This is a genomic window from Sphaerisporangium sp. B11E5, from assembly GCF_039871875.1.
Lineage (GTDB): Bacteria > Actinomycetota > Actinomycetes > Streptosporangiales > Streptosporangiaceae > Sphaerisporangium.
On the sequence record NZ_JBDPMD010000005.1, the window covers coordinates 1 to 115,343 of the forward strand.

96 protein-coding genes are annotated in these 115,343 nt (G+C 72.5%); 31 read left to right on the plus strand and 65 right to left on the minus strand.

Going from position 1 to position 115,343, the window contains the following annotated elements:
- Positions 1 to 769: 769 nt before the first annotated feature.
- The 4 genes from ABGB17_RS06665 to mtrA all read right to left on the minus strand — a co-directional run bounded on the left by ABGB17_RS06665 (position 770) and on the right by mtrA (position 6,127).
- Positions 770 to 1,369 carry a ComF family protein gene (locus ABGB17_RS06665; RefSeq protein ID WP_347626911.1) on the minus strand — a complete coding sequence of 200 codons (600 nt, stop codon included), beginning with the start codon at positions 1,367 to 1,369 and terminating at the stop codon, positions 770 to 772.
- Between the two features lie 514 nt (positions 1,370 to 1,883).
- Complete coding sequence (locus ABGB17_RS06670; RefSeq protein WP_347626912.1) at positions 1,884 to 3,680, minus strand: LpqB family beta-propeller domain-containing protein; 1,797 nt, start codon at positions 3,678 to 3,680, stop codon at positions 1,884 to 1,886.
- Complete coding sequence (gene mtrB, locus ABGB17_RS06675; RefSeq protein ID WP_347626913.1) at positions 3,670 to 5,418, minus strand: MtrAB system histidine kinase MtrB; 1,749 nt, start codon at positions 5,416 to 5,418, stop codon at positions 3,670 to 3,672. The genes ABGB17_RS06670 and mtrB overlap by 11 nt, the downstream gene beginning before the upstream one ends.
- A 31-nt stretch (positions 5,419 to 5,449) precedes the next feature.
- Positions 5,450 to 6,127, minus strand: coding sequence for an MtrAB system response regulator MtrA (gene mtrA / locus ABGB17_RS06680; protein ID WP_347626914.1), 678 nt, complete (start codon positions 6,125 to 6,127; stop codon positions 5,450 to 5,452).
- A gap of 307 nt (positions 6,128 to 6,434) precedes the next feature.
- Here mtrA and ABGB17_RS06685 point away from each other — a divergent pair, with 307 nt between their 5' ends.
- The 6 genes from ABGB17_RS06685 (at position 6,435) to ABGB17_RS06710 (ending at position 14,996) form a co-directional block, all read left to right on the plus strand.
- Positions 6,435 to 7,841 (plus strand): glycerophosphoryl diester phosphodiesterase membrane domain-containing protein, encoded by a 1,407-nt coding sequence (locus tag ABGB17_RS06685; RefSeq protein ID WP_347626915.1) that lies wholly within the window; start codon positions 6,435 to 6,437, stop codon positions 7,839 to 7,841.
- The gene (locus tag ABGB17_RS06690) at positions 7,838 to 8,491 is read left to right on the plus strand and encodes a DUF4129 domain-containing protein (RefSeq protein ID WP_347626916.1); all 654 of its coding nucleotides are present in this window, start codon (positions 7,838 to 7,840) and stop codon (positions 8,489 to 8,491) included. The genes ABGB17_RS06685 and ABGB17_RS06690 overlap by 4 nt, the downstream gene beginning before the upstream one ends.
- Positions 8,492 to 8,581: 90 nt before the next feature.
- Complete coding sequence (locus ABGB17_RS06695) at positions 8,582 to 9,754, plus strand: DUF4350 domain-containing protein (RefSeq protein ID WP_347626917.1); 1,173 nt, start codon at positions 8,582 to 8,584, stop codon at positions 9,752 to 9,754.
- Positions 9,755 to 10,131: 377 nt separating this feature from the next.
- Positions 10,132 to 11,124: a MoxR family ATPase gene (locus ABGB17_RS06700; RefSeq protein ID WP_347627157.1), complete on the plus strand. Its 993-nt coding sequence runs from the start codon at positions 10,132 to 10,134 to the stop codon at positions 11,122 to 11,124.
- On the plus strand, positions 11,124 to 12,530 hold the full coding sequence (locus ABGB17_RS06705) for a DUF58 domain-containing protein (RefSeq protein WP_347626918.1): 1,407 nt from the start codon (positions 11,124 to 11,126) through the stop codon (positions 12,528 to 12,530). The genes ABGB17_RS06700 and ABGB17_RS06705 overlap by 1 nt, the downstream gene beginning before the upstream one ends.
- Before the next feature lie 804 nt (positions 12,531 to 13,334).
- Positions 13,335 to 14,996: a penicillin-binding transpeptidase domain-containing protein gene (locus ABGB17_RS06710; RefSeq protein ID WP_347626919.1), complete on the plus strand. Its 1,662-nt coding sequence runs from the start codon at positions 13,335 to 13,337 to the stop codon at positions 14,994 to 14,996.
- 11 nt (positions 14,997 to 15,007) lie between these two features.
- Here the strand turns inward: ABGB17_RS06710 and ABGB17_RS06715 are convergent, their stop codons facing one another.
- From ABGB17_RS06715 to ahcY, 5 genes are all read right to left on the minus strand, one after another.
- Positions 15,008 to 15,997, minus strand: coding sequence for a stage II sporulation protein M (locus ABGB17_RS06715; RefSeq protein WP_347626920.1), 990 nt, complete (start codon positions 15,995 to 15,997; stop codon positions 15,008 to 15,010).
- Between the two features lie 202 nt (positions 15,998 to 16,199).
- Complete coding sequence (locus ABGB17_RS06720; protein WP_347626921.1) at positions 16,200 to 17,294, minus strand: RDD family protein; 1,095 nt, start codon at positions 17,292 to 17,294, stop codon at positions 16,200 to 16,202.
- A 163-nt stretch (positions 17,295 to 17,457) separates the two neighbouring features.
- Positions 17,458 to 18,516 carry an oligopeptide/dipeptide ABC transporter ATP-binding protein gene (locus ABGB17_RS06725; RefSeq protein ID WP_347626922.1) on the minus strand — a complete coding sequence of 353 codons (1,059 nt, stop codon included), beginning with the start codon at positions 18,514 to 18,516 and terminating at the stop codon, positions 17,458 to 17,460.
- Between the two features lie 169 nt (positions 18,517 to 18,685).
- Positions 18,686 to 19,939, minus strand: coding sequence for an adenosylhomocysteinase (locus ABGB17_RS06730; RefSeq protein WP_347627158.1), 1,254 nt, complete (start codon positions 19,937 to 19,939; stop codon positions 18,686 to 18,688).
- An 86-nt stretch (positions 19,940 to 20,025) separates the two neighbouring features.
- A complete protein-coding gene (ahcY, locus tag ABGB17_RS06735) occupies positions 20,026 to 21,453 on the minus strand; it encodes an adenosylhomocysteinase (protein WP_347626923.1) in 1,428 nt (475 codons plus the stop codon).
- Between the two features lie 112 nt (positions 21,454 to 21,565).
- Here ahcY and ABGB17_RS06740 point away from each other — a divergent pair, with 112 nt between their 5' ends.
- Complete coding sequence (locus ABGB17_RS06740; protein WP_347626924.1) at positions 21,566 to 21,898, plus strand: MerR family DNA-binding transcriptional regulator; 333 nt, start codon at positions 21,566 to 21,568, stop codon at positions 21,896 to 21,898.
- A 49-nt stretch (positions 21,899 to 21,947) separates the two neighbouring features.
- On the opposite strand, the gene ABGB17_RS06745 is transcribed toward ABGB17_RS06740, so the two are convergent.
- From ABGB17_RS06745 to ABGB17_RS06765, 5 genes are all read right to left on the minus strand, one after another.
- The gene (locus ABGB17_RS06745) at positions 21,948 to 22,898 is read right to left on the minus strand and encodes a cation diffusion facilitator family transporter (protein ID WP_347626925.1); all 951 of its coding nucleotides are present in this window, start codon (positions 22,896 to 22,898) and stop codon (positions 21,948 to 21,950) included.
- Positions 22,899 to 23,007: 109 nt separating this feature from the next.
- On the minus strand, positions 23,008 to 24,132 hold the full coding sequence (locus ABGB17_RS06750) for an SIS domain-containing protein (RefSeq protein WP_347626926.1): 1,125 nt from the start codon (positions 24,130 to 24,132) through the stop codon (positions 23,008 to 23,010).
- Positions 24,129 to 24,302 (minus strand): Trm112 family protein, encoded by a 174-nt coding sequence (locus ABGB17_RS06755; RefSeq protein WP_347626927.1) that lies wholly within the window; start codon positions 24,300 to 24,302, stop codon positions 24,129 to 24,131. The genes ABGB17_RS06750 and ABGB17_RS06755 overlap by 4 nt, the downstream gene beginning before the upstream one ends.
- 2 nt (positions 24,303 to 24,304) lie before the next feature.
- On the minus strand, positions 24,305 to 25,762 hold the full coding sequence (locus tag ABGB17_RS06760; protein WP_347626928.1) for a phosphomannomutase/phosphoglucomutase: 1,458 nt from the start codon (positions 25,760 to 25,762) through the stop codon (positions 24,305 to 24,307).
- Between the two features lie 142 nt (positions 25,763 to 25,904).
- Positions 25,905 to 26,279: a DUF3499 domain-containing protein gene (locus ABGB17_RS06765; protein WP_347626929.1), complete on the minus strand. Its 375-nt coding sequence runs from the start codon at positions 26,277 to 26,279 to the stop codon at positions 25,905 to 25,907.
- A 264-nt stretch (positions 26,280 to 26,543) separates the two neighbouring features.
- Here ABGB17_RS06765 and ABGB17_RS06770 point away from each other — a divergent pair, with 264 nt between their 5' ends.
- Positions 26,544 to 27,008 carry a metallopeptidase family protein gene (locus ABGB17_RS06770; protein ID WP_347626930.1) on the plus strand — a complete coding sequence of 155 codons (465 nt, stop codon included), beginning with the start codon at positions 26,544 to 26,546 and terminating at the stop codon, positions 27,006 to 27,008.
- A 27-nt stretch (positions 27,009 to 27,035) separates the two neighbouring features.
- Here ABGB17_RS06770 and ABGB17_RS06775 read toward each other — a convergent pair whose 3' ends face one another.
- The 4 genes from ABGB17_RS06775 to ABGB17_RS06790 all read right to left on the minus strand — a co-directional run bounded on the left by ABGB17_RS06775 (position 27,036) and on the right by ABGB17_RS06790 (position 34,919).
- Positions 27,036 to 29,015, minus strand: a complete 1,980-nt coding sequence (locus ABGB17_RS06775; protein WP_347626931.1) for a DUF5719 family protein — start codon at positions 29,013 to 29,015, stop codon at positions 27,036 to 27,038.
- Positions 29,015 to 32,068 carry a glycosyltransferase family 2 protein gene (locus ABGB17_RS06780; RefSeq protein WP_347626932.1) on the minus strand — a complete coding sequence of 1,018 codons (3,054 nt, stop codon included), beginning with the start codon at positions 32,066 to 32,068 and terminating at the stop codon, positions 29,015 to 29,017. Before ABGB17_RS06780 ends, ABGB17_RS06775 begins: the two co-directional genes overlap by 1 nt.
- A 174-nt stretch (positions 32,069 to 32,242) precedes the next feature.
- Complete coding sequence (locus tag ABGB17_RS06785; protein ID WP_184889896.1) at positions 32,243 to 32,485, minus strand: WhiB family transcriptional regulator; 243 nt, start codon at positions 32,483 to 32,485, stop codon at positions 32,243 to 32,245.
- Positions 32,486 to 32,762: 277 nt separating this feature from the next.
- Positions 32,763 to 34,919: a hypothetical protein gene (locus ABGB17_RS06790; protein ID WP_347626933.1), complete on the minus strand. Its 2,157-nt coding sequence runs from the start codon at positions 34,917 to 34,919 to the stop codon at positions 32,763 to 32,765.
- 241 nt (positions 34,920 to 35,160) lie between these two features.
- On the opposite strand from ABGB17_RS06790, the gene cofD reads away from it, so the two are divergent.
- Positions 35,161 to 36,087 carry a 2-phospho-L-lactate transferase gene (gene cofD / locus ABGB17_RS06795; RefSeq protein WP_347626934.1) on the plus strand — a complete coding sequence of 309 codons (927 nt, stop codon included), beginning with the start codon at positions 35,161 to 35,163 and terminating at the stop codon, positions 36,085 to 36,087.
- The gene (locus tag ABGB17_RS06800) at positions 36,084 to 37,349 is read left to right on the plus strand and encodes a coenzyme F420-0:L-glutamate ligase (protein ID WP_347626935.1); all 1,266 of its coding nucleotides are present in this window, start codon (positions 36,084 to 36,086) and stop codon (positions 37,347 to 37,349) included. The genes cofD and ABGB17_RS06800 overlap by 4 nt, the downstream gene beginning before the upstream one ends.
- Before the next feature lie 21 nt (positions 37,350 to 37,370).
- On the opposite strand, the gene ABGB17_RS06805 is transcribed toward ABGB17_RS06800, so the two are convergent.
- Entirely contained in the window at positions 37,371 to 39,134 is a 1,764-nt protein-coding gene (locus tag ABGB17_RS06805) for a substrate-binding domain-containing protein (RefSeq protein WP_347626936.1), read from the minus strand.
- Positions 39,135 to 39,257: 123 nt separating this feature from the next.
- Positions 39,258 to 41,819, minus strand: coding sequence for a bifunctional FO biosynthesis protein CofGH (locus tag ABGB17_RS06810; protein WP_347626937.1), 2,562 nt, complete (start codon positions 41,817 to 41,819; stop codon positions 39,258 to 39,260).
- A gap of 209 nt (positions 41,820 to 42,028) precedes the next feature.
- On the opposite strand from ABGB17_RS06810, the gene ABGB17_RS06815 reads away from it, so the two are divergent.
- Positions 42,029 to 42,238: a hypothetical protein gene (locus ABGB17_RS06815; RefSeq protein ID WP_347626938.1), complete on the plus strand. Its 210-nt coding sequence runs from the start codon at positions 42,029 to 42,031 to the stop codon at positions 42,236 to 42,238.
- A gap of 32 nt (positions 42,239 to 42,270) precedes the next feature.
- Positions 42,271 to 43,194, plus strand: a complete 924-nt coding sequence (locus ABGB17_RS06820; RefSeq protein WP_347626939.1) for a DNA-3-methyladenine glycosylase 2 family protein — start codon at positions 42,271 to 42,273, stop codon at positions 43,192 to 43,194.
- A gap of 27 nt (positions 43,195 to 43,221) precedes the next feature.
- On the opposite strand, the gene ABGB17_RS06825 is transcribed toward ABGB17_RS06820, so the two are convergent.
- The 4 genes from ABGB17_RS06825 to ABGB17_RS06840 form a co-directional block, all read right to left on the minus strand.
- Positions 43,222 to 44,325: an NDP-sugar synthase gene (locus ABGB17_RS06825; RefSeq protein ID WP_347626940.1), complete on the minus strand. Its 1,104-nt coding sequence runs from the start codon at positions 44,323 to 44,325 to the stop codon at positions 43,222 to 43,224.
- Positions 44,326 to 44,472: 147 nt separating this feature from the next.
- Entirely contained in the window at positions 44,473 to 45,597 is a 1,125-nt protein-coding gene (locus ABGB17_RS06830) for a glycosyltransferase family 1 protein (RefSeq protein WP_347626941.1), read from the minus strand.
- A gap of 226 nt (positions 45,598 to 45,823) precedes the next feature.
- The gene (locus ABGB17_RS06835) at positions 45,824 to 46,780 is read right to left on the minus strand and encodes a lysylphosphatidylglycerol synthase domain-containing protein (RefSeq protein ID WP_347626942.1); all 957 of its coding nucleotides are present in this window, start codon (positions 46,778 to 46,780) and stop codon (positions 45,824 to 45,826) included.
- Entirely contained in the window at positions 46,777 to 47,619 is an 843-nt protein-coding gene (locus ABGB17_RS06840) for a class I SAM-dependent methyltransferase (RefSeq protein WP_347626943.1), read from the minus strand. The genes ABGB17_RS06835 and ABGB17_RS06840 overlap by 4 nt, the downstream gene beginning before the upstream one ends.
- Positions 47,620 to 47,701: 82 nt before the next feature.
- Between ABGB17_RS06840 and ABGB17_RS06845 the strand changes: the two genes are divergently transcribed.
- Complete coding sequence (locus tag ABGB17_RS06845) at positions 47,702 to 48,646, plus strand: lysylphosphatidylglycerol synthase domain-containing protein (protein ID WP_347626944.1); 945 nt, start codon at positions 47,702 to 47,704, stop codon at positions 48,644 to 48,646.
- Here ABGB17_RS06845 and ABGB17_RS06850 read toward each other — a convergent pair.
- From ABGB17_RS06850 to ABGB17_RS06860, 3 genes are all read right to left on the minus strand, one after another.
- Positions 48,601 to 49,680, minus strand: a complete 1,080-nt coding sequence (locus tag ABGB17_RS06850) for a glycosyltransferase family 4 protein (protein WP_347626945.1) — start codon at positions 49,678 to 49,680, stop codon at positions 48,601 to 48,603. The two genes, ABGB17_RS06845 and ABGB17_RS06850, sit on opposite strands and share 46 nt — an antisense overlap.
- Before the next feature lies 1 nt (position 49,681).
- A complete protein-coding gene (locus ABGB17_RS06855) occupies positions 49,682 to 50,611 on the minus strand; it encodes a glycosyltransferase family 2 protein (RefSeq protein ID WP_347626946.1) in 930 nt (309 codons plus the stop codon).
- A gap of 146 nt (positions 50,612 to 50,757) precedes the next feature.
- A complete protein-coding gene (locus ABGB17_RS06860) occupies positions 50,758 to 52,851 on the minus strand; it encodes a hypothetical protein (protein WP_347626947.1) in 2,094 nt (697 codons plus the stop codon).
- A 147-nt stretch (positions 52,852 to 52,998) separates the two neighbouring features.
- On the opposite strand from ABGB17_RS06860, the gene ABGB17_RS06865 reads away from it, so the two are divergent.
- From ABGB17_RS06865 to ABGB17_RS06880, 4 genes are all read left to right on the plus strand, one after another.
- Positions 52,999 to 54,531: a hypothetical protein gene (locus ABGB17_RS06865; RefSeq protein WP_347626948.1), complete on the plus strand. Its 1,533-nt coding sequence runs from the start codon at positions 52,999 to 53,001 to the stop codon at positions 54,529 to 54,531.
- Between the two features lie 236 nt (positions 54,532 to 54,767).
- Positions 54,768 to 56,441, plus strand: coding sequence for an LCP family protein (locus ABGB17_RS06870; RefSeq protein WP_347626949.1), 1,674 nt, complete (start codon positions 54,768 to 54,770; stop codon positions 56,439 to 56,441).
- 712 nt (positions 56,442 to 57,153) lie between these two features.
- Positions 57,154 to 58,584, plus strand: a complete 1,431-nt coding sequence (locus tag ABGB17_RS06875) for an acyltransferase family protein (RefSeq protein ID WP_347626950.1) — start codon at positions 57,154 to 57,156, stop codon at positions 58,582 to 58,584.
- Between the two features lie 80 nt (positions 58,585 to 58,664).
- The gene (locus ABGB17_RS06880; RefSeq protein WP_347626951.1) at positions 58,665 to 59,780 is read left to right on the plus strand and encodes a glycosyltransferase; all 1,116 of its coding nucleotides are present in this window, start codon (positions 58,665 to 58,667) and stop codon (positions 59,778 to 59,780) included.
- A gap of 3 nt (positions 59,781 to 59,783) precedes the next feature.
- Here ABGB17_RS06880 and ABGB17_RS06885 read toward each other — a convergent pair whose 3' ends face one another.
- From ABGB17_RS06885 to ABGB17_RS06895, 3 genes are read right to left on the minus strand one after another with little or no spacing between them, the layout of a single operon-like run.
- Positions 59,784 to 60,095: a Rieske (2Fe-2S) protein gene (locus ABGB17_RS06885; protein WP_347626952.1), complete on the minus strand. Its 312-nt coding sequence runs from the start codon at positions 60,093 to 60,095 to the stop codon at positions 59,784 to 59,786.
- Complete coding sequence (gene nirB / locus ABGB17_RS06890) at positions 60,092 to 62,533, minus strand: nitrite reductase large subunit NirB (RefSeq protein WP_347626953.1); 2,442 nt, start codon at positions 62,531 to 62,533, stop codon at positions 60,092 to 60,094. The genes ABGB17_RS06885 and nirB overlap by 4 nt, the downstream gene beginning before the upstream one ends.
- Before the next feature lie 12 nt (positions 62,534 to 62,545).
- Positions 62,546 to 62,839 carry a hypothetical protein gene (locus ABGB17_RS06895; RefSeq protein WP_347626954.1) on the minus strand — a complete coding sequence of 98 codons (294 nt, stop codon included), beginning with the start codon at positions 62,837 to 62,839 and terminating at the stop codon, positions 62,546 to 62,548.
- Positions 62,840 to 63,047: 208 nt separating this feature from the next.
- Between ABGB17_RS06895 and ABGB17_RS06900 the strand changes: the two genes are divergently transcribed.
- Positions 63,048 to 63,785 (plus strand): hypothetical protein, encoded by a 738-nt coding sequence (locus ABGB17_RS06900; protein WP_347626955.1) that lies wholly within the window; start codon positions 63,048 to 63,050, stop codon positions 63,783 to 63,785.
- 67 nt (positions 63,786 to 63,852) lie between these two features.
- Complete coding sequence (locus tag ABGB17_RS06905) at positions 63,853 to 64,644, plus strand: acetoacetate decarboxylase family protein (RefSeq protein ID WP_347626956.1); 792 nt, start codon at positions 63,853 to 63,855, stop codon at positions 64,642 to 64,644.
- A 24-nt stretch (positions 64,645 to 64,668) separates the two neighbouring features.
- On the opposite strand, the gene map is transcribed toward ABGB17_RS06905, so the two are convergent.
- Positions 64,669 to 65,436, minus strand: a complete 768-nt coding sequence (gene map / locus ABGB17_RS06910) for a type I methionyl aminopeptidase (protein WP_347626957.1) — start codon at positions 65,434 to 65,436, stop codon at positions 64,669 to 64,671.
- Positions 65,437 to 65,493: 57 nt separating this feature from the next.
- On the opposite strand from map, the gene ABGB17_RS06915 reads away from it, so the two are divergent.
- Complete coding sequence (locus ABGB17_RS06915) at positions 65,494 to 65,760, plus strand: helix-turn-helix transcriptional regulator (RefSeq protein ID WP_347626958.1); 267 nt, start codon at positions 65,494 to 65,496, stop codon at positions 65,758 to 65,760.
- 29 nt (positions 65,761 to 65,789) lie between these two features.
- On the plus strand, positions 65,790 to 66,263 hold the full coding sequence (locus tag ABGB17_RS06920) for a GNAT family N-acetyltransferase (RefSeq protein WP_347626959.1): 474 nt from the start codon (positions 65,790 to 65,792) through the stop codon (positions 66,261 to 66,263).
- Between the two features lie 40 nt (positions 66,264 to 66,303).
- On the opposite strand, the gene ABGB17_RS06925 is transcribed toward ABGB17_RS06920, so the two are convergent.
- The 6 genes from ABGB17_RS06925 to ABGB17_RS06950 all read right to left on the minus strand — a co-directional run bounded on the left by ABGB17_RS06925 (position 66,304) and on the right by ABGB17_RS06950 (position 72,298).
- Positions 66,304 to 67,170: a glycosyltransferase gene (locus ABGB17_RS06925; RefSeq protein ID WP_347626960.1), complete on the minus strand. Its 867-nt coding sequence runs from the start codon at positions 67,168 to 67,170 to the stop codon at positions 66,304 to 66,306.
- A 202-nt stretch (positions 67,171 to 67,372) separates the two neighbouring features.
- Positions 67,373 to 68,140: a CDP-alcohol phosphatidyltransferase family protein gene (locus ABGB17_RS06930; RefSeq protein ID WP_347626961.1), complete on the minus strand. Its 768-nt coding sequence runs from the start codon at positions 68,138 to 68,140 to the stop codon at positions 67,373 to 67,375.
- Positions 68,118 to 69,158, minus strand: coding sequence for an iron-containing alcohol dehydrogenase family protein (locus tag ABGB17_RS06935; RefSeq protein ID WP_347627159.1), 1,041 nt, complete (start codon positions 69,156 to 69,158; stop codon positions 68,118 to 68,120). Before ABGB17_RS06935 ends, ABGB17_RS06930 begins: the two co-directional genes overlap by 23 nt.
- A gap of 94 nt (positions 69,159 to 69,252) precedes the next feature.
- Complete coding sequence (locus ABGB17_RS06940; RefSeq protein WP_347626962.1) at positions 69,253 to 69,987, minus strand: phosphocholine cytidylyltransferase family protein; 735 nt, start codon at positions 69,985 to 69,987, stop codon at positions 69,253 to 69,255.
- 127 nt (positions 69,988 to 70,114) lie between these two features.
- A complete protein-coding gene (locus tag ABGB17_RS06945; RefSeq protein WP_347626963.1) occupies positions 70,115 to 70,723 on the minus strand; it encodes a DUF5941 domain-containing protein in 609 nt (202 codons plus the stop codon).
- An 18-nt stretch (positions 70,724 to 70,741) separates the two neighbouring features.
- On the minus strand, positions 70,742 to 72,298 hold the full coding sequence (locus ABGB17_RS06950) for a CDP-alcohol phosphatidyltransferase family protein (RefSeq protein ID WP_347626964.1): 1,557 nt from the start codon (positions 72,296 to 72,298) through the stop codon (positions 70,742 to 70,744).
- A gap of 130 nt (positions 72,299 to 72,428) precedes the next feature.
- On the opposite strand from ABGB17_RS06950, the gene ABGB17_RS06955 reads away from it, so the two are divergent.
- On the plus strand, positions 72,429 to 73,664 hold the full coding sequence (locus ABGB17_RS06955) for an IspD/TarI family cytidylyltransferase (protein WP_347626965.1): 1,236 nt from the start codon (positions 72,429 to 72,431) through the stop codon (positions 73,662 to 73,664).
- Here ABGB17_RS06955 and ABGB17_RS06960 read toward each other — a convergent pair.
- Positions 73,656 to 74,672 carry a glycosyltransferase family 2 protein gene (locus tag ABGB17_RS06960; RefSeq protein WP_347627160.1) on the minus strand — a complete coding sequence of 339 codons (1,017 nt, stop codon included), beginning with the start codon at positions 74,670 to 74,672 and terminating at the stop codon, positions 73,656 to 73,658. The two genes, ABGB17_RS06955 and ABGB17_RS06960, sit on opposite strands and share 9 nt — an antisense overlap.
- A 98-nt stretch (positions 74,673 to 74,770) precedes the next feature.
- On the opposite strand from ABGB17_RS06960, the gene ABGB17_RS06965 reads away from it, so the two are divergent.
- Positions 74,771 to 76,231 (plus strand): LCP family protein, encoded by a 1,461-nt coding sequence (locus tag ABGB17_RS06965; protein ID WP_347626966.1) that lies wholly within the window; start codon positions 74,771 to 74,773, stop codon positions 76,229 to 76,231.
- A 43-nt stretch (positions 76,232 to 76,274) separates the two neighbouring features.
- On the opposite strand, the gene ABGB17_RS06970 is transcribed toward ABGB17_RS06965, so the two are convergent.
- Positions 76,275 to 77,105, minus strand: a complete 831-nt coding sequence (locus ABGB17_RS06970; protein WP_347626967.1) for a phosphoribosylaminoimidazolesuccinocarboxamide synthase — start codon at positions 77,103 to 77,105, stop codon at positions 76,275 to 76,277.
- 225 nt (positions 77,106 to 77,330) lie between these two features.
- Between ABGB17_RS06970 and ABGB17_RS06975 the strand changes: the two genes are divergently transcribed.
- Positions 77,331 to 78,197, plus strand: a complete 867-nt coding sequence (locus ABGB17_RS06975) for an SAM-dependent methyltransferase (RefSeq protein ID WP_347626968.1) — start codon at positions 77,331 to 77,333, stop codon at positions 78,195 to 78,197.
- 16 nt (positions 78,198 to 78,213) lie between these two features.
- On the opposite strand, the gene ABGB17_RS06980 is transcribed toward ABGB17_RS06975, so the two are convergent.
- Entirely contained in the window at positions 78,214 to 81,021 is a 2,808-nt protein-coding gene (locus ABGB17_RS06980; protein WP_347626969.1) for a BTAD domain-containing putative transcriptional regulator, read from the minus strand.
- A gap of 138 nt (positions 81,022 to 81,159) precedes the next feature.
- Here ABGB17_RS06980 and ABGB17_RS06985 point away from each other — a divergent pair, with 138 nt between their 5' ends.
- Positions 81,160 to 82,377 carry a hypothetical protein gene (locus tag ABGB17_RS06985; protein ID WP_347626970.1) on the plus strand — a complete coding sequence of 406 codons (1,218 nt, stop codon included), beginning with the start codon at positions 81,160 to 81,162 and terminating at the stop codon, positions 82,375 to 82,377.
- Between the two features lie 18 nt (positions 82,378 to 82,395).
- Here the strand turns inward: ABGB17_RS06985 and ABGB17_RS06990 are convergent, their stop codons facing one another.
- Positions 82,396 to 83,220 (minus strand): MBL fold metallo-hydrolase, encoded by an 825-nt coding sequence (locus ABGB17_RS06990; RefSeq protein ID WP_347626971.1) that lies wholly within the window; start codon positions 83,218 to 83,220, stop codon positions 82,396 to 82,398.
- Between the two features lie 190 nt (positions 83,221 to 83,410).
- Between ABGB17_RS06990 and ABGB17_RS06995 the strand changes: the two genes are divergently transcribed.
- Positions 83,411 to 84,502: a hypothetical protein gene (locus tag ABGB17_RS06995; protein ID WP_347626972.1), complete on the plus strand. Its 1,092-nt coding sequence runs from the start codon at positions 83,411 to 83,413 to the stop codon at positions 84,500 to 84,502.
- A gap of 87 nt (positions 84,503 to 84,589) precedes the next feature.
- On the opposite strand, the gene ABGB17_RS07000 is transcribed toward ABGB17_RS06995, so the two are convergent.
- Both ABGB17_RS07000 and ABGB17_RS07005 read right to left on the minus strand, forming a co-directional pair.
- Entirely contained in the window at positions 84,590 to 85,354 is a 765-nt protein-coding gene (locus tag ABGB17_RS07000; protein ID WP_347626973.1) for an SDR family NAD(P)-dependent oxidoreductase, read from the minus strand.
- Positions 85,355 to 85,439: 85 nt separating this feature from the next.
- Positions 85,440 to 86,321, minus strand: coding sequence for a hypothetical protein (locus ABGB17_RS07005; protein ID WP_347626974.1), 882 nt, complete (start codon positions 86,319 to 86,321; stop codon positions 85,440 to 85,442).
- Between the two features lie 265 nt (positions 86,322 to 86,586).
- On the opposite strand from ABGB17_RS07005, the gene ABGB17_RS07010 reads away from it, so the two are divergent.
- Positions 86,587 to 86,787 carry a hypothetical protein gene (locus ABGB17_RS07010; RefSeq protein ID WP_347626975.1) on the plus strand — a complete coding sequence of 67 codons (201 nt, stop codon included), beginning with the start codon at positions 86,587 to 86,589 and terminating at the stop codon, positions 86,785 to 86,787.
- Positions 86,788 to 86,908: 121 nt separating this feature from the next.
- Here ABGB17_RS07010 and ABGB17_RS07015 read toward each other — a convergent pair whose 3' ends face one another.
- The 6 genes from ABGB17_RS07015 to ABGB17_RS07040 form a co-directional block, all read right to left on the minus strand.
- Positions 86,909 to 88,681 carry a copper resistance protein CopC gene (locus tag ABGB17_RS07015; RefSeq protein WP_347626976.1) on the minus strand — a complete coding sequence of 591 codons (1,773 nt, stop codon included), beginning with the start codon at positions 88,679 to 88,681 and terminating at the stop codon, positions 86,909 to 86,911.
- The gene (locus tag ABGB17_RS07020; RefSeq protein ID WP_347626977.1) at positions 88,678 to 89,418 is read right to left on the minus strand and encodes a YcnI family protein; all 741 of its coding nucleotides are present in this window, start codon (positions 89,416 to 89,418) and stop codon (positions 88,678 to 88,680) included. Before ABGB17_RS07020 ends, ABGB17_RS07015 begins: the two co-directional genes overlap by 4 nt.
- 97 nt (positions 89,419 to 89,515) lie before the next feature.
- Positions 89,516 to 90,883 (minus strand): multicopper oxidase domain-containing protein, encoded by a 1,368-nt coding sequence (locus ABGB17_RS07025; protein WP_347626978.1) that lies wholly within the window; start codon positions 90,881 to 90,883, stop codon positions 89,516 to 89,518.
- Positions 90,884 to 91,030: 147 nt separating this feature from the next.
- Positions 91,031 to 93,190 (minus strand): hypothetical protein, encoded by a 2,160-nt coding sequence (locus ABGB17_RS07030; protein WP_347626979.1) that lies wholly within the window; start codon positions 93,188 to 93,190, stop codon positions 91,031 to 91,033.
- A gap of 665 nt (positions 93,191 to 93,855) precedes the next feature.
- The gene (locus ABGB17_RS07035) at positions 93,856 to 94,143 is read right to left on the minus strand and encodes a hypothetical protein (RefSeq protein WP_347626980.1); all 288 of its coding nucleotides are present in this window, start codon (positions 94,141 to 94,143) and stop codon (positions 93,856 to 93,858) included.
- A gap of 351 nt (positions 94,144 to 94,494) precedes the next feature.
- Positions 94,495 to 95,658: an acyl-CoA dehydrogenase family protein gene (locus tag ABGB17_RS07040; RefSeq protein WP_347626981.1), complete on the minus strand. Its 1,164-nt coding sequence runs from the start codon at positions 95,656 to 95,658 to the stop codon at positions 94,495 to 94,497.
- A gap of 172 nt (positions 95,659 to 95,830) precedes the next feature.
- Here ABGB17_RS07040 and ABGB17_RS07045 point away from each other — a divergent pair, with 172 nt between their 5' ends.
- Positions 95,831 to 97,150 (plus strand): UDP-glucose/GDP-mannose dehydrogenase family protein, encoded by a 1,320-nt coding sequence (locus ABGB17_RS07045; RefSeq protein WP_347626982.1) that lies wholly within the window; start codon positions 95,831 to 95,833, stop codon positions 97,148 to 97,150.
- A gap of 2 nt (positions 97,151 to 97,152) precedes the next feature.
- On the opposite strand, the gene purE is transcribed toward ABGB17_RS07045, so the two are convergent.
- The 5 genes from purE to ABGB17_RS07070 all read right to left on the minus strand — a co-directional run bounded on the left by purE (position 97,153) and on the right by ABGB17_RS07070 (position 100,532).
- The gene (gene purE, locus ABGB17_RS07050) at positions 97,153 to 97,674 is read right to left on the minus strand and encodes a 5-(carboxyamino)imidazole ribonucleotide mutase (RefSeq protein WP_347626983.1); all 522 of its coding nucleotides are present in this window, start codon (positions 97,672 to 97,674) and stop codon (positions 97,153 to 97,155) included.
- Positions 97,674 to 98,822 (minus strand): 5-(carboxyamino)imidazole ribonucleotide synthase, encoded by a 1,149-nt coding sequence (locus ABGB17_RS07055; RefSeq protein ID WP_347626984.1) that lies wholly within the window; start codon positions 98,820 to 98,822, stop codon positions 97,674 to 97,676. Before ABGB17_RS07055 ends, purE begins: the two co-directional genes overlap by 1 nt.
- 35 nt (positions 98,823 to 98,857) lie before the next feature.
- Positions 98,858 to 99,157: a helix-turn-helix transcriptional regulator gene (locus ABGB17_RS07060; RefSeq protein ID WP_347626985.1), complete on the minus strand. Its 300-nt coding sequence runs from the start codon at positions 99,155 to 99,157 to the stop codon at positions 98,858 to 98,860.
- A complete protein-coding gene (locus ABGB17_RS07065) occupies positions 99,154 to 99,510 on the minus strand; it encodes a type II toxin-antitoxin system RelE/ParE family toxin (protein WP_347626986.1) in 357 nt (118 codons plus the stop codon). The genes ABGB17_RS07060 and ABGB17_RS07065 overlap by 4 nt, the downstream gene beginning before the upstream one ends.
- A 74-nt stretch (positions 99,511 to 99,584) precedes the next feature.
- A complete protein-coding gene (locus tag ABGB17_RS07070) occupies positions 99,585 to 100,532 on the minus strand; it encodes a hypothetical protein (protein ID WP_347626987.1) in 948 nt (315 codons plus the stop codon).
- 416 nt (positions 100,533 to 100,948) lie between these two features.
- Here ABGB17_RS07070 and ABGB17_RS07075 point away from each other — a divergent pair, with 416 nt between their 5' ends.
- Positions 100,949 to 101,551, plus strand: a complete 603-nt coding sequence (locus ABGB17_RS07075) for a GtrA family protein (protein ID WP_347626988.1) — start codon at positions 100,949 to 100,951, stop codon at positions 101,549 to 101,551.
- Here ABGB17_RS07075 and ABGB17_RS07080 read toward each other — a convergent pair.
- From ABGB17_RS07080 to ABGB17_RS07115, 8 genes are all read right to left on the minus strand, one after another.
- Positions 101,535 to 102,806, minus strand: coding sequence for an ATP-binding protein (locus ABGB17_RS07080; RefSeq protein ID WP_347626989.1), 1,272 nt, complete (start codon positions 102,804 to 102,806; stop codon positions 101,535 to 101,537). The two genes, ABGB17_RS07075 and ABGB17_RS07080, sit on opposite strands and share 17 nt — an antisense overlap.
- Positions 102,807 to 102,817: 11 nt before the next feature.
- Positions 102,818 to 103,486 carry a response regulator transcription factor gene (locus tag ABGB17_RS07085; RefSeq protein WP_030451323.1) on the minus strand — a complete coding sequence of 223 codons (669 nt, stop codon included), beginning with the start codon at positions 103,484 to 103,486 and terminating at the stop codon, positions 102,818 to 102,820.
- Positions 103,487 to 103,703: 217 nt separating this feature from the next.
- On the minus strand, positions 103,704 to 104,192 hold the full coding sequence (bfr, locus tag ABGB17_RS07090) for a bacterioferritin (RefSeq protein WP_347626990.1): 489 nt from the start codon (positions 104,190 to 104,192) through the stop codon (positions 103,704 to 103,706).
- Positions 104,193 to 104,207: 15 nt separating this feature from the next.
- Positions 104,208 to 104,387: a (2Fe-2S)-binding protein gene (locus tag ABGB17_RS07095; protein ID WP_184979124.1), complete on the minus strand. Its 180-nt coding sequence runs from the start codon at positions 104,385 to 104,387 to the stop codon at positions 104,208 to 104,210.
- Positions 104,388 to 104,573: 186 nt separating this feature from the next.
- Positions 104,574 to 105,203, minus strand: a complete 630-nt coding sequence (locus ABGB17_RS07100) for an MBL fold metallo-hydrolase (protein ID WP_347626991.1) — start codon at positions 105,201 to 105,203, stop codon at positions 104,574 to 104,576.
- On the minus strand, positions 105,200 to 106,285 hold the full coding sequence (locus tag ABGB17_RS07105; RefSeq protein WP_347626992.1) for an S-(hydroxymethyl)mycothiol dehydrogenase: 1,086 nt from the start codon (positions 106,283 to 106,285) through the stop codon (positions 105,200 to 105,202). Before ABGB17_RS07105 ends, ABGB17_RS07100 begins: the two co-directional genes overlap by 4 nt.
- 108 nt (positions 106,286 to 106,393) lie before the next feature.
- On the minus strand, positions 106,394 to 106,906 hold the full coding sequence (locus ABGB17_RS07110; RefSeq protein WP_347626993.1) for a PH domain-containing protein: 513 nt from the start codon (positions 106,904 to 106,906) through the stop codon (positions 106,394 to 106,396).
- A gap of 19 nt (positions 106,907 to 106,925) precedes the next feature.
- Positions 106,926 to 107,756: a biotin--[acetyl-CoA-carboxylase] ligase gene (locus ABGB17_RS07115; protein ID WP_347626994.1), complete on the minus strand. Its 831-nt coding sequence runs from the start codon at positions 107,754 to 107,756 to the stop codon at positions 106,926 to 106,928.
- 199 nt (positions 107,757 to 107,955) lie between these two features.
- On the opposite strand from ABGB17_RS07115, the gene ABGB17_RS07120 reads away from it, so the two are divergent.
- Together ABGB17_RS07120 and fdhD are read left to right on the plus strand one after the other, a co-directional pair.
- Positions 107,956 to 110,169: an FdhF/YdeP family oxidoreductase gene (locus ABGB17_RS07120; RefSeq protein ID WP_347626995.1), complete on the plus strand. Its 2,214-nt coding sequence runs from the start codon at positions 107,956 to 107,958 to the stop codon at positions 110,167 to 110,169.
- Positions 110,170 to 110,357: 188 nt separating this feature from the next.
- Positions 110,358 to 111,170 (plus strand): formate dehydrogenase accessory sulfurtransferase FdhD, encoded by an 813-nt coding sequence (gene fdhD, locus ABGB17_RS07125; protein ID WP_347626996.1) that lies wholly within the window; start codon positions 110,358 to 110,360, stop codon positions 111,168 to 111,170.
- Positions 111,171 to 111,176: 6 nt separating this feature from the next.
- Here the strand turns inward: fdhD and ABGB17_RS07130 are convergent, their stop codons facing one another.
- The 3 genes from ABGB17_RS07130 to ABGB17_RS07140 form a co-directional block, all read right to left on the minus strand.
- Positions 111,177 to 111,698: a hypothetical protein gene (locus ABGB17_RS07130; protein WP_347626997.1), complete on the minus strand. Its 522-nt coding sequence runs from the start codon at positions 111,696 to 111,698 to the stop codon at positions 111,177 to 111,179.
- 331 nt (positions 111,699 to 112,029) lie between these two features.
- Positions 112,030 to 112,551 carry a sigma-70 family RNA polymerase sigma factor gene (locus tag ABGB17_RS07135; protein ID WP_347626998.1) on the minus strand — a complete coding sequence of 174 codons (522 nt, stop codon included), beginning with the start codon at positions 112,549 to 112,551 and terminating at the stop codon, positions 112,030 to 112,032.
- A gap of 64 nt (positions 112,552 to 112,615) precedes the next feature.
- A complete protein-coding gene (locus tag ABGB17_RS07140) occupies positions 112,616 to 115,303 on the minus strand; it encodes a phosphoenolpyruvate carboxylase (protein WP_347626999.1) in 2,688 nt (895 codons plus the stop codon).
- Between the last annotated feature and the right edge of the window lie 40 nt (positions 115,304 to 115,343).

The following is a 115,343-nucleotide window of genomic DNA, read 5'->3' on the forward strand; positions in this document are numbered from 1 at the left end:
CCCACTCCCCCTTACGACCAGGGAGATCTGACACCCCCGCCACGAACCCCTACCCCCACCGCCACCCCCCCGATTTCACCAAACCATTACTTTTCGTAACCCCTATGATTTCGATCTCCCTCAACCTCCCGGGCGTGTCGCCAACCCGTGACCTCCCCGTCTCCCAACCTCCACCTGATCACTCCCACCCTTCGCCTCTAGCGCCACCGCCCCCACCCATACGAGTCCCCATGACCACCGTGGGACCCCCATCCCACTGCACCCCACCCACCCCGCCCCACCCGGGTGTACGGGTTGTCCCACCCGGATGTGCGGTTCATCTCGACCTCGTATGTGAAGGCCGTCTCGCCCTGGTGTACGGATCCGCCCCGCCCTCGTGTACGGCTGCGTCCCACCCGGACGTACGGGTTCATCCCGACCTCATAAGGGAAGGCCGTCTCGCCCTGGCGTACCGATTCGCGCCGCCCTCACGTACGGCTGCGTCCCACCCAGATGTACGGGTTCATCCCGACCTCATAAGGGAGGGCCATCTCGCCCCGGTGTACGGATCCGCGCCCCCCTCGTGTACGGGGTGCGTCCCGCCCTCATGCAGAGGCCCCTTCTTCCCCTGCACGGGCTCGTCCCGCCCTCATGCAGGGGCTCGTCCCCGCCCGCGTGCATGGACCCGTCCCCCGTCCTCGTGCACGGGCCCGTATTCGGCGCCGCGTCGGCGGGAGGTGGTACGGCGAATCCGGCGCCTCTTACGGCGCCAGGCCGGACAGCTCTCACCTCATGTGCGGGATCGGCGTGGAGTGGCGGCCAGCGTGACCGCGAGGGGGACGGGGATGCCGGTGCGTCGGAGGGCGGTGGCGGCCTCGGTCAAGGTGGTGCCGGTGGTCACGATGTCGTCGATGAGGACGGCGACCAGGTCACCGGAGGCCCAGGAGGCCGGGGACCGTCGTCGTACGACCAGGGCGCCTGACAGGTTGGCGGCACGCTGAGCGGCGCTGAGGCCGGCCTGGTCGTGGACCTTCCGGTGGTGTTTGAGTGCGGGGACGAAGACGGCGGGACATCCGAGACCGCGGAGACGGTGCGCCACGGACGCGGCCAAGCGCCCTATGGGGTCGTGGCCGCGCCGGCGTACGGCCGGACCTGTGCTGGGGACTGGAACCATCGCCAGCGGGCCGGCAGGCAGGGTCGGCACCGAGAGCAGCACCGAGACGAGAACGTCGGCGAGCGGGCGAACCAGGGCCGTACGGCCCCGCTCCTTGTAGGCGAGGACGAGCTTGCGGACGGCTCCCCGATAGGGGCCCGCGGACCAGCACTCCGGCATCCCCCGCGGCGCGGGGACGGGCGGGCGCGGCGCGGGATCACCGCAAAGCTCCTCCACGCAGGCACGACACACCATCGCACCCGGCAGGCCACATCCGGCACAGGTCTGCGGCAGAACCAGATCGAGAAACGCAGAGAACACCCCCTCACCATGCCGCCCCCCACCGACGAACTCTCCGCCCTCAGCACCCCACTGTCCACAACCGGTCACCCACCGCAAGACGGCGCCGGCTTCGCCGCATCCCCCACCGTCGTGGCGCCGAACACAGCCCGCACAGCAGGACGCCACAACGGCGTGTGGCTGGAGTGGGTCCACCCCACTCACCCGCGTACGGTGCGCCTCAAGGGCAGCATGCGAGGCGGAGGCCGTCCGGCTGAGCACCGTACGAGGCGCCGGATTCGCCGTACCACCTCCCGCCGTCGCGGCGCCGGATACGTGGCCGTACACGAGGACGCGAACAACGGCGAGGGGGTGGGGGTCCGGCCCCATCCATGCACGTCAACCGCGTACGGGTGCGGCCCAGGTGTGATCGATTTGCGGTGGGGGCGGGAAGAGAACGGGGGGGTGGGGGTTAGCCGAGGGGGTAGACGGGAGGGCTGGCGCCGGATTTGACCAGGGTGGTCCATTGTTTCTTTTGGGGGTCCCAGGCGACTATGCCGCCGTCGGCGGTGCCTGCCAGGACGGGGAGGGGGTCGGGGGCGGCGGTGATGGACTCTATGCGGCTGGCGGCTTTGGCGGTGTCGGCGCGGATGCCTTGGGTCACGGACCAGGGGGTCAGTTCGCGTTCGGACTTCTTCTTGGTGAGGACCAGGAGGGTGCTGGCGTCGCGCCAGGCTATGTCGCTGATTTCCTGCGCGTCTTCGGCGGGGACCAGGACGCGGAGGTTCTGGACCTGGAGCTTGGCGCGGTCGATGGTGCCGACGAGGACGCGTTGGCCGTGGCCGTCGTCGGAGATGACCGCGACTCTGGCGCCGTCGCGGGCCACCCGGAAGGCCGACACGTCGGTGGGGGTCAACTGGGGGGCGGCGACCAGGGTGGGAGGGCCTGAGGGGCCGCCGGAGCGGTAGACCTTGGAGGTGCCGTCGTCCCTGACCACGGACCAGACGAAGCCGTAGCGGTCCCAGGAGGGGGCGGTGGGTTTGGCGCCGGGGATCCAGCGTTGCCATTGGCTGCCGGGGGCCATGCCGCTGACCCAGACGCCGCCGTCCTGAGCCAGGGCGGCGATCTTCGCGGAGCGTTCGTAGGAGACCGCCAGGTCGGTGAAGCGCCGGCCTTGGGCGTCGCCGGGACCGGGGAGGACGGGGTTCTCGCGTTCCTTGTCGATCACGTGGAGCTTGCCCTGTTGCAGGAAGTAGGCCTGGGCCTCGCCGGACAGGACGTCGGGGTTGAAACGGTCGTAGTCACGTGGGTCGATGATGAACGCGCCGCCGGGGAACGTCTCGCCGTTGACGCGTACCTCGATGCGGCGGGACTCGGTCATCGGCTTGAGCGTCCAGGCGAGTTGCGCCGACAGGGCCTCGCGGTCGGCGGAGTCGCGCACCGCCTCGACGATGCCGTAGGTGAAGTCGATCACCACCAGGTCGCCGTCCGCCACCACGCTGTTGACGTTCACCTCGGTGCCGAGCGCCGGCCGGACGGCCCCCTGCAGCGGCCGGGTGGGGCCGTCGATGAGCCGGTCCACCAGCGACTTGGCGAGGCTCTCCCTCGGGTTGATCGGCACCCGTACCTGGTCCACGACCAGGCCCTCGGCGCCGTCGGCCGCGAAGGTCAGGTCGAAGGGGCGGTACGCGCGCTTGAAGTCGTCGTTGGACAGCAGCAGCCCGGCGGGCGCCGACGAGATGCGCCACTGGCCGGCCACCTTGATCAGGGTGAAGCCCATGGTCAGTTCGGACCCGGTCTCCGTTTCGCTCGGCACGTAGTGGCTGTCGCCGTCCACGGTGCCGAGCAGCGTGGTGCGCAGCGTGACCCGCGCCTCCTGGACGCCGTCCCGCAGGGGGTCGCTGGTCAGGGACCGCTGGTCGTAGATGGAGATCCCGTCGTAGGGGCTCCAGCTCCGCTGCGCCTCCCCGGTGAGGTACTTGCGTGCGACCGTGCGCGTGAGGTCGTCGAAACTGGCCGCGGCGGCGAGGAAGCCGCTGACGATCTCGTTCGGCGACCCGTTCGGCTTGGGGTCGGCGGCCAGGATGCGCACGAACGGCCGGCTGAGCGGGTCGCCTTCGCTGGCCCCCCGAGCGGGGAAGACGTTCCCCACGGGCGGCACCGTGGAGCAGGACGCGCAGGCCAGCACCACGAGCAGCACGGCGGCCAGGCCCCCGAGCAGGCGCCGGGAGCGGAGCGGGGACGACGGGAGCGGCCGGTCAGTCGCCATCGAAGTGCCTCTCGATCGCCGGGGCCAGCACCGGCGTGGCGGCACCGCGCCAGTGGCGGCGCATCTCGATCTCGGGGGGCACCAGCGGCAACGGCGAACCGCGCAGCTCGGTGCCCGCCTGGCGGGGCAGGGACAGGCGGAACTGCGACCCCTCGCCCTGCACGCCCCACGCCTGGAGCCACCCGCCGTGCAGCAGGGCGTCCTCACGGGAGATCGCCAGGCCGAGCCCGGTGCCGCCGATGGTGCGGGCCCGGGACGGGTCGGCGCGCCAGAAGCGGTCGAACACCATGTTCTCCTCGCCGGGCTTCAGCCCGACCCCGTGGTCGCGCACCGCCACGGCCACCGCGTCGCGGTCGGCGCCCAGGGTGACGACGATGTCGCGCCCCTCGCCGTGCTCGATGGCGTTGAACAGCAGGTTGCGCAGGATGCGCTCCACCCGCCGGCTGTCCACCTCGGCCATGCATGGTTCGTTGGGCAGCCGCAGGTCCAGCCGGGTCGCCTTGCGCTCGGCGAGCGGCTGGGAGTCGCCGACGGCCCGCAGCACGACGTCGCGCATGTCCACCGAGTCGATGTCGAGCGTGGCGGCGCCCGCGTCGTACCGGCTGATCTCCAGCAGGTCGGCGAGCATGGACTCGAAACGCTCGAGCTGCGCCTGCATCAGCTCGGCCGACCGCGCGGCGGCGGGCTCGAAGTCCTCGCGCGCCTCGTACAGCAGGTCGGCGGCCATGCGCACGGTGGTCAGCGGGGTGCGCAGCTCGTGGGAGACGTCGGAGACGAACTGCCGCTGGACGTGCGACAGCTCCTCAAGCTGGTGGATCTTGAGCGCCAGGTTGGAGGCCATCTCGTTGAACGACACCGCGAGCCGCGCCAGGTCGTCCTCACCGCGGATGCGCAGCCGTTCCTCCAGCCGGCCCGCGGCGAGGCGTTCGGCGGCCTGGCGGGTGAGCCGCACCGGCGTGACGACCTGCCGGGTGACCAGGAACGCGACGGCGGCGAGCAGCAGCACCAGGGCCACGCCGACCACGACGAGCCACTGCTGGACCAGCGACAGCGTGTGCACGTCGTCGTCGAGCGGGAAGAAGTGGTAGACCTCGTAGTCGCCGTACACCGTGGGCACCAGCGCGCCGATGGCGAGCGCCGGCACCGGTTTGGACGTGCCGACGTAGTACAGCGAGGTGTAGATGGCCTGCGGGGTGTCCTTGACCTGCCGCACCTTGTCGCGCAGCTTCGGCGTCACGCTGCGCGGGTCGACGTTGCCGGTGCCGCGGTCGTCCCCCACGCGGTCGGCGTTGAGGATCACCACGCTGTACCGCGACTCGGCCCGCCGGGCGAGGGCGTCCGCGGCCTGGTCGACCGGGCTGTCCATCTGGACGTCGTCGCCGTCCGGCGCCGAGGCGGACTGCCGGTTCGGGGTCACGACGGGCGGGGTGAGGTAGCTCGCGACGGTCGTCACGTTGGCCTGGGCCTCGGACGTGGCGGAGTTGATGCGCCCGCGCAGCACCGCCGTGTCGATCATCTGCATGAGGAAGAACCCCAGCACCGCCACCACGGTCATCGAAATGACCAGGGTGCTGGTGACCACCCGGAGCTGGAGGGAGCGCCGCCACACGCGGCGCGCCTTCCCGGCCGTGCGGCGGGCGCGCCTGCGCACCCCGCGCACGATCTGGCGCGGCGTGCGCCGCGCCTTCTTCTTCGGCTTCGGCCGCGAAGGTCCGCGGGCGGGGGTCGGGGAGGACATGGGGACGTCCGGGAGGTAGCCGGCGCGCGGCTTACGCCGGACCAGCCTTGTAGCCCACGCCGCGGACGGTCACCACGATCTCCGGGTGCTCGGGGTCCTTCTCGATCTTGGCGCGCAGCCGCTGGACGTGGACGTTCACCAGGCGCGTGTCGGCGGCGTGGCGGTAGCCCCACACCTGCTCCAGCAGCACCTCGCGGGTGAACACCTGACGCGGCTTGCGGGCCAGCGCCACCAGCAGGTCGAACTCCAGCGGGGTGAGGTTCACCGTGTCCTCGCCGCGCTTCACCGAGTGGCCGGCGACGTCGATGGTGATGTCGCCGATCTGCAGCACCTCGGGGGTCGGCTCGTCGGTGCGGCGCAGCCGGGCGCGCACCCGGGCGACGAGCTCCTTCGGCTTGAACGGCTTGACGATGTAGTCGTCGGCGCCGGACTCCAGGCCGAGCACCACGTCGATGGTGTCGCTCTTGGCGGTGAGCATCACGATCGGCACGCCGGACTCGGCCCGGATGCGGCGGCACACGTCGATGCCGTCCGCGCCGGGCAGCATCAGGTCGAGCAGCACCAGATCAGGACGGGTGTCACGGAACGCGTCCAGCGCCTTGTCCCCATCGGATACGAACGACGGCTCGAAGCCCTCGCCCCGAAGGACAATGCCGAGCATCTCAGCGAGAGCGGCGTCGTCGTCGACGACCAGCACGCGTCCTTTCATAGCCCCTCATTCGTTATGCACATCTGTGTGGGAGTTCGAGGCGAATGCCGCACGACCGACCGAAGGCTACCCGCCGCACCTCTCCGGGTGATAAACGACCGAACATTAGCTTCACCGAAAGCCGAATTTTAGGCGCAGCTTACGGAACAAGCCAATGATCTGGCCTGATGGACCCGCCGCGTGGCGTGGCGCGGCCACGAACCGTACCTTCCCAAGTCTGCGTCATGAGATGCGGGTCCGGTCAACCGGTGGCTCCATCCGGCGCCCGACCGCCCCGGGCAGGGGCGCGACATGCCAGGATTGGGATATGTCAGACGGTCACGGCTCCCCGTCCAGCACTCCCCCGGGCTGGGCGCAGAACCAGCCTCCGCCCTACGCCGCGCCGGGGCAGCAGCCGTGGACCGCTCCCGGCGATCCGCAGGACGCCGGATCAGGGGCCGTTCCCCCAGGTCAGGGGCAGGGACCGCCGCAGGGCGGATATCCGCCGCCCCAAGGGGGCTTCCCGCCGCCGGGCGGGCCCGGGCAGCCGGGGTACGGACCGCCCCCCGGGTACGGGCCACCGCCGGGCCAGGGGCCCGGGTACGGGGCACCCGGCCAGGGGCCTGGACACGCGCCGCCGCCCGGATACGGGCAGCCGCAGGGCGGGTACGGGCCCGGGTACGGCTACCGGCCGCCGCCGCCCGCGTTGCGGCCGGGCATCATCCCGCTGCGCCCCCTCGGCCTCGGGGACATCCTGGACGGCACCATCAAGCTGATCCGGTCCAACCCCAAGGCCACCCTGGGCCTGTCCGCCATCGCCGCGGCGATCGGCACGCTGCCGGTGGCCGTCGGCCAGGCGATCTACTACCGGTCGGTCGGCGACCTGTTCACCGGCACCTCCGTGCGGTCCGACGCCGATGTGTCCATGGGCGGGCTCGCCTCCCAGCTCGGCGGCTCGCTGTTGTCGCTGGTCGTGCAGTTCTTCCTGGTGACGATCCTCACCGGCATGCTCACCCGGGTGCTCGGCCGGGCCGTGTTCGGCGGCCGGATCACCGTGGGGGAGGCCTGGCGGCTCACCCGGTCGCGCATCGGCCCGCTGATCGGGCTCGCCCTGCTCACCGCGCTCATCGTGGCCGCGCCGCTGCTCCTCATCGCCGCGCTGGTCGCGGGGCTGCTGGCGATCCGGTCCGGCGGCGGGGCGATCGCCGCCGTGACGGTGCTGTTCGGCCTGATCTACATCGGGTACGCGCTGTTCATGACCGCCCGCCTGTCGCTCGCCGCGCCGGCGGTGGTGCTGGAGGGGCGCGGCGTGACGGACGCGATCCGCCGGTCGTGGGGCCTGGTGGGCGGGTCGTTCTGGCGGGTGCTCGGCATCCTGCTGCTCACCTGGATCCTCACCGCGCTGCTCGGCGCCATCCTCGCCGTGCCGGTCGAGGTCGCCAGCGTGCTGGTGTCGGTGGCGGGCCGGGGCGCGTTGTGGGCCACCGTGGCGACCACGATCCTGTTCACCATCAGCGGCGTGCTCAGCGCGATGATCACCTATCCCATCCAGGCGGGTGTCAACGGCCTGCTGTACACCGACCGCCGGATGCGCGCCGAGGCGTTCGACCTGGTGCTGCAGACCGCCGCCGTCGAGCAGCACCGCCAGGGCTGGGTGCCCGCCTCCGCCGACGAGCTGTGGCACCCCTCGCACGCCGCAGGCCCGGCCGGGGCCACGCCCGCCGGAGCGCCGTGATCCTCCGCACCGCCGCCGCGGCGGCCTTCGACGACATCGGGCGCGACGAGGCGCGGCGCCGTGCCGTCGAGGAGCTGATCAAGCCGGAGTACCAGCAGGAGTCGCTGCTGGAGCGGGCCGTCCGGCTGATCCGTGAGTTCTTCGACGCGCTGCTGGACAGCGCGCCGGGCGGCGTGCCCGGCGGGGTCGTCGCGCTCGTCATCGTCATCGTCGTCATCGGGGCGCTGATCGCGCTGATCGCCTGGCAGGGGCGCAGGGCCACCCGCGGGCGGCGGGCCGCCGAGGCGCTGCTCGGGCCGGTCGCACGCACCGCGGACGAGCACCGCGCCGAGGCCGAGCGCCTCGCGGGCGAGTCGCGGTGGGCGGAGGCGATCAGGGAACGGCTGCGCGCCATCGCCCGCGACCTGGAGCACCGGGCCGTCGTGACCCCGCAGCCCGGCCGTACGGCCGACGAGCTCGCCGAGGCCGCCGGCCGGGAACTGCCCGCGCACGCGGCCCGCCTGGCGTCCGCGGCCCGCCTGTTCGACGAGGTCACCTACGGCGCCGCCCCCGGCACCCCGGAGGGCTACCAGGAGATGACCAGCCTCGACGAGGCCCTCCGCACCGCCAGGCCCGCCCTGCTCACCGCGTCCCCGGCCGGTGCGCGATGACCGCGACCGCAGCCGGGTGCCGCGCTCTCCTCCGGGGTGCGCGATGACCGCGACCATGACCAGGGCCGCGCTCTCCTGCGGGGGTGCGCGATGACCGTCGCGCCGCCGCGGGAAGCCGCGGCGTCGGTGCCCGTCTCGCCGACCGCGCGGAGCATGTGGCGGGGCGGGCGGGGGATCGCGGTCATCGGGGCGCTGATCCTGCTGGTGTCGGTGGTGACCGTGCTGTTCACCGGCACCTCGACCGAGGGCAGGCCGCTCGACCCGGCGGACACCACGCTGAACGGCTCCAAGGCGCTGGCCGAGATCCTGCGGCGGCAGGGGGTGCGGGTCGAGCGGGTCACCTCGGTGGAGGAGGCCGTCCGGCTGGACGGGCCGGACCGGCTGATGCTGATCTCGGCGGTGCCGCAGCTCTTCGACCCGGCGGCGGCGCGGGCCCTCGCGGCCACCCGGGCCGACCGGCTGCTCGTCGGCGCGATCCCCAGCATGGAGGAGTTCGGCGCCGGCATCACCCTGAAGGAGCGCACGTCGGTGCGCTCCCGGGAGCCGCGCTGCGACCTGCCCGCCGCCGCCCTGGCCGGCGGCGCCTACATCGGCGGGGCGACGTACAGCGTGCCCCGGGGCGGCGTCACCTGCTACCCGGACGACCTCGGGCCGAGCCTCGCCCGCGTCACCGGCGCACGCACGGTGACGGCGGTCGGGGACGGCGCGTTCATGAGCAACCAGCGGCTCGCCGAGGACGGCAACGCCGCGCTGGCGATCAACCTCGCCGGCGCCCGGCCGGTGCTGATCTGGCTGGTGCCGCCGGACGAGACGCCCGGCTCCCCCGGCGCGGGCACCGCGAGCCTGGTCGACCTGCTGCCGCGCGGCATCCCCTGGGCGGTGCTGCAGCTAGGCGTGGCCGTGCTGCTCGTCGCGCTCTGGCGGGTGCGGCGCCTCGGCCCGGTCGTGGTCGAACGGCTTCCGGTGGTCGTCCGGGCGGCCGAGACCGTGGAGGGCCGCGGCCGCCTGTACCGGGCGCGCCGGGCACGGGGCCAGGCGGCGGCCGCGCTGCGGGCCGCGAGCGTGGCCCGGCTGACGCCGCGGCTCGGCCTGAACGCGGACGCCACCCCCGAGCAGATCGCCGCCATCGCGGCCGCGCGGACCGGGCGGGAGCCCACCTGGGTCCGCGCCGTGATGTTCGGCCCGCCCCCCTCCGACGACGCCGGGCTCGTGGCCCTGGCGAGTCACCTGGACACCTTGGAAAGGCAGGTACGAGAGCCGTGACCACACCTCCGCCGGGAGCTCCCCAGAGCGGACCCCCCGGCCCTTCCTGGCCCGCGGCTTCGCCCGGCCCCACCGGCCCGTACGGCTCCCCACCGGAGCCGGCGCAGGGCCCCGAGAGCCAGGACACCAGCCGGAACACGGGTGCCATGGAGCCCGAGTACGGCTCGCCCCAGGGCGGCTCGTACGGCACTTCCCAGGGGACGCAGCAGGGCGGCCACGGCTCCTCTCAGGGTGCCCCGCAGGCAGGCCCCCCTCAGGGTGCCCCGCCGCCGGGCACGCCTCAGAGCGCCCCGCAGCCGGGCACGACGCCCCAGGGTGCCCCGTACGGCACGGCCGCCGAGCCGTCGCGCGGCACGCCGGAGCGGGACGGGCCCGACATGAACCAGACCATCGCGTACGGCGGCACGGCCGTCGCACCCACCGGGGCCGCGGGGGCGCGGGAGGCGCTCGGGGCGTTGCGGGCCGAGGTGGCCAAGGCCGTGGTGGGGCAGGACGCCGTGGTGACCGGGCTGGTGATCGCGCTGCTGTGCCGGGGGCACGTGCTGCTGGAAGGTGTGCCGGGTGTCGCCAAGACGCTGCTGGTGCGCACGCTGGCCTCCACCTTGGCGCTGGACTTCAAGCGGGTGCAGTTCACGCCGGACCTCATGCCGGGCGACGTCACCGGCTCACTGGTGTACGACGCGCGGACGGCGGAGTTCGCCTTCCGCGAGGGCCCGCTGTTCACCAACCTGCTGCTCGCCGACGAGATCAACCGCACGCCGCCGAAGACGCAGGCCGCGCTGCTTGAGGCGATGGAGGAACGGCAGGTCAGCGTGGAGGGCTCGGCCCGGCAGCTCCCCGACCCGTTCGTGGTGGTGGCCACGCAGAACCCCATCGAGTACGAGGGCACCTACCAGCTCCCCGAGGCCCAGCTCGACCGGTTCCTGCTCAAGCTGACCGTGCCGCTGCCGCCGCGCGACCAGGAGATCGCCGTGCTGGAGCGGCACGCCCTCGGCTTCGACCCCAAGGACCTGTCGCACGTCAAGCAGGTGGCCACCGCCGCCGACCTCGCCGCCGGGCGTGCCGAGGTGGGCCGGGTGCACGTGGCCTCCGAGGTGCTCGGGTACGTCGTGGACCTCGCCCGCGCCACCCGCATGTCGCCGTCCCTGCAGCTCGGCGTCTCCCCGCGTGGTGCCACCGCGCTGCTCGCCGCCGCCCGGGCCTGGGCGTGGTTGTCCGGCCGCGCGTACGTCACCCCGGACGACGTGAAGGCGCTGGCCAAGCCCGCCCTGCGGCACCGGGTGCAGCTCCGGCCCGAGGCGGAGCTCGAAGGCGCCACGGCGGACGGCCTGCTGGACGGCGTGCTCGCCTCGGTCCCGGTCCCGCGCTGATGGCTCTCACCGGCCGGGCGGGCCTGATCGCCGCGATCGGCGCCGTGGTGGTGCTGTTCGCGCCGGAGCCCGGCTACGCGCTGCTCGGCCTGTTCCTGCTGGTCGCGGCGCTGGTCGCGGTCGATCTGCTGTTCGCGGGGAGTGTGCGGCCGCTGCGGTTCCGCAGGGACGGCGAGCGGCTGGTGCGGCTCGGCGGGAGCGTCGCGGTGGAGCTGACCGTGGAGAACCCCGGGTCACGGCGGGTGCGGGGTTCGCTGCGGGACGCCTGGCCGCCCTCGGCCGGGGCGAGTCCCCGCCGGCAGCGGCTGGACGTGCCGTCCGGTGAGCGCCGCAGGCTCGTCACCACGCTGACGCCGGCGCGGCGCGGCGACCGTGAGGCGGCGACGATCACCGTGCGGTCCCTCGGCCCGCTCGGCGTGGCGGCCCGCCAGGGCTCGCACCTCGTGCCGTGGACCGTGCGCGTGCTGCCGCCGTTCCTGAGCCGCAAGCACCTGCCCGCCAAGCTGGCCCGCCTGCGCGAGCTGGAGGGCCAGCACCCGGCCCTGGTGCGCGGCCAGGGCACCGAGTTCGACTCCCTGCGCGAGTACGTCGTGGGCGACGACGTACGCTCCATCGACTGGCGCGCCAGCGCCCGCCGCGCCGACGTCGTGGTCCGCACCTGGCGTCCCGAACGCGACCGCCGCGTCCTCATCGTCCTGGACACCGGCCGCACCTCGGCGGGCCGCGTCGGCGTCTCCCCGTTCGCGCCGCCCGGCTCCCCGGCGTCCACCGGCTCCGGCTCCCCGGCGCCGGCCCACTCCGGCCGGCCGGCGGGGGACGGCTTCACCGCGGCCGGGGACGGCGGGTGGCCGCGTCTGGACTGGTCGATGGACGCGGCGCTGCTGCTCGCCGCGCTCGCGGGGCGGGCGGGCGACCGGGTCGACTTCCTGGCCTTCGACCGCGCCGTGCGGGCCTGGACGACCGGCGGTTCGCGGTCGGACTCGCTGCCCGCGCTGGTCAACGTGATGGCGCCCATCGAGGCGGAGCTGGTGGAGTCCGACTCGGCCGGCATGGTGGCCGCCATCCTGGCCCGCGCCAAGCGGCGGTGCCTGGTGGTCCTGCTGACCGACCTGAACTCCACCGCCATGGACGAGGGCCTGCTCCAGGTGCTCCCCCAGCTCACCTCCCGCCACCTGGTGCTGGTCGCCGCCGTGGCCGACCCCCGCGTCGCCGAGATGGCCGCCGGCCGGGGCACCCCCGAGCGCGTGTACGACGCCGCCGCGGCCGAACGCCTGCGCGACGACCGCGCCCGCCTCACCGCACACCTGCGCCGCCACGGCTGCGAGGTCGTGGACGCCGTCCCCGACGACCTGGCCCCCGCCCTCGCCGACACCTACCTGGCCCTGAAAGCCGCCGGCCGCCTCTGACCTGCCCCCAACTCCGGCCACCCCATCCGCCCACCGGCCCACCACCCCATCCGCCCACCGGCACACCACCACATCCGCCCACCGGCACACCACCACCGCCACATCCGCCCACCGGCACCGGGCCACCGGGCCACCGGGCCACCGGGCCACCTCGGCCACCCGGCCAACCGGCCAACCGGCCACCGGGCCAACCGGGCCACCAGGTCCACCGGGCCAACCGGGCCACCAGGGCCACCGGGGCCACCGGGCCACCGGTCCACCTGGGCCACCGGGCCACCGGTCCACCTGGGCCACCGGGCCACCGGTCCACCTGGGCCACCGGCCACCCGGTCACCCGGTCCCCCGGTCACCGAGCCACCCGGCCACCGAGCCAACCGGCCACCAGGCCACCAGGCCACCAGGCCACCAGGCCACCGGGGCCACCGGGGCCACCGGGGCCACCGGCCCACCGGCCCACCGGCCCACCGGCTCACCGGCACCGGGCCACCGGGCCACCCGGCCACCGGGCCAACCGGCCACCCGGCCACCGGGCCAACCGGCCACCCGGCCACCCGGCCAACCGGCCACCCGGCCACCGAGCCACCGAGCCACCCGGCCACCGAGCCAACCGGCCACCAGGCCACCGGGGCCACCGGCGGACGGACCCGCCCCGCAGGCACACACCCGCCCCGCCCTGTGCGACATAGCGTCGGCCCCCATATCACGCTTCGGGTGGCATTCGCTACAAAAAGCTGGTTGAGGCGGTCGGCACGCTTTACGATCCGTATCCGCAGACACGCGGCGGGGGATGGGCGGATGATGCGGTTGCGTGATCGTTGGCCGTTGCTGATGGTGGCCGTGGTGGCGGTGCTGGTCGTCATCGGGGTGGTCTCGCTGGCATTCGCGCCGGACCCGGCGACGCGGGCGGCGGTGCGGCCGGTCGGGCCGGGCGATGGAGCGCAGGCCGAGCGGGAACCGGGGCGGGAGCTGACCCTCGAACCTCTGCCCCCGTCCGGCACCGTGAACGCCACGCCCACCGAGAGCCTGCCGCTTCCCCCCTCGGCGCCGCCCTCGACGACCTCGGCCGGCCCGCCCGCGGACGCCCCGGAGCCGGTGGCGGCCCAGTACTTCGCCGCCTGGCAGGCGGGGGACTTCGCCACCATGGCGTCGCTGGCCGCCGACCCTCCGGCCGACTTCGCCGAACGGCACCGGCGGTTCACCGCCGAGCTGCGCGTCGCGTCGTTGTCCCTGACCCCCGGCGAGACCCGCAGGGTCGCCGAGGACGCCGCCGAGGCGGCCTTCCAGGGGGTACGGGAGATCACGGGGCTCGGGCGGTGGCCGTTCGAGTCGGTGGTGCGCCTCGGGCGCAGGGACGGCGTGTGGAAGGTGCTCTGGGCGCCGGAGACCCTGCACCCCTCGCTCAAGGACGGCGGGAGCCTGCGTCTCGTCGAGACCAAGGCGCCCCGGCCGGCGACGCTGACCCGCGAGGGCAAGCCGTTCCCCGCCGACAGCCGGGCGGGCGACCACTTCAGCGGCCTCAGCGCCACGCAGACCAAGCTGTCGCTGGAGGAGGTGCCGTCCGGCAAGGTGCTGCTGTCCTCCCCCGAGCCGGAGGACGGCACCCGCACCACCATCGCCAGGCGCGCCCAGTCCGCCGCCGCCCGCGCGCTCGACGGCGTCGGGCAGCCCGCGGCCGTCGTGGCGCTGGACATCGCGACGCGCGAGGTGCGGGCCGTGGCGGACACGCTCGGCGCCAAGGGGGCGTTCAACGGCCTGTACCCGCCCGGTTCGACGTTCAAGGTGGTGACGGCCGCCGCGCTGCTGCGCTCGGGCCTGACGCCGCAGTCGCCGGTGACCTGCCCCGCGGCGTACACGATCCCGAACGGCCGGAGCTTCGCCAACGCCGACGGCACCGACCACGGCACCGTGCCGCTCTCCACCGCCTTCGCGCGGTCGTGCAACACGACGTTCGTCAAGCAGGCCTACGAGCGGCTGCGTGACGACCGGCTGCGCGCCGAGGCGGCCGACCGGTTCGGGTTCCGCGAGAAGCCGGGCCTGAGCTCGTGCCGCATCCGCCCGTTCGCGACCCCCGACGAGCTCGGCGCGGATGCCATCGGGCAGAACTCGGTGCAGGCCAGCCCGCTGTGCATGGCCGAGGTTGCCGCCGCGGTGGCGAGCGGCGTGTGGCGGCAGGCCGTGGTGACGCCGGGGGCGGACGGCGGGGCGGCGGTGCCGCTGGACGACGGGGTGGCGGCGTCGTTGCGGTCCATGATGGCGGCCGTGGTCACCGATGGCACGGCCGCGCGGGCGGGGCTGCCGTCCGGGACGGCGGGCAAGACCGGCACCGCGGAGGTCGCGGGCGCGCGGACCCACGCCTGGTTCATCGGGTACCGCGACGGCCTGGCCTTCGCCGTCCTGGTCCTGAACGGCGGCTCGGGCGGCTCGGTCGCCGCGCCTGTCGCCGCCGAGTTCCTCAAGAGGCTCTAGGCCGGACGGGTCTAGGCGGACGGCGCGACGTCCGGGACGCGTTCCAGGTCGCCGGTCTCGCCCGCGCGCAGGGCGCGGCGGCCGAAGTAGACCACGTACGCCAGGAACGCCGCCTCGGCCACCACGCCGATGCCGACCCGCGCCCACGTGGGCAGGGGCGACGGCGTGACCAGGGCCTCGATCAGGCCGGACACCAGCAGCACGACCACCAGGCCGAGCGCGACGCTCACCACGGCCCTGCCCTGCTCGGCGAGGGCCTCGCCGCGGCGTCTCGGCCCGGGGTCGATGGCCGTCCAGCCGAGGCGCATGCCCACGGCGGCGGCGAGGAAGACGGCGGTCAGCTCCAGCAGGCCGTGCGGGGTGATCAGGCCGAAGAAGATGTCGAGGCGGTCCCGGGAGGCCATGAGGCCGCCGGCGACGCCGACGTTCACGGCGTTCTCCCACAGCACCCACGGGATGGGGATGCCGAGCACGACGGACATCGCGATGACCTGCAGGGACAGCCAGGCGTTGTTGATCCACACCTGGCCGGCGAACGCGGCGGCGGGGTGCTCGGAGTAGTAGTCGGCGAAGTCGTGCTCCACCAGTTGCCTGATGCGCTCCGGGCTCGCGATGGCGTTCTGGACCTCGGGGTTGCGCGCGATCCAGATGCCGACCAGCAGGGACACGGCGAGGAACACCGCCGACGTCGCCAGCCACCACCAGCGGGCGCGGTACGCCACGACGGGGAACGAGACGGTGAAGAACCGGCCGAACTCCCGCCACGCCGGGCTGTGCGCCCCCGTCACCGCGGAACGTGCCCGCGCGACGAGCGCCGACAGCCGTCCCACCAGCAGAAGGTCCGACCCCGCCCGCACGATGGACAGGTGGGTCGCCGCACGCTGATAGAGCTCGACCATCTCGTCCACCTCGGCACCGCTCAGCGAGCGCCGGCGCCGCACGAGGGTCTCCAGCCGGTCCCACTCAGGCTTGTGCGCGTTGACGAACGCGTCGATGTCCACGTCCCAGAGCCTATTGCCCACGGCCCGGCACGAGCGCCCCACGGCCTTCTCCGGGAGGAGGAGTGGGGGATATGGCCGGCGCGACCTCTCCCTCGCGCGTCGGCCATACCCATTCCCACGTCGCGGACCAATGCCCCAGTGGTCCGCTGCGACCCTGACTGCCCTCTGCCGGGCGAGGTATGCACACAGAAGGGAAAAAAGTTCAGGCGGGTGCCACGAAGCCGCCCGATGTGGCGGCCCCTCCCGGCGTTCCCGCAGGTGGGGGCAGGGGAACAGGCAACCCGGTGGGAGGCGGCGGCCTCATGATTCCTTGCGCCGCCCCGGCCGCGGACCCGTGCCAGCCACCGGGCATCCCCCCCTGAACCGGGCCGGACCCCTGCGGCGGAACGGCCGCCGGGCCCTGCCACTGTCCGGCCCCCGGGCCCTGCCACTGTCCGGCCCCCGGCCCCTGCCACTGCCCCGTACCCGGGCCGTGCCACTGCGCGGCGGCGGCGGGCGTGGCGGGCCCTCCGGGAAGGGGCGGCCGGCCGGGTGAGGTGAGGGGGCCGCGGGACATCTGGCGGGCCAGGCGGGCCTCGGTGCGGTGGCGGCGTTCGGCGAGGACGGCGGCGAGGTAGACGTACGGCGGCTCGCCGGGCGGGGGCGGCGGCGAGACGTACGAGGCGAACTCGGCCGCGATCCGCAGGCCCATCTCGTGCCGGACGCCGGGCGCGAGCTGGTGCCACCGCGACAGGTACTGCCGGGCCGCGGCCGCGATGCCCTCCGGCAGCCGGGACAACTCCAGCGTCCGCGCCCACGGGGCCATCCACGGCGGCATCTCCGGCGGCGGCGCCTGCCGCGGCCCCCGCTCCGAGATCACGATCGTCCCCGCGAACAGATCCCCCAGCCGCTTCCCCTGTGAAGAGATCAGCGAAGTGATCAGCGCCGGCGCCCCCAGCAGGAACCAGAACTCCACCACCCCCGCGAGCCCCCGGAACAACGCCTGCCGGAACCGCTCCGGCCCCCCGTCGTCACTCACCACCCGAAGCCCGAACACGAGCTTCCCCACACTCCGCCCCCGCGACAACGTCTCCGCCGCCACCGGGTACCCCACCAAGATCAGCGCACTCAGCAAGATGGCGACGGCCACCACCACCGCCTGCTCCGCCACGAACCCCAGCTGCCCCCAGACCCACCCGACCGCGTAGATCGCCAGCCCCTGCAAGATCCCGTCGATGAGCAACGCCAACGCCCGGGACGGCAACTGCGCCACCCGGACCTCAAGAACGACCGCTTCCCCAGTCACGACATCCGCCACGCCCACACCCTATTCCGCCCCAGAACAACCCGCCCGCCCGAAGCCACACCTCCCCCGCAGGTCCCGCTCAGCCCGCGCCCCGCCCCGGAAGGTTCCCGTCACGTCCTGGTATGTCAACGGCGCCGACGCGGCGGGACGTGGTGCGGCGGACCCGGCGCCGCTTCTACGGCGGCCCGCCGGGATCGGGACGGGAGAAGCGGAGGCGTAGAGCCTCGGCGGCTTCGCCCAGGCCTATGGCCTCATGGGGGAGCCAGCAGGCGGAGGAGTGGTCGCCGTCACCTGTCACACGGGACAGTGGGGGGCGTTCGGCGGCGCAGACGGGCATGGCGTAGCGGCAGTGGGGGTGGAAGGGGCAGCCGGAGGGGACGGGCCGGCTGCCGGGGGAGGATTCCCGCAGGCCCTTGGTGTACGGGTGGTGGGGGTGATGGCGGAGCGTGTGGGGGGCGGCGCGTTCCACCAGGCCCTTGGTGTACGGGTGGTGGGGGTGATGGAGGAGTGTGTGGGGGGCGGCGCGTTCCACGGGGAGTCCGGCGTACATCATGACGATCTCGTCGGTCATCGCGGTGGCGGTGCCGAGGTCGCGGGTGGCGAGCAGGAGGGCGGTGCCGGATTCCTGCCGTAGGCGGTGGATCAGATCGAGGACGGCGGTGGCCGCTGCGGGGGCGATGGCCTCCGCCGGGTCCTCCGCGATCAGCAATCTCGGGCCCGGTGCGAACGCCATGGCGATCATCACCCGGCGCCGCGTCTCCTCGGAGAGCTGGTACGGGTACTGCCTGGCTCGCCGCGCGGGATCGTCGAGCTCCACCCGTTCGAGCAGTTCCACCGCGCGCCCCCGGGCCGCGGGCCGGCCGACGCTCCGGTCGTGTGTTCTGATCAGGCTCGCGATCTGCCCCCCGACCCGGCGCAACGGATGCGGCCTGGTCGCGTCGCCGGGGAACAGGGTCCCGATCCCCGCGTGCCGGGCCCGCCGTCCCGGTCGCAGCAGGTCCGTCCCCTCGAACATCGCCTGGCCCGACACCTGGGCCTCCGGCAGCATCCCCGCCAGGGCCCGCACGCACTCGCGGGCTCCGCTGCCCGCCTCACCCACGACCGCGAGCGCACGACCGGTCTCGAGCACGAACGACAGCTCCCGCACCCCCGGCGTGGGGGGCACGCCGGAAGGGCCGCGGTGGCGCCGGGCCGCCGTCCCCCCGGGCGGGACGGTGACCGTCAGGTCCGTCACCTGGAGGAGGGGCATGCAGCTTGCGGAGTAGGGGGTGTCATGAAGGACAGGAACCCACTCCGGGGCGTGGGAAGTCGAGAGAGGTTATCCAAGTGTTGGGGAGGCGCGACCCATAAGTGATGCTGGTTTGATCGGGATTTGTCAGCGAATCGCGACAATGCCCGAGGGGTCAGGAGCCGAAGCGCCAGGAGCGCAGGTAGTCGGCCTGCACGGGGGTCAGCGCGTCGATGCCGATGCCGGCGGCGGCCAGTTTCAGGCGGGCGACCTCGGCGTCGATCTCGCCGGGGACGTCGTAGACGCCGGGAGAGAGGCGCACGCGTTCCTCGGCCAGCCAGGCCACGGCCAGAGCCTGCGCGGAGAACGACATGTCCATCACGGCGGCGGGGTGCCCCTCGGCGGCCGTCAGGTTGACCAGCCGGCCTTCGGCCAGCAGGAGGAGGCGGCGGCCGTCGGGGAGGATGTACTCGTCGGTGTAGGGGCGGACACCCAGGTGGACGTCGTGGGCCATGCCTTCCAGGGCCCGGACGTCGATCTCTATGTCGAAGTGGCCGGCGTTGGCGAGGATGGCGCCGTCCCTCATCTCGACGAAGTGCTCGCCGCGGATGACGTCACGGTTGCCGGTGACGGTGATGAACAGGTCGCCGATGCGGGCGGCCTCGGACATGGTGCGGACCTCGTAGCCCTGCAGGCTCGCGTCCAGGGCCTTCACGGGGTCGATCTCGGTGACGACGACGCGGGCGCCGTGGCCGCGGGCCCGCTCGGCGACGCCTCGGCCGCAGTAGCCGAAACCGGCGACGACGACGGTGCGGCCGGCGAGCAGCGTGTTGGTGGCGCGGGTGATGCCGTCCAGCGTGGACTGGCCGGTGCCGTAGCGGTTGTCGAACATCCGCTTGGTGCGGGTGTCGTTGACGGCGACCACGGGGAAACGCAAAGCCTGCTCGGCGGCCATCTGCCGCAGGCGGATCACGCCGGTCGTGGTCTCCTCGCAGCCGCCGCTGACGCCCTTGAGCAGCTCGGTGCGTTCGGTGTGCAGGGTGTTCACCAGGTCGCACCCGTCGTCCAGCACGATGTCCGGGCCGATGTCCAGCGCCTGGTTGATGTGCCGGTAGTAGGTGTCGCGGTCCACCCCGGCCCGCGCGTACACCTCCATGCCGTACGAGCGCAGCGCCGCGGCGACGTCGTTCTGGGTGGACAACGGGTTGGACGCCGCGAGGGCCAGCTCGGCGCCGCCCGCGCGCAGCACGCCGACCGCCACGGCGGTCTCCGCGGTGACGTGCAGGCACGCGGCGATCTTCAGGCCGTCCAGCGGCCGGGTCTCGGCGAACCGCTCGCCGAGAGCGCGCAGGACGGGCATGGAGCGGAGCGCCCAGTCGATGCGCCGCTCGCCCGCTTCCGCCAGCGACGCGTCGGTGTTGTCCACGATGCCCCCCCATTGGACGAAGGTCCCCGTGCCGGTCGCGCACGGGGACCCTCATGCCGGCCGTACGGCCGGGCCGATCAAGCAGCCGATCAGTAGCGGTAGTGGTCCGGCTTGTACGGGCCCTCGACGTCCACGCCGATGTACTCCGCCTGCGCCTTGGTGAGCTCGGTCAGCTTCACGCCGAGCGCGTCGAGGTGAAGGCGCGCGACCTTCTCGTCCAGGTGCTTCGGCAGCGTGTACACGCCGATCGGGTACTCGTCCGTCTTGGTGAACAGCTCGATCTGGGCGATCACCTGGTTGGTGAACGAGTTGGACATCACGAAGCTCGGGTGGCCGGTGGCGCAGCCGAGGTTCATCAGGCGGCCCTCAGCCAGCACGATGATCGAGTGGCCGTCGGGGAAGGTCCAGGTGTGCACCTGCGGCTTGACCTCGGTCTTGACGATGCCGGGCACCTTGGCGAGGCCCGCCATGTCGATCTCGTTGTCGAAGTGGCCGATGTTGGACACGATCGCCTGGTGCTTCATGCGGCCCATGTGGTCGGCCGTGATGATGTCGTAGTTGCCGGTGGCGGTCACGAAGATGTCCGCGATGCCGACGACCTCGTCCAGGGTGGTGACCTGGTAGCCGTCCATGGCGGCCTGCAGCGCGCAGATCGGGTCGATCTCGGTGACGATGACCCGGGCGCCCTGGCCGCGCAGCGCGTCGGCGCAGCCCTTGCCGACGTCGCCGTAGCCGCAGACGACCGCGACCTTGCCGCCGATCAGCACGTCGGTGGCGCGGTTCAGGCCGTCGATCACGCTGTGGCGGCAGCCGTACTTGTTGTCGAACTTCGACTTGGTGACCGAGTCGTTGACGTTGATCGCCGGGAACAGCAGGGTGCCGTTCTTGAACATCTCGTACAGGCGGTGCACGCCGGTGGTGGTCTCCTCGGTGACGCCCTTGATGCCCTCGGCGACCTTGGTCCAACGGCCCTCGGAGGTCACGGTGCGGTGGAGGAGGTCGAGGATGATCTTCCACTCCTCGGAGTCCTCGTCCGAGGCGGACGGCACGACGCCGGCCTTCTCGTACTCGGCGCCCTTGTGGACGAGCAGGGTGGCGTCGCCTCCGTCGTCCAGGATCATGTTGGGGCCGGTGCCGTCAGGCCACGCGAGGGCCTGGTCGGTGCACCACCAGTACTCCTCCAGCGTCTCGCCCTTCCAGGCGAAGACCGGCACACCCTGGGGGTCCTCCACGGTGCCGGCCGGGCCGACCACCACGGCGGCGGCGGCGTGGTCCTGGGTGGAGAAAATGTTGCAGCTCACCCAGCGCACGTCGGCGCCGAGCTCGACCAGCGTCTCGATGAGCACCGCGGTCTGGATGGTCATGTGGAGCGAGCCCATGATCTTGGCCCCGCTCAGTGGACGCGCGCTGGCGTACTCACGGCGGATGGCCATCAGGCCCGGCATCTCGTGCTCGGCGAGCTGGATCTCCTTGCGGCCGAAATCGGCCAGCGCAAGGTCGGCGACCTTGAAGTCCATCTGTCTTCCCCTCAACCCGATCAAGTGCGTCTTCAGCGAGTTTACGAGCCGCCCCTAGCCGGACGCACGCTCGGGGCGGCAAATCTCACACAAGAATGTAAGAATTGGTCCCATGCGCATCACAGAGGCCGCCAAGCACCTCGGTCTGTCCCCCCGCATGCTCCGCTACCGGGAAGCGCTCGGCCTGCTCCCCCCCACCCGGGACCGGGGCTCGCACCGCCGGTTCGGCCCCGACGAGCTGGCCGCCGTCGGCCAGGCCATGGAGCTGGAACGCCGCTTCGACGTCTCCCCCGCCGAGCTGGCCTTCGGCCTGCGCGTGCTCAGCGAGCCCTCCGTCGCCCAGGCCGTACGCGACCTCGGCCTGCGGATCGGCCGCCTCCACGCCCCGCGCCGCGCCCTCGACTTCGAGAAGGAGAAGGCCCTGCGCCTGCTGCGCGGCCGGTGACGGTACGGCACGGCGCGCGAACGGCGACAGCGCGCCGCCGCACGGCGGGTCAGGTGGTGGCGGTCTCCGCGGGGGCGGACGTGGCGCGATCCTCGCGGTAGAGGTCCGGCTCGATGTAGATGACCCGCGCGATGGGCACGGCCTCGCGGATGCGGCGCTCGGCCTCGTCGATGCCGCGGGCGACCTCGGCCGCCGTGTCGTCGTGCCGGACGGCGATCTTGGCGGCGACCAGGAGCTCCTCGGGGCCGAGGTGCAGGGTGCGCAGGTGGATGACCTTGTCCACCTCGGGCGCGGCCTCGAGCGCGGCGCAGATCTGCTCCTCGGCCTCGGGGGCGGCGCTCTCGCCGATGAGCAGCGACTTGGTCTCCAGGGCCAGGATGATCGCGATGATGGCGAGCAGCACACCGATCATGAGGGTGCCGATGCCGTCCCACACGCCGTCCCCGGTGACCACGGCCATGGTGACGCCGAACAGCGCGAAGATCAGGCCGAGCAGCGCGCCGAGGTCCTCGAGGAGCACCACGGGCAGCTCGGGCGCCTTGGACCGCCGGATGAAGGTGATCCAGGACGCGTCGCCCTTGACGTGCATGGACTCCTTGATCGCGGTGCGGAACGAGAACGTCTCGGCGATGATCGCGAAGATCAGCACCCCGAACGCCCAGGCGGGCGACTCCACGTCGTGCGGGTGGCTGATCTTCTCGATGCCCTCGTACAGCGAGAACACCGCGCCGATGGTGAACAGCACCACCGCGACCACGAACGCGTAGAAGTAGCGCTCCCTGCCGTACCCGAACGGGTGCATGCGGCTCTCGCGCCGGCGCGACCGCCGGTCGCCGAGCAGCAGCAGCGCCTGGTTGCCGGAGTCGGCCACCGAGTGGACCGACTCCGCGAGCATCGAGGAGGAGCTCGTGAACAGGAATGCCACGAATTTGGCCACGGCGATCGCCAGGTTCGCGACCAATGCCGCGAGGATCGCTTTGGTACCGCCGCCCGCGCTCACCGCTGGTCGCCCCTTAATGGTCCGTGGTCGTGCGCATCCGTCCGTGCCCGCCACGCGCCGGGGTATTCGTGCGGATGCCGTTCCCGCCGGTCAGCGGGACATGGAAATCTTATTGGGTAATCCTTGCCTTCAGCTCGGCGATCGCCTTGACCGGGGTCGGGTCGAGACCGAAACCGATGGCCAGGTAGACGCTGCCGTAGTCGGCGAGGCCGATCAGGGAGGCCAGCCGCTCCAGCGCGTGGTCACCCTCCGCCGTGATCTGGCTGACCGGCACCCCGCGGTCCTCCGCCAGCCGCACCACCAGCGTGCGCCGCTTGGCGGCCCTGGGGTCCTCCTCGGTGTCACGCAGCGCGAACAGGCGCAGGGCGGGCGTGGCCTCGTCGCTGAAGATGTCCCTCTGGGCGAGCGGGCCGTCGAAGGCGGACACCAGGTCGTGCGCCGCCTCCGGAAGCTGTCCCCAGATAGCGGGATATTTCGCGTTTGTGTGGGTCTGGGAGGCCAGCCGGTACGCGCCGACCGCCGCCAGCGGGGACGCGCCCCAGATCATCGGGATCGACCCGGCGAGCTCGAGCGCCAGCGTCTTGCCCGGGTTGATGAACGAGTCGCTGGACGGCCGGCACCGGTGCGCGATGTCCTCCAGCCGCTGCGCCGTCGCCTCCACCACCTGCGGCCCGACGTCCACCAGCCCGAGCGCCGACACCGCCACCAGCAGCGGCATGGTGAGCCCCCACAGGTTGGCCCGCGGCCGGCCCACCGCGCCCGCCACCGGCACCACCGGCAGGTGCGGCGCGGCCGCCTGCTCGGCGATGGCCGCGAGCGGCGACTCCGACCGGCCCACCGTCACGAGACGGCAGCCCCGGCGCACGGCCTCGAGGGCCAGCGCCAGGGTCTCCTCGGTGAGGCCCGACGCCGACACCGCGATCAGCATGTCCGCGGCGCCCACCCAGCCCGGCAGGCGGTCCGAGCGGACCGTCACGATCGGGATCGGCGTGCCGGCGCCGCACACGGCGGCCAGCAGGTCGCCCACGATGGCAGAACCGCCCATGCCGGCCACCACGATGGCCCGGGGGCGGCCCTCCTCCGACAGGCGGGCCACCACCCCCGTCTCCAGCGCGGCACGGTGCGACGCGCGTACCTGCGCGCCGGAGGTCGCCACGGCGGGCAGCATGCCCGACGGGTCGCCCTCGAGGAGATAGCCCGGGTTGTCCAGCCGCTCGGGCTCGAAGGAGATCACGCCCGGCGAGCCTCGTCGACCAGCAGCACCGGGATGTCGTCGCGGATGGGGTAGACCAGGCCGCACGTCTCGGAGGTGCAGGCGAGCTCGTCGCTCTCCGGCACGGGGTTCAGCGGCGACTTGCAGGCCGGGCAGGCCAGGATGTCGAGCAGCCAGTCGTCGATCTTCATGGTCAGCTCCTCACGGCGGCGAGCACCTCGTCCCGTACCGCCGCCATCTGATGGTCGTCGGCCGCCTCGGCGTTCAGCCGGAGCAGCGGCTCGGTGTTGGACGGACGAAGATTGAACCACCAGCTCGGACCGGACACCGTGAGGCCGTCCAGTTCGTCCACGCTCAGCCCGTCGCGCCCGGCGTACTCGGCGCGGACACGGGCGATCACGGCGGCCTGGTCGTCCACCCGGCTGTTGATCTCGCCGGAGGCACTGTAGCGGGAGAAGCGGTCCATCAGGTGCGACAGCGGGCGGTCCTGCTCGCCGAGCGCGGCCAGCACGTGGAGCGCGGCCAGCATGCCGGAGTCGGCGAACCAGAAGTCGCGGAAGTAGTAGTGGGCGGAGTGCTCGCCGCCGAAGATCGCGCCGGTGCGGGCCATCTCGGCCTTGATGTAGGAGTGGCCGACCCGTGTGCGCACCGGCACGCCGCCGTGCTCGGCGATGATCTCGGGCACCGCCCGGGAGGTGATCAGGTTGTGGATGACGGGGGCGCCCGGGTGGCGGGCCAGCTCCCGCGTCGCCACCAGCGCGGTCACGGCGGAGGGCGGCACCGACTCGCCGCGCTCGTCCACCACCCAGCACCGGTCGGCGTCGCCGTCGAAGGCCAGCCCGAGGTCGGCGCTCTTGTCCACGACGGCGGCCCGCAGGTCCACGAGGTTCGCGGGCTCCAGCGGGTTGGCCTCGTGGTTGGGGAAGGTGCCGTCCAGCTCGAAGTACAGCGGGATGACCTCGACCGGCAGGCCGCCGAACACCGCGGGCACGGTGTGCCCCGCCATGCCGTTCCCCGCGTCCACCACGACACGCAGCGGCCGCAGCCCGGACAGGTCCACCAGCCCCCGCAGATGCGCGGCGTACCCGGCCAGCAGGTCCCGCGAGGTGACCGTCCCCGGCCGCCCCGCCCCCGCCGGGCCCGCGTCCGCCCGGCCGGCGTCCCGCCCCGCACCCGCCCGGCCGGCGTCCGGCCCCGTACCCACGCGGCCCGTGCCCGTCGCCGTGCCGTCACCGTGGAGGCCGGCACGCAGGATCTCGGCGGCGCGGTCGCGTACGGCGGTCAGGCCGGTCTCCGCGCTCATCGCCACCGCGCCGGCCCGGCACATCTTCATCCCGTTGTAGCGCGCCGGATTGTGACTGGCCGTAAACATCACGCCGGGTAGCCCCAGGCTGCCGCTGGCGTAGTAGAGAAGATCGGTGGAGCCGAGGCCCGCGTCGACGACGTCGGCGCCACGGCCGGTGACACCCCGCGCGAAGGCGGCGGCGAGCGGGGCGGAGGACTCCCGCATGTCCCGCGCGATCACGACCGCGGAGGCGCCGAGCACCTCGGCGAAGGCCGCGCCCACGGCCTCGGCGGTGTCCTCGTCGAACTCGGCCGGGACGACGCCACGGATGTCGTACGCCTTGAAGATCTTGGCGAGGTCGCCCACTACCGCTCCGCCTCTAGGTCGGCTCCGTTTCGACACCGAGCCTACTGGTTTCCCCCGGGCGTTCTACCATGCCCGGATCACCCGCCCCCCGGCTACCGCGACCCCTCACACCGCCTGACGCCTCGCCCGCCCGAGAACGCCGTCACCGCTCCACGTTCTGCTGCTGCTGCGCCGCGGACCGCAGCACCCGCAGGTGCCCGCGCCGCCCCACCTCCACCCCCTGCCCCACCGGCTCGCCCGAGGACGGCGCGGGGCGTGCGGCCTCGCGCACGGCGTTGGCCAGTGCCTCGAGGTCGTCGGTGGTCGGCTGTCCCGCCTCGGACGGCAGCCGCACGACCTCCCAGCCGCGTGGCGCCGTCAGCCGCTCCGCATGGTCCGCACAGAGGTCATAGCAGTGCGGTTCGACGTACGTCGCCAGCGGGCCGAGCACAGCGGTCGAGTCGGCGTAGACGTACGTGAGTGTGAAGACGGCAGGCTGCCTGCAGGCGGTACGGGAACAGCTGCGGACGGGGCTCACGGAGGGACCGTATCCGGTCCGCGTTGACATTGCCACCACCCCGCACCTCTTAACGAGCGTGTCGCCACAATTCGGGCACTTGCCTCCCGTTTACGGCCCCTAGAACCTCACCCAGAACTCCTTTGACACCCCGACCTGAACTCCCTGCCCGGGAGCCGTCCCCCGAGCACGGCCGTGCCCGGCCGGAAGGGGCCGGGCCGGCGAACCCGGAGGGACCTGCGGGAGTGGGTCCGGCGGGTGTAAGGCACGATCTAGGCTTGCTGTGTGAGTTCGGCCCCTGGCGGCAAGCCCCGCCCCAACGGCCCGCGGCGCCGCGACCGCCACGGCCGCGGCATGCGCGGCCCGCTCGCCCCTTCCCACGTGCCCATCGCGCGCTCCCGGGGCGAGCGCTTCGACGATCTCGTGCTGGACGCGGTGGACCGCCTCAGGCCGAAATGGGGCGACCAACTGTCGTCCGTGGAGTTCGCCGTGGAGGACGTGCCGCCCGTGGCGGAACTCCTGGACGGCCCCGGCCGCCTCTCCTCCGACCCCATCCCCTTCGGCCGCGTCCAGTCGCCCACCGCGGCGTCCCCCGCCGTCGTCATCATCTACCGGCGGCCCCTCGAGGCCCGCGCCCGCGACCGCGACACCTTGGGCACGCTCGTCCACGACGTGGTGGTGGAGCAGGTGGCCACCCTGCTCGGCCTCTCCCCCGAGACCGTCGACCCCGGCTACGACGACCGCCACTGACTCCGCCCCCACTGACTCCGCCCGCGGTCAGGGCAGCACGGTCATGGGGGACTCGACGGTGGGGCGGGTCAGGGTCCAGACGCGGGACCGGGCCAAGGGGGTCGCCGTCAGCAGCAGGCCGTCCTTGGTGCGCTCGTCCATGATCTGGCCGCCGTAGACGGGGGCCGAGCCGGGCAGGGGGAGCACCACGAGGCTGTAGTCGCCCGACTTGCCCGCGGGAGGAGAGAGCTTGATCTCCTTGGTGCGGGAGGCGGGGATCTCGACGTCCACGGGGGCCGGCGGAGCGCCGCGGTCGGGGTAGGTCTGCAGGCGGACCCGGGCCGTGCCCTGCGGCGCGGACAGGATCAGGCGGGTGGAGACGTCCTTGGCCGTGCGGTTGTCCGCCAGCACGCTGCCGAGGTCCAGCGGGGCGGCGCCGGCGCTGAAGGCGATGTCCTGGGCGGCGCCGGTGCCGGTGATCATCAGGCCGGCGACGACGGGGACCGGGGCGGTGAGCACGATCGCCGAAGGCTGGCCGCCGACACCGGTGGACAGGTCCAGGGAGACGGTGGAGCCGGCGGGCACCTCGACGGTCTCGCGGTTCTTCATCGCGTAGAAGCCGTCGGCGGTCAGAGCCTTCACCTGGACCACGGTGTCGGACTCACCGGGGGCGGTGACGAACAGCTCGCGCCGCCCGCCGCCGCCCGGCAGGCCCGGCACGACCACCTGGGTGGCGGGGGCCGCGGCGAGGGGAAGCCAGTCGGTGCCCTTGCCGCCACTGAGGACGGCGCGGGCCGCGGCGGCCACCCGGCCGGTGGTGGTGCGCACCTCCACGGCCATGATCAAGGGGGACGGCGCCAGGTCGCTCACCTTGACCACGCGATGCTCGCCGGGCTGGAGGACCAGGGCGTTGCCGGACTCGCCGACCACGGGGCCCTCGCCCGCGTACACCATGATCTCGAGGACGGCCTGGGCGGCGTCGGCGTTGGTCAGGTGCAGGGTGACGTCCGCGGCGGCCGGGCCCGGGCCGACGAACCACGCGCTGGAACCCGGCTCGGCGCAGCGGACGGACGCTAGGCCCCGGGCGGCGCCGCGGGTCTTCTTCGTGGTCTGGACGGCTTCCAGGCCCGCGGCCATGGCGCCGGTGCCCGCGACCTTCACGGGGGCGGACCTGGCGGGCAGGTCCTTCTTCCACAACACGCCGGGACGGTCGAGCTCGGCCAGCGTGGCCGCCTTCGCCTTCACCTCGGCGACGGTCGCCCGGCCCGCGCCCTTGCCCCCCGGCGGGGTGACGGTGCTGACGCGGCCGCCCGCGGGGTCCGGGCAGACGGTGGTCACCGACTCCACCGCGACCCTGGCCGGCGCCGCGACGACGGGCTTCACCGGCGCGGGCCGGGTGACGTACGCGACCCCGTACAGCGCCGCGAGCGCCGTCACCACCAGCGCCAGGAACCCGAACCGGTTCTCCGTCAGCACCCGCACGGCCCCGGCTCCCCCACCGCCCCGCCGCCCCTTCCCCGCACGCGACGCACCCCCGGCCCCGTCCGACGCGGCGGGCCGTCCGGCCCCGTCCGCGGCGGCGGCTCGTCCGGCCTGGCCCGGCGCGCCGTCCGCGCCCTCCGGAGGGAAGCCGTTGTCCCGGCCACGACCAGGGCCACCCGGCCCCCAGCCGCCACCGCCCATGGAGCCGCCCGCGCCACCCGGAGCACCGGTGCCGCCCCAGGCGGCGTCCGCGCCGGCCGGGCGGCCGGCGCCGCCCCAGATGCCGTCCGGGCCGCTCGGACGGCCCGTGTCACCCATGGCGCCGCCCGCGCCACCCGGTGTACCGGTGCCGCCCCAGATGTCGTCCGGGCCGTCCGGACGGCCGGTGCCGCCCCAGATGTCGTCCGCGCCGGCGTCGCGGGGCTGCGTGGTGTCGCCGGTGGCGGGGGCGCCGGTGTCCGGCTTCATCCGGCGGCGGCCGCGGCGGCCGGTGGGCTCGGGGTCGGGGCCGTCCTCGCGTCTGCGGCGGCCCTTGCGTTCTGCCATCACCGGACCAGCACCCCCGGGGACTCGCGTTCCATCGGCTCGTCGGCGTAGTCGGGGGCGGGCTCGGTGCCGCGGGAACCCGGGGAGGCCAGGATCAGGACCACGGCGACCAGGACGAGCTGGATCCACAACCAGGCGTCGTGCCGGAACGTGTCGTGGGCGATGGTGACGCGGCCGCCGGCGGCGGGGGCGGCGAAGCCCTGGGCCCAGCCGTCCACGGTGGTGGCGGCGACGGGGCCGGTGGAGGCGCGGGCGCTCCAGCCGCCGGCGGGCTCGGCCAGCACCAGGGTGCGGGCGCCGGCGCCGGGCGGCACGGTGACGGCCCAGCCGTCCCCGGCGCGCTCCAGGCGCAGCGGGGTGCGGCGGCCGTCCGGGCCCAGCAGGTGCGCGCGGCCGAGTGGGGCGGTGAGGCGCCACAGGCCGCCGGTCGCCGAGAGGTTGACCCGGGACAGGGCGGGGTCGGAGTCGAGTGCCTGCCGCACGGCCGGGTCCACAGGCGCGGGCACCGCGACGAAGCGCACGCCGAACGTCGCGAGGGTGACGGCGTCGTCGCCGCCGCGCCCCGACACGACGCCCGCGATGACGCCGGCGAGGCGGCCGCGCAGCGCGTCCGGCACCGGCAGGTCGGTCTCGCCGATCAGCGGGGTGCGCCCCCGCAGCACGGTGAAGGCCAGCTCGCCGCTCGGTGCCCGCCGCAGCACCACGGTGCTCTCGCCGCCGGCCGAGTTGGCGGCGGCGTAGTCGGACACGACGTCGGGCACGCCGCGCCGCAGCGGCCCGGTCACGCCGTCGCGCACCCAGAGCCCCGCCACGGCCACCGGCCCGGCGAACGCCACCAGCACCACCACCACGGCCGCCACCCGCCGCAGGCCGCCGGCGCGGAACAGCTCAAGTACACGATGCCCGGTGAGCGCGGCGGCCACGATCAGCCCGGTGGCGGCGAACGCCAGCGGCACCCCCGGCCAGGCCGGCGCGCCGTCCACCGGCACCCGGGACACCACGATGGCGACCAGCACGCCGAACACCGTGACACCCCACCCGACCACGACCACCATCTGGTGGCGGCGCAGCAGCAGCGCCGCCAGCGCGGTGGCGATCAGGCCCGCGGTCACCCAGATGGGCGGCACCCCTGGCCCGCCGGGGCTGAGCAGCAGCAGCGACTCCGCGGGCAGCCGGGGATCGACCAGCGACGGCCGGTGCAGCCCCGCTTCGAGCAGGACGCGCCCCGGGTCGCTCACCGTCTGCGCCAGCCACGGCAGCAGCAGCACGACGGGCACCGCCATGGCGATGCCGAGCGACACCCCCACCCCGCGCCGCACCCCGCCGAAGGACACCGCCGCGAGACCGCCGAGCACGGCGACCAGCACGTACACCAGCGGCGCGAAGGCCGTGCCCACCGCGAGCAGCAGGCCGAGCGCCCACGCGGCCCGCCGGGCCCGGCGGCGCTCCCCCGTGATGACGGTGGAGGCGAGCGCGGCGTACGCGGGCAGCAGCACGAACACCACGGCCGTGCCGAGCCGCCCGGCCGCCACCACACCGGTCGCGACGGGCAGCAGCGCGTACGAGGCGGCGAGCCACACCCGGGCCGCCGGGGAGGAGATCATGGAGCGGGTCGCGACGTACGCGGACACCCCGGCGAGCGGCACGCACCCGAGCAGCAGCACCGAGACGGCGAGCCAGGTCTTGCCGAGGAACAGCGTGGACAGCGCGGCGAGCACCGCGACGTACGGCGGCGCCCAGGCCCCGGAGCCGAAGCCCGCCGCGTGGTAGCCGGAGGTGTAGAGCTCCCACAGGTCGGACGCCCCGCCCACCACGGGCACGAGCGCACCGCCGCCGAGCAGGCCGCCGAGCACCAGCGAGCGTTCCGCGGCCAGCGCGACCGCCGTCAGCGCGAGGGCGAGCATCACACCGGGGTTGCCGAACACCCGCTGCATCAGCCCGGCGTCGGTGAGCAGCTCGTCGCCCTCTTCCGCGGACGGCTCGGCGATCACCGCGTGGTGCCGCCCGGCCGAGTCGATGGGCCCGGAGCCCGAGAGGTACCCCTGGACCATGTCGGCCAGCCGCCGGTACGCCATGCCCTGCGGCGTGAACAGTTTCTTGACCTCGGGGTATCCCTGTTTCCTGCCCTCGCGCCGCGCCTTGCGAGCCCGCAGCAGGCGACCCGGGCGGCCGAGCACCGAGACGAGCGCGATGATCTCGTCCAGGGCGTTGGCCGGTTGTTTGGCGAGCAGCAGGAGCACACCACGCACCAGCGTGGCCACGATGTTGCGCGGCACCGACCACAGCAGGGACCGGAACGGCAGGTTCGCCATGATCACGAACATGGCGTTGCGCCGGTCGAGCCTGCGCGGGTGGTCGGTGCTCGCGGTCAGCCGCCGCCGGCGCCGGGACGCCGCCTCGGCGTGCCACACCACCGCGTCGGTGACGTTGAGCACGCGGTACCCGGCGGACGTGGCCCGCCAGCACAGGTCGAGGTCGTCGCGGAACAGGGGCAGATCGGGGTCGAGGCCGCCGAGCCGCTCCCACACCTCGCGTCTGACCAGCATGCCCGCGGTGGACACCGCGAGCACCTGGCGCACGCCGTCGTGCTGCCCCTGGTCGTACTCGCGGGGCTCGAGGCCGGTGTCGCGGCGGCCGGACCGGTCGACGGTGACGCCGGCCTCCAGCAGGATGCGGCGGTCCAGCCAGTCGCGGATCTTCGGGCCGAGGATGGCCGCCTTCTCGTCCGCCGCGGCGACGGCGAGCAGAGCGGCCAGCGCGTCCGGGTCGGGCGCGCAGTCGTCGTGCAGGAGCCAGATCCACTCGCCCTCGCCGGCCTTGGGCAGCCGCGCGAGCACGGCGGCCACCGCCTCGCCGAAACCGGTGGAGCGGGGCAGGGTCAGCACGCCGTTCACGCCGAACGCCTCGGTGAGCATGCGGCCGCCGCCGTCGCGGCTGCCGTTGTCGACACCTACGAGACGGTCAAGGGGCCGCGTCTGCCTGAGGACGCCGTCGAGTGTCTCTCTCAGCCAGCGGGCGCCGTCGTGGGCGACGACGATCGCGGTGACGGACATGCGGGACGGGTGCACGGAGATGGAATCCTCGGGTCGTATGGCTTGCGCCGATCACGATACGACACCCCCGGTGCGCGTGGTCCGGCACTCCGCCAATCCGGTCCACTCCGGTCCACCTGGTGACGGTCGCGGCACGGACCCGTCCCCCCGGACGGGGCGGCCGCCTGCCCGTCGTCAGCCTGCTTCGCGCTTGATGCGGCGCCGCTCCCGTTCCGACAATCCCCCCCAGATGCCGAACCTTTCGTCATGCTGCAACGCGTACTCCAGGCATTCGGCCCGGACTTCGCAGGAGCGGCACACCTTCTTCGCCTCTCGCGTCGACCCGCCCTTCTCTGGAAAAAACGCCTCCGGGTCGGTCTGCGCGCACAGTGCGCGCTCTTGCCACCCCAGCTCTTCCGCGCCGAGCATCTGTGCCATGACCAGGTCGGTCACTGCACACCTCCTGCCGATCGCCCGCCCGCCCCGCAACGGAGCCCCCCTTTTGGAACACCTTCCTCAATACCCACGATGTGAAAGGCGTAACAACACTGCTGTAATTACACGCGTGTGCTGCGTGTGACGTCAAGCGGCAGGATGGTTTCCGGGGAAAGACCAGCTCACCCCGGTACGCGGGCCCCGGCGGAGCGGGACCCGCCGTGGTGTCGGCGGTTTCAGCCGCCGGGGGCCCTCCAAGATCCCCCGATCGTGAATGCCCTCAGCGATCGGAACCGTACCAGGGGGCTCCCTGATCGGCTCCAGATTGTGCCTGATCTCTACCGGCGCTTTCCTCGGGCCTTGCCTGGGAGCCCCGTTCCGGCGCGTAGATGGCGGTCGGATCGATGGCGTCGCCCCGGCGCTGCTGCGGCGGCGCGGCCGGCAGCGGGGACGGCAGGGGCGCGTTCAGCGGGTCGTCCTGGAACGCCTTCTGCTCGGACCGCACGGTCCGCTCGACGGTCGTCTCCTCCCAGGCCCGGTCCTGCGGGTACGGCTGCTGTTCGGTGCCGTACGTCTGGCCGGTCCCGTAGATCGCGTCGGCCCTGGCCTGGTAGCTGCCGGGATCCACCGGCGTCTGCGGGTGACCGAAGGGGCTGCCGTAGCCGGCGGAGTACTCCGGTGCGCGCACCGGCTGCGTGCCGGTGGACTCGCCGCTCCCCTGCCGGCCGCCCTGGTTCTGGTAGTTCTGCGCCTGCTGGTACGCCTGCGCGATCTGCTGCATGCGCGCGTCCGCGGCGTCACCGTACAGCGGGGACGCCTCCGCGGGCCGCCCGTGCTCGCCGGTGGCGTAGCCGGACCCGTAGCCGGGCTGGTCAAGGGGGCTCACCTGCGGCGCGGTCTGGCCGTAAGCGGGATCGAGCGGGGTGACCTGCGGGCCGGTCTGCCCGGTCTGGCCGGTCTGCCCGGTCTGGCCGGTCTGCCCGGTCTGGCCGTAAGCCGGGTCGAGAGGAGTCACCTGCGGGCCCGTCTGTCCGTACGCCGGGGGCTGGTCCGCGGGGGCGGACTGCGCGGCGGTCAGACCGTAGGAGGAGTCCAGCGGGGTGACCTGCGGCCCGGTCTGGCCGTACGCCGGGGGCTGCTCGGCCGGGCTCGCCTGCGCGGCGGTCTGGCCGTACTGGGAGTCCAGGGGGGTCACCTGCGGGCCGGTCTGACCGTAGGAAGAGTCCAGCGGGGTGACTTGAGGGCCGGTCTGACCGTACGAAGAGTCCAGCGGGGTGACCTGCGGCCCGGTCTGGCCGTACTGGGAGTCCAGGGGGGTCACCTGCGGGCCGGTCTGACCGTAGGAGGAGTCCAGCGGGGTGACCTGCGGCCCGGTCTGACCGTAGGCGGGTTCGGCGGAGGTGGATTGCGGGAGGGCCTGCCGGGCGCCGGTGGTGAAGGCGTCAGGCGGGGAGGTGAAGGTGCCGCCGGAGGGGGTGTACGGCTGCGGCGTGTAGGCGGTGGGGCTCTCGGCGGGCTCGGCCTGCGGGCCGCCGACCGGGTACTGCGCCTGCGGGTACTCCTGCGGGGAGCGCTGAGGCGTGTAGGGCTGCTGGTCCGCCGGGACGTACGGCTGCGGCTCACCGGTGAACTGCGGGCCGGGGGGCACGCCGGGGGTGAGGTGGTCGCCGTACCCCTGGGGCGGGCCGAACGCCTGCGGGCCGGTCGGCTGCGATGAGCCGCTCTGGAGGGCGGGCACCTGGTGGCCGGGGCCGTCCTGCCCGAGACCCGGCTGATCCGTGCCCTGGGGACCGGCTCCCTGCGGGCCGAAACCTTGCGGACCGGCCTCCTGCGGGCCGAACCCCTGCGGACCGGCTGCCTGCGGGCCGAAACCCTGCGGACCGGCTCCCTGCGGGCCAGCTCCCTGCGGGCCGAAACCCTGCGGGCCCTGCCTGCCGGGCATCGGCTGGCCGGGGCCCTCCGGGCCGGACGCGTGGAACGGGACCGGGCCGCCGGGAGGCGGGCCGGTGTGGGCCGGTGCCATGCCGGGGGCGAAGCCCGGCGCGGGCGTGGGCCGCGAGCGGGGGGCGGCGGGCGGGAGCACCGACAGGGAGTACACCAGCGCGACCACGGTCAGCAGCAGGGCGGGGACGCCGGTGAGCAGCCACGACATCAGGTCCACCACGGACGCGCTCGCGAAGAGGTCGCCGAGCAGGCCGACCATCCCGAGCAGCGCGGACGCCCCCAGCGCGCCGATCACCACGAGGTGGATGAGCCGGGCCCGGGCCAGCGGGGGCCCGAACCGGGTGGCGAGGGCGAACGCGCCGAGCGCGAGTGCCGTGTGCACGGGGGAGGTGAGCGAGCTGAACGTGTGCACCGACCAGTCGCCGAAGGTGGTCCCCGTGAACAGAAGGCGCACCACCGCGATCAGCACGTCGGCGCACACCAGCGTAAGCATCAGGAACGCCGCGGGTTCGCGAAGCCGTCCGGGCTCTAGTTTGACCACAACTACCTACCCCCCAAGGGTCACTACGCCACCGAAGTTTCGCACATATCCCCACTTAAGGGCGTGCTGACCCACAAACCCCACTACTCCCTCCATCCTCACGGGCACGTTCCACAAGCCCCTGACCTGGGCCTCCGTCGAGCACCCCGGCCGAGCGTCCGCCCACCGGTACCACGGTGGAACACTTGACAACATGCGCATCGTGACCCTCGCCGGCGGCATCGGCGGCGCCCGCTTCCTGCGCGGGCTTCGCGCCGCCGCCCCCGGCGCCGAGATCACCGTCATCGGCAACACCGGCGACGACATCACTCTCTTCGGCCTGCGGGTCTGTCCCGACCTCGACACCGTCATGTACACCCTCGGCGGCGGCATCGACGAGGAGCAGGGCTGGGGCCGCGCCGACGAGCACCACATCGTCAAGGAGGAGCTGGCCGCGTACGGCATGGAGCCCCAGTGGTTCGGCCTCGGCGACCGCGACTTCGCCACCCACATCGTGCGCACCCAGATGCTCGACGCCGGCTACCCGCTGTCCGCGGTCACCGAGGCGCTGTGCGACCGCTGGCGCCCGGGGGTGCGGCTGATCCCCATGACCGACGACCGCGCCGAGACCCACGTGATCGTCGAGGACGCGCAGGGCCGCCGCGCCATCCACTTCCAGGAGTGGTGGGTGCGGCTGCGCGCGTCCGTCCCGGCGAAGGGCTTCGTGCTGGTCGGCGCGGAGGACGCCAAACCCGCGCCCGGGGTGCTCGAAGCGGTGCGGGACGCGGACGCCGTCATCCTGCCGCCGTCCAACCCGGTGGTGAGCATCGGGACGATCCTCCAGATCCCCGGCATCCGGGAGGCGGTGGAGGAGAAGCCCGTGGTCGGCGTGTCCCCCATCATCGGCGGTGCCCCGGTACGCGGCATGGCGGACGCCTGCCTCACCGCGATCGGCGTGGAGACCAGCGCGCAGGCGGTGCTCGAGCTGTACGGGCCGCGGCTGCTCGACGGCTGGCTGGTCGCCGAGGAGGACGCGGGCGTGGCGCTGGACGGGGTGCGGGTGGTGGCCCGGCCGCTGCTGATGAGCGATCCGGAGGCCACGGCCGCCATCGCGCGGGCGGCGCTGGAGCTGGTCAAGTGATCACGATCATCCCGGTGCCCGGCCTGCCGGAGGTCCGGCCGGGCGACGACCTCGCCGCGCTGATCTCCGGTGCCGTGCCCGACCTCGCGGACGGCGACATCGTGGTCGTCACCTCCAAGGTCGTCAGCAAGGCCGAGGGGCGGGTGCGCCGGGCCGCCGGGCGGGCCGAGGCCATCGCCGAGGAGACCGCGCGGGTCGTGGCGCGGCGCGGCGACACCGTCATCGCGCAGACCCGCCACGGGTTCGTGATGGCCGCCGCCGGGGTGGACGCGTCCAACACCGAGCCCGGCACGGTGCTGCTGCTGCCGGAGGACCCGGACGCCTCGGCGCGCCGGGTGCGCGCGGGGCTGCGGCCGGGGGTCGGGGTGATCCTCTCCGACACCTTCGGGCGGCCGTGGCGCAACGGGCTCACCGACGTGGCCATCGGCGCCGCCGGGGTACGGCCGCTGGACGACTTCCGCGGGCGGACCGACGCGTACGGCAACCCGCTGTCGGCGACCGTCACGGCTCTGGTGGACGAGATCGCGGCGGCGGCCGAGCTGGTCAAGGGCAAGCTGGCCGGGGTGCCGGTCGCGGTGGTGCGCGGTCTCTCCCACCTGGTGACCCCCGAGGACGGCCCCGGCGTGCGGCCGCTGATCCGGCCGGCGGACGAGGACATGTTCCGGTACGGCGCGGCCGACGTGCTGTTCGCCCGGCGCACCGTCAGGGAGTTCTCCGGTGCGCCCGTGGACCCGGCGGCGGTGCGGCGCGCGGTCGGCGCGGCCGTCAGCGCACCGGCGCCCCACCACACCACGCCGTGGCGGTTCGTGCTGCTCGAGACGCCGTCGGCCAGGGAGAAGCTGCTGGACGCGATGCTGGAGGCGTGGATCGCCGACCTGCGCGCGACCGGCTTCACCGAGGAGTCGATCGCCAAGCGGGTGCGGCGCGGCGACGTGCTGCGCCGGGCGCCGTACCTCGTGGTGCCGTGCCTGGTGGCCGACGGCGCGCACACCTACCCCGACCCGCGCCGCAACGCCGCCGAGCGGGAGATGTTCGTGGTGGCGGCGGGCGCGGGCGTGCAGAACCTGCTGGTGCACCTGGCCGTGGAGGGGCTCGGCTCGGCGTGGGTGTCGTCCACGATGTTCTGCCGCGAGGTGGTGCGCGAGGTGCTGGACCTGCCCGCGTCATGGGACCCGATGGGCGCCGTCGCCGTCGGCCACCCGGCCGCCCCGCCCCGCGAGCGGCCGCCGAGGGCCGCCGAGGACTTCATCGTCACCCGCTGAACGGCGCCGCCCCGTCCCGCGTCAGCCCGTCCTGGCGCAGGTGGGGTGGCACAGGCGGCGGGCCAGGGCACTCAGCACCACGTCGATGATCTCGCCGGGGGTGGACGCGACGTGCAGTGAGCCGTTGGTGATGCCGGTGATCTCGGCGAGGGCGTCACGGTCCACGCCCGAGCCGAACGCGATGACGATGATCTGCACCGGGCGGTCCGGGTCCCATTCCTCGCGGAGCTCGCGCACCAGGGCGGCCCGGGTCAGCCCGGCGCCGTCGTCGCGTCCGGCGGTGATGGCGAGCACCGAGTTGTTGCGCTCCGGGTCGTACTTCTTGGTGACCTCGCGGAAGCCCGCGAGGATGGTGTCGTACAGGGAGCTGCGGCGCTTGTCGTAGGCCTTGAGCGTGTGGGTCAGCTCGGTGAGGCGGCTGCGGCGGGTGAACTGGTCGTCCTCGCGGTCCGGCTGGCCGATCGGCCCGAGGCCGACCAGCTCGCGGTGGCCGAGCCCGCCGTCCAGGCCGTCGGCGAACTCCCACAGTCCCATGCTGGTCGTGTCGGGGAACAGCCGAAGCCCGGTGCGTGCCGCCTCCAGCGCCACCGACTGCCGGGTGGCGCCCTTGCGGCCGGCGATCGGCTCGGCCATGTGCCGGGACGCGTCGGCCATCACCAGCACGCCGGTCGGCGGCGCGAGGCGGCTCCAGGCCTCCAGGGCGGCGTCCACCAGCGGCGGGGTGATGGACGGGCGGGGGCGCGGCGGTGTGGGCGGGATCTCGGTGCCCGCGCCGAGCGGCGGTTCGTGGCCGCCTGGCGTGCGGAAACCACCCCGGCGGACGGCGGACCGCGCCTCCAGCGTGGTCAGCCATTCGCCGAACAGCCGGGCCCCGGCCGCGACGTCGGGCTCCTGCGCGGTGACGACGTAGGGGTAGTCGAGCAGGATGGTGCCCTCTTTCGGGTACAGCGCGACCACCGGGTCCGGTGACGCCGTGCGGCCCCGCAGCCACACCGACTGCTCGGGCACCACGACCACCGGGCGGCGCCAGTACGAGCGGTCCTCCACGGCGGCGATCATGCTGCGGTAGTCCGGCGCCGAGCCCGCCTGCGCCATGCGGACGAACGCGGTGAGCTGTTTGTCCCCCTCGCTGCCGGTGCCCGCGATGTCACGGGCCGCGGCGACCGTGGCGATCCCGGCGCCCGCCACCGACGGGTCGGGGATGCGCACGACGTCCGGCTCGTCCTCGCCCGGCTGGAGCCGGCCGCGCGCGGTGGCCGGGAAGACCATCTCCCAGCTCATCTCGGTCTTCCCGCCCGCGAACGTCTCGGCGAGGGAACGGCTGGTGGCGAACACCAGAGGCGAGGTGGCGACCACCGTCTCCTCCGGCGCGACACCGGCCGCGCCGGACGTGCGGGCCAGCCGGGTCCAGGCCGTGGAGTCGGCGATCCACGCGGCCGGGCGCCCGGCCGGCACACCCGCCGGGTCGCCGATCAGGGTGCGCAGCACGGGCGCGGGCGGCTGCTCGGCCACCTGCACGAGCACGCAGCGGCCGTCCACCGCGGTCTGGGTGGCGTTGAACCGCTCGGCGGCCTCCATGGCGACCGGCGCGAAGTCCACGGCGGCGTCCACGCCCACCAGCACGGGGTTGCGGGCCGAGCAGGGGCCGCCGCTGCTGCGGAACACCACGACGAGCACACCCGCGAGCACGACCAGCGCGAGGGACGCCGCCACCAGGCCGCCGCGCCGCCGCGGGACCTCGGCGAGCGGGTCCGCGCGGTGCCGACCTGGACGACCAGACGCCACGGTTCGCCTCTTTCGAGTGTCACGTTCCGGCGGATGAGCCCGACGATCGTGCAATGCCCGTCACGGGGCGCGCAACCCTCCCTCACCGTCGAATATGAAACTTGTTATAACCACGGTTCTCCGCTACAGCGACGCCAGCGGCAACGTGCGGCGTACGCTCCGGCAGACGCCGTCGCTGGTCCGGGCGGCGGCCACGCGCTCGTCCGCCGGCACGCCGTAGCTGGTAGTGCGCTGGCGCAGCGGGCGGCCGGTGGGTTCCACCATGGCGGCGATCTCGCTGATCGTCTTGTAGGAGCCGTTCTCCGAGCCGGCCATCCTGCTGATCGTCTCCTCCATCAGCGTGCCGCCGAGGTCGTTCACCCCGCCGGTCAGCACGTCGCGGCACAGGTCGTCGCGCAGCTTCACCCACGAGCACTGGATGTTGGGGACGGCGCCGTGCAGCAGCACACGGGCCAGGGCGTGCACCGCGCGGTTCTCCCGGGCGGTCGGGCCGGGACGGGCGACGCCGGCCAGGTAGATCGGCGCGCTGTGGTGCACGAACGGCAGCAGCACGAACTCCGAGAAGCCGCCGGTGTCCTCCTGGATCGTGCGGATGAGGCGGATGTGCGCCACCCAGTGCGCCGGGGTGTCCACGTGGCCGTACATCATCGTGGCCGTGGTCGGGATGCCGAGGCGGTGCGCGGTGGTGATCACCTCGATCCAGTCGCGGGCGGGGAGCTTGCCCTTGGTCAGCACCCACCGCACGTCGTCGTCGAGGATCTCGGCGGCGGTGCCGGGCATGGAGTCCACCCCGGCCTCCCGGGCGGCCTGGAGCCAGTCGCGCACGGACATGCCGGTGCGGCTCGCGCCGTTCATGACCTCCATCGGCGAGAAGGCGTGCACGTGCATGTCCGGGCAGCGGGCCTTGACCGCTTTGGCGATGTCGAAGTACGCGGTGCCCGGCAGGTCGGGGTGGATGCCGCCCTGCATGCAGACCTCGGTGGCGCCCGCCTCCCACGCCTCGGCGGCGCGGCCGGCGACCTGGTCGAGGGACAGGGTGTAGGAATCGGCGTCGGTGCGGCGCTGAGCGAAGGCACAGAACCGGCAGCCGGTGTAGCAGACGTTGGTGAAGTTGATGTTCCGGTTCACCACGTACGTCACGTCGTCGCCGGCGGCCTCCCTTCGCAGGCCGTCGGCGATGCGGCACAACTCCGTGAGGTCGGCCCCGTCCGCGCCGAGCAGGGTGAGGGCCTGGTCGTCGGTGAGGGAGGCGGGGGCGGACTCGGCGCGGCACAGGGCCTCACGCATGTCGCCGGAGATCTTCGGGGCCGCACCGGACGGGAGGCGGTCGCGCAGGGCGTCCCAGTCGCCGTAGACGTCGTCGAAGTCGTCGCGGCGGTCCGCCGAGCGGCCGGTCTCGTCCACGGCCGTGTGCAGGTCGGTGCGGCCGGCCGCCGTGAAGCCGCCGTCCGGCTCCTGCCAGGGACGCCCCTCGGGCAGGACGTCGCGGGCCAGGCCGGTACGCGGGTCCGCCAGGGCGGCGACGTGGCCGGTCAGGCGGGGGTCCAGCCAGGGCTCGCCGGCCAGCACGTACTCGGGGTAGATGGTCAGCCGTTCCTTGAGCGTGAACCCGGCGGCGGCCGTACGGGCGGCGAGCTCGTCGATCTGCGGCCAGGGGCGCTCGGGGTTGACGTGGTCCGGGGTCAGGGGGGACACGCCGCCCCAGTCGTCGATGCCCGCGCGGATCATCAGGGCGTACTCGTCGCCGATGAGGTTCGGCGGGGCCTGGACGCGCGCCTTCGCGCCGAGCACCAGACGCGTCACGGCGATGGTGGCGGCCAGCTCGCGCAGGTCCGCGTCCGGCATGCCGCGCATGGCGGTGTCCGGCTTGGCGCGGAAGTTCTGCACGATGACCTCCTGCACGCCGCCGTACTCACGGGCGACGCGCCGGATCGCGAAGATCGACTCGGCGCGGTCGGCGACGGTCTCGCCGATGCCGATGAGGATGCCCGTGGTGAACGGCACGTTGGACCGCCCCGCGTCCTCCAGCACCCGCAGCCGCACCGCCGGGTCCTTGTCCGGGGACCCGTGATGGGCGGCGCCCCTCTCCTCGAAGAGGCGGCGTGAGGTGGTCTCCAGCATCATGCCCATGGACGGCGCCACCGGCTTCAGCCGCTGCAGGTCCCCCCAGCTCATCACGCCCGGGTTGAGGTGCGGCAGCAGCCCCGTCTCCTCCAGCACCCGCACCGCCATGGCCCGCACGTAGGACAACGTGTCGTCGTACCCGTGCGCGTCCAGCCACTCCCTGGCCTGGTGCCACCGGTCCTCCGGCCGGTCCCCCAGGGTGAACAGCGCCTCCTTGCACCCGAGCGCCGCCCCCCTGCGGGCGATGTCCAGCACCTCGTCCGGGCTGAGGAACGCCGCCGGCACCTTGCCCGGTGCCGTGGCGAACGTGCAGTACCCGCACCGGTCCCGGCACAGCCGCGTCAACGGGATGAACACCTTCCTGCTGTAGGTGACCACCCCCGGCCGTCCCACCGAGTCCAGTCCCGCGTCCCGCACCCGCCCCGCGTACTCGAGCAGCCGCTCCAGATCGCCGCCCCGAGCGTGCAGCAGCACGGCGGCCTCCGCCACGTCAAGCGCCTTACCGTCCCTGGCTCGCGCCAGTGCCCGCCGCATCGCGGCTTCCGTCGGGATCACGTCCATGCATCGCACAGTACGAAACTCCCGGCCCCACCGGGGCCGCCGGGTCCAGTGTTTAGCACCCCTTAACCGTTCACCCCAGCAGAACTCGATGGACATTAAAATATGCACGCGAACATACTGAGGAGGACGCCGCAAGGCCCCCGGACCCGGCACCAGCCCCGCCCGGACCCCAGGACCCGCACCGGGTCCCCATCCCCTAGGAGCCCACGATGTCCTGGCTCATCCTCGCCTTCATCGTCACCGCCGCCGTCCTCGCCCCCCTGTTCGGCGCCGACACCCGCGACGGCCGCGACTGGAAGCGCACCACCCCCGGCACGCCCGCCACCCCCCGGCGTTCCCGCCGCGTGGCCCACGCCCGCGAACGGCGTCCCGTCGTCCACACCTCCGTCCTGCGCCCGCACCGAGGCACCGGCGCCTGACCGCTCCAGGCGAGCCGCACTAGTCTGGCCCCGTGCGTGAACGGAGATGGCGGCCCGAGGGGCCCCTCGACGTGGTGGGCACGCTGATGCCGCACCGCCGGGGCTCCGGTGACCCCGCCTGGCAGCGCGCCCCGGACGGCGCGATCTGGCGGACGTCCCGCACTCCCGACGGCCCCGGCACGCTCCGGGTCTCGGCGCATCCGCGCGAGGGCCTGGTGCTCGGACGTTCGTTCGGCCCCGGGGCGGAGTGGATGCTGGACACGCTGCCCCAGTTGCTCGGCGCCGCCGACCCGCTCGCCGACTTCCGTGCCCTGATGGACCGGCTCGGCGCCGGCGGGCACGAGCTCGTCCGCGAGCTGGCCCGCCGCTACGGTGACCTGCGGGTCGGGCGCACGCTGCGCGTCTTCGAGGCTCTCGTCCCCGCCGTCCTGGAACAGAAGGTCGTGGGCAGGGAAGCCCGCCGCGCCTGGCGGTGGCTCCTCACCCGCTACGGCGACCCGGCCCCCGGCCCGGTCCCCGCCGGGATGCGCGTCTGCCCGCCCCCCGAGGTGTGGCGGACCATCCCGTCGTGGGACTGGCACCGCGCCGGTGTGGAGGGCGTCCGCGCCCGCACGATCATCAACGCGGCCCCCCACGCGGGGAAGTTCGAGTCCGCCACGTCCCAGGAGGCCGACCGGCTCCTGCGCGCCCTCCCCGGTATCGGCGTCTGGACCTCCGCCGAGACCCGCCAACGCGCCCACGGCGACCCCGACGCCGTCTCGGTCGGCGACTACCACATCCCGTCCCTGGTCGGCTGGTCCCTCACCGGCACCCGCACCGACGACACCGGAATGCTGAACCTCCTCGCCCCCTACCAGGGCCACCGCCACCGCATCGTGCGCCTCCTGGAACTGGGCGGCACCCGCCCGCCGGCCCGCGGCCCCCGGATGGCCGCCCGCGACTACCGGTCCTTCTGAGCGGGCCGCCCGGCGAGCCGGAGGGGGTCAGATCTCGCTGGAGAAGCGGATCGAGCAGGCGGGGAGGTGGACGCCGGGCCAGATGCGGACGCCGGACAGGAGTTCGTTGTCGGCGCCGATCACGGCGCCGGCGCCGATCACGGCGTTGCGCAGGGTGGTGCCCGAGCACACCCGCGCGCCGGCGCCTATCACCGACTCGTGGATCGTCACGCCGGATTCGATGACGCAGTCGTCGTCAAGGACGCTGCCGTGGACGGTCGTGTCGGACATCACCCGGGCTCGGGCGCCCACCACGGTGCCCCCGGAGAGTTTGGCGCTGGAGGAGATCTCGGCGCCGGGCAGGGACAGGGACTCTCCGGTCGGGGCGGGGAGGGCGGGAGAGTCCAGGCGGCCCAGCACCAGGTCGCAGGAGCCCTGGACGAAGGCGGCGGGGGTGCCGACGTCCAGCCAGTAGGTGCGGTCGGCGTAACCGAGGACCAGGTCGCCGGACTCGATCATGCCGGGGAAGGTTTCCCGTTCCACCGAGACGACGCGGCCGGCGGGGATGCGGTCGATCGCGGAACGCTGGAAGACGTAGCAGCCGGCGTTGACGCGGTTGGTGACGGGGTTCGGGGTCTTCTCCAGGAACGCGGTGACCTTGGCGTCGGCGTCGGTGGGGACGCAGCCGAAGCGGGACGGGTCGTCGACCTCGGTCAGGTGGAGGGTCGCGGCGGCGCGGCGGTCGACGTGCATGCGGACCTGTGCGCCGATGTCGTGGCCGGACAGGATGTCGCCGTTGAGCACCAGCACGGGGGCGTCGGGGGGGCAGGTGAGGGCTTCCGCGGCGTTCCTGATGGCGCCGCCGGTGCCCAGGGGGGTGCGTTCGGTCATGTACTCGAGGGACAGGCCGAAGGCGGAGCCGTCGCCGAAGGCTTCGGTGAACATCTCGGCGCGGTAGGAGGTGGCGAACACGATGCGCCGCACCCCGAAGGCCCGGGCACGGGCGAGCTGGTGGGCGAGGAAGGGGACGCCGGCCGTGCGGAGCAGCGGCTTGGGGGTGCGCAGCGTCAGGGGGCGCAGGCGGGTGCCCTGCCCGCCGACGAGGAGGATGGCCTCAAGGTGCGCCGGCTGCGGCGGGTGGGTGTCCGTCACAACCGTGAGGCTAGCCCACTGATCCGGCTTCGCGGACAACGATATGGCACCGCCCGGCCGCACCGGGCACCACCGGAGCGCGTCACCGCAGGTGAGAGCGGGGTTCCGGGCACCATCTGAGCGCCGATCCTCCGCGAGTGGCGTGCTTCACTGCTCCAGCGCACGCTGGTACGACTGCAGGTGCGCCTCCGCCGAGGCCTCCCAGGTGAACTCACGCGAGCGGGCCAGGCCCGCGGCGGCCAGCCATTCCCGGCGTTCCTCGGACTCCAGCAGGGCCCGCAGGGCGTCCCTGATGCTCGTGGCGTCCGGCTCGGTGTACGCGACGGCCTCGCCGCCGACCTCGGGCAGCGAGGTGCGGTGGGTGGTCAGGACGGGGGCGCCGCAGGCCATGGCCTCCAGTACCGGCAGGCCGAAGCCTTCGCCGCGGGACGGGAAGGCGACCACGACGGCGCCGCCGAGGAAACCGGGCAGGTCGGCGTAGGAGAGGTAGCCGGGACGGACGACCCGCACGGTGACCGGCAGTTCCTCGATGGCGGCGTCCACCTCGTCCTCCCACACCGCCGCGCTGGCCAGCACCAGCGCCGGCGGGGACGGCAGGTCCGCCACCGCCTGGCCGAAGCCCCGCACGAGGTTCGGCACGTTCTTGCGCGGCTCGAAGGCGCCGAGGAACGCGACGTACGGCTGCCCGTGCAGGCCGAGCCGGTCGGCGGCCTTGCGCACCTCGGCGGGGGACGGCGGGTGGAACAGCGCCGTGTCCACCCCGTGGTAGGCCACGTCGATGCGGGTGGGGTCGGCCCCGAGCACCCGCTCCAGCTCGTCCCTGGTGGCCTTGGACGGCACCACGACCCGGGCGGCGTTGCGCACCGACGTGCGGGTGGCGGCGCGGAAGAACGACGCGCGGTCGTTGTCGGCCCGTGCCTCGGTGAACCATGTCACGTCGTGCACCGTGGCCACCGTGGGCACACCGGAGTGCAGCGGCATCGAATAGTACGGCGCGTGGATGACCTTGGCGCCCACCTGCCGGGCCAGCACCGGCACCCCGGTCTGCTCCCACACCAGCCGGGTGCCCCGGCTCGCGATGGCCGGCGGGCCCGGCAGCACCTCGGCCTTGGGCGCCAGGCGGCCGTACCGCTCCGCGTCGGACCGCTGGCACACGATGGCGAGGTCGGCCCCCGCCCGCCCGAGTGCCGCAACGAGCCCGTCGACGTACCGGATCAACCCTCCGCGGTCCGCCGGGACCGCCGCGGCGTCAACGAGAACTCGCGCCCTCAAGAGCGATCGCTCCTTCCGCACTTCCCATCACGTCACGCGGAGACCTCAGGCAAGCGGCGGCACCGGGGACACAGGTCCCCTCCACGCCGCCATCGCCCCGATCCCCACCCTCTTCACTCTATTCCGACGGGCCCGGAACCCGTGAGAGAAATCACGCCCCATTTCCCCCGAACCCCACCCCACGAACAGGCAAACAACAATCCATGGGCCATGTTTCGGCACGATTTCAGTCGTGCGGTGCCCCCGCGCGGCGCGCGGCGAGACCCGCCGCGGCGGCGCAGACCAGGTCCCCGAGGGAGACCACCAGTCGGGAGCACAGAGCGGCGGCGATGGCCGGGCCGGCGTCCAGCACGGGGGCGAGCGCGGCGACCATGGCGACCTCGCGCACCCCGGCGCCCGCGGGGGCGATCACCACGACGAACCCCAGGCACCAGGCCAGCGCGAACGCCCCGAACGACAACGCGAACGCCCGGGGCCCTGTGCCGCCGAGCCCGGCGACGATCAGGGCGAGGTGCGCCCCGTACGCCGCCCAGCCCGCGAACGCCCACGCCGCGGACACCAGCACGCCGCGCCGGGTCAGGGGGCGTTCCAGCGGCGGCCGCTTCAGCACGCGCAGGCCGAGGCCGAGCAGGCCGTTGACGACCCGGGGGTGCAGGCCCGCGACCAGCACGGGCAGCAGCAGGAGCAGCCACGCGTACCCGGTGACCGACCCCCCGGCGAGGCCGGGAAGGGTCAGGACGGCCACGGTGATGCCGCTGGCCAGGTACAGCGGGTAGGTCAGGAAGAACGCGGCGGCGCTGCGCGGCCGGGGCACCCCGAGGTCCCTGCCGAGCTCCATCTGCGCGAGCACCGGCCACAACGACCCCGGGATGTACTTGCCGAGCTGCCCGACGAAGAAGACCTTCCCCGCGTCCCGCAGCGCCAGCGGCGAGCCGAGGTCGGCGAGCAGGGCCCGCCACATCATCATGCCGGCCACCAGGGCGGCCAGCACGGCCACCACCGACCCGGCCACCAGGCCCCACGACAGCCGCCCGAAGCCTTCGGCCACGGCGTCCCACCGCGCGGCCACGGCCCACGCGCCGAACCCGAGCGCGACCGCGAGGAACCCGTACCGCACCAGCCTCCTGCGCACCGGGACGGCCCGCTTGGGGATCTCGGCGCGGCCGGTCGTGCCGGTGGTCACGGCGTGCGAACGGGCTGCGGCGGCTGGGGCAGGGCGTCGCCGAGGGGGGCGCGGGGGGTCTTGGTGGCCACCCACAGGTAGGTGGGCACGACGGGCAGCAGGCCGCGCAGGGCGGTGCGGGGCGTGCGGGCGAGGGTGGCCTGGACGGCGCGGCCGGCCGCGCCGCCGAACAGCTCCCCGCCGGCGAAGCGGTCCGGGGTGGCGAGCACGGGCAGGGAGTAGTCCCAGATGTGGAAGTCGCGCAGCATGCGCCGCAGGCCGCCCCGGGTGCGGAACCGCTCGTGGTAGTGATCGGCGCGGCCGGAGAGGCGCACGTACCGGTCGGCCGCGGCGGGAGGCAGGTAGGACAGGAACGGCAGCTTGTAGTGCGGCTCCATGACGCCGAGCCGGTTGCCGAGCCCGAGGTAGAGGACACCGTCGTCCGCGAGCACCCGGCGCATCTCCTTGATCACCGCGTCGGGGTCCACGACGTGCTCGTAGATGTGGTTGAACACCAGCGCGTCCACCGACCCGTCGGGGAACGGCAACGCCGTGCCGTCCGCGCACAGGAACGTCACCCGCTCGCCGAAGCGCTCCGACGCCTTGCGCAGCCCCGGCACGTCGATGTCCACCCCGATGGCGTGCCGGGCCCCGGCCGAGGCCAGCTCGTCGGCGATGAACCCCGCGGAGCAGCCGACGTCGGCCACGGTCATGCCCTCCAGCGCCGCGCCGGGCTCCCGCCCGAGGAAGTGCCCGAGCACCGCGATGATCTTCGCGGCCTTGCGCCGCCGCTTGGCCTCGTCCAGCATCGCCCCTTGGAACTCCGAATAGGCGAGCTGGACCCCGCGTTCCTTACCCACGCCGCCCAAGACTAGTGCGCCGCCCATGCCCCTTCCCCCGAGTCGTCCGTTTCCCCGTGCCCCGGGCCCGTACGCTGGGCGGGTGTTGACACGGTTGCGATCGAGCGGCCTGGTGCGCGCCGGCCTGGCCGTGGTGGCGCTCGGGTTCCTCGGGTACGGCCTGGCCGCCAACTGGGGGGCCACCTCGGCGGCGCTCGGCCGGCTGTCGTGGGGCACGGTCGCGGGCGCCCTGGCGGCGGTGCTCGCCGGGGTCGGGTGCATGCTGGCCGCCTGGCGGGTGGTGCTCGCGGGCCTCGGGTCGCCGCTGCCGGTGCGCGTCGCGGCCAAGGTCATGTGCCTCGGGCAGCTCGGCAAGTACGTGCCGGGGTCGGTGTGGGCCTTCGCGGCGATGATGGAGCTGGCCCGCGACCACGGGTCGCCGCCGCGCCGCACGTTCGGGGCCACCGTGATCGCGCTGGTGCTCTCGCTCGGCTGCGCACTCGGGCTGGCCGCGGCGACGCTGCCGTTCACGTCGCGGGAGGTCGCGGGACGGGCGTGGTACCTGCTGGCGCTGGTGCCGGTGATCGTCGTGGCCCTGCACCCGCGGGTGCTGACGTACGGGCTGAACCTGGTGCTGCGGGCCGCCCGCAGGGAGCCGCTGGAGCGGTCCCTGCCCGGCCGGGCCATGCTGGTGGCCGCCGCGTGGACGCTGGCCGGGTGGCTGCTGTACGGCGTGCACGTCTGGCTGCTGCTCGGTGACGTGCGGCCCGGCGGGGCGTCGCTGTACCCGCTCGCCGCCGGGGCGTACGCCCTGGCCTGGGCCACCGGGCTGCTCACCGTGATCGTGCCGGCCGGCATCGGGGTGCGCGAGGGTGCCCTGGTGCTGGTGCTGGCGCCGGTGCTCGACGCGCCGCTGGCCCTGGTGATCGCGGTGGTGTCCCGCCTGGCGTTCACGCTGGCCGACCTGGTCTGGGCGGCCCTCGGGTTCGCGCTGGCCCGGGGTCAGGCGCCCGCGGCGAGCAGCTCCGACGCGTACGCCGCCCAGTAGGGCTCGGGGTCCACGGCCTTGACGCCGCGGCGCAGGCGCTCGGGCTCCCCGTCGGCGTAGAAGCGCTTCAGGGTCTCGGTCAGCGCGGGCACCGAGCCGGGGTCGGTGAGCAGGCCGTCCACGCCGTCGGTGACGTGGTCGGCGAGGGCGCCCACGCGGGTGGCGATGACCGGCAGGCCGTGCTCGTGGCCGAGCCAGGCGTTCTGGCTGGCGGTGGCGGAGCGGTACGGCAGCACCAGCGCGTCGGCCCCGGCGAACAGCGCGGGGACGTCCGCGGCGGGCACGTAGCCGGGGCGCAGCTCCACCCGGCCGTCCAGCCCGAGTGACGTGACCAGGGCGCGGGTCTCGTCCAGGCCGCCCCAGAACTCGCCGGCCACGGTCAGCGACACCCCGGGGACCTCGGCGAGCGCGCGCAGCAGCAGGTCGAGGCCCTTGTAGGGGCGCACCATGCCGAAGAACAGCAGCCGGTTCCGCACGCCGTCCGCGCGGGCCCCGGCGGCGCCGTGCGCGGGCAGGTGAGGGGGCAGCGCGGCCACCCGCACGGGGGCCGGGGACAGGGAACGGGCCAGCTCGGCCTGCTCGGCCGAGTGGGCGAGCACGCCGTCGGCCCGGCGCAGCAGGGCCTTCACCAGCGGCCTGTCGTACGGCTTGCGCTCGTGCGGCAGCACGTTGTGGCACAACGCGACCACGGGGGCCCCGCGCCGCAGGCCCGCCAGGACGCCGAGGTACGCGGGCACCTGCACCGGGCTCAGCAAGGTGAGCACCACCAGGTCGAGGCCGCGCAGCCGCCGGCCGCACCGCACCCAGCCGTCCGGGCGGCGCCAGTCGAGGTCGCGCCGCACGTGGGGGAACGGCTCGCCCTCGGGCGCGTCTATGGTCTGCTGCCCGGGATACAGGAACGACGGGTACTGCGCCCGCCACGACTCGATCACGACGTCGTGCCCGAGCGCCGTCAGGCGGTGCGCCAGCTCGGTGGTGTGCTGCGCCCCGCCGCCCTTGTACGGGAAGGCCGGGCCGACGATCGCGATCCGCACGTCAGTCGCCCCGTGAACGGACGATCAGGTCGGCGAGCAGCGCGAGCGACCCGATGATCAGGCCGGACAGGAAGGTCATCACCGTGCTCGCCGGGAAGTAGAACGGGTGGCGGAACATGTCCACCACGCCCTTGCCCAGCGCGATCACGACCAGCCAGATCGCCGGGGGCATGAGCACCTTGAGCGGGTTGAAGTACATCACCATGCGCAGCACCTGCAGGATGTACCGGTAGGCGTCGGAGATGAAGCTGAACTTCGACTTGCCGGCCCGCTTGCTGTACTCGATGGGCATGTAGTGCACGTCGTGCTGGTTCGACAGGAACGCCAGCGTGATCGTGGTCACGCAGGAGAACCCGGGGGGCAGCAACCGCAGGTACGGCAGCGACACCGACCTGCGGAACGCGCGCAGGCCCGAGTTGAGGTCGGGGATCTCCTGGCCGGCCAGCCGCTCGGCCACCTTGCGGATGAACCACTTGGCGGGCACCCGCAGGAACTTGTGCGACCCCTGCTCGCTGGTGCGCGCCCCGACCACCTGGTCGATCGACGGGTCCTTCTCCAGGATCTGCACCAGCTCGGGGATGCGCTCGTTGGGGTAGGTCATGTCGGCGTCGGTCCACACGACGATCTCGCCGCGGGCGTCCTGGGTGCCGATGCGCCGCACCGTGCCGGAGCCGCCGTTGCGGTGGAACGCCACCACCCGCATGTTCGGGAAGCGCGGTGAGGCCTCGCGCAGCCGGTCGAGCGTGCCGTCGGTGGAGTGGTCGTCGACGGCGACGAGCTCGTAGGTGTAACCGCTGGTGTCCATGGCCTGGCAGATGCGCTCGACCTCGGCGATCACGTGGTCCTGCTCGTTGTAACACGGCAGGACGATCGTCACGTACGGCTTCGCGTCCACAGCGGGTCCCGTCTCAGGCGTTTCGGTCACACTCACGTCGGGCGAGAATACCGGCCCTGGACGGCGATGGAGTCCACGTCAGCGTTATCGGCACCCTTCCCGCACGAGGGGGCGCTATTCCCTGGAAACGGGATGGACCCCCTCGGCACCCGGCAGGTGGCCGGCCGCGGCTTCGCCTCCGGTCATCCCGGGTCGTCACCTCGACCGGGGGGCGGGACGACGCTCCACACGTCGATGGCCAGGGTCCACGTGCCGTCGGGTGCCTCGACCAGGGACCGTTCGTCCTGGCGGGTGCGCAGGCGCAGGGCCAGGGTGGCGGGGCCGTACGGGGTGAGCTGCCCGCCCTCGGCGGCGAGCACGACGGGCACCCGGCCGGCGGCGCGGACACGGCCGGCGAGGCGGCGCACGACGGCGGGCGGGGCGACGTCACCGGTGACGGCGGGGACGCGGGCGGCCGGGACGCCGCACATGCTCCGGACGACCTGGGTGAAACGGTCGGCGGTGGCACGCTCGACGATGAGCACGCTCGCGTTCCTGGGGAACGTGCCGCACAGCTCGGCGATCGCCGCGGCCTCCCCCCGCTCGGCGGGGGTGAACGCGGTGCCGACGGACGTCACGGCCGCGGGCACCACCAGCAGGACGCACCCCGCGGCGAGCACGCCGTCCCGCAGCCATCTCCTGCCCGGTCCGGCCGGGCGGCGGGCCCTGGCGGCGCGGTCGCGCAGCCACCGGACGCCCCAGACCCCCAGCAGGACGAGGCCCGGGATCACCACGGGCACCAGGCGGCGGGACGCCCAGGGGTGGTCGGGGGTGATGGCGGGGCGCCACAACGTCGTCACGGTGGACCAGGCGATGATCGCCAGCGGCAGGGCCCAGGTGAGGTCGCGGCCCCGCAGCACACGCCGGGCCAGCACGGCCGCGCCGAGGGTGGCGAGGACGACGGCCGGGACGCCGAGGTACCAGATCACCCACCACAGGGAGTGCTCGGTGTAGATGCGGGACGGGTCCACCGGCAGGCCGTTGGCCTTCTGCACGCCCGCGATGAACATCGCGTTGGCCCGGTCGTCCCGGGTCCCCGGCACCCGCCGCACGGTAGCCACCCAGGGCCAGACCGCGAAGGCGGCGACCACCAGCACGACCCCCGCGGCGGCGGCCGTCCCCGGCCAGCGCGGCAGGCGCGCGAGCCGCGGTACGACGACCGGCCCGAACGCGGCGCACGACACGGCCAGCGCCAGCGTGATCGCCGCTATGCCGAGCAGGGGCCGCACCGAGGGTGACAGGTACTCCAGGTACGGCCGGGACAGCGTGTACCCCGCCCAGAGCCCGAACGCCGCCCCCGCCAGCACCCCCGCCGCCAGCGGCAGCCCCATCGGCGCGTACCCGGCGCGCCGCCCGCCCGACCCGCGCAGCGCGGCGACCAGCCCCGCGAACCCCAGCACCGGCAGCAGATCGCGCAACGCGTCGATGCGCACCACCACCGCGAGCCCGAACACCACGCCGGCGAGGACGGCCGCCCGGGGCCGTGCCCGCGCGTCCAGCGTCAGCGCGATCCCCCCGAACAACAAGATCAGCGACGGCATCTCACTGAACGTCGTCCGCGACGTGTACAGGATCGGCAACGCCACCGCGAACCCGAGCGCCGCGAGCGCCGCCCACCATCCCCCGGCCAGCCGCGCCGCCAGTCCCCCGACCACGAGCACCCCCAGCCCCCCGAGCACCGCGGGCACCCACAGCAGCCCCTCGACGCCCCCTGCCCAGTACCCCACCGCGTCCAGGACCGGCGCGCCCGGCATGAACTGCGGCACCACCGCCCCGCCGTGGTCGTAGAACCCCACACTGTCGAACCGCAGGAACGGATCGGTCACCCCGCCGAAAGCCGCCAGGTCCCGGGGGATCGGCAACCCCCCGTGCCGGGCCAGCCAGATGGCGTACTGCGCGTACGTCCCCGGGTCCCTGCGCACGATGAGCTGCTCGCTGCGCAGCAGCCCGTTGAACACCACCGACACCAAGGCGACCCCGCCCACCGCGATCGCCTGGAGCCCCGACGCCCTCGGCACCGGCCCCCGCCAGGCCGTCCACGCCCCGAAGGCCGCGAACCCGACCGCCGGCCCTCCCCCCACCACCACCGCGGCGAGCGGCCGGTACGTCCCGGCCGTCACCAGCAGCACCCCGCCCACCAGCCACCCCGCCAGGCCGAGCGCGGGCACCACCGAGGCGACCGCGAGCCACCGCCCCGCCGTCCCCGGCAACGACCGTCCCACCTCGCCCCCGATCATGGTCCGACCAGCGAGCCTAACGCCCCCCACCGCTTCACGTACCGCACGAACCACCACCACGACCAGGTAGCGTACGGCCCCGGACCACCACCCACGCACACGCCTCGTCACGGCCGTGGCACCGGGCACGCTTCGGGAGGGAGCACGATGCTGAGGCGGTACCCCGTGTCGAGCTGGGGGGGCCACGCCCGGAGGCATCGGGTGTTCCTCTGCGTGGTCCTGGCCGGGGCCGGGCTGCGGGGGCTGGTCATGCTGGGGTACCGGCCGGCGCTGTGGTTCCCGGACTCGTACACCTATGTGGTGACGGCACTGCGGCCGCGGCCCGATCTGGTGCGGCCCGCGGGGTACTCCGTGTTCCTGCGGCTGCTCGAGCCGTTCCACGACTTCGCGGCGGTGGCGCTGGTCCAGCACCTGCTGGGGCTCGCCACCGGGGTGCTGGTCTACGCGGGGGTGCGGCGGTGGGGCGGGCCCGCGTGGGCCGGGGTGGCGGCGTCGGCGCCGGTGCTGCTGGACGCGTACCAGGTGCAGCTGGAGCATCTGCTGGTCTCGGACACCCTCTTCATGTTCCTCGTCGTGGCGGGGGTGTACGCCGCGGCGCGGACGCGGACGTGGCGGGGGGCGGCGGCCGCGGGGCTGCTGCTGGCGGCGGCGACGCTCACGCGCACCGTCGGTCTGCCGCTGATCGTCCTCGTCACCCTCTGGCTGGCGTTCCGGCGGCCGGACCCGGCCCTCGGGGTGCGCCGGACGGACCCGGCCGAGATGCCGCGCGGGGTGCGCCGGGCCTGGCAGGCGCTGCGGCGATCGGGCTCGCGGCTCCGGCCGAGAGGGGTGCAGGCGGCCGCCGTCTGCCTGGTGGCGGCGCTGGTGCCGGTCGGGGCGTACGCGGCGTGGTTCTCGGCCACGCACCACCGGTTCGGCATCGTGGGGGCCAACGGCGTGTTCCTCTACGGCCGCACCATGTCGTTCGCCGACTGCGCCGTCATGCGCCCGCCCCCCGACCTCGCCGTCCTCTGCGACGACACCCCGCCGGACGCCCGCCCGCCGTCCCAGGCGTACGTCTGGGACCCCGGGGCCCCCCTGCCCGCCCTCCCCGGCATCACCTTCTCCGCGAGCTCCGACCGCCTGGCCGGCCGCTTCGCGATGCTCGCCCTCCGGTCCCAGCCCCTCGACTACGCCGCCTCGGTCCTCGGCGAGCTGGCCCGCGGCTTCACCTGGGGGCGGCCCGTCTACCCCGACCGGGAAACATACGACCACTACGAGTTCCCGGCGCGGACCCCTGCCCCTCCGTCCCGCGAGCCCGCGCTCCTGGGGGTCACCCTGGCGACGCAGGAGTACCAGCGAGGCCCCATCGGCACCCGCGTCGAGGAGCCCTTCGCGGGGTGGGTGCGCGCCTACCAGGACGTCGCGCGGCTCCCCGGCACCCTCCTGCTGCTGGTCCTGCTGGCCGCCCCGGTGGCCGCCGCCGTCCGCCGCCGGCGAGGAGGGCCCTGGGTGCTGCCGTGGGCGACGGCCGCGGCACTTCTGGTGATCCCGGCCGCCACCGCGGAGTTCGACTACCGCTACGTGCTGCCGGCGGTCCCCCTCGCCTTCCTCGCCGCCGCGCTCGCCGTGACCGGCCTGTCAACTTCTCCCAGTACCCAAAAACCGCATCTACCTGCGGATTCCATGCACAATGGTTAAAGCGGCCGACTAGACTGTTCCAGTAAATATCCTCGTGTCGGTAAGCTTGCGCCGCCGCTTCGACCGCCTGGAGTACGCATGATCACGAGACCATTCATCCGATCATGCTGCCCGCAGCCGGGCTGGTGACCTAATCTCATGACGAAATGAGCGAGCACCGACACGTCGCACCTGTGACGGATCACCGGGGGGAGCCCGCGCAACCCGGCCGCAGGGCGAGCCGAGCACGCCAGCCGATGGCGCCGCCGCCTCGCCCGCCGGACGGCGGCGAGCGTCCCCGCCGCCACCGCGCCGCGCCGATGCCTCCCGCGGCCCCCGAGACCCGCCATCCCGAAGGCGACCCGCCGCCCCGGCGCCGCAGGGCCGCCGAGCCCCCCGAGCCGCCGGACGGCCCGGGCTCCCGCCGTGGGCGCGACTCCGGTGGCGGCAAGCGCAGCCGGGTGCTCGCCTGGATCAGCATCGCCCTGACCGTCGTCCTGGTGGGCCTCTCCCTCGGCGGCTACACGCTGTACCGCAGCCTGCTCGGCAACCTGCGCACCCAGGACGTCAGCGGCGGCCTCAACGCCAACCGCCCGGTCAACACCACGGGCGCGCTCAACGTCCTGCTGGTCGGCTCCGACACCCGGGCCGGGAACAACAAGCGGTACGGCCAGCACATGGAGAACGAGGGCGAGCGCACCGACACGATCATCCTCCTGCACGTCTCCCCCAACCGGGACAAGGCCACCCTGATCAGCTTCCCCCGCGACTCGATGGTGCAGATCCCGGCGTGCAAGCACGCCCGCACCAAGGCCGCGATCCCGCCCCGGCTCGACATGATCAACTCGGCGTTCAACGAGGGCGGCATGGCCTGCACGATCAACACGATCGAGGCCAACACCAACATCCGCATCGACCACTACATCAAGGTCGACTTCACCGGCTTCAAGAACATCGTGGACGCCCTCGGCGGCATCCAGATCTGCGTGCCGCATGCCGTGAGCGACAAGAAGGCCAAGCTGGAGCTGCGGGCCGGCAAGCAGATCGTGCGCGGCGAGGCCGCCCTGGCGTACGTGCGGGCCCGCTACGCCCTCGGTGACGGCGGCGACATCAGCCGCATCAAGCGCCAGCAGATCTTCCTCTCCCAGGTCGTCAAGAAGGCCACGAGCGGCGACACCCTGACGAACCCGGGCAAGCTCATCAGCCTGATCACCGCCGCCGCGCAGTCGGTGGTGATGGACCCGCAGCTCGACGTGGACACGCTCGTGCAGATCGCGCAGAGCGCCCGCAGCCTCACCGCGTCCGGCGTGAAGTTCGTGACCGTGCCGTGGGAGGCGTACCCGAGCGACAAGAACCGCGTGCAGTGGAAGCAGCCGGACGCGGGGCGGCTGTTCGAGTCGCTGCGCAACGACATCGAGGTGACGCCGACGGCCAAGCCGAGCGCCGCCGCGTCCGCCTCCGGGCCCGCCAAGCCGTCGATCAAGCCGGCCCAGGTGAAGGTCCAGGTGCTCAACGGCACCAGCACCCCGGGGCGGGCCAAGGACGTCGCCGAGGCGCTGGCCGCGCAGGGCTTCGACGTCGTCACCGTGGGCGACGCCCGCAACGCCGACGGCACCGACCGGCCGCAGACCCAGGTGCTCTACCCCAAGAAGGCCGCGGACGGCGCCGACTACGCCGCGCCGCTCGCCGCCAAGCTGGTGAGCAAGGTCACCCCGGCCGACGGCAAGGTGAAGCCGGGCAGCGTCGTGCCGTTCACCCCGTCCGCCACCGCCGTCCCCACCGCGCAGGCGAACGCCGACGGCGCGACGGCCGCCGACGGCCCTGTCATCCAGCTCGTCATCGGAGCCGACTTCAAGGGCGTGAAGGTGCCGGTCACCATCCCCGACAGCGCCCGCGTGGTCGACTCCAAGACCGACGTCTGCAGCACCTGACCGATAAGTCCGGACGGCCCGATTCCCCCCAGGGAGTCGGGCCGTTTTTGCCGTCTGCGGACGCGGGAATCGCGGCTCTGTCGCGACAATCCAAGGTCGGCACGTTAGGGTTGGCTGATCTGGTGAGCGCGTCCGCCGTCGTCCTCGATCGCCTCACCCGTCACGGGCGACCGCCAGAATCCGCCGCGATCACACGTAAGCACAGGTCAGCACAGTCTCCGACAGATAGCCGAGCGTTTCCCCCGTGAGTGAAACCAGATCGTCCTTCCACGTTCCGGCCCCCCGCGCGGACGGCGCCTCCACCGGCGCCCCCGCCCCCGACGCCTCCGGCGACCCCGGAGGGCCCGTCATGGAGCCCACGGACACGGACACGACCACGGACCCGGCTCCCGAACCTCACACGGGCCCCCAACACGTCCAGGCGACACACACCGGACCCCAGCACACCCAGGCGACGCACACCGGACCCCAGCACCACCCCGGCACACACACCGGACCCCAGCACACCCAGGCGACACATACAGGGCCCCAGCACCACCCCGGGACACACACCGGACCGCAGCACACCGAGGCGACGCACACCGGACCGCAGCACCTCCCAGGGGCACACGCCGGCGCGCGTCCGGGTGAAGGCGGTCACGCCGGTCCGCAGCCGTACTCCGAGACGGGGCCCCGCACGGCGGCCGAGGCCGCGCGGGCGGCGCGCTGGCCGGTGCCCGACGGGGCCGAGCCGCCGACGGGCGCCTGGGACCGGCATCGGCCGCGTGGCGGGGAGCCCGCCGGGCCGCTGTGGCCGGTGGCCGAGCCGCCCGCGCGCCGGAGCCGCCACGCGGCGGAGGAGGACCCGGAGACCTTCGCCTTCGACCGCCCCTCCTGGCCGGAGCCTCCGGCCGAGGGCACCGGGCCGCGGCAGGCCCAGGGCGACCAGGCCCCCACCCGGCAGGCCCCGGGCGACCAGACCCCCACCCCCTCCGACGGTTTCTCCTACTGGGAGCGCCGGCCTGTGGCCCCCGTGCCCGCCGGCGCGGCCGTGGCGTCCGCGGCCACGCCGGTGCCCGCCTGGGGACGCGGCGAGCAGCGCCTCGCCGGGGAGCGGGCCGAGGAGGAGGAACAGCCCGCGCCGCGCACCCCGCGCGCCCGCGAGCCGTACCTCGACAACGTGAAGTTCGTCCTGATCGCGCTGGTGGTGACCGGCCACTCCCTGGTGCCGACGTTGTCGGCGCACTCGGCGCGTTCGGCGTACCTGTTCATCTACGTGTTCCACATGCCGCTGTTCGTGATCATCAGCGGCTACCTGAGCCGGAACTTCTGGAACTCCAACGCCAAGACCAACAAGCTCGTGGACACGTTCCTCGTGCCGTACGTCATCGTGGAGATCGGGTACGCCCTGCTGCGGTTCGCGTTCGGCCACAAGTGGAGCCTGACCATCATCGACCCGGCCTGGCTGAACTGGTACCTGCTGGCCCTGCTGCTGTGGCGCCTGTCCACCCCGGTGTGGAAGCGCATGCGCCACCCCCTGCCGATCGCGCTGGCCGTCTACCTGCTGGCCGGGTTGTCCGACCTGCCGGGCGACTTCAGCATGGACCGCTTCTTCGGCCTGATGCCGTTCTTCGTGCTCGGCCTGTGGCTGCAGCCCCACCACTTCGAGATGCTGAACCGCCGCTGGATCAAGCTCGTGTCGGTTCTCGTGCTCGCGGGCGGCGCGGCGGTTGCCATCCTGATCGCCCCGCACGTCAAGCTCGCGCCGGTGTACTACAAGAACAGCTACTCCGACCTCAACCTGCCGTGGTGGACCGGCATGGGCATGCGGGTCGCGTTGCTGGTCGCCGCGCTCGCCATGTCGGCGGCCATCCTCGCGCTGATCCCGCGCCGCGCCACGTGGTTCTCCGACCTCGGCACCCGCACGCTGTACTGCTACCTGCTGCACGGCGTGCCGGTGTACATCGCCAAGGAGATGGGCTGGCTGGAGTTCCCGTGGCTGCACGGCCCGCTCGGCGTCATGGCGATCGTCAGCAGTTGCTTCGCGCTCGCCATCGTGTTGTGCCTGCCTGAGACTCGATCGGTGTTCAAGTGGCTGCTGGAGCCGAGGCTCACCTGGCTCTACCGCAGACCGTCGGCGGACGCCAGGTCGGCGACCTCCTAGGGCCGGATGTTCAACCGCATTTCCACCGCGATTAACGATACGCATCCAGGCAGTAAGCGAACGGCGCTCAGCATCGACACATGAAGGTATGTGTCGGCACGATCGTCCACCATCCGGAGGACGCGCGGATCATGCACCGTCAGATCCGCGCGCTGCTGGAGGCCGGTCACCAGGTCACCTATGTGGCGCCTTTCACCCACTGCAACGTCACGCCGATCCCGGAGGTCCGGGCCATCGACGTGCCGCGCGCCGTTGGGCTACGCCGCAGGCACGCCCTGTACGCCGCCCGGGCGGCGCTGCGCAAGGGGTCCAGGGACGCCGACCTGCTTCTCGTGCACGACATGGAGTTGCTGTTCGCGCTGCCGCGCCGCCGCCCCACGACCGTGTGGGACGTGCACGAGGACACCGTCGGCGCGCTGGACACCAAGCCGTACCTCCCCGCGTCCGCGCGGCGGCTGCTGCCCGGCCTGATCCAGCGCATCGAGAGCCGGGCCGAGCGCCGGCTGCGGCTGATCCTCGCCGAGGCCGCGTACCGTGACCGTTTCACCGGCAACCACCCCGTGGTGCCGAACACGACGTACGTGCCGGAGACCCCGCCGCCCCCGCCCGGCGGCAACCGCGTGGTGTACGTGGGGCAGCTCTCCGAGGCCCGCGGCACGCTGGAGATGATCGAGCTGGCCCGCCGCCTGCGCCCGCACGGCATCCGCGTCGACCTGATCGGTGCCGCCGACCCGCAGGTGCGGCCCATGCTGCGCGACGCCCAGCGCGAGGGCCTGCTCGACTGGTTCGGCTACGTGCCCAACAACCACGCCCTGCGCATGACCGAGGGCGCCCTCGCCGGCCTGTCCCTGCTGCACGACGTGCCGAACTACCGGCAGTCCCTCCCCACGAAGATCATCGAGTACATGGCGCGCGGCGTGCCCGTGGTGACGACCCCGCTCCCGCTGGCCGCCTCCATCGTGGGCCGCGCCGCCTGCGGCGTCATCGTGCCCTACGGCGACGTCGACGCCGTCACCCAGGCCGTCCTGCGCCTGCGCGACGACCCCGAGCGCCGCACCGTCATGGGCTCCCACGGCTACGCCGAGGCCCGCGGCAACTACCACTGGCCCGACCAGGCCCGCGACTTCGTGGCACACCTGGAGGAGTGGGCGTCCCGCGTGCCGGCCACCGCGCTGCGCCGCGTCGTCCCGGCCTGACCCTCAGGGCACGCGGACGACCACGTGGCCGTCGGCGGTCACCTCGGTGGCGTAGACGCGCAGGTCCTTCTGGCCGCTGCGTGAGCAGCCGGTGGTGAGGTCGTAGGTGTGCTGGTGCAGGGGGCAGATGACGATCTCGTCGTCGATCTGCCCGTCGGCCAGCGGGCCGCCGGCGTGGGGGCAGACGGCGGAGACGGCCCGCAGCTCGCCGGTGCGCAGGTGGAAGACGGCGATCCGCTCGCCGCCCACCGTGTAGGCGCGGCCCTCGCCGACGGGGATCTCGGCCAGCGGGCCGAGGCGGTGGCCGCCGGTCACCGGACCTCGACCAGCGGGAGGGCGGGGCGGAACTGGCCGGGGGTGACCGGGGCGCGGCCCTCCTGCCAGGGGTCGCGGTAGGCGTCCACGGCGGCCTGCACGTCCCGGTCGAGGCGCTCGGCGATGCCCTCGGCGTCGTCCACCACGACGGCGCGTACGCGGTCGATGCCGACGCGGGGCACGAAGGCGTAGGTGCGTTCCAGCCAGTTGGCGTTCTCCCGGTAGTACTGCAGGAAGCGGCCGGTCAGGGTGACGACCTCCTCGTGGGTGCCGACGGTGGCCAGCAGGTCGCCCTTGCGGACGTGCGCGCCCGCCGCGCCGCCGACGTAGATCTCCCAGCGGCCCCCTTCCACGGCGACCACGCCGAGGTCCTTGACGTACGCCTCGGCGCAGTTGCGGGGACAGCCGGTGACCGCGAGCTTCATCTTCGCCGGGCCCTCCAGGCCCTGGTACCGGCTCTCCAGGGCGATGCCGAGCGCGGTGGAGTCACCGAGGCCGTAGCGGCAGAAGTCCAGGCCGACGCAGGTCTTCACGGTGCGGAAACTCTTGCCGTACGCGTAGCCCGACGGCATGCCGAGGTCGGCCCACACCGCGGGCAGGTCCTCCTTGCGCACGCCGAGCAGGTCGATGCGCTGGCCGCCGGTGACCTTGACCAGCGGCACCCGGTACTTGTCGGCGACGTCGGCGATGCGGCGCAACTGGTCGGGGGTGGTGCAGCCGCCCTTCATCTGGGGCACGACGGAGAACGTGCCGTCCCTCTGGATGTTGGCGTGCACCCGGTCGTTGATGAAACGGGCGTCGCGCTCGTCGACGTACTCGTCCGCCCACATGGTGCGCAGCAGGGACGCGAGGCCCATCTTGCTCTTGGCGTCCTCGATGCCGCCGGGGGCGAGCGCGGCGAAGACGGCGGACACCGACGTCAGGCGGCGGGCACGGATCTCGGCCATGAGCTGGGGCTTGGCGAGGGGGACGCCCGGCACGTACCAGTTCGCGGACGGGTCCACCTCGGCCGCGCCGCCCGCGGCCCAGTCCACGATCTGCTCCACCAGGGAACGGCACGAGCCGCAGCCCTTGCCGGCGCGCGTCTCGTTCATCACCCCGGTCACCGACCTGATGCCCTTGGTCACCGTCTCGACCAGGGCCGCCTTGCTGACGCCGTTGCAGTTGCACACCTGGGCGTCGTCGGACAGCTCGGCCACGGAGGTCTCGGCCGAGGGGCCGCCGAGGTCGAACAGCAGGCGCACCCGGTCCTCGGGCAGCGGCAGCCCCTGGTCGAACGCCTGCGTGAGGAAGGCGATCTTGTCGACGTCGCCCACCAGGGTCGCGCCGATCAGCCGGCCGTCGCGCACCACGACGCTCTTGTACGTGCCGCGGCTCGGCTCGGCGAACACCACGAACTCGTCGTCCTCACGCTCGGGGCCCGTGACGCCCATGGAGGCGACGTTCACCCCCGCCACCTTGAGCTTGGTGGCGATGCGCGACCCGTGGTACGCGGCCGTGGGGTCGGCACCGGTCAGGTGGTCGGCCAGCACACGCGCCTGCTCCCACAGCGGGGCGACCACCCCGTACACCCTGCCCCGGTGCTGCGCGCACTCGCCGACGGCGTAGATGTCCGGCTCATCGACGGCCCGCATCTGGTCGTCCACCACGATGCCCCGCTCGACGACGAGGCCGCTGGCCCGTGCCATCTCGGCGTTCGGGCGGATACCGGCCGCGACCACCACCATGTCGCACTCGATGGAGCGGCCGTCCAGGAGGCCGATGCCGGTGACCTTCTCGACGCCCTCCACTTCGGTGGTCCTGGCGTTCAGCTCGACGGTGATGCCGAGCCTCTCGACGCTGCGCTTCAACACGGCCCCCGCCTGCGCGTCGAGCTGCTGGTTCATCAGGTGGCCACCGGCGTGCACCAAGGTGATGTCCAGGCCGTGGTTCTGCAGCCCCCGCGCGGCCTCCAGCCCGAGCAGCCCGCCGCCGATCACCACGGCGCGGCGGTGGCCGCGGGCGTACCTGAGCATGTTGCGGGTGTCGTCGATGGTGCGGAAGGTGAAGACCCCTTGGTGGAAGCCGCGCTCCGCCACCCGCATGCCGGGAATGTCCGGCACGAACGGCACGCTGCCCGTGGCGATGATCAGCTTGTCGTACCGGGTGACGCTGCGGTCGTCCGCGTACACCTTGCGCGCGAACGGGTTGACGCGCCGCACCCGCACGCCGGCCCGCAACGTGACCCCGTTCTCCTCGTACCACGCCAGGCTGTTGAGGAAGATCCCGTCCTCCGGCTCGTTCCCCGCCAGCACCTCGGACAACATGATGCGGTTGTAGTTCCCGTACGGCTCGTCCCCGAAGATCGTGATCTCGAACCGCTCCCCGCCACCCCTGGCCAGGACCTCCTCGACCGCCCGCACCCCCGCCATCCCGTTCCCGATCACCACCAGCCGCATGGCCCGCCCCCCTCAGACCTCGACCAGCCCGAGATCGACGACCAGCGACCCTTCCGCGCCATCGGGCGCGGCGACGAACAGGTCGATCGTGGTCCCCGGCTCCAGATCCTCCACCACCCGCAGCGACACGTGCGTCCCCGCCTTGGCCCCGATCGGGAAGTACCGCATCGGCGCCCCGTCCCGAATGAGGATCACGCACACCAGCTCGTCACTGGTGTTCCCGCCCCGCAGGTACACCGGCTGCGCCACGACACCGTCAGGGACGACGTACCGCAAGGCGGACGCCACCGGATACGGCGCGTCCATCCCCTTGCCGACGAACGGAAAGATTCCCTGGAGAAAACGGGGGGTCGACTCCACTTCAGTCCTTTCCTACCCGAACGGAACGAACACCAGAACACCCGACACTTCCGGCCCAGCGTCGGCCCACCGCATTTCTCCGGCATACAAAAGGCATGTCCACCCGGTTAACCAGTCCTCACCCGCGACACCCCACCCCCCAAGGAGCCCGTTCATGAGCAACGTCGCCGCCGCCGCCATCGCCGCCGCCACCTCACTCCTCGTCTCGATCCTCACGCTGCTCCTGGGCAACCGGCAGCAGCGCCGCCGGGACGAGGAGAACGAACGCCGCCAGATCAACTCCCGCTACGTCAACCCACTGCGCCTCCACCTGGTGGAGAACCACTACCGCCTCTCCTCCACCCTGGCCCGGGTGGACGACGACGGCCGCTGCGAGGAGATGCTCGTCCTCGACACCCCCGCGTCCGTCTCGGCCAAGGACGCCGAGTGGTACAACGGCCACGGCTGCGCCCTGCTGTCCTCGGTGTACCTGACCGCCGGCCTGTTCGCCCAGCTCATGCGGGTCAAGGAGGACTTCCCGTACCTCCGCCTGTCCCGGCAGGACGACACCACCCTCGCGGGGCTCCTGATGCGAGTTCAGCTCGGCTACCTGGAGAACCTCGGCGTCTACTACGTCACCCAGCCCAGCATCGGCGAGTCCGTCTGGGACCGTCAGGCCGGCCGCGTCATCACCTACCGTGAGTTCTGCGAACGCCTCCGCGACCCCGAGTGGCGCGTCTGGTTCGACAAGCTGATCAGCTTCCACCTGGACATCGCCCGGGGCGAACGCCGCGACAACGCCGACCACATCCTGTCCGCCATCACCACCCTCAGTGACTTCCTCGACGCCCGCATCGGAGGCGGCCACTCCATCGGAAGCCGCTGGGAGGCCGAAGCCACCACCTTCACCTGACCGCCCCGGCCCGCTCCGGACACGTCCCGCGCTGGCGTCCCGGAGCGAGGATTGGTCTACTGGAGGCATGGCCAGCCACCTCGTCCAGGGGCGCCCGATCACCACCCCCGTGCACGTCAGGGATGCCAGCGCGTGCGGCGCCAGCTACCTCGTCCGCGCCGACGCGGTCCGGGCTGTCCTCGCCTACTGCGACCTCGACGTCACCGAGGTCCTTCCCGGCAAGGCTCTGTGCACCCTGGTCTTCGCCCGCTTCGCCGACAGCGACCTCGGCCCCTACCACCAGTTCGGCGTCGCCTTCCTCGTCCGCTCCCCCGAAGCCCCCCGCCCCCGCACCCGCAGCTTCCTCTCCGGCGTCAGGGAGCTGTGCACCCCCGGCACCGGCGCCTTCGTCCACTGGCTTCCCGTGGACCAGCCCTTCGCCCTGGAAGCGGGCCGCACCATCTGGGGGTTCCCCCACGAACAAGCCCAACTGGACCTCCGCCTGGCCTCCCCTTACAAACGCTGCGTCCTCCGCAAGGACGGCCGCCTGGTCCTGGATCTCCTTCTCCGCCCCGGCGTGCCCCTCCCCCGGCTCCCCACCCCCGGCACCCTCCGTCCGTCCCCCGTCCCCCACCTCGGTCTTCCCGTCCTCGGCACCCCCACCATGGACGCCTACACCCACCTGGACGGCACCACGCGCCGCACCCGCTGGACCCTCCACCCCCAATCCGTCCGCACCCGCCCCGGCGGCGCGTTGATCCGCCTCGGCAACCACCCGATCGCGAAGGAACTCAGCGAACTCGGCCTCCCCAAACGGGCCTTGACCACCACCAGCATCGCCCGCATGACCATGACCTTCGAGGAGCCGGCACCGGTGTGACCGTCTCGGCGAGCACCGCAGGGGCTACGGCAGGGTGAGGACGCGGGGGCCGTCCTCCGTGATGGCGATGGTGTGCTCGATGTGGGCGGCGCGGCTGCCGTCCGACGTGCGCAGGGTCCAGCCGTCGGGGCTCACGCGGTAGTCGTCGCGGCCGCCTGCCATCAGCATGGGCTCGATGGCGAGGGTCAGGCCGTGGCGCAAGGGGTAACCGCGGCCGGGGCGGCCGTGGTTGGCGACGTGGGGGTCCTCGTGCATGTGGCGGCCGATGCCGTGGCCGCCGAAGTTGACGGGCATGCCGCAGCCGGCCGCTCGGGCGACGGTGCTGATGGCGTGGGAGATGTCGCCGATGCGGTTGCCGGGGGTGGCCGCGGCGATGCCGGCGTCCAGGGCCTCCTGGGTCGCCTTGATCAGCTCCAGGTCCTCGGGGTACGGCGTGCCCACGGTGAAGCTGATGGCGGCGTCGCCCGTCCAGCCGTCCAGTTCGGCGCCGCAGTCGATGCTGACCAGGTCGCCGTCTCGCAGCCGGTAGTCGGTCGGGATGCCGTGCACGACGGCGTCGTTCACCGAGGCGCAGATCACGGCGGGGAACGGCGTGGGGGCGAAGTCGGGGCGGTAGCCGAGGAACGGGGATCGCGCCCCGGCCTCGTCCAGCACCGTCCGTGCCACTTCGTCCAGCTGTTTCAGCGACACCCGGACACCGGCCGCCCCCCGCACCGCCGCGAGCGCGTTGGCCACGACCCGTCCTGCCTCCCGCATCGCCTCCAGCGCCGCGTCACTCTTGATCTCGACCATGCCCGGGAACTCCCACCTGCCTGACCCAATACTTATACCGGTATTACTATAACGCACATGGTGCGAACGCCTCTGACCCCGACCGAACGCCGCCGCGGCGAACGCTTCGGCGCCCTCCTGCGGGAGGCCCGAGGCGACCGCAGCATGGCGGACGTCGCCGCCGCCGCCGGCATCTCCCCGGAAACCCTGAGAAAGATAGAGACCGGCCGCGCCCCCACCCCCGCCTTCTTCACCATCGCCGCCCTGGCCTCAGCCCTCCACGTCTCCCTGGACGCCCTCGCCGCCGCCTGCACGGACGGCCGAGATCAGGCACTATCAGCCTGAAAGCCCCACGTCACCAGGAGACCCCCGCCATGGCCCCGCTCATCCGCCCCTACACCCCTGCCGACACCCCCTGGGCGGCGAAAGTCCTCACGTCCTACTTCGGCGCCCCCGAAGTCGTCTCACGCGGCAAGCTCCACGACCCCACCGGACTCCCCGGCTTCATCGCCGAACAGGACGGCACCCCCCAGGGCCTGATCTCCTACACCATCACCGGCCCCGAATGCGAGATCGTCGCCCTGGTGGGCCCCGGCACAGGCGCGTACCTGCTGGCCGCCACCGTGGAGTTCGCCAGGAACGAGGGCTGCCACCGCCTCTGGCTGATCACCACCAACGACAACACCCGAGCCCTGCGCTTCTACCAACGCCAGGGCTGGGACCTGGTGGCCCTCCACCGCGACGCCGTGACCAGGGCCCGTGCCATCAAACCGGCCATCCCCCAGACCGGCGAGGACAACATCCCCATCCGCCACGAACTGGAACTCGAATTCCTCCTCCAGGCGTAGGACGCCTGGTCCCGGTTCACCCGGTCACCGGCGGCGAGGTTCAGACGATGGGAGGGCGGCCCAGGCGGAGCATGCGCCAGGCGGTGCGCCAGGCCATGGGGCGGCGTTCGCCGGCGGGCTCGGTCAGGCCCTCCTTGAAGCCCTGGAACCAGGACTTGATGGCCAGTTGGGAGCGTTCGCGGATCACGGTGAGGACGATCCAGTCCAGCAGGTACAGCGCGGCCAGGAGCCAGGGCAGGTTGCGGCGGGCGAGCCAGACGCGGTTGCGGGCGTTCAGGCGGTAGAAGTCGGCGTGCCTGGTGGGGGGGACCTGGGGGTGGTACATCACCGCATCGGCGTCGTATTCGATGCGGTAGCCCTCGCCGAGGAGGCGCCAGGCCAGGTCGGTCTCCTCGTGGGCGTAGAAGAAGCGGCCGGGGAGGCCGCCCACCTGGAGGAACGCTGATCTCCTGATGGCGCAGGCGCCGCCGAGGAACGTCGTCACGGGACTGCTGCGCTGGGGGTCGCCGGCGCGCAGTCGCGGGACGTGGCGGCGCTGGCCGGCGCCGCCTTCCGGGTCCATCACGCGGAAGGAGATGACGGCGAGGTCGGGTTCGGCGGCGAAGCGTTCGCGGACGTGGGCGGCCACCTTGTCGGTGGCGTACCAGCCGTCGTCGTCGAGGAACAGGACGACGTCGCCGGTGCATTCGCGTACACCGTGGTTGCGGCCCTCGGGGATGCCGACGTTGGTGGAGATGCGGACGGTGCGGACGTTGGGGCCGTACGCGGCGAGCTTCGGGACGTCGGCGCCGTTGCCGACGACCACGACCTCGACGTCGCCGTCGGTCTGGGTGACGGCCGACTCGACAGCCCGGTCGAGTTCGGCGACCCGGTTACCCATGGTGAGGATGACACACGAGATCTTCAACGCGTCATCGCCTCGACGCTGAGAAGGCGCAGGTAACCATGATCACCGAGTCTGGTTGGGCGGCGGGTCCGAACTCTGTACGCATACTGTGAAATAAGGGTATCGGAACGGTCAGCGAACCCCCACCGAACATTCGGTGTGGATTGCGCGTCGGCTCTTGACAGAGATACGACGTAGGAGGTCCGCCGACGGTTCCGACAGATCACGCGAGCCGCCTCGACGCCAGGATGCTCACCAGGTGGAGGACCGTCTGCACCCCCGCGAACACAGCGCAGGCCACGGTGAGCACCTGGGTGGCGGCCAGGCCCCCCGCCACGGCGTCCCACACGGCCGCCAGCAGGGCGATGATCGACAACTCCACGGCCTGGATCACCCGGTGGAAGCGCAGGGCCGCCACGGCCTTCCTGGCCACGCCCAGCCTGCGGGACGCGAACTGCTCGGCCGCCGCCTCGGTGGTGGCGGTCAGGCCGGAGCGGGCACGGGCGACGTCCACCAGATCGGTCTCGGACTTGATCAGGATCGCGCCGAGCGCCGCCGCGAGACCGAGCACGGTGTACCAGTCGGGCACGGTGGCCGACGCCCGGAACCCGAGCCCGATCAGCAGCGCCGCCTCGGCGAAGTAGTGCCCCACCCGGTCGAGATAGACGCCGGTGATGGACGTCCGCCGCGTCCACCGCGCCAGCTCGCCGTCGGAGCAGTCGAGCAACAGGTACACCTGGATCAGCAGCGCCGCCGCCAGCGCCGCCCACAGCCCGGGCAGCGCCAGCACCACCCCGGCGAGCAGGCCCGCCACGATCATCAGCCCGGTGACCTGGTTCGGTGTGATCCGCGTGCGGGCCAGCGCCCACGTCACGTAGATCGACAGCTTGCGCATGTACAGCGCGCCCGCCCAGTGCTCACCGGAGTTGCGCTCCATCGTGGTGTGCGGCTGGGCGACCGCGCGCATCTCAATGAGCGACGGCCCGGACATAATCCTCCACCCGGTCGCGCGCCTCGGCCTCGGACAGCCGCAGGTGCTCCAGAATCGTGTACCGCCCGGGACGGGTGGACGGCGCCAGCATCACGGCCTCGGTGAACTGCTCCGTGGACAGCCCGATGTCCGCGGGGGTCAGCGGCAGCCCGTGCGTGCGCAGGCACCGGGTCACCAGCGACAGCAGCCGCTGGTCCTCGCGCAGGAAGAAACAGAAGGCCGCCCCGATGCCGGCGAGCTCGCCGTGGTTCGAGGTGCCCGGGAACAGCTGGTCCACGGCATGAAGGATCTCATGGTCACCGCCGCTGCTCGGCCGCGACGAGCCCGCGACCACCATGGACATGCCGGACAGGATCAGCGCCTCGGCCAGCACGGTGAGGAACGCGTCCGACTCGATGGAGTCGGGCCGCCCGAGCACCGCCTCGGCGCTGGTGCGGGCCATGGACACCGCGAGGCCGTCGATGGGCTCGCCGCGCTCGACGTTGCCGAGCTGCCAGTCCTCGATGGCCGACAGGTTGCTGATGACGTCGCCCGCCCCGGCCCGGACGAGGGCCGGCGGGGCGCCGTGCACGAAGTCCAGGTCCACCAGGATGGCCAGCGGCATCGGCACCCCGAACGACCCCTTGCCCCCCTCGTGCTCCAGCGAGGACACCGGCGAGCAGATGCCGTCGTGGGAGAGGTTGGTCGCCACGGCGACCATGGGGATGCCGGCCAGCGACGCGGCGTACTTGGTGACGTCGATGGTCTTGCCGCCGCCGATGCCGACGACCGCCTCGTACGCCCCCTTGCGCAGGTCCGCGCCGAGGGTGACGGCCGAGTCGACCGAGCCGTCCGGCACGCGGAACACCTCGGCGTCCTCCAGCGTGGGGGCGATGAGCCCGGATATGTGGTCGCCCTGGCCGGCGCCCACCGCGACGGCGACGCGGCCGGAGGTGGCGACGCGGCTGTCGGACAGCAGGGCTCCGAGCTGGGCGACCGCGCCCCGGCGCACCTCGACGGTGAGGGGCGCGGTGAGCATCCTCGCTAGCAGCGGCATGCGGTCTCCTTGGTGGCCGTCGGCGCGGACTTCGGCGCTCCGCCGGCCGGCCGCGCGCCGGTGCGGCGCGTGGCGGCTAGTACGTGCACGCGATCTCCCGGGCGCGGGCCAGGTCGTCGTGGTTGTCGACCTCCACCCAGTCGACCTTGCCGATCGGCGCGACCGCGATGCGCTCGCCGCGGGCGACCATCTCGCCGTAGCCGTCCTCGTAGTACAACTGGGGGTCGCGCTCGAACGTGGCCCGCAGCGCGTCGGCGAGCCGCTCGGCCGCGCCGGGACGGATCAGCGTGGCGCCGATGTACTCGCCGTGGGCCGCCGCGGGATCCATGAGCTTGGTGATGCTCCGCAGGTAGCCGGCGTCGTCCAGGGTGACCTTCATCTCCTCGTCGGCGAGGGTCTTGACGTCGTCCACCGCGAGCAGGACGTCACTGGTCACCGGGGCGTCCAGCAGCGTGCGTTCCACCGAGACCGGGTGCACGGTGTCGCCGTTGACGAGCAGCGCCCCCTCGGCGAAGTGGTCGCGCGCGCACCACAGGGAGTAGGCGTTGTTCCACTCCTCGGCCTTGTCGTTGTGGACGAGGGTGAGGCGCACGCCGTGGCGCCGCTCCAGCTCGGCCTTGCGGTCGTGCACCGCCCCTGCCGCGTACCCGACGATGACCACGACGTCACGAAGGTCCACGGCCGCGAGGTTGCGCAGCGCGATGTCGAGGATCGTGGTCTCCCCGTCCACCGGCACCAGCGCCTTGGGCAGCGTGTCGGTGTACGGCCGCAGGCGTCGTCCGGCCCCGGCGGCCAGCACCATTCCCAGCAACGTGCGCTCCTGTCGTTCAAAGGCAAGGTATGTAGGGTGAAAGGTTAGTTGCCCGCAGGTGCTGATCGTGTAATCGGTGGTTCACCTATGCCGTTATGAGATCGATTACATGCAATGTGGTGGGTGGTCAGTCCCGGGACCCGAGGTCGGCCGCCTCGACGCCGGAACGCGGGGCGACGAGCCAGCACGTCACGCTCTCCCAGCAGAACAGCGCCGCGAGGTACAGCGTGGCGAGCACGAACACCGGGGTCACGACGTCGAGCAGCACACCCATGGCCACCAGCAGCATGCGGCCCTCCCAGCCGAGCCCGGCGAGGGCCAGCCACGGCGGCGGGTAGACCCGCTGGCGGCAGCGGTAGACGACATCGTAGTGGTGGAACAGGATCGCCCCGAGCAGGCCGGCGATCAGCAGCTTGGGGACGTCCCACGCGAAGCCGACACAGGCCACGAAGCCGTACTCGGTGAGCCGCAGGATGGGCGGCACCAGCCAGTCCACCCGCCCGTTGTGCGGGTGGGAGCTGCCGAGACCGGCCAGCAGCAGCGCCACGGCGGGCGCGAAGACGGCGGGGCCCTCGGTGCCCGCGACGCCGAGGAAGAGCATGACGCCGGTCACGAACGCCCCGGCGATCACTGGGGGCAGGGGCGGCAACTGCCCGGCGAGCAGCAGGCCCATGCCGCGGGACAACACGCCGTCGTCGCGGTAGGTGACCACCGCGTTGCGCGGCACCGGGGTCATGCGGACGTACACCATGGGTTACAGCGACCTCGCGATCCTGCCGGTGAGGGTGTACAGGGTGGCCAGGCCGCCCCACGCCAGCAGCGCGAGGAACGTCACGTGGGCGTTGGCGAGGGCCGCGGTCAGGGCGATCAGCAGCACGCGCTCCCCGACGGGCAGCACGATGATCTTGCGGAGCCAGTACGCCCTGGTGTCGCGGTCCAGCAGGACGGCCAGGCGGCCGCGGCCCGGCGTATCGGGGGCGGTGGGGCGGGCGAGGGCGCCGTCGGGGCGCTCCAGGCCGAGGCCGGCGTGGCGGGCGCCCATGTACGCGAAGTCGATCATGTGGCGGAGTGACTGCAGCAGCATGGCCGCCACCGCCATGGCCCAGATGCCGTCAGGGCCGGTCGGGCCCGCGGCCACGCTCCCGGCGTACCCGACGGCCAGGCCGAAGTAGACGGCGTACTCCTTCACGCGGGCGAACGTGGCGTCCAGCCAGGCCCCGACCGGGGAGAAGGTGCGGGTGTAGCGGGCGAGGCGGCCGTCCACGCAGTCCAGCACGAACGACAGGTACAGCAGCGCCGCGCCCGCGACGAGCGCGCGGCGGCTGCCGGCGGAGAACGCGACCGCGGCCAGGCCCGCGAGACCGACCGACAGGCCGGTGACGGTGCTGGGCGTCATGCCGAGGTGGGCGGCGAGCCGGACCAGGGGGCCGGTCCAGGTGCTCACGAGGTACGTCGCGGTGAAGCCGTCGCCGGAGCGCACGGTGGCGGCGAGGCGGGCGCGGCCCTCGTCCACCTCGGCGAGGCGCTCGATCGCGGCCTCGGTCTCCCCCTCGCCGGTGACGCGGACGGCGCGCAGCAGGCCGAGGGGCGCGGCGCGCACCGGCACCCGCAGCCGTACCAGGCCCGCGAGCAGCAGGTCGACGGCCTCGCCCGCCGTGGCGTCGCCGAGCACGCCCGCCTGCGCCAGGTCGGCGAGCTCGTCGGCCACCTCGGCGAACGTCGCGAGGTCGGCCACCCCGACGTGCAGCACGCCGCGGAAGGCGCCGTTGGCGGCGGTCACCACGTGGAAGGAGTTCCCCGCGGCGACGACCCGGCCGTGCTCGACGCGCACCGGCGGGACCGCGCCCGGCGGCTCCCTCCCCGGCACACCGTCCGCCTGCGTGCCCTTCCCCTGCGTGCCCTTCTCCGGCGGGGAGACCAGGGCGGCGGTGCCGCGGGACGGGTCGGCGAGCAGGAGGGCCAGGGCCTCGGTGTGGGCCACCAGGTCGCCGGGGAGCACCGCCATCGGGCCGGTGCAGGCGCGGGCGACCGTGGCCACGGCCCGCAGGTCGTCGGGGAGCCCGCCGCTCACCGTGACCCGGCTCGCGGGCGGGCGCGGCCCGGCTACCCTGGTCACGACATGCAGCTCCCGGACGGCCAGGGCGGCGAGCTGGCCGCCCAGCCGGTCGGCGGCGGCGCCCGGGGCGGTGTCCAGCACCACGGCGACCACCGTGGACGCCGGGCCGCCGCGGTCCGGACGGCGGGCCGGCCGGGCCACGACGTCGGGTGCGGGTCTCGGGGCGGGTGAGGATGCGGGCAGGGACTCGGGCAACCGGGGCCTCCTTCCGCGACCTCGAATCGTCCACCTCGCAACGTAACCGAGCCGTCACGGGCCCCGCAATCCCGTCGGCGTGTCACGCGGCGTGACCGGTGTCCGGGCACGAGCAGGGAGGATGGCGTTCATGCGCACCGTGGCGGTGGTCCTCGCCGGAGGCGTGGGGCAGCGGGCCGGGCTCGGCATGCCCAAGCAACTGGCGCGGATCGCGGGGCGGACCATCATCGAGCACACGGTGGCCGTGTTCGAGGCGGCGCCCGAGGTCGACGAGATCGTGGTGCTGATGGCGGCCGGGCACACCGGCGCGGCGGCGCGGCTCGTCTCCGGGTTCTCCAAGGTGTCCAAGGTCATCGAGGGCGGCGCGAGCCGTACGGAGTCGACGTGGCGGGCGTTGTCGGCGCTCGGCCCCGAGGAGTGCCATGTGCTGCTGCACGACGCGGTGCGGCCGTTCGTGGAGCCCCGGGTGATCGCCGACTGTGTGGCGGCCCTGGAGTCGGCGCCGGCGGTGATGGTGGCGGTGCCGACGTCGGACACGATCGTGGTGGCCGACGGCGACGTGGTGCGGGACATCCCCGACCGCGCGCCGCTGCGGCGGGTGCAGACCCCGCAGTGTTTCCTGCTGTCGGTGGTCCGCGAGGCGTACACCCGGGCGCTGGCCGACCCCGCCTTCGCCTCCCGCCCCGCCACCGACGACTGCGGGGTGGTGCTGCGCTACCTGCCGGACGTGCCGATCCGCATCGTGGCGGGCAGCGAGCACAACATGAAGGTCACCCACCCGGTGGACGTGCACATCGCCGAGAAGCTGTTCCAGGTGACGGCTGCGGTGCCTCCCGCCGCCCCTGAGCTGCTCAGGGACGTGCTCGGCGGGCGACGGCTGGTGGTGTTCGGCGACCCGCTGCTCGGCGGGCTCGCGGCGGGACACGGCGCGCGGGTGTCCTGCCCGGCAGTGCGGGTGTCCGACGCCGTGGCCGTGCGGGACGCGCTGGGCCGGGTGGCCGAGGAGGGGCCGATCGACGTGGTGGTCCTCGGCGAGACCTCAGGGGACGCCGGGGACGCCGGGGACGCCGGGGACGCCGACGTCGTCGTCGCCGGCCACCTGGGCGCGCTGACCGTGGCCGAGGCCGCCCTCCCCCACCTGCGGGAGACCGCCGGTCACCTGCTCCTGTGTGCCCCCGCGCCGGCCACCGCCGCCCGCGCCTCAGTGGCCGCCGCCGTGGCGGCCCTCACCCGCTCCCTGGCCGAGGAGTGGTCCGGCCAGGGCGTGCGCGTCAACTGCGTCACCACTGGGGACGCGCCGGCCGCCGGGACGTCCCTGGACGTTCTGGCCTCCGGCGGCACCGGCCAGGTGGTCACCTCACGCTGACGGCTTGCCGAGGCGGGGCGGGCTGGTGAGGAATCCCCAGCCCCAGGACAGGTGCATGGTGGCGTACACCAGGGGCAGCCGGGCCAGGGCCGCCGGAGGCAGGCCGCGGCCGGTGGCGACGGAGCCGGCGAGGATGGCCGCCGCGTACGCGCCCGGCACGACGAGCCCGAGCGGGAAGAACGGCGACACGACGAGCCCGAGCACGATGGCGGCCACGGCGGCGGGCGGCGCCAGGTAGCGCAGGTTGATGGTGCCCTCGTGGGTGCGGGCGACGACGCGGCGCCAGCGGCCGTAGTGGAAGTACTGCTTGGCGAGCGCGCGGACGCTGGGGCGTGGACGGTAGGAGACCCGCATGCGGGGCTGGAACCACACCAGGCCGCCGGTCCGGCGGATGCGGTGGTTCATCTCCCAGTCCTGGGCACGCTGGAAGTGCTCGTCGTACCCGCCGACACGCTCCAGGGCCTCGCGGCGGAACACGCCGAGGTAGACGGTGTCGGCGGGCCCCGGCTCGCCGCCGGTGTGGAAGCGGGCGTTGCCGACGCCGATGCGGGACGTCATGGCGCACGCCACGGCTTGCTCGAACGGCGTGACGCCCTCGGCGGCCATGATGCCGCCCACGTTGTCGGCGCCGGTCTCCTCCAGCGTCTCCACCGCCACCCGCAGGTAGTCGGGCGGCAGCATGGCGTGGCCGTCCACCCGGGCGATGATGCCGTTGCGTGACGCGCCGATGGCGGCGTTGAGGGCGTTCGGGGTGCGCCCGGTGGGGTTGGCGACGACGGTGACGCGGGGGTCCTCGGCGGCCAGGGCGTCGGCGACGTCCTGCGTGCGGTCCTGCGAGGGACCGACGGCGAGGACGACCTCGATCGGCCCGTCGTACCGCTGCGCGAGCACCTGGTGCACGGCCTCACGCAGGTGGCGCTCCTCGTTGAGCACCGGCATGACGACGGAGACGGGCGGCCAGACACGGGTGGCCGGTCCCGGGCGGGGCGAGTCGGGGAACTCCTTCATGGCGGCGCTCACGCTACTGTACGAGCGGGTGGGGACGGCAACCCACGGCGGTAGGGACGTCCGCATCGGTGTGTGTCGGCGGCCTTTGAGGGGGCTCGATGAGTGACGACGACTCCGGCGTCCAGGTGGGCGGGGACGCCTACGGGGGCGTGCGGTTGTCGGCACGCCGCTCCAGGCGGGCGAAGTCCGGGGCACGTGCCGTGCTGCTCGGCGCCGCCCTGTCCAGCGCGGTGCTCGCGGGCTCCGGCGTGTCGTGGTTCCTGTCCTCCTACGCCGCCGGGCAGATCAAGTCGGTGGACGCCGGGACCACCGGGTCCGACGCGCGCGGCGCGCTCAACATCCTGGTCGTCGGGGTGGACAAGCGGGACGACCTCACCCGGCGCCAGCAGAACCTGCTCCACCTCGGCCGGGAGGTGGGCCAGCGCAGCGACACCATCATGGTGGTCCACCTGTCGGAGGACCACTCCAAGGTCACGGTGGTGAGCCTGCCCCGCGACAGTTGGGTGGACGTCCCCGGCAAGGGCCAGCACAAGATCAACTCGGCGTACAGCCTGGGCGGGGCGCCGCTGGCCGTGCGCACGGTGCGCAACGCCACGGGCCTGACCATCCACCACTACGTCGAGGTCAACGTCCTCGGCTTCATCAACGTCGTGGACGCCATCGGCGGCGTGGAGGTCTGCACCCCGGTCGCGATCGACGACCAGAAGACCAAGTTCCGCCTCCAGCCCGGCACCTACGAGCTGGACGGCGTCAAGGCCCTGTTCTACGCCCGCACCCGGGCCACCGCCCGTTCCGACCTCGACCGCATCGACCGCCAGCAGCAGGTCATGTCGGCCCTGCTGCAGCGGGCCCTCAGCGGCGGCACCCTGGCCAACCCGGCCAAGCTCACCGCCCTGGTGGGCTCCACGCTGAAGACCCTCACGGTGGACAAGGCCCTGGCCAAGGACCTGCTCGGCCTGGCCGACCAGCTCAAGGACGTCTCCACCGACGACGTGACGTTCGCCACCGTGCCTCTGGCCGACGTGGACTACCGCACGCCGACCGGGGAGTCCGCGGTGTTGTGGGACAAGACCGGGGCCCGCGACCTGTTCCGCCGCATCGCCGCCGACGAGCCGCTCGTGAAACCCACGCCCGCCGCCAAGGAGCCCACCACGCCGAAGCCGACGCCGTCGCCCGCGCTCAGCGTGCCGCCGTCGCGCATCGCGGTGCGGGTGGTGAACGGCACCTCCATCACCGGCCTCGGCGCCCGCGCCAAGGCCGACCTGCTGAAGGTGGGCTTCCAGGTGCCCGCCCCTCCGGGCGACACCAGCCGCCGCACGTACCAGAACACCGTGGTGCGCTACCCCGCCGGCCGGGAGGACTCGGCCCGCACGGTCGCCGCCGCCATCCCCGGCGCCGAGCTGCGGCAGGCCGAGGTCCCAGGAGTGGAGGTCATCGTGGGCAGCTCCTACGACGGCGCCAAGAAGGTCACCGTGAAGGAGACCTCCCCGACGGCCGGCCCGTCGCCGTCCAGCACACCGGTGGCGCGGACGGCCACGCAGAACATCTGCAAGAGGTAGCCCTGCCCGGTCTCGCCGTGACGCCACTCGCGCGCCTCGGGGCCTACCAGGTCTCGCCGGTGATGCGCTCGTACGCCTCGATGTAGCGGGCGCGGGTGGCCTCCACGACGTCGGCGGGGATCTCGGGTCCTGGTTCCTTCTTGTCCCAGCCGGTGCCTGCGGCCCAGTCGCGGACGTACTGCTTGTCGAAGGCGTGCTGCGGGCGGCCCGGCTCCCAGTCGTCGGCGGGCCAGAAGCGGGAGGAGTCGGAGGTCAGCACCTCGTCGGCGAGCACCAGGGTGCCGTCGGGGGCGCGGCCGAACTCCAGCTTGGTGTCCGCGATGATCACACCGTGGGACGCCGCGAGGTCCGCGCCGCGCCGGTAGACCTCCAGCGTGATCCGGCGCAGCTCGGCGGCGGCCTCCGCGCCCTGGCCGGCCGTCACGTCGTCGATGGTGATGAACTCGTCGTGCTCGCCGAGCGGCGCCTTGGTGGTCGGGGTGAAGATCGGCTCGGGCAGCTTGGAGCCCTCGACCAGGCCGGGCGGCAGGGCGACCCCGGAGACCGAGCCGCTCGCCTGGTACTCCCGCAGGCCGAGCCCGGCGAGGTAGCCGCGGGCGATGCACTCGACCGGCACCATGTCCAGCTTGCGGCACCGCACCGCGCGTCCGGCGAACTCGGCGGGCACGTCGGCGGCGGAGATCACGTGGCCCGGCACGATGTCGCCGAGCCGCTCGAACCACCACAGCGACAGGCGGGTCAGCACCTTGCCCTTGTCGGGGATGGGGGTGGGCAGCACCACGTCGTACACCGAGATGCGGTCCGAGGCGACCAGGATGATGTCACCCCGGTCCTCGTAGACCTCGCGCACCTTCCCCGAGTGCAGCAGCTTCACCGTACCCCCAGCTCAACGACCACCCGGGGTGCTCCCGGCCGGACCCAAGGTTACCGCCGCGCCACCGTCCCGCCGCGCCCCGGGAGGCAAGTCACGACATGGCCAAGGTCGTCACCCCTTAGTTACATTTGACGAGGCTTTTCGCCAGGTAAGGTCCCAGCCCCGGGCGCTATGCTTCCGCCCTGATCGACACCGAAGCGGGCCCGATCAAGGACAGGTGCGGAGATGCGCGAGCGCCACGGACCGGCGAGCAAGATCCCCCCGGGTGTCGACACCTCGGTACCGAACATCGCGCGCGTGTACGACTACATGCTGGGCGGCACCATCAACTTCCCCGCCGACCGCCACCTGGCGGAGCTGGCCCTCCAGATCGCCCCCGACGCCCCCGCCATGGCCCAGGCCCACCGCGCGTTCCTGCGCCGCGCCGTACGCCACCTGGCCGCCGCCGGCATCCGCCAGTTCCTGGACATCGGCTCCGGCCTGCCCACCCAGGGCAACACCCACGAGATCGCCGAGACCGCCGCCCCCGGCGCCCGCACCGTCTACGTGGACATCGACCCGGTCGTCATCCTGCACACCCGCGAGCTCCTCGCCTCCAGCCCCACCGCGACCATCATCCAGGCCGACATCCGCGACCCCGATCACATCCTCAAGCACGAGCACTTACGCGACCACCTCGACTTCTCCCAGCCCGTCGCCCTGCTGATGTGCGCCATCCTCCACCACCTGCACGACCACGAGTCCCCCACCGAGATCTCCCGCCACCTCGTCTCCGCCCTCCCCCCGGGCAGCCACGTCGTCATCTCCCACTTCCACAACCCCGGCAGCTCCCGCCCCGACGTCGCCCTCCAGGCCACCGAATCGGAAAGACTCTTCAACGAGAAACTCGGCACCGGCCGCTGGCGCTCCCGCGACGAGATAACGTCCTACTTCTCCGGCACCGACCTCGTGGACCCCGGCCTGGTGTACATCCCCGACTGGCGCCCCGACCCCGACGAATACCAGTTCCGCGGCACCCGCTACTACGGCGACTACGCCTACAAGAGCCTGACGTACCACTCCTGGCTCGGCGGCGTCGGCCGCAAGGACTGACCGCCCCGGCGGGACGTCAGGTGATCGGATGTGACGTGCCGAGCCTCGCGCGGACCTCGGCCGCGCCAGGGTGGTCGAGGTCGTCCAGGATGCCGAGGGCCCGCCGCCAGACGGCACGGGCGGCGGGCACGTCACCCGCGGCCTCGTGGGTGTCCCCGAGGTGCGTGAGGACGCCGGCCTCCCAGTAGCGGTCGCCGAGCCGGCGCAGGTGGTTCAGGGCGTGCTCGTAGCAGGCGATCGCCTCGGCGTGGTGGCCGAGGTGGTGGTGGGCGTAGCCGAGACGGTCCCAGCTCTCCCCCTGTCCGTGGGGGTCGCCGATCGTCTCGAACAAGGCCAGTGCCTGCCCGCAGTGCGCGAGGGCCTCGTGGTGCTCGTCGAGTTCCGCGTGCACCCATCCGACGGTGTTGAGAGCGAGCGCCTGCCCGTGCGCGTGGCCGGCCGCCCGGAACAGCGCCAGGCAACGCCGCGCGTGTTCGAGGGCTTCGCGGTGCCGGTCCTGGCGTCCGAGCAGCACGGCGAAGCTGTAGTGCGTCTGCCCCTGCCCGGGGAGCTCACCGGCCTGGCGGTGAAGCGCGAGAGCCTGCTCCAGATGGCCGCGGGCCTCGTCGAAGCGGCCCATCTGGATGTAGGCGTGGCCGATCTGCTGGTGTCCGCCGGCCTCGGTGGCGGGCTCACCCGAACGGCGTCCGGCCGTCACGGCGGCACGCTGGGTGGCGATCCAGTCGTGCCAATGGCCGCGCCGGTCGAGGTAGTCGGTCAAAGTCCAGGCCAGTTGCCAGGCGTGGGTGTCGAGACCGGCGCTCACCGCCTGTTCCACGGCACCGAGCAGCACGGCGTGCTCGGCGGTGTACCACCGCAGCGCGTGCTCGTGATCGAGGAGGATCTCGGGGACGACGCCGGGGGCGGGCTCCGGCAGGGCGATCGGGTCCCGGCACGCGTGCAGGTGCAGCGCCGCCGCGTATCCCGTCCGCAGGTAGTGGTCCAGCACCCGGCGGATCGCGTCGCCGCGAAGCGGGCCGGCGTCGGTGCCGTCCGCCGCCTCCGCGGCGTAGACCCGCAGCAGATCGTGCAGGATGTACCGGTCGGGCAGGTGCTCGATGATCATATGCGTCCGGGCCAGCTCGGCGAGCAGGAAACGTACCTCGTGCGGCGGCGACGCCATGAGGCTGGCCGCCGCCGCGGCCGAGATGTCGGGACCGTGGTGCACCCCGAGCAGCCGGAACAGGCGTGCGGCCTCCGGAGTGAGCGTGCGGTACGACCAGGAGAAGACCGCCCGCACGTCGGTGGCCTGATCACCGCCGGTGAGAGCGTCCAGCCGCGCGTGCGCCTCCCGCAGCTCGGCGGCCAGGGCGCGCAGGGGGAAACGCGGATGGGTGGCGGCCCGCGCGGCCACGATGGCCAGCGCGAGAGGTAATCGGTCACACCGTTCGATGATCTCCCCGGCCGCCTCGGGTTCGGCCGCGACCCGGCCCGGCCCGAGGCGCCGGACGAGCAGTTCCCGTGCCTCCGCGAAACGGAGGGCTCCGAGAACGAGCGGCACGGAACCGGCGGCGACCAGGCCGGAGAGCTGATTGCGGCTGGTCACCACGACCATGCATCCGGGCGTGCCCGGCAGGAGCGGGCCGGCGTGGCCGGAGTCGCGGGCGTTGTCGAGCACGATGAGCATGCGGCGGCCGGCGAGCATGCTCCGGTAGAGGGCGGCCTGGGCGGCCAGGCCGGACGGCACGCGCTGCGGCGCCACGTGAAGGGCGTCGAGGAAGCCGCGTACGGCCTCGGCGGGATCCATCGCCCCCTCGGAGGCGAACCCGCGCAGGTTCACGTAGAGCTGCCCGTCGGGGAAACGGTCGCGGACCCGATGGGCCCAGTGCACCGCCAGGGCGGTCTTTCCCACCCCCGCCGTGCCCGTCAGCGCGCTGACGACCACGGCGGTGGCGTGGTCCCGCGACTGTTCGACGAGGGCGTCCAGCCTGGCCAGCTCGTCGCCGCGTCCGCAGAAGCCGCGTACGTCGCTCGGTAGCTGCGCCGGCACGACGGTAGCCGTGGAAGACCCCCGGGCCACCGGACGCGCGCCGGAGTCCAGATCTCCGCGCAGGATGCCCTGGTGCGCCCGGCGGAGCTCCGCCCCCGGCTCGGCGCCCAGCTCGTCGACCAGCCGCCGCCGGGTGGCCGAGTACAGGTCGAGCGCCTCGGCGGACCGTCCCACCGTGTACAGGGCACGCATCAGGACCGCCACCAGCGGTTCGAAGAGGGGGTTCTGGTGGACCGACTCGGTGAGCGGGCCGATCACGGCCGCGGCGTCGCCGGCGAGCAGCTCGGCGTCGGCCCACGACACGACGGCGTCCAGGTGCTCCCTGCGCCAGTCCCGGCGCGTCCGTTCGGCCCAGTTCCCGTGCAGACCGCCGAGCGCCTCGCCCCGCCAGAGCCCGAGCGCCTCCCGCAGCAGCCGCACACGCTCGGCTCGCGACGCTTCCCGAGCCTGCCGGAGCCGCAGCCGGAACAGGTGGACGTCCACCCGCTCGGGCTCGACACCGAGGAGGTATCCGTCCGAGCGGCGCGCCAGCGGCGCGGCCGGCCCGCCGTGCGCTCCCGCCTGTTCGAGCGTCCTGCGGAGCCTGGTGACGTGCGCCTGCAGCGCCCGGCGCGCACGCTCCGGAGGCCGGTCACCCCAGACACGCGTGATCAGGGTCTCGACGGTGACCTGACGGCCGGCGTCCGCCGCCAGCGCCGCCAGCACCGTGCACCGCTGCGGCGGCCCCACCGCGAACGTCGCCCCGGACGCGACCACCTCCACCGGGCCCAGCAGCCGGAAATGCACACCGATCACCCGCGCCCCGCTCCGCATTCACCACTGTGAGCTCATCACTACATAGTGCGACAACATATCGGCAACTTTTCGCCTGCCGGCGGGATCCAGTATGAGATCCGGCCGACCGGCCGCCACCGCCCGACGACGGGAGAAACCATGACGGAACGTGGAGACAGACATGCGGGGGGCCGCGTCCGGCGGGGTCTGCTGGTGCTGCTCGCCACCCTGACGGCCGCCGCCGTGACCTCGGGGGCCGCCCAGGCCGACCCCAAGCCCCTGCCGTCCGCGTCCACCTACATCAGCGACGACACGCTCGCCAAGATGGAGGCGCAGGAACCACTGAGGAAGGCCGCGGACATCGTCCGGTGGAGCGTCGAGCGGACCAAGGCCGGCGGCTACGCCGGCATCGAGCTCGGCGGCGACGAGGTCGTGGTCTGGTGGAAGGGCACCCTCCCGGCGGCCGTCCAGGAAGCCGTCACCGAGGCCCGCCGCGGCGCGCGGGTTCGTGTGGCCCCCGCCGCCCACTCACGCGCCGAACTGGAGAAGGCGGCCCACCGCGTGGCGGAGTACATGCGGACCCATCCCCGTTCCCCGTACCACAGCGTCGTCGTCGCCCACGACGGCAGCGGGCTCGTCGTCAAGGCCGAGCAGGCCGGGCTCCCGCCGGCCCCGCTGCCCGCCGAGGCCAGGCCGCCGGCCGGGATCCCGGCCTCCGTGGTGCGGCAGGAACGCCCGCGGCTCGCCGGCAGGCTCAACGACACGGCTCCCTTTTGGGGCGGCGGCCGCATCAACAACAACGACAACGACTCCATCTGCACCGCCGGGTTCCCCGTGCTCAGGTATGACTCGGCGTTCATCCTGACCGCCGGGCACTGCGGCCGTCCCGGCGGGAGCTGGAACAACGGCGACGACAGCCGCTTCGTCGGCACCGGGGCCCATGAGCACGTGGCCCACGACCTCCTGCTGATCTCGGCCCCGGTCCATGGCCGCATCTGGGACGGGGGCGTCGGTGTGGGCGAGTTCACCAAGCGTCTACTCGGCTGGGGCTGGGTGTCGACGGGTGAACGGCTGTGCGCGTCGGGCTCGGTGACCGGGGCTCGATGCAATTTCATCGTCAACGGCAACACCTACGCGATGTGCGCCCGCGACGTGTACGGCAACAGCGAGTGCTACTACGACCTCATCGCGGCCGACCACGAGACATGGGCGTCCGCCGGCACCGCGGGCGACAGCGGCGGCCCGGTCTTCGTCCCCTGGGGCTCCGACGGTGTCATCGCCAAGGGCACCATCACGGCCACCATCGGCCGCACCCTCGTCCTCCAGGACTTCGCCACCGCATGGGCGGACTTCGGCATCGAGACGTTCAACGGCTGACCCCCGCGCCCACGCCGTTCACGGCCGGGGGGCGTGAGCGGCGGGGACGGTCCTCGCCGGCAGCGGGAACGCCTGGCCGCGTTCGGCGTAGCGGACGCGGTCGGAGAGGCCGGCGCGGGCGACGGCGCGGCGGAAGGCGGACAGAGGGGAACTGAAGACCGTGTAGTCGTCGTAGTGGACGGGGACGGCGACGCGGGGGGCGATCAGGCGGACCCAGCGGACACCCTGGGCGGCGTCCATGGTGACGAGGAGGCCGAGGAGCTTCGTGCCGCCCAGGTGGACCAGGCCGACGTCGATCCCGGGGAAGCGGACGGGGATCTCGCACAGGATCGGGTCGAGCAGGGTGTCGCCGCTGATGTGGAGGCGGAGGTCCACCTGGCCGTCGGGGCGGGTGAAGTCGAGCATGCTGCCCATGACGGGCGGGAGCAGGTAGCGGGCGGGGCCGGGGGCGTGGCGGGCGGGAAGGGACGTGACGGTCAGGGTGCGGCCGTTCTTGTGGAGGCGGTGCTCGCCCCAGGTGCGCAGCCCGACGGCGCGGGTGAAGCCCTGGCGGCGCAGGTGGCGGGTGGTGATGACGGGGACGCGCTTGTCCAGGCCGTGCCTGGCGATCCGGTCCCAGTGGTCGCCGTGCATGTGGGACAGCACGATGGCGTCCAGCGGCGGCAGGTCGCCGACGTTCAGCGCCGGTTCGGTGCGGCGCCGCGAGGTGAGGCCGTACCCGAGGTGGGCGCGCTGACCGCGGTGCAGGAAGTTGGGGTCGGTCAGCAACGTGAAGCCGTCGTGGCGGATCAGCGTGGTCGCGTTGCCGATGAACAGCACATCGGATGGTTCCTGTCCCGTCATCGTCCTCTCCCCTCCGCTCCCGGCTGCAGGTGAGGCCCGCCCTAGGACCCGTACCCAATCCCACACAGCCCTCCGATTTCCGTCAGATCTGGAACGCTCCATTAGTTCGTTATGCCAGCACCGTCAAGAGAATCGCCGCGTCAAAACCGGCCATCGAGAAAGCTGTCCGCGGGCCGGGAAGCGTGATCTGATGCCTGTGCCGATCCGGCTCGGGGGCCAGGACAGAAAGGTCGCGACGATGCTGGACTCCCCTCTGTACGTGAACATGACCCGCTGGGGCGCGCTCTACGGCGGGCCTGGCGGCAACTGGGGGCCGGGCCGGGTGGACCCCGCGGCCGACCAGGTGGAGAACCAACTGGGGCTCGGCCCTGGCGGGTTGCCCCGCCTGTTACCGGCCAGCAACACCAGTGACGACCTCGACTACATCCTTCCGGCCACCCGCGTGAACCTCGGCCTGCCGAACCCGTTGTTCGCCGCGGCCGTCGGCAGCCAGCACGGAGGCGCGGGGAACAACGGCCGGGTCGTCCTGGACGACCTGCGCGGCGCGATGAACAGCGTCTGGCCCGTGCTCGCCAACCCGTGCTACGCGATCATCGACTCCGACGCCGCCCACCACGTCTCGCTGCTCCTGGCCGAGCTGGCCTTCGCCAACGTGGCGGCCGGCCGGGCCAAGATCGTGATCAACTTCGACGCGCACACCGACTACTCCGTCGCGGCGATGAACGCCGCCTCGCTGCGCTGCGACAACTGGGGATCTTTCGTGATCCGCCCCGTCGGCGCGTGGGTGCCCATCGCCGACGCCTACGTGATGATCGGCAACAAGGCCGGCGGCGGCCAGGCCCCCAACCCGGCCTGGAGCAACACCACCTGCCGCCTCCGGGCCCCGAACACCCAGTCCCAGAACCTCGCCGGGGCCACCGTCAGGCTCCAGATGCAGAGCCTCGTCAACCTGCTCAACGCCAACATCGCGCACCTGAACGGCAACGCGCCCTGGGCCGGTTACGACGTCTACGTGACCGTGGACCGCGACTTCCAGCAGCAGAGCTTCACCGACTACGGCGACGGCGCCTACACCACGGTCGCGGCCTGGCAGGCCGTGCACGACTGCATGGACGAGCTCAACAACAACGTCCCCAACGTCGCCTTCGCCGGCTTCGACATCTGCGGCCTCCCCACCTACGCCGGAGCGAGCGTCGCCGCGGGCGCCCTGGCACCCCAGCAACGCTTCAACCTGGCCCTCCAGGACATCCAGACCTTCGAGAACGAGATCGCCGCCCTCTGAGCCACGTCCCCGGCACGCGGGCCGAGCCGGTGCAGGTGGTGCCGTTCAGGGGCGAACGAGGCAGGCACGCCACCCGGCGGACCGGCACTACCAGGCGGTCGCGCCGCCGTCCACCGCGTAGTTGGCGCCGGTGATGTACGCCGCACGGTCGGAGGCGAGGAAGGCCGCCAGTTCGACGATCTCCTCAGGATGGGCGAAGCGCTTGAGCAGCGTCTTGGCGGTGATCCGGTCCCGGGCGGCCTGGTCGTCGCCGAGGTCCCGTTCACTGGCCGGGGTCAGGACGGGGCCGGGGCTGATCGCCACCGCGCGGATCCCCTGGGGTGCGCCTTCGAGGGCGAACTGCCGGGTCATGGCGATGACACCGGCGTTGGCCACGCTGTGCCCGACCATCGGGGGTACCGCACCGGCGATCATGCCGGCCATGGACGCGACGTTGATGATGACGCCGCCGCCGCGCCCGACCAGGTGCGGCCACGCGAACTTCGAGACGAAGAAGGGGATGTCGAGCTCGCCGGCCATGGTCACCCGCCAGTCCTCGACCGAGAAATCAGGCATCGGGCCGAAACGCAGGTAAGCCGCGTTGTTGTACACCACGTCGAGCCCGCCATAGGCGCCCGCCGCGACCTCGACGACCTGCCGCGCCTGCTCGGGGTCGGAGAGGTCGAACGGCGCGACGCCGGTCATCTCGCCGCCGTCGCGGCGGACGAGCTCGACCGTCTCCGCGTTGGCCTCGGCCTGGATGTCGGACCCGACGACCTTCGCGCCCTCCCGCGCGAAGACCAGCGCCGCGACGCGGCCCATGCCCCCCGCGGTGCCGGTGATGAGCACCACCTTGCCGTCCAGTGTCCCCACGGAGCCCTCCCTCAATAGTTGCTTCGTCAAGCAACTACCATAAGACACCTGCTTGACGAAGCAACAAAGGGGTGGGGTGTGCCGGTCAGTCGCCGCTCGACACCAGGTCCCCGGACAGGTCGTCGGTGGCCGGCGCGATACGAGACCCCTCCACCGACGCGTCCGCCTGCGTGGCGGCCAGGAAGAAGTCCCCCGAATAGGGATCCTCGGCCCTCTTGTACCGGAACGCGAGCGCGTACGCCGCTTTGACGAGCTTCTGCCCTCTCAGCCGCAACTCCGCCGCCTCGGCCACCTTGCCGATCGCCCGCCCCTGCCAGTACGCCGCCATGTCGCGCCAGTACTTCACGTCCTCCGGCTCCCGCGCCGTCAGCGCCTCACACGCCAGCAGCACCGCCATCTCGTACGCGGCCCCGGCGTCACCACCCTCGGCATCGTCCAGCCGCAGCCGCCGCCGCGCCCCCCACCCTTCGGGCACACGCCGCATGACACGGCTGCGCCGCACCGGCGGCCGCTCCCCCGGCACAGGCGCCAAGAGATCACCGGCCACCTCGGTAGCGGGATCCCCACCCCCCCGATCCGGCAGCGCCTGTTCCGCCCCGTGCCTCGGCGGCGTCACACCCCCCTCAGCGGCCTTCGCGGCCTGCCAGAGCACGGAGAACTCCTTGTGCAGATCCTCCAGCGGAGCGATCTGCAGATCCGACTTGGTGGCGATGTGATGACACACCACCACGAACGTCCGGATCAGCACCCAGTCCGGCGGCTTCTTGAACTTCCCCCTCACCAGGTCGCACGCCGTCGCCCGGGGCAGAAGCCGCAGGAACTCCTTGTCCTCGCGCTCACGGATGACGCTCTCCGCGACCCGCTCGAAGGCGTTGTACGACGGCTGTCCTGCCTCTACGCAGTACAGCCTTCTGATCCGCTCTTTGAGGAGCCCGAGCTCCCCCTCCGCCTGTCCGGCTTCACGCATGACTCAACGCCCCGTCGAGGGATGAATCGGAGGAGCCAGACAGAGCGGAAGTGCGTCGCTCGAACCACTTGGCCCCGAGGAGTCACCATAGTCCCACAGACAGGCACCTCCGGACCCCCATAACTCCCAGCGATACGCCCTACTACATCGCCTCTTGACCAGGTGCTTCCGACTACGTCCGAGTTCATCCGGAAACAAGGACAACGTCGTCCGAAGCGAGATCATCCCCGCCCCCCACGCCGACCGCCCCTGGTAGCTCTTCCTCATGCACTACGCGAACTTGATCTGGTGGGCGATCACCGGCCTGCTGCTCTCCCTCCTCATCGGCATCCTCGGCGCCATCCTCGCCACCGGCAACGGCAACTCCACCCCCGGCTCCATCATGATCGGCGCCACAGCCGCCGGCGCCTTCGCCGGCCTATGGATCACCGCCACCCTGGTAGTCCAGGAGGCCCTACGGCCCTAGCCACTCCGCGCGGGAGGGGCGGCGCCGTCCCGGAGTAGCCGGTCTCGGCCCGGCACTGCGCGTCCGCGACCGCCGTGTCGATCTCGGCCCGCGTGCCGCGTGGCTTGTCCGAATCCGCCCGTCAAGCGCTCACGTCGACCACGACGCGAACCGTGGCCTGGTCCGTCTCCGTGGTGCGGACCGTGAGAACGGCCTGCCAGCGACCCGGGAACGGCAGGTTCAGCCGGCCGAAGTAGTGCCCGCCGGCGCCCTGGAGCTCCACCGGGATCGGCCCGAGGTCCCGGTCTGTGAGGGTCATGGCGGCGTGCACCTCCGGCACGTTGAGCGGCGCGCCGTTCGGGTCGAGCACCGACAGGTGAAGCTGCGCCGGCCCCACCTTGGGCGGAAGTACCGCGAGCAGCACCGCACCGCGCGCGGCGGGGCCGGAGCCGGCCGAGAACGGCACGGGTGTGGGCACGGCCGGCACCGGCGCCGCTCGATTCGCGGGCGCCGCCGTATTCGCGGGCGCCGCCGTCGAGCGGTTCCCGGCGTACGCCGAGCGGGCCGGCTCCATGGCGACCAACGCGGCGGACAGGCCGAGCACGACGGCGCCCACCGCCATCTCGGCCCGCAGCCGCCGGTAGAACGCGTAGAGCTGGTGCGGGTCAGGGCCGCCGCGGCGCCGGTTGCCGCCCGCGCCGTAGTGGCGGGCGATCCATCCGCGGGCGGCGGCGCCGAGCGCGACCAGCGCGACCACGAGGGCGACCTTCACCAGCAGAACCCGGCCGTACTCGGTGGCGAACAGCGTCGGCGGCGACCCGACCTGCCGCCATGCCTGGAACAGGCCGGTGGCGGCGATGAGCGCCACGCACACCAGCGCCGTGTGCGAGAACCGGGGCACCGCCACGCGCAGGGTGACGGCGTCGCGGGTCGGGACGTGCGTCATGGCGAGCGCGACGAGACCCCCGAGCCAGACCGAGCCGGCGACGAGGTGCACGACGTCGACCGGCACGGCGAACCCGCCGGCCTCGCCCGTCACGCTGTGGTTCGCGATGCTCCAGGTCGCGGCGAGCGCCGCGGCGGCCGCGAGCACCGCCGCCGCGGCCGTCCACCGCGTGCGGCGGTCCGGCGCGTCCGGGTAGCGGTTCAGCAACCAGACGAGCGCAGGCGCCGCGGCGAGCAGCAGAGCGACGCGAATCCCGAGGGCACGGCCCAGGTCGGTGGTCCACGTCGTGGACAGCAGCCGCGGGTCGAAGGCGTCCGCCACATCGCCGTCGGCCACGTACGGCCCGTACAACAGGCCGGAGGCGATCGCGGCGGCGAGGCTGGCGCCCCAGCCGGCCCACAACGCCCGCCGGGCCGGCCGTCGCCGCGCACCGGCCGGCCAGCACCACGCCAGGTAGAACGCGGTGCCGAGCAGCACGGCGAACCCTGCGAACGCGGCCCACCGGGCGGCGCCGTACGCCGTCGCGGCATCGCCGGAACCATCGCCCGGGGGCGTGACGCCGGCCGGGCGGCTGCCCGGCGTACCGACGGTGAACGTGTAGGCGCCCTGCACCGGGTGGCTGTCGGAGGACACCACCCGCCACGAGACGGTGTAGACGCCGTCGGCGAGTTCCCCGTTCAGCGGGGCCTCCACCGACGTGTCGTCGCCCACGCGGTGGACCGGTGCGCCGATGCCGATACGGGCGCCGTCTGGGCCGAACAGCCGCACGCCGTCCGGCGGCACGGTCACCGGGTCGGTGAACTGAAGCAGCAGCGTCCGAGGGGAGTCCTGGTAGATCTGGCCGTTGGCCGGCGCGGCGTCGACCAGTTCCGCGTGCGCCCAGGCAGGGCTCGCCACCACGAGGGACACGGCGGTGGCGAACCCTGCGAGGAGGACGGCGAACGCGCCGCGCGTCCTGGTGCGGGTCACGGCGAGAGCCGCCCGGCGGTGTCCGCCTCCACGAGCGGCGCGGAGGCCGGCACCGGGGTGCGCCGGCGCAGCCCGATCGCGGCCGCCGTCAGCAGCGCGAGGGCGCCGAGCGCGAGGCCGGCCCAGCCGAGCAGGCGAGCGACGCCGTCGCCGGTGGGGGTGGGGGTGGGGATGGCCGCGGCGGGCGCGTTGGCCTGCGCGTCCGCCGGCTTGACGTCGATCACCGGCGCCGGGTGTTCGGGCCGTGGCGCGCCGGCCTCCGGGATGTCGATCCAGCGGACGACCTCACCGCCGCTGTAGGTCTGCAGCGCCTTGAACACGAGCTGGCCGGGCGTGGTGGGCAGCGGACCGAGGGACACCTCGAAGAGCTGGAACTCGCCGGGCTTGATGGCGCCGCCCTCCCACACGATGCCCGTGACGGCCTTGTTGGCGGCCTCGTCGTCGGACCCGGCGGACGCGGCGTTCGGCAGTTGCCGGGTGGTGACAGTGGCCGTCCAGCCCGGGACGGGGCGCAGGGAGACGCTGGTGAGCTGGGCGTTCTCCGGGAAGACGATCTCGACGCGCGTCGTTTTCGCGTCCGGGCGCTCGGTGGGCACCTTGAACGCGAACGTGCCGTAGCCGCCGGGGGTGGCGACCGAGGGGGAAACGGTGACGTGGGCCCACGCCGGCGAGGCGGGAGCGAACAGGACGGCGACGCCGGCGATGAGCATCGCGGTGACGGCACGGATGAGCTTCATGCACGGACTCCTTGCGCGTATCGGTATGTGGAGCCCGTGCCGGCCAGGTGCGCTCACGGCTGACCGGCACGGGTTCGGAGGCGGGTTCAGCCGGCGATTACGGCGTTACATTGACGATCGTCACGAGGCCGATCATGCCGTTGGGTCCCTCGGAGTGGGAGAAGATGTGGCAGTGCAGCAACCACTTCCCGGGCTCTTTGGGCTGGAACACGATGTCGTACGTCTGTCCGACGCCGACGTTGAGCGTGTCCACGGTGTACGGTGAGGCGAGCTTGTTGCCGTCTTGGGCCACGACCTGGAACGGCATCCCGTGCAGGTGCATCGGGTGGATCATCTCGGGGCCCGCGCCGATCAGCCGGACGTGGACCTTCTGGTTGACCGCCGCCGTCAGCGGCACGGTCGCCGGGTACGACTTGCCGTTGAGGGTGAACCCGTTGGAACCGTCGCCGATCTCGATGGTGTAGTGCTTGTCGGCGGCGATGTCGCCCAGCGTCGGGGTCACCAGGAGCGCGCCGTAGAGGCCCCGGCCGACCTGGCCTCCACCCATGTGCGAGTGGTACCAGTGCGTGCCGGTCGACTTGGCGGTCCATTCGTACGTGTAGGTACTGCCGGGCATGATGTGCGGCTGGGTGATGTCCGGCACGCCGTCCTGCGCGTTCGGCAGTTGCATGCCGTGCCAGTGCACCGCCGTGTGCTCCGGCAGGTCGTTCTGCACGATGACCCGCACCTGGTCGCCCTCGTTGACCTTGATGGTGGGGCCGGGCACTATGCCGTTGAATGTGTACGCCAGCTTCACCACCCCGGGCGAGACCTCCCAGTCGGTCTGCGACATGCACAGCTTGAACACCTTGACGGTGCCGACCAGGCTGTAGGCGGCCAGCCGGGTGCCATCGCCCTGGGCGGCGCCGAGGGCCGGGTCGTCGCAGGGCGCGGCGCCGGGCGTCGGCGTCGTCGGGGTGACGCTCGGGCTCGCGCTCGGGCTGCCACTCGCCGAGGGGCTGCCGCTGGGCGAACGGCTCGGGCTCGCGCTCGGCGAGCGGGACGGCGACGGCGACGGCGGTGCCGTTCCGGCGTTGATGATGCCGGTCATGTACGGGTGGAGACTGCAGTAGTAGTTGTACGAGCCGGCGGTGGTGACGGTGACCATGAAGCTCGCCCCGGGCGGCAGGTCCGGGGAAGTGAAGTCGCCGCGGATGGTGTGGACGGTACCGTCTGTCTCCTGGTTGACGAACGTGATCGTGTCGCCGGGTGCCACCGTGAGCACGTCCGGCGTGAACGCGAAGTTCTTGATCGCGATCGTGTGGTTCGCCGCCTGCGCGGCCTTCGGCGCGAACACTGCCGCGCCGGAGACCAGGACCGAGAGCGCGATCATGCCGATCAGCATCAGCCGCCGTACCGGTGGCGAGGTGTCGGAGAGGGCACGCCGGAGGGCCGCGAAGGGCCCCGGCGCGGTCGTATCAGACATGGGTGTACTTCCTCGTCTACTGTGGGATACACGCACCCACGTGCTGGCGGCCGAATGGACCGGCGTGGGTGGTGCGCGATCGGGGGCCCTGGTCAGGGGGAGGGACCGTCCGCTTTACGGTCCCTCCCCCGCAGTGCGGGCCCGCAGTTACTCGCAGACCCCCGGGTTGATGGGGTTGAGCTGGGCACACGTGAGCTGGTCCGCCATCTCCGGCGTGGCGTTCTGCACCCAGCCGTTGTAGACGATCGGGTAGGGGAGGACGCCCTGCCCGCCCATGCCGTTGTAGCCGGTCACGATGTCATCCACGGTGGTGCCCGCGGCGGAGTCGAGGACCATCTTGCCGACGATGGTGGCGTCGGCGGGGTCGCCGTTGCCGTTGGGGTCGGGGTCGATCACGGCGAGGGTGTTGGCGAACTTGCTCGACACGTAGGCGTAGTAGCCGCCGCCGCGCTTGGCACCGAAGTTGATGCCGTGACAGCCGGAGTCGCACGGCAGGTACTTGATGACCTTGTCGGTCTTGGTGTCGATGACGGCGATGTTGCTCGTGAGCGTGTTCGCCACGAACGCCACGTTGCCGTCAGGGCTGACCGGGATCTGGATCGGCAGGCCGCCGGAGCTCCCGGTCGTCGCCCCGGTCACCATGTCGTAGTTCGCCCACAGGTTGATGGACTTGTAGCCGACGTTCGTGCCGCTGTCGGTGTGGCACGCCGGCCCGGCCAGCGAGATGCAGGAGACGCTCTGGCCGAGGAAGTTGGCCACGTAGTACTTCGAGGAGTCCGGCATCATGCCGGTCGCGATGGGCAACTGCTCGGTCTGCACCTCCTGGATCGAGCCCGACTGCACGTCGACGATCGTCGAGTTGTGGTGGTTGACGTTCGGCGTGACCATGGTGTGCCCGTCGGCGCTCATCCAGTGCGCGTGCGGGTGGGCCGGTGTCTGGCCGGGACCCTGCACCAGGATGCGTCTGTCGATACGCGTGGCACCCGGACTCAGTTCGACCACCGCGTTGCCGGCGTTGATGGCGACGTGGAGCTGGTCGGTGTCGGTCCGGGTCATCACATGGGATGGGTCCGGGCCGACCTGGATAGTTCGCACGAGCCTACCCGTGATCCGGTCGAACACGGTCAGGCGGTCGGAGAACCATTCCGTCTGGTAGATGTACCTTCCATCGCGGTCCGACCACATATTGTGCGGGTTGTTGAGGTTGATCTGTGGTAGCGCCACCTTCCGGTCCACGGTCCAGTTCTGCACGTCGACCTTGGTCGCCGCGCCGGACTTGACCTTGCCGGCGTACTGCTCCATCTGGGTGTCGACCCAGAGCTCACCGACGCCGGGCACGCTCGGCCGCTGGGTGAGCGCGGGCAGCGTGACGCCCTCGGTGAACTTGCTGTTGTAGTACGCGTCGAGGCTCGGGATGAACACCGGCTGCTCGTTCGCGTCGTACTGCAGGATCGGCGCGGGCGGGTAGTAGGGGTTCCAGTTCTTGGTCTGCGTGTTGCTGAAGACCTGCCAGTTGTCGGGCGTGGTGATCCGGAAGAACTTCTGCACGAGCTGCTGCACCACGTCGGCCGAGCTGGGCACGACGATGCCGCCCTTGATGTTGACGTTGAGCTTCTTGCCGAAGTCCAGGCCGGGCGTGAGCGGGTCGTCCACGACCACAGCGCCGAGCATGTACGGGTGGATCTTGCAGACCCACGCGTACAGGCCCGGTTCGGTCAGGTTGGCCTCGGCGTTGCCGATGAACGCACTGTTCTGGTCGATCGGCGGTGCGCCGACCGGCCAGATCAGGCTGGTCACCGAGTGGGCCGAGGCGGCCGCCGGTGCCGCCACCGCGAACTTCCCCTTCGGCGCGAGGCTCAGGTCCGTGGGCGCCAGCGCGGCGACCTCGTTGAGCGTGCGCATCAGGTCGAGCCCCACGGGCAGGCTGCCGAGCGGGACGGCGCTGCTGTCCGGCACCGTCGACAGCTGCTGGCTGAGCTGGTTGATCTGCGTCTTGGCACGCTGGATCGTTGGGTTCAGGAATCCGAGCGCGCCGCCCGCCGCGTCGACCGCCGCGTTGAGCTGGTCGAGGTTGAGCAGGCTGTTGACGTTCACACCGAGGCTGCCGACCAGCGGTGCGTCGCCGTTGATCAGCGGCAGGTTGAGCAGGCCGCCGCCGAGATCGCCGTTGAGCAGCGTGTCGGTGCTCAGCGGCAGCGACGCGAGCTTGGTCCGCGGCGTCACGGCGACGCCGAGCGACCGCGTGCCGAACAGCGTCGCACCGGTGTCGAACCACGCACCCTGATTGTCGGTGAGCGTGAATTGCACCGGCGTTCCTACACCGATCGGAAGCGCCTGGGCTGAGGAAGGAGTGACCCCAATTGTTACTAAAACCAGGATCGGGGTCAGCAGCCAAGCCAGTCTTCGTCGACTGGTCCGGCGTCGGGCGGCGAGAATGCCGCGTGGGGGAGAATGCATGCACTCCTCCTGAAGTGGGGTGAGATGATGACGCCAGCCGGATGTTTCACGCGCGGCTAGACGCAGTTAACTCGCCGTGAACGGGCACTCACGCGCAACACGGTTACGAACGCCTCAACGCGGTGCGGCGGAGTCCGTGAATCAGGTTGGTTCAGTACCAAGCTCAGGTCGAACCGACCAGAGCGGGATTCGCGCCGCTCAGGCGGCCGATGGACAAATCCAAACCGTCTACAACAGACGCAACAAACTCGAAACAAGCCGCGTCACGTGGCCCAAGGGCCAGGGTCCACCGATCACTCCATTGCCGGCGACGGGACGCACGGCGTGACACACACCGGCACCCTTCACGACTCATGAGACGCCACAGGCCGCGTGGGAGAAGGACCGCGCCGAGCTGGAGCCCGCCAGCTCCTCAAGTAGCCCCCTGAACAGCGTCGGCGGCGATCGTCACCAACACGGCGCAGGCGGGCGGCTGGTATCAGCGGCCCACCGGTGACTCACGGATCGTTGACCCCTCAACAATGATCTGTTAAAAATAAATCTATCGCCTGCACCTCGCGCCCGCCTTTGCGAGACGACAGGTCAAGAGCATAAAGCCATCCGACGTACAAGCGTGGATTAGTGACCTGAGCCAGCGATTCGATACGCCGACCGTACAAACCGGGTTCCTCGTCCTTCAGGGCATTCTCAATCTGGCCGTGGCCGACGCGGCACTCAAGAAGAGTCCCGCGAAATCGCCAAAGAACGACCGCGAACGCGTCATACCGCTCCCTGAGTGGGCCGCTGCCGCGATCCGCGTTCACTTGGCCAAATATCCCCCGCTAACCTGCACGCCGCCCTGGGAAAAGGTGTCAGGGAAGCCCCGTACGCACAACCTGTTGTTCCGCTGGACCGATGACACGTTCGTTAAGGCGCGAAGCTACAGCGAGCTCGTGTGGCGGCCACGCGGATCCCGGCTTCACCCTCCGTGTCTACGCCACATGATGCCGGGGTCACACGACCGCGCTCGCAAGGCGACAGACGACCGCCTGTTCCGTCCGCGCGTGGCGTCCCACGGAACAGGGACGGAACAGGCACTCTCCTAAGATCGTCGAGTGACACGACGAACCCGGCCCCCGAGCTTCTTCGGGACCGGGTTCTCGCTGTTCAGGGGGCTACTTGAGGAGCTGGCGGGCCATGACGACGCGTTGGATCTGGTTGGTGCCCTCGTAGATTTGGGTGATCTTGGCGTCGCGCATCATGCGTTCCAGCGGGTAGTCGCGGGTGTAGCCGTAGCCGCCGAGGAGTTGGACGGCGTCGGTGGTGATGGCCATGGCGGCGTCGGAGGCGGCGCATTTGGCGGCGCTGGAGAAGAAGGTGAGGTCGGGGGACTTGGTGCCGTGCATGGCCTGGTCGGACTTGGCGGCGGCGGCGTAGGTGAGTTGGCGGGCGGCCTCCAGGTTCATGGCCATGTCGGCGATCATGAACTGGAGGCCCTGGAACTCGGCGATGGGCTTGCCGAACTGTTTGCGTTCCTTGACGTAGCGGATGGCGTGGTCGAGGGCGCCTTGGGCGATGCCGAGGGCCTGGGCGGCGATGGTGACGCGGGTGTGGTCCAGGGTGGCCAGGGCGGTCTTGAAGCCGGTGCCTTCCTCGCCGATGAGGCGGGTGGCGGGGATGCGGACGTTGTCCAGGATGACCTGGCGGGTGGGGGAGCCCTTGATGCCGAGCTTCTTCTCCTTGGGGCCGAAGCTCACGCCTTCGTCGGACTTCTCGACGACGAAGGCCGAGATGCCGCGGGGGCCGGCGGAGGGGTCGGTGACGGCCATCAGGGTGTAGTACTCGGAGACGCCGGCGTTGGTGATCCACATCTTGGTGCCGTTGAGCACGTAGTGGTCGCCGTCCCGTACGGCGCGGGTGCGCATGGCGGCGGCGTCGGAGCCGGCCTCGGGCTCGGAGAGGGCGTACGAGAACATGGCTTCGCCGCGGGCCACCGGAGGCAGGTAGCGACGTTTGAGCTCCTCCGACGCGGACAGCAGGAGGGGTACCGTGCCGAGCTTGTTCACGGCCGGGATCAGGGAGGAGGAGGCGCAGACCCGGGCGACCTCCTCGATCACGATCACGGCCGCGAGCGCGTCGGCCCCCGCGCCGCCGTATTCTTCCGGGACGTGCACGGCGTGCAGGTCGGCGGCCACCAAGGCCTTCAGTGCGTCCCAGGGGAACTCGCCGGTCTCGTCGACTTCGGCCGCGTGCGGGGCGATCTTGTCCTCGGCGAGGGCCCTCACGGTCTCGCGCAGCATCTCGTGCTCTTCGGCGGGGGCGTAGAGAGGGAAGCTCATAGCCGAATAGTAGGACGTCCAACAATAGGGTGGCCGTCATGGGGGTACAAGAAGGGCAGCTCCTGGCGAAATGTCCCATTTGTCTGTTGCGGGACGCGGGGGGCGGGTAACATGCCTCGGCAACGTAGCGGTAAAGATTGGGTCGATAGCCGAACATGGAAGGAACGCGCTCGTGTCCTATCGCCTGACGGTCATCGGGACCGGTTACCTGGGTGCCACGCACGCGGCGTGCATGGCCGCGCTGGGCTTCGAGGTGCTGGGCCTGGACGTGGACCCCGTGAAGATCGCGCGGCTACGCGCGGGTGAGCTGCCCATCTACGAACCCGGCCTGCAGGATCTCCTCCGCCGCGGGCTGGAGTCGGGAAGGCTGCGCTTCACGACCTCCTACGAGGAGATCGCCGAGTTCGGCGACGTGCACTTCGTGTGCGTGGGCACCCCGCAGAAGAAGGGCGAGTACGCCGCGGACGTCTCCTACCTGGACGCCGTCGTGGAGTCGCTCGCGCCCCACCTCACCCGCGAGTGCCTGGTGGTGGGCAAGTCGACCGTGCCGGTGGGCACCGCGCAGCGGCTGGCCGACAAGCTGGCGCGCCTCTCGCCGTCCGGAGCGCTGGTGGAGCTCGCCTGGAACCCCGAGTTCCTGCGTGAGGGCTTCGCCGTCAAGGACACCCTGCACCCCGACCGCATCGTGCTCGGCGTGGTGTCGGACAAGGCGGAGAAGGTGATGCGGGAGGTGTACGAGCCCATGCTGAGCGAGGGCACCCCCATGGTCATCACCGACTACCCCACCGCCGAGCTGGTCAAGGTCGCGGCCAACGCCTTCCTGGCCACCAAGATCTCGTTCATCAACGCCATGGCCGAGGTGTGCGAGGCGGCGCACGCCGACGTCAAGGACCTGTCGCTCGCCCTGTCGTTCGACGAGCGCATCGGCGGGCGGTTCCTCAACCCCGGGCTCGGCTTCGGCGGCGGTTGCCTGCCCAAGGACATCAGGGCGTTCATGGCCCGCGCGGGCGAGCTCGGCGCCGACCAGGCGCTCACGTTCCTGCGCGAGGTGGACGCGATCAACATGCGGCGCCGCAATCGCATGGTGGACCTCGCCCGTGAGCTGACCGGCGGCTCGTTCCGCGACTGCACCGTCGCCGTGCTCGGCGCGGCGTTCAAGCCGAACTCCGACGACATCCGCGACTCCCCCGCGCTGGACGTCGCCGTCAAGATCAGCGAGCAGGGCGGCGACGTCACCGTCTACGACCCGGTGGCCCTGGAGAACGCCCGCCGTGCCCACCCGGCCCTGCGATTCGGCGAGTCCGCCCTGGAGGCGTCCCGCGGCGCCCATGTCGTGCTCCTGCTCACCGAGTGGCAGGAGTTCATCGACCTGGACCCCGAGATCCTGGGCTCCGTCGTCGCCAGCCGCCGCATCGTGGACGGCCGCAACGCCCTCGACGCCGAGACCTGGCGCGCCGCGGGCTGGCACTACCGGGCCCTCGGCCGCCCCTGACGTCAGGCGGGTCCGGGGTCGCCCAGGTGGGCGGCCTCGGCACGCAGGCGCTCGCCCTTCGCATGGGCCTGGTCGCGCAGGCGGGACTGGAAGTGCTCCACCTGGGCCCGCAGTTCCTCGTCCGCGGCGGCGAGGACGCGGACGGCGAGCAGGCCGGCGTTGCGGGCACCGCCGATGGAGACGGTGGCCACCGGGACGCCGGCGGGCATCTGCACGATGGACAGCAGCGAGTCCATGCCGTCCAGGTACTTGAGCGGCACCGGCACGCCGATCACCGGCAGGGGCGTCACCGAGGCGAGCATGCCGGGCAGGTGGGCGGCGCCTCCCGCACCCGCGATGATCACTCGAAGGCCGCGCCCGGCGGCGCGCTCACCGTAGGCGATCATCTCCTGCGGCATGCGGTGCGCCGAGACCACGTCGGCCTCGAACGGCACCCCGAACTCGGCGACCGCCTCGGCGGCGAGCCTCATCACCGGCCAGTCGGAGTCGCTGCCCATCACGATGCCGACGAGGGGCGCGGCCATCAGACGTACTCTCCCGTCGCCAGGTGCACCGCGGCGTGCCTGGCCCGGGCCCGCACCTCGTCCACGTCCGTGCCGAGCGCGGTGACGTGCCCGATCTTGCGGCCGGGCCGCACGTCCTTGCCGTAAAAGTGGATCTTGACGCCGGGGTCGTGCGCCATCACGTGCTCGTAGCGCCGGTACATGTCGGGGTCCTCGCCGCCGAGCACGTTGGCCATCACCGTCACCGGCGCCACCGGGGACGGCGAGCCGAGCGGCAGGTCGAGCACCGCCCGCAGGTGCTGCTCGAACTGGGACGTCCTGGCCCCCTCGATCGTCCAGTGGCCGCTGTTGTGCGGCCGCATGGCCAGCTCGTTGACCACCACCCGGCCACCGGGCAACTGGAACATCTCCACGGCCAGCACCCCGGTCACCCCGAGCTCGTTGGCGATCTTCAGGGCGATGTGCTGCGCCTGCGCGGCGTGCTCGGGGTCCATCCCCGTCGCCGGCGCGATCACCTCGACGCAGATGCCGTCCCGCTGCACCGTCTCGACCACCGGATAGCTGACCCCCTGGCCGTGCGGGGACCGCGCCACCACCACGGCCAGTTCCCGCTCGAACGGCACCAGCTCCTCCGCGATCAGCGGCGTCCCGCTCGCCAGCACCCCCGCCGCCTCCGACGCCGAGCCGACCACCCACACCCCACGCCCGTCGTACCCGCCGCGCGCCGCCTTGAGCACGAACGGCCGCCCGTGCTCCTCCGCGAACGCCTCCACGTCCTGCGCCGTGGCGACCCGCGCCCAAGCAGGACACGGAGCCCCGATCGCCGACAGCCGTTCCCGCATCACCGCCTTGTCCTGCGCGTGCACCAGCGCCTCCGCCCCAGGCCGCACCGCCACCTCGGCCGCGAGCGCCTCCACGTGCTCCGAGGGCACATGCTCGTGATCGAACGTGATCACGTCACACCCGCGCGCGAACTCCCGCAACGTGGCGAGGTCGCGGTAGTCCCCCAGCCGCACGGACCCGACGACCCGTGCCGCGCTCTCGCCGGCCGCCCCGGCCAGCACCCGCAGGTCCACCCCGAGAGCGATCGCCGCCTGCTGCGTCATCCGCGCGAGCTGCCCCGCCCCCACCATCCCGACAACCGGCCACCCGGCCTCTCCACTGGTCACACCGCCAAACACTACATACAGCGAGCGACCAAGTTTCAGGCGGCTGGAGCCCGCGGGGTCAGGCGGACTTCGACGCTGGCGTTCAGGGCACGCGCCAGACGCTCCAGAACCGGCAGCGTGGGAATGGTCCCGCCTGCTTCGAAGCGCGCTACCGCCGACTGGGTCATACCGGCCTCGCGCGCCAGGTCGGATTGGGTCCAGCCCCGCCCTTCGCGCATCCCTCGCACCGCCTTGCCGAGCTCATAGGCGAGCCGCGTGGCTTCGTACGCCTCGGCCGCATCCGGCTCGGCCATCCGGCGCCCCTTGAGCTCCTGCCAGCTCTCCTGCCCGCTCATCCCGCACCTTCTCCCTCGTCGACCTCATGCGCCAGTGCGGCGCAACGGCGCATCGCACGCCGAGCCCGTTCGACCTCCCGCTCCTCCCGCATCCGCGTCTTCTGGAACACGGTCAAGAGCACAATCCGACGGTGAGGCGCGATCCAGTAAGTGACACGCACGGCCGTCTCATCCAGGTGGAACCTGAGCTCACGCAACTTGCCGTCGAGTTGCCTGGTGTAAGGCTCCCCGAGCAGAGGACCCTCCGCCGCCGGCAGATCAACATAGAAAGCCACCCTCGCGAACGACGCCGCAGGTAGGTCCTCAAGCCACCTTCGAACCTCAGGTTCGAGCTCCACGGTACCCCAGCTCATAGCGTTGATGCTATGAAGGATCCGCCGGTCACACTAAGTGTTCGCCGGAATACGTACGCCGAACCCTTCTGGCATCAGAGGGTGATGTCGGCGAGGCCGCGGGAGATGGCGACGGTGGTGAGTTTGCCGTCGGGGGTGACCTTGGTGGCGAGTTGGACTACTTCGGTGGTGTGGAGGGACTTGGGGGTGGAGGTGCCGGTGAAGGCTTTGGCGAGGGTGGTGCCGAACAGGGGGTGGGCGAGTTTTCTGGAGGTGGTCTTCTGGGTGTGGAGGATCTTGAGGCTGTGGAAGACGAGGGCGCCGCCGTCGGCCAGGGCCAGGGCTCTGGTGTCGTCGGGGATCAGTTGGATCTCGTGGCTCAGGCGGTCGGGGCGGACGGTCGCCGGCTTCTTGGTGAGTTCGGTGAGCAGGGAGCGGACGGGGTCGCCTGAGGGGAAGCGGATGCCGGTGAGGCCGTAGCGGTCGGAGAGGAAGGTGAGGTGTTTCTGGGGGGCGAGGCGGGCGCGGACGCCGTCCTCGGGGTCCTCGGTGGGGACGACGCGGGTGGTGACGTCGGCGTCCAGTTCCGGTGGGGCGGTGGTGAGCTTCAGGGGGCCGTAGGCGACGCGCCAGCGGTCGTCCTCCTGGACCAGCACGATGTAGGCGGGGTCGGGCTCGCGGGCCAGGGCGACGAACCAGGGGCGTTCGTCGGGGCGGTCGGGGAGGAAGAACTCGGAGTCGCGGTAGGTGGCGCGGGCGGGGACCGGGCGGCCGTTCCGGGTGGCCTCGCAGCCGCGGCCGCCGAGCTCGTTCTCCGCGGCGGTGGTGAGGAACAGCACCTTCGCGCAGTCGCGGAGCTTCCAGGCGTCGTCCAGTTCGCCGAGCACGCCGAACGCGGTGCCGGCGTCCTCGGCCCCCACGGTGCGGCCGGCGGAGCCGGGCACGGTGGGGGCGGCGGTGGGCTCGGGCGGCACGTCCCCCTGAGCGCCGCAGCCGGCCAGCAGCACGAGGGACACACCGAGCGCCGCCACACGCGGGAGCACGCGCCACGCACCCGCGACCGGCGGCCGTCCCGGCACCGCGGCAGGCGCCGGTGGGAACTGCGGCCGTCCCGGCACCGCGGCAGACGCCGGAGGGGACGGCGGCCGTCCCGGCGCGGCGGGGGGCGCCGGTGGGAACGGCGGGAGGGCCGACGGGCGGCGTGGTGGGCAGGGGGGCGGCACTACGGCGCGGGGGTCGGCGGCGGGGGCTTCAGGTCGACGTCGCACGCCGGGAGCCACCTCTCAGGGCACACCTTGGAGAACTGCGGCGCAGCCTAGCGCACGGGCTCCCCGGCAAGCAGGAAAAGTCGTGATATCTCGATAGATGGACATGAAAGGGCGGCAAGCGAGCCGACGGCAGGCGCCTGAGGCGAGGGGCCGGTAACCTGTAGGGGCTCCGAAACCCCGAAAGGACCGTTGTGCAGCTCATTCGCCACCTGTATGACAGGTTCTCCGCACTGTTTCGAGAGCTCGCCAAGTTCGGCACCGTCGGGGCCGTCGCGTTCGTCATCGACTTCGCAGGCACCAACGTCATGCGGTACGGCGTGCACCTCGGACCCCTGACATCCAAGGTCTTCGCCACGGTCATCGCCGCGACGTTCGCCTATCTCGCCAACCGGTTCTGGACGTGGCGCCACCGCGAGCAGTCGGGCCTCGCCCGTGAATATTTCCTTTTTTTTGTGCTCAACGGCATCGGCCTGTTGATCTCTCTTTTGATCATCGGCTTCGTCGAATACACCCTCGGCTGGCGTGACCCGTTGAGCTACAACGCCTCGATGATCGTGGGCACCGCCCTCGGCACCCTGTTCCGCTTCTGGTCGTACAAGAAGTGGGTCTTCCTGCCCCCGGAGCTCCCCCCGGTGGACCCGCACACCGGCCTCCCCGAGGTCGCCGCGGAGCGCCAGCAGGAGCCCAAGCGGCCGCAGTCCACGCACGTGCCGCTCGACCAGGTGCAGCCCAAGCGGCTCCCCTCGGTGAACGGGCACGACGGCACGCCGACCCACCTCAAGCCGGGCCGCTGACGACCCGGTGCCGCGCCGTCTCCACGGCGGGGCGCAGGAACAACGCGAACACCGCTGGCCGGGCCCGCACCAGCTCGAGACGCCCCCCGTCGGACGCCGTGAGCGCACGGGCGAGCGTCAGCCCGAGCCCGGTGCCCCCGGCGCCGCTCACGTTGCGGTCGAACACCCGGGTGCGCAGATGCTCGGGGATGCCGGGACCGCAGTCGGACACCTCGATCACGACGGACCGGTCGGTGCTGCCCGTGGTGATCGTCACCGGCCCGTCGCCGTGCTCAAGGGAGTTCTCCAGCAGGGTGGACACCACCTGGCTCAGCCCGCCCTTGCTGACCATGGCGCAGAGCCCCCGGTCCCCGGCCAGCACGAGCGAACGGCGGGACCGGCGGAACGCCGGCTCCCACTCGGTGACCTGCTGACCGAGCACCTCGTCCAGGTCGATGGCCTCGGTCTGCGCGTGCCGCTGCCGCCGGGCCGCGGCGAGCAGCTCGTCGATCACCGCGGTGAGCCGTTCCGCCTGCACGATCGCGGCCTCCCCCTCCTCGCGCACGATCGCGGGCTGGGTGGCGGCGGCCACGATCTCCTCCAGCCGCATGGTGAGGCCGGTGAGCGGCGTGCGGAGCTGGTGGGAGGCGTCGGTGGCGAACTCCCGTTCCCGGGCCAGCAGGTCGGAGATGCGCGTGGCGCTGCGGTCCAGCACCTCGGCCACCCGGTCCAGCTCGGGGATGCCGTAGCGGTGCCTGCTCGGGCGCGCGTCGCCCGAGCCGAGCCGTTCCGCGATGCGCGCCAGATCGAGCAACGGCAGGGCGAGCCGCCGGGACTGCACGACGGCGAGCGACACGGCGACCGCCAGCGCGAGCCCGGCCAGAGCCACGATGAGCATGAGCCAGCCCCGGATGTTCCGCTCCACGTGCGCGCGGTCGCGGGTGATCCGGACGTAGACCCCGCTCTCGGAGTGGGTCTCCTCGGTCATCTGCCGATCCGGGGGCGGTTCGGCGCCGACGATGACCGTCGGGCTGTTGCGGATGAAGATCTGGACGTACCGGGCGGGGTACTGCCGCTGCAGTTCGTCCGGATCGATGGGCCGATCCTCGATCTGGGCGTACTCGACCTGGCTGAGGAGCAGCGTCGCCTGAGCTCGTAACTGCTGGACCGCCTCGTCGTCGATGAGGCGGGTGACCACGAGACCGAGCGGCACTCCGAGCAGCAGGACGGCGATCGCCGCGACCACGAGGGTCGAGGAGAGCAACCTCCGGCGCATTCAGGCGGCGGCTATTCGCGCTCGAACCGGAAACCGACTCCCCGGACCGTGGTGATGTAGCGGGGCTTCGCCGCGTCGTCCCCCAGCTTGCGGCGCAGCCACGAGATGTGCATGTCGAGGGTCTTGGTGGACCCCCACCAGTTGGTGTCCCACACCTCGCGCATGATCTGTTCGCGGGTGACGACCTTGCCGGCGTCCCGCACCAGAACGCGGAGCAGGTCGAACTCCTTCGTGGTGAGATGCAGTTCCTTGTCACCCATCCAGGCACGCCGCGAGTCCGCGTCGATGCGCACCCCCTGGACTACAGGGGTCTCGGAGGTGCCGCGGCGCAGCAGCGCGCGCACACGGGCGAGCAACTCGGCGAGCCGGAACGGTTTGGTCACATAGTCGTCGGCGCCGGCGTCGAGGCCGACCACGGTGTCGACCTCGTCGACACGGGCCGTCAGGATGAGCACGGGTGTGCCGTGCCCTTCGGCGCGGATGCGACGGGCGACCTCCAGCCCGTCCATTTCGGGTAGGCCCAAATCGAGCACGATGAGGTCGACGCCCCCGGACAGAGCCCTTTCCAGGGCCTGCGGGCCATCGGGGCTCACCTCCACCTGATAGCCCTCGCGGCGCAGTGCGCGCGCCAGGGGCTCGGAGATCGAGGTGTCATCCTCGGCGAGAAGTACGCAGGTCATAAAGCGATCGTAGGACCTTAGGCGATCGTTTCCCGGGTACAGCGCGCGGTTTGACTCGTCGTTGACCCACCAATTGACCTGGGCAAAGACGCCGAAAGAGGTACGAGCCCTCCCGCATCACCCGGGCCTCGGGGGAGCGCCTCGCGGCGCGCCCCCGGCACCCTACCTACCCCGTCCCCGGGCACATGTGACATGCCTCAGGGACGACCGAAAAGGATCAGTCGCTCGAAGAGGACGGAAGCTCCACCAGCCGCTGGAGGTAGAGCGGCTCGCCCAGCTTCTCGATCAGCTCCAGCTCGGTCTCCAGGTAGTCGATGTGGTGCTCTTCGTCCTGGAGGATGTCCTCGAAGATGCGGGCCGAGGTGGCGTCACCCCGCTCGCGCATCAGGAGGATGGCGGGACGCAGCCGCGCCACGACCCCGAGCTCCAGGTCGAGGTCGGCCTGGTGCTGCTCCTTGACGGTCTGGCCGATGTGCAGCGTGCCGAGCTTCTGGTAGTTGGGGAGACCCTCCAGGAACAGGATGCGGTCGGTCAGCACCTCGGCGTGCCGCATCTCGTCTATGGACTCTGCGCGGGTGAACGCCGCGAGTTTGGTGTATCCCCAGTTCTCCTGCATCTTGGCATGCAGGAAATATTGGTTGATGGCGGTGAGTTCGGAGGTCAGTTGCTCGTTGAGCAGAGCAATGATCTCTCTGTCCCCCTGCATTGCGGGCCTCTCGATCTATGCGGTCGCGACGAGTTCCTCAGATCGCTTAAGGATCGCACAGATCTTCCGCACGCATGTCGCGCAGTCCTTGCCGGCCCCTGTGGTATCCCGGATCTGACGTGCACTCTTCGCACCTGCCTGGATGCAGGCGTGAACCTCGCTCTCGGTCACGGCCTGACAGATGCACACGTACATAGAAGGATACGCCCTTCGCTCAGCGTAGGTTAGGCATGCCTAAGATAGCGCATGTTTCTTAGGTATGCCTATCCTCTTTCTTCCGCGAAGACGGCCATCAGATGTCCGGAAAGTGCACGATATGTGGACAAAAAACGCACCCTCCGTGATCCCCCGGTCACAGGAGACCACGGAGCGCGTCATGCGTCAGTGCCCGCGGGCGATCCATTTGTCCAGGTCAGGCCGCTCGGCGCCGATGCTGGTGGAGTCGCCGTGCCCGGTGTGCACGACCGTCGCCGGGGGCAGCACCAGCAGCCGGTCCCGGATCGAGTCGATGATGGTGTCGAACGACGAGTACGACCGCCCGGTGGCCCCCGGCCCGCCGGAGAACAGCGTGTCGCCGCTGAACAGCGCGCCGAGCTCGGGGGCGTGCAGGCAGACCGCGCCGGGCGAGTGGCCGGGGGTGTGCAGCACGCGCAGCGCCGTGCCCGCCACCTCGATCGTGTCGCCGTCGGCGAGCGGGCGGAAGCCGCGGCCGTCGCCGTGGACGGCCTCCCACAACATGGTGTCCGCCGGGTGCAGCAGCACCGGCGCCCCGGTCGCGTCGGCCAGCGCCCCCGCGGCGTTGATGTGGTCGTTGTGCCCGTGGGTGCAGACGATCGCCACGAGACGCCGGCCGCCCACGGCCTCCTCGATCGCCTCGGCGTCGTGCGCGGCGTCGATCACCACGACCTCGCTGTCGTCGCCGAACAGCCAGACGTTGTTGTCGACCTGCCAGGTGCCGCCGTCCAGCGTGAACTCGCCGGAAGTGACGATCTTGGCGAGGCGCGCGGTCACAGGACCACCACCGAGCGCAGCACCTCGCCGCGGTGCATCTTGGCGAAGGCCTCCTCCACCTGGTCCAGCGCGATCGTCTCGGTGACGAAGCCGTCGAGGTTGAGGCGGCCCTGCAGGTAGAGGTCGATGAGCATCGGGAAGTCGCGGCTCGGCAGGCAGTCGCCGTACCAGGAGGACTTCAGCGACCCGCCCCGGCCGAAGACGTCGAGCAGCGGAAGCTCCAGCATCATGTCCGGCGTCGGCACCCCGACGAGCACGACGGTGCCGGCGAGGTCGCGGGCGTAGAAGGCCTGCTTGTAGGTCTCCGGCCGCCCGACCGCCTCGATCACGACGTCCGCGCCGTGGCCGCCGGTCAGGTCCCGGATCGCCTCCACCGGGTCGGCGCTGCGGGAGTTGACGGTGTGGGTGGCGCCGAACTGCCCGGCCCACTCCAGCTTGCGGTCGTCCACGTCCACCGCGATGATCTTGGAGGCGCCGGCCAGCGACGAGCCGAGCACCGCGGCGTTCCCCACGCCGCCGCAGCCGATGACCGCCACGGTGTCGCCGCGGGTCACCCCGCCGGTGTTGATCGCCGCGCCGAGGCCGGCCATCACGCCGCAGCCGAGCAGCCCGGCGACCGCGGCCCTGGCCTCGGGGTCCACCTTGGTGCACTGCCCCGCCGCGACCAGCGTCTTGGCGGCGAACGCGCCGATGCCGAGCGCCGGGCTCAGCGGCGTGCCGTCCTCCAGCGTCATCTTCTGGCTCGCGTTGTGGGTCGCGAAGCAGTACCAGGGCCGCCCGCGCAGGCAGGCCCGGCAGTTGCCGCACACCGCGCGCCAGTTGAGGATCACGTAGTCCCCCGGCTCCACGGTGGTCACCCCGTCGCCGACGGCCTCCACGACGCCGGCCGCCTCGTGGCCGAGCAGGAACGGGAAGTCGTCGTTGATGCCGCCCTCGCGATAGTGCAGGTCGGTGTGGCACACACCGCACGCCTGGACGTCGACCACCGCCTCGCCCGGCCCCGGGTCGGGGACGATGACGGGCCGCAGCGACACGGCCTCGCCCTTGCCCCCGGCGATCACACCCTGGACTTCATACGGCATGGTGGTCCTCCCTGTATCGAGCTGTATCGCGGCGCATGACGGCCTTGATGGCGTTCAGAATGTTGACGACACGTTACGGACGTCAAGTCCGCGCGGGGGGCGCGCCGCTCAGCGCCCGTCGACGTCGCCGTCCGCCGCGTCCTCCACCAGCCGGAACAGCTCCGCCCGCACGGTCTGGATGCGCGGCACGTCCTTCAAGGTGATCTCGCCGTTGTCGGACGCCGACTCGACCACCAGCGTGCCGCAGCCGAGCAGGCGCTCCACGAAGCTCTGGTCGGAGCTGACGCTGTTGATCTTGGCAAGCGGGATGTCGTCCGCCGACTTGCTGAGGATGCCGGTGCTGATGTTGAACCGGTGGGTGGTCAGCGTGTACGAGGTGGTCTTCCACCGCAGGTACGGCAGGAACGACCAGAGCACCAGCGCGACCACGGACACCGCCGCCACCGCGATGTAGGCGAAGCCGACGTACTCGTAGTCGGTGGGTATGAAATAGATCGCCGCGCTTGAGGCCGCGACGACGAGAACGAGCGCGAAAGCGGGCAGCACCAGGCGCTTCCAGTGCGGATGGAACGAGTGCACGACCCGCTCCCCCACCGTCAGGAGATGTTCAGGCAGGACCATGCGGCAAATCGTCGCACGATCACTCGGCGGGGCGCACGTGCACCACGTCGCCGACGCTGAGCGTCTGCTCGGCGCCGTCAGCGGTCCGCACGACGAGGTGCCCGGCGGTGTCCACGCCGGTCGCGGTGCCCCGCAGCACCCGCTCGCCGGGCAGCTCCACCCGCACCTGCCGCCCCACGGTGGCGCTGGCGGCGAGATAGGCCGCGCGCAGCCCGCTGGAGTCGGCGTCCCCGCCGGCGGCCACCCATTCGCGGTAGTGGGACTCCACCTCGCGCAGCACGGCGCGCATCAGCGGGTCGCGGTCGACGCCCCCGGCCTTCTCCAGCGTCAGCGAGGTGGCCGTCGGCACCGGCAGCTCCTCGGCGCGCACCGAGACGTTCAGCCCCATGCCGACCACGACGGCGCCCTCGGCCCGCTCGGCGAGCACCCCGGCCAGCTTGCGCTCCCCCACCAGCAGATCGTTCGGCCACTTCAGCCGCACCTCCACGTCCGCGACGCGCCGCACGGCCGACGCGGCGGCCAGCGCGACCAGCAGCGTGACCCAGCCCTGCCGGGCGGCGGGCACGGGGGGGCGCAGCAGCATGGAGAAGGTGAGCCCGGAGCGGGGCGGCGCCGTCCAGGTGCGGCCGAGCCGCCCGCGCCCGGCGACCTGGAGCTCGGCGATCAGCACGGCCCCCTCGCGGGCCCCCTCCCTGGCGAGCTGGGCGAGGTCGGCGTTGGTGGAGCCGGTGCGCTCGGTCACGACGACCGAGGTCCACAGGCCCCCGGGGCGGACGAGGGCGCGGTTGAGTGCCGCCTGCGACAGGGGCGGCCGCTCCAGGTCGGTGTACGGCGACGGCGAGTCGGTCACGTGCTCAATCCTCCTCCTCGGCGCGGGACGGCGGGACGTCCTTACGCCGATGTGCGGCCCGCACGGCGCAACGTTGCCCCGTTCTTGACCGGCGGACGCGGGCCGGGGGCTCGTCGCGGAAGGGCCGCGTGAAGGGTGATGCTATGGGTATGCCCGCGGAGCATCCTCGGGCGGGACGTCAGGAGCAGGTGAACATCCGTTGAGCAAGCGTCTGGACCCACGTAACTGGGCGAGTTGGAAACCCTTCGGCATCGGCGAGCGCAAACCCAACAACTACCTGGAGCTGTGGAAGGCGTTCCGCTCCGTCAAGGGCAACCGGCGTTACGCCTGGCGCATCCTCAACCAGGGCACCTGCGACGGCTGCGCGCTCGGCACCCGGGGCATGCGCGACTGGACGATGGACGAGATCCACCTGTGCAACATCCGCCTGCGTCTGCTCAAGCTCAACACCATGCCCGCCATGGACCCCGCCGCGCTGGCCGACGCCGCCGCGGCGGCCCGGCTGACCAGCGCCCAGTTGCGCGACCTCGGCCGCCTGCCGTACCCGATGCTGCGCCGCCGCGGCGAGCCCGGCTTCACCAGGATCGGCTGGGACGAGGCGCTGGACCTCGCCGCGGAACGGCTGCGCGGCGCGCGGTTCGGGGCGTACCTGACGAGCCGGGGCGTGCCCAACGAGAACTACTTCGCCGCGCAGAAGTCGGTGCGGGCGCTCGGCACCAACTCGGTGGACAACGCGGCGCGCATCTGCCACTCCCCCTCGACGGTGGCGCTGAAGCAGACCATCGGGGCGGCGGCCACGACCTGCTCGTACACCGACTGGATCGGCGCGGACCTCATCGTGTTCATCGGGTCCAACCCGTCCAACAACCAGCCGGTCGCGATGAAGTACCTCTACCACGCCAAGAAGGCCGGCACCCGCATCGTCATGCTGAACGCCTACCGCGAGCCCGGCATGGACCGCTACTGGGTGCCGTCCAACGCCGAGTCCGCGCTGTTCGGCACCAAGATCACCGACCACTTCTTCCCGGTGAACATCGGCGGCGACATCGGCTTCCTCAACGGCGTGCTCAAGCACCTCATCGAGCGCGACCTCGTGGACAAGGAGTTCGTCGACCGGCACACCGCCGGCTTCGACGAGGTGCGCACGGCCGTCGCCGCGCAGAGCTGGGAGGAGCTGGAGGCGCTCAGCGGCAGCACCCGGGAGCAGATGGCGGAGCTGGCCGAGATGCTCGGCGCGGCCCGCTCGGCGGTGCTGGTGTGGTCGATGGGCATCACCCAGCACACCTACGGCGAGCGCAACGTGCGCGCCATCGTCAACCTCGCGCTGGCGCGGGGCTTCGTCGGGCGGGACAACTGCGGGCTGATGCCGATCCGCGGGCACAGCGGGGTGCAGGGCGGCGCCGAGATGGGGGCGTACGCCACCGGGCTGCCCGGCGGGCTGCCCGTCACCACGGCCAACGCGGCGCGGTTCTCGCGCGCGTGGGGCTTCGAGGTGCCGGACACGCCGGGGCTCACCGCCACCGACATGATCGACGCGGCGCACGCGGGCGAGCTGGACGTGCTGATCTCCTCGGGCGGCAACTTCCTTGAGGTGCTGCCCGACCCCGGGTACTGCCGGGAGGCGCTGGCCCGCCTGAAGACGCGCATCCACATCGACATCGTGCCGTCCAGCCAGATGCTGGCCGACTGCGACGGCGACGTGCTGCTGCTGCCCGCGCAGACGCGGTACGAGATGGAGGGCGGGGTCACCGAGACCTCCACCGAGCGGCGCATCATCTTCTCCCCCGAGGTGAAGGGGCCGCGCGTCGGCGAGGCGTGGCCGGAGTGGAAGATCTTCACCGAGCTGGCGGCGCGCACCCGGCCGGAGTTGTCGGACATGATCCGCTACCCGGGCGGCACGGCGCAGATCCGCCGCGAGATCGAGGAGGCCGTGCCGTTCTACCAGGGCATCGCCGCGCTGAAGGAGTTCGGCGACAACGTGCAGTACGGCGGGCGGCACCTGTGCCAGGACGGGCGGTTCCCCACCCCTGACGGCCTCGGCCGCTTCACCGTGGTGGATCCCCCCGCGCTGGAGCGGCCCGACGGGTCGTTCATGGTGGCCACCCGGCGGGGCAAGCAGTTCAACAGCATGATCCACGAGCGCAGGGACGGCTTCAACGGCGCCACCCGCGACGCCGTGCTGATGAGCCCGTACGACGCCGACCGCCTCGGCCTGCCGGACGGCACCGAGGTCGAGCTGTCCGGGGCCGCCGGTCGCTTCACCGGCCGCGTGCTGCGGGCGCCGCTCACCCCGGGCAACCTGCAGATCCACTGGCCGGAGGGCAACGTGCTGCTTGACGTGACCCGCCGTTCCCCGGCGGCCAGGATCCCGGACTACAACGCCGTGGTCACCCTGAAGCGGTCGTCGTCGTGACCTCGCGCAGTCACCCCGTCTCCCCGGCCGGGCCCGCCGCGACGGCGACCGCCGGGGCCGGACCTCGCGCGACGGCCGGAGGAGCACCGTCCGGGGCCCCCCAGGGGGAACCCCGGTCCGCGGACGAACCCGAGGCGCGTGCCGCCGCGCGGCGGCCCGGGCCCACCACCCGGGTGCGGGTGCGGGTCGTGACCGGCGATTCGGTGCGTGACCGGCGCGACGACCTCGCGACCGAGGAGCCGCTGGAGGTGCGGATCACGGCGGGCGGGGTGACCCGCACGCTCGCGGTGACCATGCGCACCCCCGGGGCGGACTTCGAGCTGGCCGCCGGGTTCCTGTCCGGCGAGGGCCTCGCGGGCCCGGGCGACATCGTGTCCATCGCGTACTGCACCGACGAGGACCTACCGCCGGAGGCCCGCTACAACACGGTCACCGTGCGGCTGCGCGGCGAGGTGCCGCCCGACCAGCCCGCCCTGCACCGTCACTTCCTCACCTCCAGCGCGTGCGGCGTCTGCGGCACCGCCAGCCTCGACGCCCTGCGCGCCCGCCTGGCCACGCTCACCCCCGTGGAGACCGGCCCACCGCCGGTGTCCCCCGAGCTGCTGTACGAACTGCCGGACCGCCTGCGCGCCGCCCAGGGCATCTTCGGCAAGACCGGCGGCCTGCACGCCGCCGGCCTGTTCACCTGGGACGGCACGCTGGTGGCCCTGCGCGAGGACGTCGGCCGTCACAACGCCGTGGACAAGCTCACCGGCTGGGCCCTGCTGAACGGCCGCCTCCCCCTCGCCGACCACATCCTGCTGGTCAGCGGCCGCACCAGCTACGAGATCATGCAGAAGGCCCTGGCCGCCGGAGTCCCCATGGTCTGCGGCGTCTCCGCCCCCTCGTCCCTGGCCGTGGACCTCGCCCGCGACTTCGGCATGACCCTGGTCGGCTTCCTGCGCGACCACCGCTTCAACGTCTACGCCACCCCGTCCCGGGTCGCCACCGGGACGGGGTGAGGCCCGTCAGCGGAGCTCACGCACCCGCCGCCGCAACGCCGCCCGGCGGCCGTGCGCCCGCACGATCAGCACGACGGCGCCGGCCGTGAAGACGGCGCCAATGGCCAGCGCGACGGGCAGCCCGGCGCCACGGACCCCGGCGACCCACGCCGTGCCCCCGGTGGTCAGCAAGGCGGCCGCCAGCGCCAGCCACCCGGCCACCACCTGCTCCCCCGCGTACAGGGGACGGCGCACCAGCGCCCACCCGCCATAGACCGCCCAGGCCAGGGACGTCACCAGCAGCGCCCCGAACGCCCACAGTGTGCGGCCGGGCAGCGGGCCCGGCTCGGTGGCCCAGAGCAGCGCGAGGAAGGCGCCCCCGCCGAGCCCGGACAGCAGGGGCGCCACGGCCCGCAGCCGCCGCCCCGGTGACAGCGGCCCGCGCAGCCGCTCGATCAGTTCACCGGCGGACATACCCGGCCGGCCGTCCCGCCCCTGCCCGCCGTCGTTTCCCTTTGTGTCCTGTCCAGGCGTACCCGGCTCGTTCATCAGATACCTCCGAGGAAACCCCCGCCTTCAGGCGGGGAGGAATCGGACCCCTGCGAAGCAGGACAGGGGCAGCCGATTCGCCGCCAGGCGAACCGGCACCAAAACGCCGCACGACACCGCACGGTTCGGTAACGTGTTCGACGGTGGCGATAACCAAGCCACCGGACGAACGATCAGGAACACCCTCGCCGCCGGGCTGGCGGAGAGGTGAAACGCCTGTGGAGCCGGTGTAAGACCTCAACGAGAGTCCTCTCGGGCAGGCAACTGGCAATGAAGCAGGAAGTTCTCACGGGCGACCGTGAGGATCCCCCTCGTTACGAGGGGGAGGTTGTCAAGACTGGAATCCCTTCGCCGTCAGGTGGTCGCGCAACAGGCGACGGGCCCGGTCGAGCCGGGACTTGGCGGTGCCCACCGGGATGCCGCAGATCTCCGCGCAGTCCGCGAGCGGCAGGTCCTCCAGGTAGAACAGCACGAGGATCTCCCGCTCGCGCACCGGCAGGCCCGCCAGCCCGGCGAGCAGCGCCGCGCGCTCCACCACGGCGCCCGCCGGGTCGCCGGACGGCGGATCGGCGGGCTCGGGCGTCTCCGGGCGGGCGTACTGCTCACGCAGCCGGTCGGTCACCGCGCGCCGGGCGATGGTGAACAGCCACGGCGCGAACCGCGCCGGGTCCTTCAGCCGGGGCAGGCCGCGCACCACCGCGAGCCAGACCTCCTGGGTCACGTCGTCCGCGGCCCCGGGGCCCAGCATGCGGCGCACGTACGTCCACACCGGCTCGTGCCAGGCGCGCACCAGCTCGGCGAACGCGTCGCGCTCACCGAGCTGGCACCTCACCACGAGCAGTTCATCGGCCATCTCGTCCTCCCGTCACCCGGCTCAGTCGGGGGAACGGGCGCCGAGGTTCACGGCCGCGAGAAGATCACCCGGTGTTCTGCAGGCCGGCCGCGACGCCGTTGACGCTGAGCAGCAGGAGGGTCTCCAGGCGCTCGCGCTCGTCGTCGGGCAGGTCGCCGTCGGCGCGCAGGGCCGACAGGGCACGCAGTTGCAGGTGGGAGAGGGCGTCCACGTACGGGTCGCGCAGTTGCACGGCGCGGGACAACACGCGGCGGTTCTCCAGCAGCCGCGTGTGGCCGGTGACGGCGAGCACCAGTTGGCGGGTGCGGTCGTACTCGGCGAGCACCTGGCCGGCGAAGTCCTGCCGGCCGCCGAGGGCGAGGTAGCGGGCGGCGATGGCACGGTCGGTCTTGGCCAGCGACATCTCGGCGTTGTCCAGCATGGACGCGAACAGCGGCCACTCCTTGTACGCCTGGCGCAGCTCGGCGAGGCCGGGGCCGGGCACCGTGCCGTCCGCCGGCTCGGTGGCGGCGAGCAGGCCGCTGCCGAGGCCGTACCAGCCGGGGAGGTTGACCCGGGTCTGCGCCCAGGCGAACACCCACGGGATGGCCCGCAGGTCGTCCAGGGAGCGGGGCGCGCCGAGGCCGCGGCGGGCCGGGCGGGAGCCGAGACGCAGCGAGCCGATCTCCTCCAGCGGGCTGACCAGGCCGAACCACTCGGGGAAGCCGGGGGCCTCGGTGAGCGAGCGGTACGCCTGCTCGGACGCCGCGGCGACCTTCTCGGCGACCCCCCGGTAGCGGGCGGCGGCGTCGGCGGTGCGGGCCTCCACCGAGGGGGTGGAGGCGAGCAGCACGGCGTTGGTGACCTGCTCGATGTGCCGCAGCGCGATGGCGGGGTGGCCGTACCGGGCGAAGATGACCTCGCCCTGCTCGGTGACCTTGAACCGCCCGGCCACCGACCCGGGGGCCTGGGCGAGCACGGCGCGGTTGGCCGGCCCGCCGCCGCGGCCGAGCGCGCCGCCGCGGCCGTGGAACAGGGTGAGCCGCACGTCGTTCTCGACGGCCCACGCGGCCAGCTCGGCCTGCGCGTCGTACAGCTTCAGCGTGGCGGCGGCCGGGCCGAGCTCCTTGGCCGAGTCGGAGTAGCCGAGCATGACCTCCATGCGGCGGCCGTTGGCCTCCAGCCTGCGCTGGACGGCGGGCAGCTCCAGCATGCCGGACAGCACCCGGGCCGCGTTGGCGAGGTCCTCGCCGGACTCGAACAGCGGCACCACGTCGAGCACCGGGACGCGCGACCCGAGCGCGTGCTCGGCCAGCGCGTACACCGCGGCGACGTCGCCGGCCGAGCGGGTGAACGACACGACGTACCGGGAGCAGGCCCGCACACCGAACCGCTCCTGGATCCAGGCGATCATGCGCAGCGTCGCCAGGACCTCCTCGGTGCGCTCGGAGCGCTTGCCCGCCGCGATCTCCTCAAGGGTCTGGGCGTGCACCTGCGAGTGCTGGCGCACCTCCAGCTCGGCCAGGTGGAAGCCGAACGTCTCGACCTGCCAGACCAGGTGCTGAAGCTCGCCGTACGCCTGCCGCGTGGCGCCGCTGGCCAGCAGCGACGCCTGGCAGGCCCGCAGGTCGCGCAGCATCTCGTCGGGCGAGCGGTAGGCGAGGTCCAGGTCGCGGCGCCGGGTGGCGGCGACGCGGGCGGCCACGAACAGCAGCCACTGCCGGTGCGGCTCGCGGGGCGAACGCTTGCCGAGCTCGGACACGAGCTCGGGGTGGTCGTCGGCCGCGGCGGCCAGCAGGTCCAGCAGCTCGGAGCTCGGCGCGCCGTAGGAGGCGGACGTCGTGAGGGTGCGGCCGATGCGGGTGGCGGCGTTCTCCAGCGCGGTGAGGACGTGCTCGGCGTGGATCAGCACGGCCTCGCGGGTGATCCGCGAGGTGACGTTGGGGTTGCCGTCGCGGTCGCCGCCGATCCAGCTTCCGTACCGGATGTAGGCCCGCGCGAGCGGCGCGCGGGTGCCGCTGCCGCCGGCGAGCGCGGCGTCCAGCGAGCGGTAGATGCGCGGGACGGTGCGGAACAGGGTCTCGTCGAACGCCGCCATGGCGGTGCGGACCTCGTCGAGCGGGTCCAGCTTGGTGTGCCGGAGCTGGGCGGTGCGCCACAGCAGGTCGATCTCCTCCAGCAGCCGCCGGTGCGCTTCCTTGCGCTCGTGGGCTCCACGCTCGGGGGAGTTGTACTCGGCGAGCTGCACGCTGACCCGCTGGATCGCGGTGACCACCGCGCGGCGGCGCGCCTCGGTGGGGTGGGCGGTCAGCACCGGGCGGAACTCCAGCCCGTCGATCAGCCGGGACAGGTCGTCGGCGCCGAGGTCGTTCCTCAGCTCGGTCACCGCGGCGTCCAGCGACTCCGGCAGCGGCGCCTCGCCGGTGTCCCGTTCGCGCAGGGTGCGGACGCGGAAGTGCTCCTCGGCCAGGTTCACCAGGTGGAAGTAGCAGGTGAAGGCGCGGGCGATCTGCACGGCCCGGTCGATCGGCCACCCGGCGACCATCGCGGCCACCTCGTCCACCGACCCCTCGCCGCGGCGAGCGGCGATCACCGCCTTGCGCAACCTCTCGACGTCCGCCAGCAGATCGGGGCCGCCGTCCTCGGCGATCACCCGTCCGAGCAGCTCGCCGAGCAGGCGCACGTCGGCGCGCAGTTCGTCGGGCATCTCGGAGACGGCGCTGTGACGTTCGACGGCGGAACGCTCTTCCTGCTGCGGAGCGGTGGCGGCCATACCCCGAAGGCTATCCACTGGTCCCCTTTCGCCGGACACC

Excerpts from the sequence above, each read along its gene's own strand:
- ABGB17_RS06670 (WP_347626912.1), bottom strand. The coding sequence starts at position 3,680 with ATGGCGACTGACCGGCCGCTCCCGTCGTCCCCGCTCCGCTCCCGGCGC.
- mtrB (WP_347626913.1), bottom strand. The coding sequence starts at position 5,418 with ATGTCCTCCCCGACCCCCGCCCGCGGACCTTCGCGGCCGAAGCCGAAG.
- mtrA (WP_347626914.1), bottom strand. The coding sequence starts at position 6,127 with ATGAAAGGACGCGTGCTGGTCGTCGACGACGACGCCGCTCTCGCTGAG.
- ABGB17_RS06685 (WP_347626915.1), top strand. The coding sequence starts at position 6,435 with ATGTCAGACGGTCACGGCTCCCCGTCCAGCACTCCCCCGGGCTGGGCG.
- ABGB17_RS06695 (WP_347626917.1), top strand. The coding sequence starts at position 8,582 with ATGACCGTCGCGCCGCCGCGGGAAGCCGCGGCGTCGGTGCCCGTCTCG.
- ABGB17_RS06700 (WP_347627157.1), top strand. The coding sequence starts at position 10,132 with ATGAACCAGACCATCGCGTACGGCGGCACGGCCGTCGCACCCACCGGG.
- ABGB17_RS06705 (WP_347626918.1), top strand. The coding sequence starts at position 11,124 with ATGGCTCTCACCGGCCGGGCGGGCCTGATCGCCGCGATCGGCGCCGTG.
- ahcY (WP_347626923.1), bottom strand. The coding sequence starts at position 21,453 with ATGGACTTCAAGGTCGCCGACCTTGCGCTGGCCGATTTCGGCCGCAAG.
- ABGB17_RS06740 (WP_347626924.1), top strand. The coding sequence starts at position 21,566 with ATGCGCATCACAGAGGCCGCCAAGCACCTCGGTCTGTCCCCCCGCATG.
- ABGB17_RS06755 (WP_347626927.1), bottom strand. The coding sequence starts at position 24,302 with ATGAAGATCGACGACTGGCTGCTCGACATCCTGGCCTGCCCGGCCTGC.
- ABGB17_RS06775 (WP_347626931.1), bottom strand. The coding sequence starts at position 29,015 with ATGGCAGAACGCAAGGGCCGCCGCAGACGCGAGGACGGCCCCGACCCC.
- ABGB17_RS06780 (WP_347626932.1), bottom strand. The coding sequence starts at position 32,068 with ATGTCCGTCACCGCGATCGTCGTCGCCCACGACGGCGCCCGCTGGCTG.
- ABGB17_RS06785 (WP_184889896.1), bottom strand. The coding sequence starts at position 32,485 with ATGGCACAGATGCTCGGCGCGGAAGAGCTGGGGTGGCAAGAGCGCGCA.
- ABGB17_RS06790 (WP_347626933.1), bottom strand. The coding sequence starts at position 34,919 with ATGCTTACGCTGGTGTGCGCCGACGTGCTGATCGCGGTGGTGCGCCTT.
- cofD (WP_347626934.1), top strand. The coding sequence starts at position 35,161 with ATGCGCATCGTGACCCTCGCCGGCGGCATCGGCGGCGCCCGCTTCCTG.
- ABGB17_RS06810 (WP_347626937.1), bottom strand. The coding sequence starts at position 41,819 with ATGGACGTGATCCCGACGGAAGCCGCGATGCGGCGGGCACTGGCGCGA.
- ABGB17_RS06815 (WP_347626938.1), top strand. The coding sequence starts at position 42,029 with ATGTCCTGGCTCATCCTCGCCTTCATCGTCACCGCCGCCGTCCTCGCC.
- ABGB17_RS06860 (WP_347626947.1), bottom strand. The coding sequence starts at position 52,851 with ATGATCGGGGGCGAGGTGGGACGGTCGTTGCCGGGGACGGCGGGGCGG.
- ABGB17_RS06865 (WP_347626948.1), top strand. The coding sequence starts at position 52,999 with ATGCTGAGGCGGTACCCCGTGTCGAGCTGGGGGGGCCACGCCCGGAGG.
- ABGB17_RS06870 (WP_347626949.1), top strand. The coding sequence starts at position 54,768 with ATGGCGCCGCCGCCTCGCCCGCCGGACGGCGGCGAGCGTCCCCGCCGC.
- ABGB17_RS06880 (WP_347626951.1), top strand. The coding sequence starts at position 58,665 with ATGAAGGTATGTGTCGGCACGATCGTCCACCATCCGGAGGACGCGCGG.
- nirB (WP_347626953.1), bottom strand. The coding sequence starts at position 62,533 with ATGCGGCTGGTGGTGATCGGGAACGGGATGGCGGGGGTGCGGGCGGTC.
- ABGB17_RS06895 (WP_347626954.1), bottom strand. The coding sequence starts at position 62,839 with ATGGACGCGCCGTATCCGGTGGCGTCCGCCTTGCGGTACGTCGTCCCT.
- ABGB17_RS06900 (WP_347626955.1), top strand. The coding sequence starts at position 63,048 with ATGAGCAACGTCGCCGCCGCCGCCATCGCCGCCGCCACCTCACTCCTC.
- ABGB17_RS06905 (WP_347626956.1), top strand. The coding sequence starts at position 63,853 with ATGGCCAGCCACCTCGTCCAGGGGCGCCCGATCACCACCCCCGTGCAC.
- map (WP_347626957.1), bottom strand. The coding sequence starts at position 65,436 with ATGGTCGAGATCAAGAGTGACGCGGCGCTGGAGGCGATGCGGGAGGCA.
- ABGB17_RS06915 (WP_347626958.1), top strand. The coding sequence starts at position 65,494 with ATGGTGCGAACGCCTCTGACCCCGACCGAACGCCGCCGCGGCGAACGC.
- ABGB17_RS06920 (WP_347626959.1), top strand. The coding sequence starts at position 65,790 with ATGGCCCCGCTCATCCGCCCCTACACCCCTGCCGACACCCCCTGGGCG.
- ABGB17_RS06930 (WP_347626961.1), bottom strand. The coding sequence starts at position 68,140 with ATGTCCGGGCCGTCGCTCATTGAGATGCGCGCGGTCGCCCAGCCGCAC.
- ABGB17_RS06935 (WP_347627159.1), bottom strand. The coding sequence starts at position 69,158 with ATGCTCACCGCGCCCCTCACCGTCGAGGTGCGCCGGGGCGCGGTCGCC.
- ABGB17_RS06945 (WP_347626963.1), bottom strand. The coding sequence starts at position 70,723 with ATGACCCCGGTGCCGCGCAACGCGGTGGTCACCTACCGCGACGACGGC.
- ABGB17_RS06955 (WP_347626965.1), top strand. The coding sequence starts at position 72,429 with ATGCGCACCGTGGCGGTGGTCCTCGCCGGAGGCGTGGGGCAGCGGGCC.
- ABGB17_RS06960 (WP_347627160.1), bottom strand. The coding sequence starts at position 74,672 with ATGAAGGAGTTCCCCGACTCGCCCCGCCCGGGACCGGCCACCCGTGTC.
- ABGB17_RS06965 (WP_347626966.1), top strand. The coding sequence starts at position 74,771 with ATGAGTGACGACGACTCCGGCGTCCAGGTGGGCGGGGACGCCTACGGG.
- ABGB17_RS06975 (WP_347626968.1), top strand. The coding sequence starts at position 77,331 with ATGCGCGAGCGCCACGGACCGGCGAGCAAGATCCCCCCGGGTGTCGAC.
- ABGB17_RS06985 (WP_347626970.1), top strand. The coding sequence starts at position 81,160 with ATGACGGAACGTGGAGACAGACATGCGGGGGGCCGCGTCCGGCGGGGT.
- ABGB17_RS06990 (WP_347626971.1), bottom strand. The coding sequence starts at position 83,220 with ATGACGGGACAGGAACCATCCGATGTGCTGTTCATCGGCAACGCGACC.
- ABGB17_RS06995 (WP_347626972.1), top strand. The coding sequence starts at position 83,411 with ATGCCTGTGCCGATCCGGCTCGGGGGCCAGGACAGAAAGGTCGCGACG.
- ABGB17_RS07005 (WP_347626974.1), bottom strand. The coding sequence starts at position 86,321 with ATGCGTGAAGCCGGACAGGCGGAGGGGGAGCTCGGGCTCCTCAAAGAG.
- ABGB17_RS07010 (WP_347626975.1), top strand. The coding sequence starts at position 86,587 with ATGCACTACGCGAACTTGATCTGGTGGGCGATCACCGGCCTGCTGCTC.
- ABGB17_RS07020 (WP_347626977.1), bottom strand. The coding sequence starts at position 89,418 with ATGAAGCTCATCCGTGCCGTCACCGCGATGCTCATCGCCGGCGTCGCC.
- ABGB17_RS07025 (WP_347626978.1), bottom strand. The coding sequence starts at position 90,883 with ATGTCTGATACGACCGCGCCGGGGCCCTTCGCGGCCCTCCGGCGTGCC.
- ABGB17_RS07040 (WP_347626981.1), bottom strand. The coding sequence starts at position 95,658 with ATGAGCTTCCCTCTCTACGCCCCCGCCGAAGAGCACGAGATGCTGCGC.
- purE (WP_347626983.1), bottom strand. The coding sequence starts at position 97,674 with ATGGCCGCGCCCCTCGTCGGCATCGTGATGGGCAGCGACTCCGACTGG.
- ABGB17_RS07060 (WP_347626985.1), bottom strand. The coding sequence starts at position 99,157 with ATGAGCGGGCAGGAGAGCTGGCAGGAGCTCAAGGGGCGCCGGATGGCC.
- ABGB17_RS07065 (WP_347626986.1), bottom strand. The coding sequence starts at position 99,510 with ATGAGCTGGGGTACCGTGGAGCTCGAACCTGAGGTTCGAAGGTGGCTT.
- ABGB17_RS07080 (WP_347626989.1), bottom strand. The coding sequence starts at position 102,806 with ATGCGCCGGAGGTTGCTCTCCTCGACCCTCGTGGTCGCGGCGATCGCC.
- ABGB17_RS07085 (WP_030451323.1), bottom strand. The coding sequence starts at position 103,486 with ATGACCTGCGTACTTCTCGCCGAGGATGACACCTCGATCTCCGAGCCC.
- bfr (WP_347626990.1), bottom strand. The coding sequence starts at position 104,192 with ATGCAGGGGGACAGAGAGATCATTGCTCTGCTCAACGAGCAACTGACC.
- ABGB17_RS07095 (WP_184979124.1), bottom strand. The coding sequence starts at position 104,387 with ATGTACGTGTGCATCTGTCAGGCCGTGACCGAGAGCGAGGTTCACGCC.
- ABGB17_RS07105 (WP_347626992.1), bottom strand. The coding sequence starts at position 106,285 with ATGCCGTATGAAGTCCAGGGTGTGATCGCCGGGGGCAAGGGCGAGGCC.
- ABGB17_RS07110 (WP_347626993.1), bottom strand. The coding sequence starts at position 106,906 with ATGGTCCTGCCTGAACATCTCCTGACGGTGGGGGAGCGGGTCGTGCAC.
- ABGB17_RS07130 (WP_347626997.1), bottom strand. The coding sequence starts at position 111,698 with ATGAACGAGCCGGGTACGCCTGGACAGGACACAAAGGGAAACGACGGC.
- ABGB17_RS07135 (WP_347626998.1), bottom strand. The coding sequence starts at position 112,551 with ATGGCCGATGAACTGCTCGTGGTGAGGTGCCAGCTCGGTGAGCGCGAC.
- ABGB17_RS07140 (WP_347626999.1), bottom strand. The coding sequence starts at position 115,303 with ATGGCCGCCACCGCTCCGCAGCAGGAAGAGCGTTCCGCCGTCGAACGT.